The following is a 114,433-nucleotide window of genomic DNA, read 5'->3' on the forward strand; positions in this document are numbered from 1 at the left end:
CCAGGCGCTGGCTTTCTCACAACGGATCCCGCCTGTGCAATACATAACGATTTTTTTATCTTTATGCGCCTGCATCATTTCAACGGCTTTCGGTAACTGGTCGCGGAACGTGTCTGCCGGGATTTCTAGCGCATTCTCGAAATGGCCCACTTCATATTCATAGTGGTTGCGCATATCAATGAATACCGTGTCAGGATCGTCCAGCATGGCGTTTACTTCCGCCGCCTTCAGGTAATCACCTACGTTGCTGGCGTCAAATTGCGGATCATCAATGCCATCCGCCACGATGCGTTCACGCACTTTCATGCGCAGCACCCAGAACGATTTACCATCATCATCCAGCGCGATATTCAGACGTAACCCGGCGAATGCGGGATCAAACGCATAAAGCTGCTGGCGGAATGCCCCGACGTTGCTTTGCGGTACGCTGATTTGCGCATTGATTCCTTCATGGGCAAGATAAACGCGCCCGAAGACGTTCAATGCAGTGAACATCTGGTACAGCGCATCACGTGTGTGCTGAGGATTGGCGATGGTGAAATATTTATAGAATGAGATCGTCGTGCGCGGCTCGGTCTCAGCCAACATTTTGGCTTTGAGCGCATCGTTCGAAATGCGGTTGTGTAACACTGGCATGGTGTACGTATCCTGCAAATAGGGAGAAAATGAAAATCGGCGGCATAATAAAGCAAACACCGCCAATTTACATCCACACATTTTACGCTACATTTCTTACTCCAATATAAAAGTGCAACAACAATTGCTGGTTTAATCACCGTTCTCCCGTCACAAATTTTTGATATGCGCGAAAAAATGCGACAATACAGGCAATTGGTCGTTTGAAGACAGGATAGACATGACGAATTTACCCAAGTTTTCGGCTGCGTTACTGCATCCACGTTATTGGTTAACCTGGCTGGGCATTGGCATCCTTTGGTTAATCGTGCAGTTACCCTACCCGGTTCTTTACAAGTTGGGCTGCGCATTAGGTCGTCTGGCATTACGTTTGATGAAACGTCGGGCAAAAATTGTTTCCCGTAATCTGGAACTGTGCTTCCCGCAAATGAGCGAGCAGGAACGCCAGCAGATGATCATCAAGAACTTCGAGTCCGTGGGCATGGGCGTGATGGAAACCGGAATGGCCTGGTTTTGGTCTGACAAGCGCATTTCACGCTGGACGGAAGTTATCGGGATGGAACATATCCGCGACGTTCAGGCGCAAAAGCGGGGAATTTTGTTAGTGGGTCTGCACTTTCTGACCCTTGAACTGGGTGCGCGTCAGTTTGGTTTGCAGGAGCCGGGGATAGGCGTATATCGCCCTAACGACAACCCACTGCTCGACTGGCTACAAACCTGGGGTCGTATGCGCTCTAATAAATCAATGCTCGATCGTAAAGACCTGAAAGGAATGATTAAAGCGTTGAAAAAAGGCGAAGTGGTCTGGTACGCGCCGGATCATGACTACGGTCCCCGCGCCAGCGTATTTGTCCCGCTTTTTGCTGTTGAACAGGCCGCAACAACCTCCGGGACCTGGATGCTTTCACGCATGTCGAATGCCTGCCTGGTACCGTTTGTTCCTCGTCGCAAGCCAGACGGTAAAGGTTATCAATTGATTATGCTGCCTCCGGAGTGTTCACCGCCGTTAGACAACGCGGAGACTACGGCTGCGTGGATGAATAAGATTGTTGAGCAATGCATCATGATGGCCCCAGAGCAGTACATGTGGCTACACCGTCGTTTCAAGACGCGCCCCGAAGGTTCACCTTCCCTGTACTAAAGCACGGTTGCAGTCCTGTGGACTGCAACACCTCCCCCGCCCGCTTTAGGTTTAACTGCTATCCGCATTGCAGCAACTATCAACCAGGCGCATAATTAGCCTGCTTGCTTATATTCAATCGATAGCGCAAACAGCGCGCCACACTGCGGAACGCTATGTCACCCTCAGATGCTCCCATAAACTGGAAACGTAACCTCACCGTTGCCTGGTTGGGTTGTTTTTTAACCGGTGCAGCATTTAGCCTGGTTATGCCCTTTTTGCCCCTCTATGTCGAGAGCCTCGGCGTCACGGGTCATAGCGCCCTGAATATGTGGTCAGGTCTGGTCTTCAGCATCACTTTTCTCTTTTCCGCCATCGCCTCTCCTTTCTGGGGTGGCCTTGCCGATCGCAAAGGGCGAAAAATCATGCTGCTGCGTTCCGCATTGGGTATGGCGATTGTGATGCTGCTGATGGGGCTGGCGCAAAATATCTGGCAGTTCCTGGTCCTGCGTGCCCTGTTGGGTCTGCTCGGCGGTTTCATTCCCAACGCCAATGCACTCATCGCCACCCAGGTTCCGCGCAATAAAAGCGGCTGGGCGCTGGGAACGCTTTCCACCGCGGCGTCAGCGGCGCACTGCTCGGACCGTTGGCAGGCGGGCTGCTCGCGGATCAGTACGGACTACGCCCGGTATTTTTCATCACCGCCAGCGTGCTGCTGCTCTGTTTTATCCTGACGCTATTTTTTATTCGCGAACGTTTCCAACCGGTGAGCAAGAAAGAGATGCTGCACATTCGCGAAGTCGTGGCCTCGTTAAAAAATCCCAAACTGGTGCTGAGCCTGTTTGTCACAACGCTGATAATCCAGGTGGCAACCGGGTCCATCGCGCCAATTCTGACGCTGTACGTTCGAGAGCTGGCTGGCAACGTCAGTAACATCGCCTTTATCAGCGGGATGATTGCTTCCGTACCTGGCGTGGCTGCGTTAATCAGCGCCCCGCGGCTCGGCAAATTAGGTGATCGAATTGGCCCGGAGAAGATCCTGATTGTTGCTCTGGTCATCTCCGTGCTGCTGCTTATTCCAATGTCGTTTGTACAATCGCCCTGGCAACTTGCCGTTCTGCGCTTTTTATTGGGGGCCGCTGACGGGGCTCTGCTCCCGGCTGTGCAAACGCTGCTGGTCTATAACTCGACCAATCAGATCGCCGGGCGTATTTTCAGTTATAACCAGTCATTTCGCGATATCGGTAACGTAACGGGGCCGTTAATGGGGGCGGCAATTTCCGCCAACTACGGTTTTCGCGCCGTCTTCTGTGTGACCGCGGGCGTCGTACTGTTTAACGCTTTCTACTCGTGGAATAGTCTGCGCCGTCGCCGGAACACTGAGGCCACGGGATGATTTTTGTGCATTCATACTTGCAATATCGGAGAATCAACTATTATTTCCCTGAATACCTCATTAAATCAAAGGGAGACTCTGATGACCATGTATGCCACGCTGGAAGAAGCCATTGATGCCGCTCGTGAAGAATTTCTGGCTGATAACCCTGACCTTGAGCCCGACGAAGCCAGCGTTCAACAGCTAAGCGTACAAAAATACGTGCTACAGGATGGTGACATTATGTGGCAGGCGGAATTCTTTGCTGACGAGGATGAGGGAGAGGGTGAATGCCTGCCAATGCTGAGTGGTGAAGCGGCCCAAAGCGTTTTTGATGGCGACTATGATGAAATTGAGATCCGTCAGGAGTGGCAGGAAGAAAACACGCTTCACGAATGGGATGAAGGTGAATTCCAGCTGGAACCTCCCCTGGATACCGAAGAGGGTCAGACCGCGGCCGATGAATGGGATGAGCGATAGCTACTCGTAAGGTCCGTGGTGAATGTCGAGCGGGAGCAGCAAGGTATCAAACACCAGCGAAAATGGCAGGTCGAGGATGGTGACGTAGCGCCACGCGGAGTCCCGGACATCCCATTGCACACCAGGATAGTATTGGTTTCCGTGCCCTTGCCCTGGGATAGTTCGGCTAATAATACTGCCGCATCCGCTCAGCAAGCACACCATGATTGCCACTGCCAATATTCGCACCTGATACCTCACGGCTCTTTTATTTAGTATAAAAAAATACCGGCACCAGGCCGGTATTTTCACGTTACGTAACGCTTATTTTTTCCTGAGCGCCAGCGGATTCAGGGTCAGTCCCTGGTAGTAATTCACCCACGAAGAATACTTATCAGGTGAATTCCAGACGCGATAGTGCAAACGCGCCATCGTCACCGGATCGCTCAACAGCACCAGACGGCGGTCACGGTTTAGTTTCTCCGGCGTTTCGTTCAGCGCCTGCTCCACATGGCGGTCACGGGCAATCTCAAGCACGTTACTCGCGCGGTGACGTGCAGTCGCCATTGCCGTTGCCAGTGCGTTAAATGACGGGTTAAACACCGCATGCATAAAGCCGTCGTCCAGTGTACGATTGCGGTTCATCACCAGGTAGGTATCCGTATCCACCAGCACCTGCGGCGGAGAATACTCTTCCGGGATCAGGAACAGCTTCCAGCGCTTGGTACGTAACCCAACCGTGGAACGGCTGGAAATCACGGAAACAAACGGCGACAGGATCAGCGAGAAGACAATCGGCGCCAGCCAGAACAGGAAACGCAGATCCAGCCAGGCCATACCTACCGCCCACACCAGCCCCAGCAGTAACTGAGAACCGTGACGCATAAATGCTTCACCCCACGGAGTGGAATCGTCATCACGCTGTGGCGAATTCCACACCACTTCCCAACCGAGGAAGGCGCTCACGACAAAGACGGTATGGAACAGCATACGCACCGGCGCCAGCAGCACGGAGAACAGAACCTCCAGCAGCAGCGACAGCGTGACGCGGATAAACCCGCCGTACTCTTTCGTCCCTTTACACCAGATGAGCAAAATACTCAGCAGCTTCGGCAGGAACAGCAGTACCATCGTAGAAGCAAACAGCGCGATCGCCAGTTCAGGACGCCACTGCGGCCATACCGGGAACAGCTGGCGCGGTTGCAGGAAGTACTGTGGTTCCGTCAACGCATGCACCACCTGCAATGCGGTCGATAACGCGAGGAACATAAACCACAGCGGCGCGGACAGATAGGACATAACGCCGGTCAGGAACACCGCACGGTGAACCGGGTGCATCCCCTTCACCAGGAACAGACGGAAGTTCATCAGGTTGCCATGACACCAGCGACGGTCACGCTTGAGTTCATCCAGCAGGTTCGGCGGTAGCTCTTCATAAGAGCCCGGCAGATCGTAAGCAATCCACACGCCCCAGCCGGCACGACGCATCAACGCCGCTTCGACGAAGTCATGGGAGAGAATCGAACCCGCAAACGAGCCTTCGCCCGGTAACGGCGCAAGCGCACAGTGTTCGATAAACGGCTTCACGCGAATAATCGCGTTATGACCCCAGTAGTGCGATTCCCCCAATTGCCAGAAGTGAAGTCCAGCAGTAAACAACGGACCATAAACACGGGTCGCAAACTGCTGACAGCGCGCATACAGCGTATCCATACCGGAAGCCTTCGGTGAAGACTGGATAATCCCGGCATTTGGATTCGCTTCCATCAGGCGCACCAGCCCGCTCAGACAGTCACCGCTCATCACGGAATCAGCGTCCAGCACCACCATGTAGCTGTACTGATTTCCCCAGCGACGGCAGAAGTCATCAATGTTACCGCTTTTACGCTTCACGCGGCGACGACGACGACGGTAGAAAATCTGCCCTTCGCCTTGCACTTCGGCAATCAGCTCCATCCACGCTTTTTGTTCTGCTACGCAGATATCGGGGTTGTAGCTGTCGCTCAGGATGTAAACATCAAAATGCTCGGCGTTGCCCGTCGCTTTGACCGACTCCCACGTGGCGCGAAGTCCCGCGAATACGCGGTCAACGTCCTCGTTACAGATCGGCATAATCAACGCGGTCCGGTGCTCGGGATTTAACGGTTCGTCCCCAACCGTTGAGGCGGAGATACTGTACTTATCTCGCCCAATCAACAGTTGCAGGAAGCCCATCAGCGCGGTCCAGAATCCTGCTGAAACCCAACAGAAAAGCACGGCAAACAAAATGAGAATGCCGGTCTGGAGCATGTAGGGCAGCAGTTGCATAAAGGAGACCCATAAATCCTGCCCCATCATGTCAACAGGATTAATGAATGCCCAACCCTGATAAGGAAGGATCGTCTTCATATACCAGGTTGCGACGACCGTTTGCGCCAGCGTTAAGATTAACAACGTATAGCGGCGGATGGTGCCAACCGTACGCCATTTTTGCTCGCTCTCCTGTTCTTCTTTCGTCAAACGCGAAAGATAACGCGGAGTCACATCGCGCCCGCGCAGGCGATCCCAAAAGCGGCCAACCGGGTTGGTACGCCAGGGATCGGGGAACATAGAGGTACGCGTTGCTTTTGGCATCGCCTGCAGCTGATCGCGCCCCTCATCGTCCTTAACCAACTGCTCTTTGGCCAGAGAATCCGGCCACGCCTGCTCCAGGCGAGCTTTCACCGAACCCTGCGGTGAATCATCTTCGCGCGAGTACGTACGATGCTCGGCATCCAGCGCCTGATGAACGGCGCGGATGTCAGTTTTCGGCAGTGCCGCTTTTTCGATATCCGAAAGCGGCATTGCGTCAATATACTCAGTTGTCTTATTCATTGGCAGGTAACTGGTAGCTCCAGGTTTCACTCAGCGTCTGATCGGCATTGACCAAGGCAGCACGCATTTCAGTGGTTTTCTTCACGTCTTTCACTTTCACGCGCAATACCAAACGCCAACCTTTAGAGACCGGGTTGTAGCGCACAGTACTTTCAACGATCTCGCCGTTGTCGCCAATACTGGTTTGTGCGGTAACCGGGGTATCCTGCGGCAGCTTTTTCATATCCGTGCCGGTAAAGTCCACCACAAACGCGATGGTGCCATCAGGCTGACGAATGAGGTTAGACTGTTTTACATCACCGGTAGAACGACGAGTCTGCTGGACCCAGGCGCTATCAGGGGCATGAAGCTTGTCTTCGTCACGCGTGAACGTCAGGGTGTACTTGAAGTTCATCTCTTTACCAGCTTCAGGCAGTTGATCCGGCGTCCAGTACGCAACGATGTTATCGTTCGTTTCATCGTTAGTTGGGATTTCAACTAACTCAATCTTACCTTTACCCCAATCACCTTTTGGCGTGATCCAGGCGCTTGGGCGCAGATCGTAACGATCGTCGATATCTTCAAAACGCGAGAACTGACGGCCACGCTGCAGCAGGCCGAAACCTTGCGGGTTTTCCATCGCAAAGCTGCTCACCGCCAGATGTTTCGGGTTATTCAGCGGACGCCAAATCCACTCGCCGTTGCCAGCGTGGATCGACAAACCGTTAGAGTCATGCAGTTCCGGACGATAGTTGGTCGCCGGAGAAGGCTGGTTTGGTCCGTACAGGAACATACTGGTTAACGGTGCCACGCCCAGCTTGCCCACTTTGTCGCGCAGATAAACTTTGGACTGAACATCGACTACCGTGTCACGACCCGGAATGATGACAAAGCGATACGCTCCGGTTGCGCGCGGAGAATCCAGCAAGGCATAAATGGTCAAACGTTTGTCAGTCGGTTTCGGACGCTCGATCCAAAACTCACGGAAGCGGGGAAATTCTTCGCCAGAAGGCAGAGCGGTATCAATCGCGAGACCGCGCGCAGACAGACCGTAGACCTGCCCTGCCCCCAGAACACGGAAATAGCTGGCACCGAGCATGCTGACGATTTCGTCGTTTTTATCTTTGCTGTTGATCGGATACAGCACTTTGAACCCGGCGAAACCGAGATCTTTTACCGTGTCTTTATCATGCTGAACATCGCCAAAATTAAAATAATCCGGGCTGTATTTGATTCTTTTCACCGCTGTAGCGGTAACTTCGTTGATTTTGACCGGCGTGTCGAAGTACATACCCTGGTGGTAGAACTCGAGCTTAAATGGGGTCTTGAGATTACTCCAGTAGGCTTTATCGCGGTTAAACTGGATCTGCTGATAATCCGCATATTTCATGTCGCGGAAAACGGAGGGCAAGTTACTTTTTGGCGCCTCATAGCCTTTACCGGCTAAGGATTGAGCTTGTTTTGCAACATCATCGATGCTGAACGCCCAGCTCGATGATGTGTACAGCGTTAACATAACTGCTGCACCCAACCAACGCATTTTCATCATTTGTAGTTTATGTTTCATAATTAGTAAGCACTTCCCCCTTTGTGTGCTTATATTGATCCGATCCATTTTAATGGATAATCGGGTATTCCGACAACTGAATCCCTGTATTGTTCGCGCGCTGGCTCATGGTTTAATCAGGTTCAACTACCTGTTTTCACTTTGCGTGCTTATCCTGGAGACAGGTTGTTGGACTTCGTGTAGGGTTGCCCTCGAATGTAACCATTATTCGTCTTAGGGATAAGACGAAAAGTCTGAGAATACATAACTGTCTATGAGCTCTGTATCACCACCACGCGAATATTTTCTTGACTCCATCCGTGCCTGGCTAATGTTGTTAGGGATCCCATTCCATATTTCATTGATTTACTCGACCCACACCTGGCACGTGAACAGCGCTGAACCGTCGTGGTGGTTGACCCTGTTTAACGACTTTATCCATGCTTTTCGCATGCAAGTCTTCTTTGTCATTTCGGGTTATTTTTCCTACATGCTATTTTTGCGCTATCCGCTAAAGCGCTGGTGGAAGGTGCGTGTAGAACGCGTGGGGATCCCGATGCTGACCGCGATTCCATTACTTACGCTGCCGCAATTTATCATGCTGCAATACGTAAAAGGAAAAGCAGACAGTTGGCATACTCTCAGCGGCTACGATAAATACAATGCGCTGGCCTGGGAGCTGATTTCCCATCTGTGGTTTTTACTGGTTCTGGTCGTATTAACGACCGTGAGCATGTGGGTGTTCACCCAGATGAAAAACAGACTGACGCGTAGCGACGCCGCCAGCGCCCCGGCGGTCTCGATGACTAAATTAACGCTGATTTTCATATTATTAGGTGTCGGTTACGCTACCGTCAGAAGGACAATTTTCATCCTCTACCCTTCGATTCTCAGCGATGGCATGTTCAATTTTATCGTTATGCAAACGCTGTTCTATGCGCCGTTCTTTATCCTCGGCGCACTGGCGTTTATCAACCCGAATCTGAAAGCGCTGTTTACCACGCCGTCACGCGGTTGCACGCTCGGTGCTGCATTCGCATTTGTGGCATACCTGCTCAATCAGCGTTATGGCAACGGCGATGCCTGGATGTATGAAACCGAATATGTCATTACCATGGTCATGGGACTGTGGATGGTGAACGTCGTCTTTTCGTTGGGTCACCGTTTGCTTAATTTTCAGTCTGCCCGCGTGACCTATTTTGTCAACGCGTCGCTGTTTATCTATCTGGTGCATCACCCGTTAACGCTGTTTTTTGGCGCTTACATCACACCGCATATCACGTCGAATCTGCTGGGTTTTCTCTGCGGTCTGCTGTTTGTGGTTGGGATTGCGGTAATACTGTACGAAATCCATTTACGCATACCGGTGCTGAAGTTTCTCTTTTCGGGTAAACCGCCCGTTAAGCAGGATAAAAACAAGGCCGTAGCCGGCTAGTTTTTCCCTCAATCATTGTGTGGTTCAAAGCAGCCATTCAATGGGTAACACGGACGCCAGCTTTACCAGAACCCGCTTCCAGAATCCTGTGGCGGGTTCTTTTTTCAGGACCTGTTCACTGCCAGAAAGTCGGTCGACCCAATTAATTCTCCCCCAACGGTCAAGGCGTAGCTGCCAGGCCATATCACGCTGGCTTTGCATAAACCGTTTATGAATCAATTCGGCCAGCACTTCACTCTCAATCACAAATCCCATTTCCGTATTGAGCAGCGTCGAACGAGGATCAAAATTAAGCGAGCCGATAAACACTTTGCGATCATCAATACTGAACGTTTTCGCATGCAGGCTGGACCCTGAATTACCGGTTAATCCACGATCGTGAACGACCGAGACGCGATCGCGGGTCGGTTTAAGTTCGTATAATTCTACACCGTAGCGCAGCAGTTTTTTTCGCCAGCGCGCATAGCCCGCATGGACGATCGCCACATCATTCGCCGCCAGTGAATTGGTTAAAATGGCAATCTTGACGCCTTTTCTTACCAGTCTCAGGAGCTGCGCCACACCGGCACGCGTCGGCACAAAGTAGGCAGAAATAATATCAATACGTTCGGTCGGCGAGCCCATTACGTCAAACAAACGCTGCGGTAATAGCGAGTGGCGCGGCGCTTTCCCTTCTCCTTTTGCAGGATCATCGCTCAGCAAACGCGTTTTGGCCCAAATCAGCGGCAGCGACCTTTGATCAAGACTGGACATAAACTGGCTGGTTTCCAGCTTATGCAGATAGCGGCGGGTAATATCATCGTTATACCAGGTTTCGGGTAGCTCAATACGCTGCACAGAATCTGGCTCGGACATCTCAAGCACATTTTGTAACGTTGAAACCGAGCGGCAGTGCCAGTAACGCTCAAAATCATCTGCCACATCTTTGACAACCGGCCCGATAGCCATGACGTCCAGGTCGGAAAATAGCGGTTGCTCACCCGCGCCAAAATAGGCATCGCCAATATTACGCCCACCAACGAGAGTCACCACGCCGTCAGCGGTATAACTTTTATTGTGCATGCGCCGATTAAGCCGGGCAAAATCGGTTAAATAGCCCAGCGCGCGCAGGATGCGAAAGGAAAACGGATTGAAGAGGCGAACTTCTATATTGGGGTGCTTATCCAGCAGACGCAGCGTGTCGTCCAGACCCGGCGTGTTGTTATCATCCAGCAGCAAACGCACCCGTACGCCCCGCTTCGCTGCGGCCAGCAGAACGGAAAATAACAATAGCCCGGACATGTCGTTTTCCCAGATGTAATACTGCACATCCAGGGTACGTTCCGCCATTTCCGTTAACCGATAGCGAGCAGCAAACGCATCCAGGCTGTCATCCAACGCAAGAATGCCGCATTCTCCCGGGTGGTCTTCGCAAAGGGGCGTGATGGCACGCTCAAGTCGCGTCATATCAGTCCGTGTGATCATCACCTTGTTGTGTTAGCAATCTCTTATAAAGTTGAGCGTTTTCGTCATCAAAGCACACGAAGTATATCTGATCAGGAAGTACGCGGCGGGTAATAAATTTCAGCACCGTTTTCACCGCTATTTCTGCCGCTGCGGCGCGTGGATAGCCATAAGCCCCGGTGCTAATCGCCGGAAAAGCAATGGAGTGATAACCATTGGCCAGGGCCAGTTGCAGGGTGTTTAAGTAAGCTTCTTCGAGGCGTTCGGCCTCATGATGACCTCCCCCTTGCCAGACCGGTCCTACGGTATGAATGACCGCTTTTGCCGCAAGCGCCCCCGCCAGAGTGATAACCGCATGCCCTGTCGGGCATTCTCCTTGTTGCTGGATAACCTGTTTGCAGGCCTCCAGCAATGCTGGTCCGGCAGCGCGATGGATTGCGCCATCGACGCCACCACCTCCCAGTAGCGATGAATTCGCCGCATTGACAATCACATCAACAGCGACAGTCGTAATATCGCCATGTAACACATGAACACGTGATTGCATAAGTTCCCCCTGACAAAACACCATTCGTTAAGTGTACAGCAGGGTTTTCCCTTAAATCTCTCTTTTTAACCGTAAGTGTGCATATCTACGCCACAGCGAGTCATTTATATTCAATATTAAGAATCGCCATGTTTTTCTGTTCATTGAGGTAGTGCATTTTGACTGTGGCAATTTCCTGCACATTCTGAGGGGCTGTCGCGAGCTGCTGCGGGTTGTAAAGACTATTCTGGTTGGTGCCGTTGCGGATACATGACAATTCAATTTGCTGCTGCTGTCTGTTAACGTCGCAAGGTGATTCAACTATCGCTCCGCGAAAATGAATAACCCCGCCGGTTGTGATTTGCTGCGCAATTGCAGGGAGGGTTAAAAGAGAAAAAGCACATAAACTGGTACTTAAAATACGCTTTAATAATGTACACATAAGGGTTCCTCAACGATTAGCCATCTTTGAGGGATCGAAATGATCCTTCACCGCTACGATTAACGATCAAATACAAACGCTCACACGCTTCTATATTCATAGAACAGCAGCGCATTCCCAGCCACACCCTTAATGCAAATACAGCAAAAAATTATGGGTGACTGTTTGAGTCAGGCCATTGTTGCGACAGATGCAGAGACTGCCCATCTGAAACGGTAACGATAATTTTGACCGAGTCCTCAGATGAAATATTAAAGCTCAGTTTGGTTAATTCAATCGGTCGATTAGCAGGGACCGAAAGGCTTATTTTCTGCTGCGACTGGCTTTGTCCCCCCTGCCCTTTACGTATGGCAAGGACTTGTACCTCACATACGCACGGTTGGGTTAACGTCACCTGAGGAGTAATGGTGTACATATCACCTTGCTGAGTAGTATTGAATGTTATTTGATTTGCCAGCGCGGCAATGAGTAATAGCGTATGCATCATATTCTCCCGAAAAAAAAACAGGGCTCACGCCCTGTTTATTATCAGTCAGAAACTGAATTAGTGTTGGTTAGCTGTAGCGTTGTTGCCAAAGCCAACTTGCTGAATCAGCACATTGGAGTCAGAAGCGGTCTGATTAACCAACGCACCGTTACGGCCACCGAACTGGGTTACACTAATATCAGCATTTTTAGCATTCCACTGATCGATAGTGGCATTGTTCTGGAAGCCAGTCTGTTTCAGGCTAATGGTACTGTCATCAGCGCCCTGACCAACTACAGCCCCGTTACCGCGCCCCTGTTGTGTGATGGTGACATCTGATTTACGCGCATCACTTTGCAGAGCATTCGCAGCGTTGTTTGACCCATATTGGTAGATACTCAGTGAAGAGTCTGGGCCATAATTACTACCGCCACCATGATGATTGCCGCCCCATTGCGGAACAACACCAGCCAGAGCACTGCCAGAAACTACGATTGCTGCGAATGCTGCCACTTTTAAAAGTTTCATGGTAAACCCCCATCGGATTGATTTAATCGTCGTTAATGGATTAGCGTTGAGTAACGCGAATTGCCATTTGCGACTGTCTCTGCACCACAACTGCTGTTTTTTGTGTACCGTACTGAGTAATATTGGCTTTATTACCAGAACCTTTCTGGATAATTACCGCCGTATTACCGTATGAACCTTGTTTAATACTCGCGTCATTGGAACTACCCGTTTGATCAATATATGCAAAGTTATATGATCCCGTCTGGTCTGTTTTCGCTCGGTTACCAGAACCTTCTTGCGAAATAACCGACAATAACTTCGAGCCCCCCTGTCGAGTATTTGCACTGTTCGCAGTGCCAACCTGACCAATAATGGCTGCCTGATTAAATGAAGACTTACTTAATTCATTTACCGCAAAGTTATATTCTGAGTTAGCTAAATCATAACTTGTAGCGGATGCAATCCCAGGCACACCCAGCATTGTAAACATCATAAATAACAACTTGTTTTTCATGTTGTCACCCTGGACCTGGTCGTACATAAGGTTAAATTATTTACCACTCAAATTATTGTTAACGTGACTTACATTTGTTAACGCCACGTTACGATGAAGAGTATGTCCGTTGAAACATTTTAAATAACTCACCCACCAGTTGTATTTTTATATCCAGATTCACCCCAAAGTACTAATTAACCGCAATTAACACCGTTATAGCTCTAGATTTTATTTCTTTTGTAACCCAATGACTGAATTTCTATGCAGTAACAAAAAAACGCGTTTCCCGCGTTTTCTGGGCCTTGCAGACGGTAGTGGGATTGTCCTCGGTACAAGTCGTGACAAGTGTCATTTTTTTCTATCTAAAATTGTTCAACTTAAAGTGAGACCATAAAATCAAAATTCATTAGAAATCTAAAACCATCTAATTATAATTTTATCCATTAAAATTCAACAAGATATTATAATTTGTATGATTTTTTAAATCTATGCAATAACGCTAAAATGTACAACTTTACTATCAAATCTAAACTCCACAAAAACGCAAAAATCACATTTTAATATATAAATTTACATTATGTAACATGTTTAACACTTGCTTTAAGATTTGTAATAGCTAGATTGAAATCAGTTGAAGTCCATTTGTTTTAATATTTTCACCCCGTTGGGTCGAAGTTTTATTTCTACACAGCAGTGCAACATCTGTCAGTACTTCTGGTGCCTCTATTTTAGTAGAGGCAACTGTCAGGTGTGCGACTAAAAAAGTGGAGTTTCATCATGTTTAATGAAGTCCATAGTATTCATGGTCATACATTATTGTTGATCACTAAACCATCCCTGCAGGCAACTGCGTTATTACAGCATTTAAAGCAATCGCTGGCGTTAACCGGAAAACTACATAATATTCAACGTTCTCTGGATGATATATCCTCCAGCTGCATTGTTTTACTGGATATGATGGAGGCAGATAAAAAACTGATCCATTACTGGCAAGATAATTTGAGCAGAAAAAACAACAATATAAAAACTTTATTGTTGAATACCCCAGATGATTATCCTTACCGGGATATTGAAAACTGGCCGCATATCAATGGCGTATTTTACGCAACTGAAGATGAGCAGCGTGTAGTCAGCGGTTTGCAGGGTGTGTTGCGGGGCGAATGTTACTTTTCGCAAAAGCTCGCCAGCTACCTGATCACGCATTCCGGGAACTACCGCTATAACAGCACGGAGTCGGCATTACTTACGCACCGTGAAAAAGAGATCCTTAATAAACTGCGTATCGGCGCCTCAAATATTGAAATCGCGCGTTCACTATTTATTAGTGAAAATACGGTGAAAACACATCTTTATAATCTTTTCAAAAAGATAGCTGTCAAAAATCGTACGCAGGCGGTCTCGTGGGCCAATGATAACCTCAGGCGATAAAGCCATGAAACGCTATTTGACCTGGATTGTGGCAGCAAATTTGTTCCTTGCTGCCGGGAATCTACACGCGGCTGTAGAGGTGGAGGTTCCCGGACTGTTAACTGACCACACTGTCTCTTCCATTGGCCATGATTTTTACCGGGCCTTTAGTGACAAGTGGGAAAGTAAGTACACAGGAAACTTAACCATTAATGAAAGACCCAGTGCACGTTGGGGAAGTTGGATCACCATAACGGTCAATCAGGACGTTATCTTCCAGACTTTTTTATTCCCGACGAAAAGAGACTTCGACAAAATTGTGGTCTTTGCATTGGCAGAAACAGAGGAAGCATTAAATCGTCGGCAAATAGATCAAACACTATTAAGCACGAGCGATTTAGCGCGCGATGAATTCTAAAACATGATTTTGTCCGGAGGCTTTCATGCGTGTCAAACATGCAGTGGTTTTGCTCATGCTGATTTCACCATTAAGTTGGGCCGGAAATATGACGTTCCAGTTCCGCAATCCTAACTTTGGTGGTAACCCAAATAACGGCTCTTTTTTACTGAACAGCGCCCAGGCGCAAAACTCGTATAAAGATCCGAGTGCCGGCGACTACGGGATTGAAACCCCAACAGCGCTGGATAACTTTACCCAGGCGATACAGTCACAAATACTCGGTGGCTTACTTACCAATATCAATACCGGTAAGCCGGGAAGGATGGTAACCAGCGATTTTATCGTTGATATCGCCAACCGGGATGGACAACTGCAACTGAATGTCACGGACAGGAAAACGGGGAGAACGTCGACTATTGAAGTTTCGGGTTTACAAAATCAGTCGACCGATTTCTAAATTATAGCCACGAAAGGAAAAAATCATGCAGCGCTTACTTATCATGGTGGCAGTAATTTTACTCAGCGGATGTTTAACAGCCCCGCCGCAAGAAGCCGCTAAGCCGACATTAATGCCCCGAGCCCAAAGCTATAAAGACTTGACGCACCTGCCCATGCCTACAGGTAAGATATTTGTCTCGGTATACAATATTCAGGATGAGACTGGCCAGTTTAAACCTTATCCGGCAAGTAACTTCTCAACCGCCGTCCCGCAAAGCGCCACGGCGATGCTTGTCACCGCATTGAAGGATTCTCGTTGGTTCGTCCCGCTGGAACGTCAGGGATTGCAGAACTTGCTTAACGAACGAAAAATCATTCGTGCGGCTCAGGAAAACGGCACAGTTGCCATTAATAACCGGATCCCTCTGCAGTCTCTGACCGCGGCAAACATCATGGTAGAAGGGTCAATTATTGGTTATGAAAGCAACGTTAAATCGGGTGGCGTTGGTGCGCGCTATTTCGGTATTGGCGCCGATACGCAGTACCAGCTCGACCAGATAGCGGTCAACCTGCGTGTGGTTAACGTTAGTACCGGTGAAATCCTCTCATCGGTGAATACCAGCAAAACTATCTTGTCTTATGAAGTGCAGGCTGGGGTATTCCGCTTCATTGACTACCAGCGACTGTTGGAAGGTGAAATTGGCTACACCTCTAACGAACCGGTTATGCTTTGTCTGATGTCAGCAATTGAAACCGGTGTTATCTTCCTGATTAATGACGGGATTGATCGCGGATTGTGGGATTTGCAGGATAAGAAACAAGTTGATAATGACATCCTGGTTAAATACCGCCATTTGTCGGTACCTCCGGAATCCTGAGTGGTCGATACAGCATAAAAAGCGTGAGGAAAACCCTCACGCTTTTTTTATTTACTGGTCAGCGTCGACGATAGCCGATTCTCACGACGAGATGCCAGCCACAATCCGCTGTTTTTCATCGCATAGCCGAATACCAGCCCCAGCGCCAGAGAAGGCACGACCAACTGCCAGTCACCCTGCCCTGCAAACGTTGCGCATGCGCCAATAAAGGTGCCCGGCACAAATGAAAGCAACCATTGCTTTGCCTGAATACACATGAGAAACGCGACAATTCCCGTCATGACATAACCAATAATGTCCATATGCGGGGCAAGCGCGCTACCGTTAATAATCACCAACGCCCACACCACACCGCTTAGCAGCGTACACGCCGAGATCCACAGCCCTTTCAGCCCACCCTGCGGACAGGCAAAATAGGCCGTGCAGCCCAGAAAGCCAGCCCAACTGAGTAAACCAAGAGATACGGCCACCCATCCCCAAATCCCAGAGAGAATGCCCGTTGTGATTGCAATTGAGAGAAGTATGTTCATGCCGCGTATCTTAGCAGAAAAACGGCATGGGAATGAGATCGTGCACACAATTCATGCAATGATGTAATTTGAGTTGCAGTTTAAAGTGATCTAAATCACATTTACTCTTCGGTATCTTCCTGCAATTCGTCCCACATCGCGCCAATGGCATCACGCGTTAACGGTGCCATGGTACGCCAGAACTGTGTGTTTGCATGCGCTTCAACTTTGCCAAGGAACGTGCCGCACCAGGGCAACAGGTATTCCACAAACAAGGTTTCGAGTGCTTCACTTTCATCTTCCGCAGACTGGTCTTCAAGCCATGAAGCCGCTAGCAACAGCGTGCCAATATGATCTGCAGGCGTATCTGCCAGCGGCATTCCGCGGGCAGAAAGAAATGCACGAACATCGGATTCTTTCGCCCCTTCTACCCAGGCGCTACGATAAGGCGGCACCGCACACTCGTCGCCGACAAACAGCGCGTTGTAATCCGCAGCCAACTGAGGCATATCGCAGCTTTTCTGCAGACGAGTGAGCAGTTCGTCCTGTTCCAGCGGCCAATTGGCGGACAGTTTACCTTCACTAATCAGGGTAAACAGAGGAACCAGTAAAGGGTCTTGCGGTTGGCGGTAAAACAGCGAGCCCAGTACACGACACAGGATAGAAAACTCGTTCATTGATATATTCCAGTTAGTAACAATTACAGTTCAGCAAATTCCGCGATCGGCTCCATGCCTCGCGATTCCAGAAACGCCAGCAGGCGTTTAGGTGTGACGTTTAAAATTCTGTCTTCCGGGAAATTTACATCATCCAGAATTTTACGGCATTCACCAAATTCTCCCAGTGTGAAAGCGGTATGTGAATCCGAGCCTAACGCCACCCAGCCCCCGGCATCACGCACCGCCGCTGCGACCGCGCGACAATTGTCCTCACTCCCCTTACGCGAATGCAAAAACGAGGAGTTATTGATTTCCAGCGCGACCTGGTATTTTGCCGCCGCCTGCGCAATCGCTGTGATATCCACGGGATATTTGGGATTCCCCGGATGGCTGATGATGTGCACGTGACCACTGGCCATCGTGGCTATCATTGCCTGGGTATTGGTGTCTTTATCGTGAGGTGCAAAAACCGGCTCATGGAAGCCCGCGATGATGAGATCCAGGGAGGTAAACATCGGACCTGAACAGTCGATTTCGCCTTCAATATTCTTAATATTCGCCTCGATACCGCGCAGGATCCCTACGCCATCGACGATACGAGGCCAAATGCGCATATTAATAAAGTGCCAGTGATGAGGCGCATCCGCCATGTCCGGTCCATGATCGGTTATGGCAAACAGCTTGATGCCTTTGCGATGGGCTTCAGCGATGTAATCACTTAAGGTGCTGTAGGCGTGGGTACTGGCGACGGTATGCATATGCAGGTCAACGGGATACATAACTCTCTCCTGTAGTCATTTTCCGTCAAGGATAGCAGGTATCGTCGCCATTTATTAGCTGAAACCCGGCACTTGCCGGGTTACCATCAATATCCCCGAACGCGATCGACCTGACCCGTTACGGATTTCCCACTTTCCAGGTCCAAAATCGTACGGGAGATGTAGTCCACCGCCTCTGCTGGGCGTGTTACCGCGGCGATATGCGGCGTCATTGCCACACGCGGATGTTTCCATAGCGGGCTGGTTTCCGGCAGCGGTTCACGGCTATAGACATCCAGCATGGCACCTTTCACTTTGCCGCTGTCCAGCGATGCCAGAAGATCGTCTTCATTGAGATGAACGCCGCGCGCCAGGTTGAGCACGTAAGCACCATCCTGCAATTGGCTGAGTAAATCAGCGTTAATAATGCCTACGGTTTCTGCCGTATTAGGCAGGAGGTTGATCAGCACGCGAGTTTGACTCAAAAACGCGCCCAGTTCCTCGGTACCGGCGAAGCTTTCCACACCAGACCAGGATTTACGCGTACGACTCCAGCAGCGTAGCGGGAACCCCCATGCTTGCAGACTTTCTGCAACTTTTGCGCCTAAAACACCAGCGCCCATGATCCCGACGCTAAACTCATCGCGGGTATATTCTGGCAACGGTTGCCATTTCGCCTGGTTTTTTAATGCCTGGTAGTCATCAAAGCGACGGAACCAGTGCAATACCTGACTAACCGCATATTCCTGCATTTGCAGGCCCATCCCCGTATCTTCCAGACGGAAAAGCGGGATCGACGCATCCAACATTTCCGGATGAGCGTTTAGTTTACTGAGAATAGAATCGACGCCCGCACCCAGCGCAAATACGGCTTTTAATTTTCGTCCGGCGAGCATTTCAACCGGAGGATGCCAGACCAGCGCGTAGTCAGCATGCGCATTATCACCAGCCTTCCACTCACGGACCCGCGCGCCGGGTATGGCCTTTGTCAGCGCATTAAGCCACCAGGTTGAATCGAATGTTGGGTGATAGAAAATTATATCCATAGCGTCTCCTGAACATTGTTATGCGGAACGTACTCGCACTTATAATCATCATTTTTCGAGGGAACATCAGAGTAGCAAATTTTAGGGTGCTGGCAAAAAAAACAATTCCCGCTTATTTAAGCTGCATATTGATTGAAGTTTGTGTAAATGCACGTTTTTTTCAAAAAGTTGATTGACGCCGGAGCGGTATTTCCCTAAATTAGCGCCCGTTCCGGTAGCACAGGGACAACAATATGGTGAGGTGTCCGAGTGGCTGAAGGAGCACGCCTGGAAAGTGTGTATACGGCAACGTATCGGGGGTTCGAATCCCCCCCTCACCGCCATATTCGAGAAAAAGCTCGTACGCAAGTACGGGCTTTTTTTTCGCATGTTGCACACCTGCGGGGGGATGAGAAGCCCCGACCGGGGGTCGACACAAAATTGCCGGGAGCAATTTTGAACAGCGCATGCGCTGGCCCCGTAGGGGCGAGGCCCAGGGATGGGCCGAGTAGCGGCGCAGCCAGTTGGACAGACTGAGAGTGCAGCGAACAGGCTGCCCGAAGGGCGAGCGAAGCGAGTCAATCCCCCCCTCACCGCCATATTCGAGAAAGAGCTCGTACGCAAGTACGGGCTTTTTTTTTCGCATGTGAGCCGTCTTGAATAGCGTTAACCTGTAGGTCTGATAAGCAACGTGCTATCAGGCATCATCCCCCGCCCCGTTGCACATTATCTAAACCACTCTTATGCTGTAACTACCGCTTTCTCAAGCAATCAGGAAAATAACAGCATGTTAAACATAGAAGGAACTTTGCTTGATGAGATCATGCCGCAGGCAGACGAAGCAGGATTTATTCCGTTGAAGGTTTTCTCGCGAAAAATCCTCAAACGTACACCGAATGAAATAAATACGTTTTTCGATCCTGACAGCCGATTCTACGAAGAGTATCAGCGAACGGTTATTTGCAACGTCAGGCATAACGTCACCATTAAAAAAACCTACGCCAGCAATGGGATCTTACGAAAAGAAACTACGGTAGGTGGGATTTATAAGGATGACCTGCTGACCTTTCTGGCACAAGCGCTAAAGAAAATAGACCAAAATAACCAGCTGTTTGACCAGGCCTGCGCCAACTACTGGAGCAGCAAAAGAAAGTAATTTGCTGACGTCAAATAACAAAGCCCGGTTTCCCGGGCCTTGAAGACGGAGTACTTATCAGTTGTAAGCATTGAGCGTCCGCTGACAGAGTGCCGAACGGACGCAATCGTCTTTATTGAAACGAACAATCCCAACCATATCATCTTCTTCGAAACGGGCCAGCGCATCGCTTAGCCCTGAGCGAACGTGGGCGGGTAGATCGCACTGGGTCACATCCCCGTTCACAATCACCGTCACATTCTCCCCGAGGCGAGTCAAAAACATCTTCATCTGCGCTGCAGTAACATTCTGAGCCTCGTCAAGAATGACCACTGCATTTTCAAATGTGCGTCCACGCATATAGGCGAATGGCGCGATTTCCACCTTACCAATCTCAGGCCGCAGGCAATATTGCATGAAGGAGGCGCCCAGACGTTTCACCAGCACGTCATACACTGGACGAAAATAAGGCGCAAACTTCTCGGAAACATCTCCAGGTAAGAAGCCGAGGTCTTCATCAGCTTGCAGAACTGGACGGGTTACAATGATCCTGTCCACGTCTTTGTGGATCAGGGCCTCTGCTGCTTTTGCCGCGCTGATCCAGGTTTTACCACACCCGGCTTCACCGGTAGCAAAGATCAGCTGTTTACTCTCGATAGCATTCAGGTACTGGGCCTGAGCTTCATTCCGCGCCGTGATTGGCGTGGCGTCGCGACTATCACGCGCCATACCAATCGCTTCTACGCCGCCCATCTGCACAAGCGAGGTGACCGATTCATCTTCACGTTGTTTATGACTACGCGAATCCCGCCTCAGCACACGTTTTGCTTCACGACGAGCTTTGATCACTGCTTTTTGTCTTCCCATGGATAGCACCTTGAGTTGTAGGTATACATCACACGCGCCGTTGGCGGCACGATTATGCGCACGAACATCTGAGGGTTGGCTTCCTTGTAAGCCATTGCTTGCTTTCGGATAAGACGCCACACACGGCTACGCGCACCGTACAAGGTGTCAGTTACGAAGATAAGAAGTGAAAGGGAGAGAGATTTAGCGGTGACGAGGTGGCTACCGGAAGAGAAACGTCCGCGTAACGTACTGCAGCTACTGTGAAAAATGTGTCCAATACAGGACTTTTCCATCGCGATCTCCATAGTGAACGACTATCACCGCCGGGAACTACCGCTGTTTCTTATAATTACATCATAATCTTTCGTTAATGCAACAATATTTTTACTTGTCGTTAACTTAAATTCTATCTAATCACCAAAGACAGTCTCTTGCAGAGAGATGACAGAATTATTTCAGTCTCGTACCGATCATAAAAAATAATTTGTTCATTCATACAGATGTCAGGAAAAGCCCCGCTGTACAACGGGGCGTAATCATCAGGCTTCGAGTAGAGACTGTCCCAGATATTGATCTGCGGTTTTGACACCCGGCAAAGCAAAGAAGTAGCCCCCACCAATTGGTTTGACATACTCTTCCAGCGCTTCACCGTTGAGGCGTTTCTGCACAGCCAAAAAGCCTTTTTCCAGATCGTGTTGATAGCAGACAAACAACAGTCCCATATCCAGTTGACCGGATGGGGTCACACCGAGCGAATAGCTGTAGCCACGGCGCATCATCAGGCTGGACTCGGCCTCTTTCGTGCGCGGATTCGCCAGGCGGATATGACTGTCGAGCGCAATCACCTCACCCTCGGGATCGCTGGCATAGTCAGGCACATCGTGCTCGTGCTGCATACCCAGCGGCGCGCCGGTGTGTTTATCTCGACCAAATATCGTTTGCTGCTCTTTCAGCGGCGTCCGATCCCAGAACTCGACGCGAAACTGAATGAGCCTGACGGCCTGATAACTACCACCTTGCGCCCAAACAGGTTCGCCCTGCCCGTGCGTAACCCACACCACGTCCTGCATCAACTTCGTATCCGTCGCGTCCGGATTCGCGGTGCCGTCCTTAAAGCCAAGCAAGTTGACCGGGGTCTCTTTGCCTTTGCTGCGCGCGGCATGGTCGGAAATAAACCCTTCACGTTTCCAGCGCACGCTAAGGAGATCGGGCGTATGTTTAATGATATCGCGTAGCGCATGGATAACGGTGTCCTGCGTGTTGGCACAAATCTGCAGCAGCAAATCACCATGGCACAGCGCCGCATCCAGCGAATCATTCGGGAAGCGGGTCATTTTTTGCAGCTTTTTCGGCATCTGCGATTTCAGGCCATAACGTTCATCAAATAGCGAGGCGCCGACTGACAACGTCATCGTCAGGTTGTCTGGCGCAATGTATGCGCCGAGGATACCGGAATCCATAGGGGGCAAACGCGGATTCGGCGTATCCGGCGCCGGCCCGCCCGTGGTCAGAAACGCAAATCGGGCGGTCAGCAAGCGGAACAAGCGTTCCAGATCAGCCTTATCGCTGGCGAGAACATCGAACGCCACCAGCATCATCGATGCCTGCTGCGGCGTCAGGATCCCTGCCTGATGCTGACCATAAAACGGCTGCGCTTCACTACGCGCATCGGGGGACAGCGTTCCCGGCGCACTTTGTGGTTTTTGCGCGTGGGCAACCGGACATCCACCCGCCAGCGCCAGCGCCCCACCCAGGGCGCCCATCCCTTTCAGTAAACGTCGGCGTGAAGGTTCGCTCACGCCGTTTTCATTATCTTGCTGCATTTTGCTTAATCCAGACCCAGAACACCGCGTAATTGCGACAAGTCTTCCGCCAGCGTCGTGATAGGCCCTTTCAGCGCATTGCGATCGGCGTCGGTCAGTTTGTCATAGGTTTCAAAACCGTCTTTGGTACGGTACTTGCTCAGAATGGTATCGACTTTTTTGAAGTTCGCATCCACCTTCGCCAACAGCTCAGCATTGGATTTTTGTAACTGAGGGCGCAGGAGATCGACGATTTTCTGCGCGCCATCGATATTGGCCTGGAAATCCCACAGATCGGTATGGCTGTAGCGATCCTCTTCTCCGCTGATTTTGCTGGCAGCGACTTCTTCAATCAGTCCTGCTGCCCCGCCAACCACTTTTGACGGTGGGAAGGCCAGTTCGCTAATACGCGTTTGCAGGTCAAGAACATCGCGGTTTAATTGGTCGGCATACTTGTCCATTCCTTTGGTGGTGTTGTCGCCGAACAACGCTTTCTCCAGGCGGTGGAAGCCGGTGAATTTAGGATCGGCGGCTTTTTGCTCATAATCATCTTCACGCGCATCGATGCTGCCGTCGAGATCGGAGAACAGTTCAGCAATCGGTTCAATACGCTCATAATGCTGACGGGTTGGCGCATACAGCGATTTCGCTTTTTCCAGATCGCCAGCTTTAATCGCATCGGTGAATGCTTTGGTGCCCGCAACCAGTTGTGCAGTTTCGGCTGTCACATAGGCTTTGTATTCGGTAATTGCGCCACTTAGGCTCAGCAGAGCATCGCCCTGCGCGGCATCCGCCGTTGCGCTACCTTTTACAATGAGTTTGCCTTTCGGGTTGGTCAACAGACCGCAGGTCATATCATATTCACCTGGCTGCAGGTTAGCTGTCATTTTCTGGCTAAAGCCCGGCGCAATGTTTTCACGTTCTTCAACCACCATAACCCCTTTAAGGATCTCCCACTCCAGCGCTTTCTGGCTGTGGTTCTGGATGATGAACTGCGTTTTCCCAGCGTTAACCGTGATCGTCATCGGCTCACACTGTTTGTCGTTAACCGTGACTTTCACCTGCGGAATATCGGCGGCTTGTGCAGAAAAAGCGGAGGCAAACAGCGCGGCAATACCCAACTGCAGCGCACTACGGCGAAAATTAAACGTCATGACCTATCCCTATAAATAAGTATGTTGTAACTAAGGAGTATTCTGCATCGCGTTTTTATCAGGGTGCGGTACGCGATGCCGTAGTGCCTGAACGCGGCGGCAGTGCAAACATAATCAATGCCGGAATCAGGTAGATAAACCAAATGGCGACTTCGCTGACGCTCGGCGCTTCCTGATAGCCGAAAATACCTTCCATCAATGTGCCAAACAGCGAATGCGTTGAAAGCACGCTGCTCATGTCAAACGCCACATCCTGAAAATGATTCCATAACCCGGCTTCGTGGAACGCACGGATGGCCCCAGCAGCAAGACCAGCGGCCACCAGCAAAATGAACAGGCTGGTCCATTTGAAGAATGCCCCGAGGTTGAGGCGAATGCCGCCGAGGTAAATCAGGTAACCCAGTACCACCGCGGTGGCCAGCCCCAGCATCGCACCTAACGGTGGCCAAATGCCTACATCTTGCTGGAATGCCGCCAGCAGGAAGAACACCGATTCCAGCCCTTCACGGGCAACGGCAAAAAAGACCATCATCACCAGCGCCCAGCCGTGATGATTGCCGCGTTGCAACGCGTTATCGACAGCCTGTTCAAGCTGGACTTTGACGTTGCGCGAAACTTTACGCATCCAGAACACCATCCAGGTGAGGATCACCACGGCAATGACCGCCACGATGCCTTCAAACAGCTCCTGTTCCTTTTGCGGAAATTCACCGGTGGTTTCATTGATGAAAACGCCTAACGCCAGGCATAACGCCGCCGCCAGCAGAACACCAATCCACATCACACCAATCCATCGACCACGCTGAGTCCGTTTCAGGTAGCTGGCAATCAGGCTGACTATCAGCGCGGCCTCTAACCCTTCGCGCAACATAATAAGAAATGGAACAAACATGCGAAGAACCCTTAAACGTTATTCTCAGTCAATTGATGAAAAGAAAAGTAAATTACAGTGATAGTGATTATCATTACAGTAAAGAAAAACTCAAGCAGAATGTTTTGAGAATGATGACTTAATGTAAACAGTTAGGCGGGTAACGATTAGGGCGGTTTTGCAGCGGGGACAAATAAAAAAGCCCGCACGCGGCGGGCTTAAGGAGCGAGGCGGATTACTCTGCCTGTAAACGCGATGGCGGAGCTGTGTGATAATGTGCATCAGCCTCGGCAAAACGTTGCTGCATAGCGGCTGAAGGCGCTTTACCCAACAGGCTGAAGACCACAATACCGATGCTGCCGAAAATAAAGCCCGGGATGATTTCATACAGACCCAACCAGGCAAACTGCTTCCAGACGATTACCGTCACCGCACCGATGAGCATCCCGGCCAGCGCGCCGTTACGCGTCATACGCGACCACATTACGGAGAACAGAACCACCGGACCAAACGCCGCGCCAAAGCCGGCCCAGGCGTAGCTTACCAGACCAAGCACACGGTTCTCCGGGTTCGCCGCCAGCGCGATAGACACCAGCGCCACAACCAGCACCATGATACGACCAATCCATACCAGCTCTTTCTGGCTGGCATTTTTACGCAGGAACGCTTTATACAAGTCTTCGGTGATTGCACTGGAGCACACCAGCAGCTGGCAGCTCAGGGTCGACATCACCGCTGCGAGGATCGCAGACAGCAGAATACCGGCAATCCACGGGTTGAACAGGATTTGCGCCAGTTCAATAAACACGCGTTCGGCGTTCTGGTTAACGGCACCGGCAAGCTGTGGGTTGTTGTTAAAGTAAGCGATACCAAAGAAGCCAACGGCAACTGCACCTGCCAGACACAGGATCATCCAGGTCATACTGATGCGGCGGGCATGAACAATGCTATGGTGAGAATCAGCCGCCATAAAGCGCGCCAGAATATGCGGCTGACCGAAGTAGCCCAGACCCCAGCCCATCAGGGAAATAATGGCAACAAAATTCAGCCCTTTGAACATGTCCACGTTCTCAATGCTCTTTTGTTTAATCACTTCCAGCGAATCGTCAAACCCACCCACGCCAATGACTACCATCACCGGCGTCAGGATCAGGGCGAAGATCATCAGGCTGGCCTGGACGGTATCGGTCCAGCTTACCGCCAGGAAACCACCGATAAAGGTATAAATAATCGTCGCGGCCGCCCCTGCCCACAGCGCTGTTTCGTAACTCATGCCAAAGGTGCTTTCAAACAGACGCGCCCCTGCCACAATACCGGAAGCACAATAGATGGTGAAAAACAGCAGAATAACCAGCGCGGAGATAATACGCAGAATACGGCTTTTATCTTCAAAGCGACCGGTAAAGTAATCCGGTAACGTCAGCGCATTGTTATTGTATTCGGTATGCACGCGTAAACGTCCGGCCACCAGTTTCCAGTTGATCCACGCGCCCAAAATAAGGCCAATAGCGATCCAGCTTTCTGAAATCCCCGACAGGAAAATCGCGCCAGGCAGCCCCATCAGCAACCAGCCGCTCATGTCAGATGCCCCGGCGGATAACGCGGTCACGAATGGACCCAGACTGCGTCCACCCAGAATGTAATCGTCAAAGTTTTTGGTTGAACGCCATGCAATAAACCCTATCAATATCATGCCGAAAATATAGACACAGAATGTCACTAACATCGGTGTGCTAATAGCCATCAAAACTCTCCAAAATTATGTATCAGCAATGCCGTGGCTTGCCGTTTTATTACCCTGCCGGAACGTGGCAAAGATATCTATGTTTACCAGGGCGACCGTATCCTGCCGGAAGCGATGGTCATTCACAATCGATTTAACACACCATTTACATCAAATTTAATCCAGAGTAGATAGCATTTTTCTGTAGGTTGCACTCTCTCACACTTTTTTCGGTTGCACCTTTTAAAAGTGTTAACTACCGCAGAGAAAAAGATTCGGCAACTTTTATAGCCCCCGTCAAAACACTCACGTTTATTAACATTTCATTCATTTCCAAGCTTGCAAACCAAGTCACATTTAACACGGTTGCACAAAGTTGCAACATAGTGGATATTTCTCGGTAACTATCAGACCCGTATTTCAGTACAACAGGAGTAAACGGCATGGGAACCACCACGATGGGGGTTAAGCTGGATGACGCCACTCGCGAGCGTATTAAAACAGCAGCATCACGAATCGATCGCACGCCACATTGGCTGATCAAACAAGCCATTTTTAATTATCTCGAAAGACTGGAAAATGACGACGCGCTTCCTGAACTACCGGCCCTGCTGGCGGGTGCTGCGAATGAGGGCGATGAGTCGACCACGTTGCAAAATGAAGCGCATCAGCCTTTCCTGGAATTTGCCGAACAGATCCTGCCGCAGTCAGTTTCTCGCGCGGCAATCACTGCCGCATACCGCCGCGCCGAAACCGACGCCGTACCGATGCTGATGGAGCAGGCTCGTCTGCCGCAGCCCATCGCCGAGCAGGCGCATAAGCTGGCATACGATCTGGCAGACAAACTGCGTAACCAGAAGACCGCTAGCGGTCGCGCCGGGATGGTACAAGGTTTATTGCAGGAATTCTCCCTTTCTTCACAGGAAGGCGTCGCGCTGATGTGTCTGGCCGAAGCCTTGCTGCGTATTCCAGATAAAGCGACCCGCGATGCGTTAATCCGCGACAAGATCAGCAACGGTAACTGGCAGTCGCACATTGGCCGCAGCCCGTCTCTGTTCGTCAACGCGGCGACCTGGGGGCTGTTGTTTACCGGTCGTCTGGTTTCTACGCATAACGAAGCCAGCCTCTCACGCTCACTCAACCGTATTATCGGCAAGAGCGGTGAGCCGCTGGTGCGTAAAGGCGTCGACATGGCCATGCGCTTGATGGGCGAGCAGTTTGTCACCGGGGAGACCATCGCTGAAGCGCTGGCTAACGCGCGTAAACTGGAAGAAAAAGGCTTCCGTTACTCCTATGACATGCTGGGCGAAGCGGCCCTGACCGCCGCCGATGCACAGGCTTATATGGTTTCGTACCAGCAGGCGATCCATGCCATTGGTAAGGCCTCTAACGGGCGCGGTATCTACGAAGGGCCAGGCATTTCTATCAAGCTGTCGGCACTGCATCCGCGTTACAGCCGTGCGCAGTATGATCGCGTAATGGATGAACTCTATCCTCGTCTGAAATCGCTTACTCTGCTGGCACGTCAGTACGACATCGGCATTAATATCGACGCCGAAGAGGCTGACCGACTGGAGATCTCCCTCGATCTGCTGGAAAAACTGTGCTTTGAACCCGAACTGGCAGGCTGGAACGGGATCGGTTTTGTTATCCAGGCCTACCAGAAGCGCTGCCCGTATGTTATCGACTATCTGATTGACCTCGCCACGCGCAGCCGCCGCCGCCTGATGATCCGTCTGGTTAAGGGCGCCTACTGGGATAGCGAAATTAAACGTGCCCAGATGGACGGTCTGGAAGGTTATCCGGTCTACACCCGTAAGGTGTACACCGACGTTTCCTACCTGGCCTGTGCGAAAAAACTGCTTGCCGTACCGAATCTGATCTACCCGCAGTTCGCCACCCACAACGCCCATACGCTGGCGGCGATTTATCAGTTAGCCGGTCAAAACTACTATCCGGGTCAGTACGAGTTCCAGTGCCTGCACGGCATGGGCGAACCGCTGTATGAGCAGGTCACCGGCAAAGTTGCGGATGGCAAACTGAATCGTCCATGCCGCATTTATGCACCGGTCGGCACGCACGAAACGCTGCTGGCTTACCTGGTGCGTCGTCTGCTGGAAAACGGCGCCAACACCTCGTTCGTCAACCGCATTGCCGACACGACCCTGCCGCTGGATGAACTGGTTGCCGATCCGGTCGAGGCTGTTGAAAAACTGGCGCAGCAAGAAGGTCAGGCCGGTCTGCCGCATCCGAAGATTGCCCTGCCGCTTGACCTGTACGGTAAAGGCCGCGAAAACTCAGGCGGGCTGGATTTAGCTAACGAACATCGTCTGGCCTCGCTGTCCTCTGCCCTGCTCAACAGCGCGCTACAAAAATGGCACGCTAAACCCATTCTGGAGCACCCGGTTGCTGACGGCGAAATGACGCCAGTCGTTAACCCAGCCGAGCCGAAAGACATTGTCGGTTACGTGCGCGAGGCGACTTATGCTGAAGTGGAACAGGCGTTACAGAACGCAGCGAATAACGCGCCGATCTGGTTCGCCACACCTCCACAAGAGCGCGCCGCCATTTTGCATCGTGCCGCCGTTCTGATGGAAGGTCAGATGCAGCAGCTGATTGGCATCCTGGTACGCGAAGCGGGTAAAACCTTCAGCAACGCCATTGCGGAAGTGCGCGAAGCGGTAGACTTCCTGCATTATTATGCCGGTCAGGTTCGCGATGATTTCGATAATGAAACCCATCGACCGTTAGGACCCGTGGTTTGTATCAGCCCATGGAACTTCCCGCTGGCCATTTTCACCGGGCAGATTGCCGCCGCGCTGGCGGCGGGTAACAGCGTGCTGGCGAAACCGGCGGAACAAACCCCGTTAATTGCCGCCCAGGGCATCGCTATTTTGCTCGAAGCGGGTGTACCGCCGGGCGTGGTGCAACTGTTGCCTGGTCAGGGTGAAACCGTCGGGGCGCAGCTCACTTCCGATGAGCGCGTACGCGGCGTCATGTTTACCGGCTCAACGGAAGTCGCCACGCTGTTGCAACGCAATATTGCCACCCGCCTTGATGCTCAGGGGCGTCCAATCCCGCTTATCGCCGAAACCGGTGGGATGAACGCAATGATTGTCGACTCCTCCGCGTTGACGGAACAGGTCGTGGTCGACGTTCTGGCTTCAGCGTTTGACAGCGCCGGACAGCGCTGCTCCGCGCTGCGCGTCCTGTGTCTGCAGGATGATGTAGCCGACCATACGCTGAAAATGCTGCGCGGCGCGATGGCGGAATGTCGCATGGGTAATCCAGGTCGCCTGACCACCGATATTGGGCCGGTAATTGATGAAGAAGCCAAAACCAATATTGAACGCCATATTCAGGCCATGCGCGCCAAAGGACGCCCGGTGTTTCAGGCCGTGCGCGAAAACAGCGACGATGCGCGTGAATGGCAAACCGGTACATTTATTGCTCCGACGTTGATCGAGCTGGAAAGCTTCGACGAATTACAAAAAGAGGTGTTTGGTCCGGTACTGCACGTCGTGCGCTACACCCGTAACAATCTGGGCAACCTGATTGAGCAAATTAATGCCTCCGGCTACGGCCTGACGCTGGGCGTACACACCCGTATCGATGAAACCATCGCCCAGGTCACAGGATCGGCACACGTGGGGAACCTGTACGTTAACCGCAATATGGTCGGTGCCGTTGTCGGCGTTCAGCCATTCGGTGGCGAAGGCTTGTCTGGTACCGGGCCAAAAGCAGGTGGACCGCTGTATCTGTATCGCCTGCTGGCTAACCGCCCGGAAAATGCGTTAGGCATTACGCTTGCCCGTCAGGATGCAGACTACCCGGTCGATGCGCAGCTTAAAGCTGCACTCGTTCAGCCGCTGGAAGCACTCAGCGAATGGGCAACCGATCGACCCTCGCTGCATGCGCTCTGCCAGCAGTTTGGCGAACTGGCGCAGGCCGGTACTCAGCGTCTGCTGCCTGGACCCACTGGCGAGCGCAATACCTGGACGCTGTTGCCGCGTGAACGCGTACTGTGTATCGCCGATGATGAACAGGACGCGCTGGTACAGGTTGCCGCTGTGGCTTCCGTTGGTAGCTTAATCCTGTGGCCAGATGATGCGTTCCATCGTGAACTGGCAAAACGTCTGCCAGCCGCCGTCTCCGGGCGCATTCAGTTTGCCAAAGCGGACAACATTACCACGCAGCCGTTTGATGCCGTTATTTTCCACGGCGATTCCGATCAACTGCGTTCACTGTGCGAAGCGGTAGCTGCCCGCGAAGGGGCGATTGTATCAGTCCAGGGTTTTGCCCGTGGCGAAAGCAATATTCTGCTGGAGAGGCTGTACATTGAACGCTCTCTGAGCGTCAATACCGCCGCTGCCGGGGGGAACGCCAGCCTGATGACAATCGGCTAAGGTTGTGGTTAATTAAGGCTCTGGTAACGGGGCCTTTTTTTATGGAACCAGAGGGAAGCATGAAACGAATCGTACTGACATGTGCAGCGCTGCTGTTGAGCGGCCAGGCGCTGGCGGATGACTGCGCCAACGCGAACACTCAGATTGAGATGAACACCTGTGCGGCAGAGCAGTTTAAGGCGGCCGACACCAAACTTAATGACACTTATCAGAATGCGCTTAAGCGCGCCGCCCCAACCCAGCGCGATTTACTGAAAAAAGCGCAAATCTCATGGATAACCCTGCGCGATGCGGACTGCGCGTTAATCAGTTCCGGCACCGAAGGCGGTAGCGCCCAGGCGATGATTTCCAGCCAGTGTCTGACGGATAAAACCAACGAGCGTGAAGCGTTTCTCGCCTCGCTCTTACAGTGCGAAGAGGGCGATTTAAGCTGTCCGTTACCGCCAGCCAGTTAACGCACGCGGATCCCTTCAATAATCATCCGCTGCACGCTCTCCACCGTTTGGTTAAAAAAGGCTTCATCACGCAGCGTTGCGCCCGTTACCGCCTCAACCTGTGGGGCAAAGTCGGCGTAGTGCTGGGTTGAAGCCCAAATCATAAAAATCAGATGATGCGGATCGACCGGAGCCAGTTTCCCACTTTTGATCCAACCGGCAATCAGCGCCGATTTCTCATCAATTAGCGTTTTGAGATCGCCCGTTAATTCAGCCATCAATAAAGGCGCACCTGCCAGCATCTCCATACAAAATAGCCGTGAAGCCTGAGGGTAATCGCGCGACACTTCCAGCTTAAGGCGAATGTATTCTTTAATGGCCGCTAGCGGCGCAAAGTCTTCGCGAAAAGCCTTCAACGGAGCCAGCCAGACGTCGAGGATTTGCCGCAAAACGGCAATATAGAGCACCTCTTTTGACGGGTAGTAATAAAGCAGATTCGTTTTTGACACACCCGCCTGCTCAGCGACCTGTTCGAGACGCGTGCCGTGGATCCCATATTGGGAGAAGATATTTAATGCCGCGGTTAATATGGCCTGGCGTTTTGCACTGACGGCCTGCGAGCGCTTACCTGTTTTTTTCTCTGCGCGTTGGACCATGCGCCCTCTCCTTCTTGTGAGGGCGTCAGCATACCAAATCACGCGGTGAATGGTTAAATTAAAGCGACTCCGGCGGCGCCTCTTGCACTACCCCTTTTTTCTTTTTGAACTTCAGTTCGCTGACCAGCACGCCAACAATAATGAATGCTGCGCCGAGCAAAGCCAGTAGCGGTAAGCGTTCCCCCGCCAGGCGACCAAAGATCCCCGCCCACACCGGCTCACCGGTATAAATGACCGTCGCGCGCGTCGGCGAAACGCTGCGCTGTGCCCAGTTCATGGTGACCTGAATAATCGCACTGAAAATCCCCAACCCCAGCGCCACCACCAGCAATCCCGTAGACATCGGCGGCACGGACTCTCCTGCTGGGGCCATGGCAATAAATGCCACTATCGAAGCGGTTGCCAGTTGTACCACCGTTACCCGCCGCACATCCACTTTTCCCGCCCACGCGCTAATCAGGATAATTTCTGCCGCAATCGCCACCGCGCCGGCGAGTGTGATCCACTCGCCTTCACCTAAAGCCAGCAAATTGCCTCCCGGTCCGGCGAGAAAAATCAACCCGATAAAGGCCAGCACAATGCCGACACACGGCATCAGGCCGGGCATACGCCCCAGACATAGCCATTGTAAAAGCGGGACCAACGGCACATACATCGCGGTAATAAACGCCGATTTACTGCTGGGAATAAACTGTAGCCCCCAGGTTTGCAGACTATAACCCAACGCAATTGCGATACCGATCGCAACGCCTGCTTTGACTTCCAGCCACGTCAGTTTATGCAATGTGCGTAGTGACAAAAGCGCGACCGCCAGCGCAGCGGTGGCAAAACGCACGCCGACAAAGAAAAAAGGTCCGCTCAGGGTAACGGCATATTGCACGGCCAAAAACGTGCCACCCCAGAACATAGTGATCACAATGAGGATCGCTTCCTGAGGTTTAACAGAGAAGGAATAACGAGAAAGTAATGACATGAGACACCCGATTAACTGAATGTCGTTAGTCTGCGTTGCGTTTTGTTACAGTTCAACCTTGCAGACAAAAAAAACCGCCGGAAGAAACCGGCGGCGGTGGGTGGCTACGTAACGTCTGACTCTGATCTTCAGCCGTCACGGCATATCTGACAGCTAGCCCGGCAATTACGATTTGTTGTTGCCGTGGCTATTTTTGCCCCCTTTTTTGCCTGCCTCTGAAGCGCGTTGCGGGTCATTCTTAAAATTGCCCCCGCTGTGCTGGCCACCTTTTCGACCTGCTTCTGATGCTCTTTCGCGATCTTCCGCAAAGTTGCCGGAACCGCCTCGATGGTTTGCCATTACTGACCTCCGTCATTGATTAGACATCATATTGCATAGGTACTGAGGAGTGATACCTCACGCAGCGTTACGGGCGATACCCTGAAAATAACTGCGTGGGATTAAGCATAGTGAAGCGTGGCCTGAGCAGCCGCTAACTGTAATATCCTGCAACAGGATTGGCGGTGATAGAGAAATAATCACAGCGAGAAATCAATAAGTCTTTCTTATGACTACCAAATTCCACCCGGTTAAATATGTATCATTTTGCAACAAGAGAAGTTGTTATAAAAATTGTTATAAATCAAAGAAGTGATTGTGAAATTTGCACTCCTGACAGTACGTCATATCTTTAAAGGTAGGTAGCGAGTCGCTACGGACACGGTTAACTCGAGGAGTAGTGTAAAATGGCAAAAGTTCTGGTGCTTTATTATTCCATGTACGGACACATTGAAACTATGGCCCATGCAGTCGCAGAAGGCGCAGATAAGGTAGATGGCGCGGAAGTGATTATTAAGCGCGTACCAGAGACCATGCAGCCGGAGATTTTCCTCAAAGCTGGCGGCAAAACACAAAACGCACCAGTCGCAACCCCGCAAGAACTGGCAGATTACGATGCCATTATTTTTGGTACCCCCACACGCTTTGGCAATATGTCCGGTCAGATGCGCACCTTCCTCGACCAGACTGGCGGGCTGTGGGCTTCAGGCGGCCTGTACGGCAAACTCGCCAGCGTATTCAGCTCGACAGGAACCGGCGGCGGTCAGGAACAAACCATTACATCAACCTGGACTACGCTTGCTCACCATGGGATGGTGATTGTGCCTATCGGTTACGCGGCGCAAGAGCTGTTTGATGTTTCTCAAGTTCGCGGTGGTACCCCTTATGGCGCAACCACCATCGCCGGAGGCGACGGCTCACGCCAGCCAAGTCAGGAAGAATTATCTATCGCCCGCTATCAGGGTGAATATGTCGCAGGTCTGGCAGTAAAACTCAACGGCTAATCTTCAACAGGAGGATTCGAATGCCAACTCAAGAAGCGAAAGCCCATCGCGTCGGCGAATGGGCAAGTCTGCGCAATACATCGCCGGAAATAGCCGAAGCCATTTTTGAAGTCGCGCATTATGACGAGAAACTGGCGGAAAAAATTTGGGAAGAAGGTAGCGACGAGGTGCTCATCAAAGCCTTTAAGAAAACAGACAAAGATTCGCTCTTTTGGGGTGAACAGACTATCGAACGCAAAAACGTCTAGCGCTCAGACTCCCCCGCGAACACGGGGGAGTTTTTCTTTTACTTAGCCGCCTCATTCAACACGCTGTCGAACTTATCTATCGGGCAAAAGCCATCCGCATCTATCGGACACCCTTTCAGCTCCAGCGTTACACGCTGCGCCGGGGATTTCAGGGTCAGAACGTCAGCATTACGCAACTGCTGCGAGCTCTGATACACATACTCGATTTTCATCAGATCACGATTCGCGTTGCTGTCATGCCAGCGCTGGAAGACAATCTTCCCGCCAATCGGCGTACGCTCGTTCTGATCGTGAAGCTGGTACGGTTTGAAATCCAGCGCGGTGAGCAGCGATGCGATGTTTGAGTCATGCCCCACCAGCACGGTTATTTTTGGCACTTTTACGCGTTCAGTAACCAGCGCATTATCAATATACTTCACCAGCGGTTTGGCGACGTTCTGCGCCACTTCCGGGGAGGTGAACAGGCTGTCCTGATAGCCATTTTTCAGCTTCGACAGAACCTTCCACTGTTGATCGGATTTAATCTCGCCCCAGGCGACCTTGTCCATCGGGAAGCCTTCGTAATATTGCAGCGTGAAGGCATCAACCAGCGAATTCCCGACCTTCAGCGGCCCCGAAACCCCAGGCTCCTGCTGATATTTCGCGCTAAACGTATCTTTGGCATCGGTCAGGGAACACTGCTGTTTTTCTTTGCAGGACGGAGAGTCTTTGTAGTCGGTCATTTGCTCAAGCAACTGATAGCTGTCGTTGAGCTGCATTTGGCTACGCTCTTTCTCCATTGCCTGAACCGCCTGCTGGCTGAAGGCGGCGGAATCATCGGTGATCACCGGGTTAAAGGTGGGATCCATGGTGCCCATTTTTTCCTGATGATGGACCGGGACGTCGCAACCCGGGAAAGCACCGGTGACAAAGAACTGCGCCGTCGCGACGGTACGCTGCAGGCTGTTAGCATAGGTATAGACCGTACCCGGCGCCGGACATTCGCCCGATTTCACCATCCCCTGCTCTGCCAGCCACTCTCGCATATAGTGGCCCATATAGATTTCCAGCACGCCGCCTTTGGTGGTGAGTTGTCCGCCGGGGACATCCCATTCTGGCCATTGTTTGGGGGTGGACTGCTCAAGAACACTGCCATTATTGGCTAAAGGTGCGCGTAAGTTATGCCGACTCATCATCAATACTTGCTGAAGCTGATAGCCTTCCGGCGCGGTCTGCGCCTGCGCGGCGGTTGACATTAATACAGCCCCTGCCACGGCTGCGGCGATTAACGATTTATTCATCCCTACGACCTCTTGTTGTTATCAATCACAACAGAGTGTGACAGAAATATGACATATTTCCCGGAACGCTTTCGCAAAACGAACCATCTACGGTGTCGTTTTAATACCGAACTCGGTTTCTAATTTGCGAATGCCAAGCGGGGTGAAGGTGACGCGGCGACCACTCAGCTCCGTTTTTATCCATCGTTTTTCAATCAGCCAGCGTAGCAGCGATGCGCCAAGCACGCCGCCGGGATGGTAACGTCGTTCACTCCAGTCCAGACAACCACAGGTTAATTTCCGCCGCGATGCGCTCGCAGCCAGGACAATCCCCATTTGTGCCAGTTTTTCCTGCCCAAGAGAGGTCAGCGTTTCACCATCCGGCGTTAACCACTGACGGGAAACCAGCGTATCGAACAGCCTCACCGCCACCTCGCCAGCGAGATGATCGTAGCAGGTTCGGGCATGTCGTAAGCCTGCCGGCGTCGTGATTTTTCGTGGCGTTGATGTAGCCCACGCCACGCCCATCAGACGCTCCAGCAGTTCAGCGATATCGGAGCCTGCAAGGCGAAAATAACGATGCCTGCCCTGCGCGAGCGCCACAACAAAACGTTGTTCGCACAGACGCGCCAGATGCGCACTGGCGGTCGACGCTGACACATCCGCCACTGCGCTGAGCTCGGTCGCGGTCCAGGCGCGGCCATCCATCAGGGCGCACAACATTCGCGAGCGCGATTTATCGGCCATCGCCGCCGCGGTGAGCGCCATTCGCGACTCCAGAGCGCCCTCTTCCTCACTTAACATCACTGATGCCATAGCGACCTCTTTGACCCTGAATGTCTGAATTAACGATGCCATGAATGCGTTCTAAAGTCACCGCACAGGTCACACCGCACGCAGCATCATCTCGATACCCAACCCGACCAAACAAAACAGAAAACAACGTTTAAACACGAGCGGAGAAATAACCCGTCGTACACGGGTTCCTAACCACTGACCAATCAGCGCAGGAACAATGGCCAAAGCCGATATGCTCAACGACTGTACGGGCAGCGCATTGTGCCACCACAGACCAAGCGCCAAAGCCAATGTCGAAAACGTAAAAGAGATCCCGAGCGCCTGAACCAGTTCATCCTTCTCAAAACCCAATGACTGGATCCAGGGCACGGCGGGCATCACAAATACACCGGTTCCGCCAGTCAATAAGCCAGTAACAAATCCTATGACGAGGGAGTACGGTTTTTCATGCTGCGGAGCCACTGCGATTTTCTTTCCGGCCAGCGTCCAGATAGCGTAAGCCACCAGCGCCACGCCGAGCGCAAACTGGGTACGGGTGGTATCGCCGCCGGTAATCCAGGCACTGGCAAGCAGTGTCGCCACCACCACCGTCAATAACATTGGCCACAGTCGTTTGACTAATTGACGCGTATTTCCGCCACCGCCAAACTGAAACAGATTGCTAATCAGCGAAGGCAACAGCAGCATGGCCGCCGCCGCAACCGGCGAAATAAGCGATCCGAGGATCCCCATAGCCACGGTGGGCAATCCCATACCAGTGACGCCTTTTACCATCCCGGCGAGGACAAACGTGGCGGCAATCATCATCACCAGAGCGGGCCCAAACGCTAACGAACTCGTCATGTTGCACTTTCCTGAAAAAGAGAAGATGACCCATTCTGGACGTTAATCGCGGTGCTCGCTTCGCCAGGCAACGAAATATGTCTTCCCTCTTACGGGTAATAATATAAAAAATGCCGGGTTTCCCCGGCACATTATCAGAACGTTTTTGCCCACCACAGCCGCAGCTTCATGCCCCAGTAGCTGGTCCAGCCGCTGGTTGTTGACACCACCCGACCTTGTGACACTACCACCAGCGTGGGCGTGACGCTAATCGCCCAACTGCGGGAGATTACCCCGTTCGCATCATTAATGACCGGAAAGTCCACGCCTTTACGCGACAGCCAACGAGACACCTCAGCTTCACTGCCGGAGCGTAACGCAATGGTCATCACGTTTTCCCCTTCCGAACGCAGCCTGGCGACTTCCGGCGTCGTGAAGCGGCAAACGCCGCACCAGCTCGCCCAGAAATAAAGCAGCACCGGCTCGTCTTTGCTGAGCGCCGCCAGCGTGACGGTTTCACCATCCAGCTTTTGCAAAGGCGTGCTGTCAAAAGAGCCAGGGAGCTGCGGCGCGCGCCAGACATCCATCAGCAGCATCGCCCCTGCCAACAGCGCCAGTAAGATCAGCCCTTCGCGCAGCCAGCGGCGCAGTTTACTGAGCATTGGCCGCCGCCAGCTTTTCTTTGACCACTTCCTCAAGGGTTTCCCACGGCACCGCACCGGGAATAAGCTCATCACCAATAATCGTTGCGGGGGTGCCCTGCACGCCCACCAGTCGCGCCAGTTGCAGGTTAGTGCTTAGCGTTTCAGCACTTTGGGCATCCAGCGTCACCGGACTGGCTCCCGATTTTTCCTGCGCCTGTTTGATACTGACGTCGGTATGGTAACCCTTTTTCTGCATCAGTTTTTCATGTAGCGCCAGAAACTGCTGCGGATGCTCAAGCCAGGTAGTCAGCACGGTCCGCGCCGCCAGTTCCGAACTTTCCCCTTTAAACGGCAGCGGTTTAATCACTACCGCCACGTCAGGATATTTCTGCACAATTTTTTCCAGCATGGGATCCAGTTGCTTACAGTACGGGCAGTTGTAATCGGTGAAGTTTATCAGGGTCAGTTTCGCCTGCTTAGCGCCAATCCGCGGGCTGTTGGGATCGTTAAACAGGGCCTCCTGGATTAATGCTTCAATTTGCTTTTCCTGTTCCGGGGTAAACGGTGCAGGTTCTTTCGCTACGCTGACGGCAGAAAACAGGGTTAACAGCAGAACAATCATTATTTTCATGGGGTTACTCCTTTGGCGTCGGTCAACGTTTGCAATACCGCATCGCGGGTCAACAACGTTGGTAACGCCTGGCCTTCCGGCAGACCGGGGCCATAAATTTGGTTATACGGCACAGCAACCTGGCCGCGTTTTTTCAGAAATTCGGTGATGGCTTCAGAAGGGAGCGTCCAGTCGCCGCGCAGCGCCACTACATCCGGCTGTTGCAAAGCGGCCTGTACGTCATCTTTATGCAACACGTTGTATTTGTTGACCTTACAAGTGATGCACCAGTCGGCAGTGACGTCAATGAACACACGCTTATGTTGCGCCAACGCATCCTCAATCGCCTGCTCGCTAAGCGGTTGCCAGTTCACGCTTTCTTTAGCGCTAGCGTGTCCGGCCAGCCCTAAATGTGGGAGCAGCAACGTCGCAAGCCAGATAGCCGAACCCAGCATCATGACACCGAGAAGACGCCGCAAACTATTCATCCAGCGTCCCGGACGCGGCAAACGCAGCGCCAGACCGGGACGCAGAGCCACCAGCAGCCACGGCAAGCTCATCCCCAGGCCAAGTGCGATAAACAGTCCCCACAACGTTGGTAACGAAGCGGTCAATGCCACCGCTACCGCTGTTCCCAGAAACGGGGCGCTGCACGGCGTGGCGAGCAGGGTCGCAAATGCGCCTTGCCAGAAATGTCCCGACAAGCCGTTGCCACCGCGAGTCGCCAGCGTGGTGGTCATCGCCGAAGGCAGGCGGAATTCAAACCACCCGAACAGGCTGGCGCTGAATGTCAGCATCACCACGACCATGACGCCAATGAACCACGGGTTCTGAAACTGGATCCCCCAACCCAGCGCCTGATTGGTTAAACGTAGCACTGTCATCAATAACGCCAGGGCCATAAAGGAGACCAGGATCCCGGCTACCGATGCGAGGAATTGACGGCGGATCTGGCGACGGCTTTTTTCCTCAACCAGCAAAATAGAGCCCAGTTTCATGCCGAGAACCGGTAACACACAGGGCATCAGGTTGAGGATTAAACCGCCCAGCAGCGCCATTAGCACCACCTGCCACAATGGGAGTGAGGCGTTCTCAATAACCGGGGCTTCGCCAATCGCAAGACGACTTTCCTGGGCAACACCGTTATCTGCCAGCACCAGCGTGACCGACTTACCGCGTAAATCCGGCGCGCCTTCCCCCCAACCGTCATGAACGGGTACCGTGGCGCGTAACGTCTCACCTGCGACGTGAATTTGCGGCATGCCAAAATCAGCATCATTAACGGCGTCAAGATACAGCCCTGGCGCAGTCCATCCTCCCGCGCGGTGAGCCTCGACGACCAGCTCGCCGGCCCGTGCGCCAGCGCGCAGAGTATCGGTCAGGCCGCTGGCAAGCGGGATCTGCCCCATTGCCTGAGCATAGTCATGCGCAAAAGTCGGGTCCTGGGTCGTGGAGGTCACGGAAAAAGGAAAATCCGTCAACAGGCAAACGTTGCTACAGGTGGATAGCGTCAAAACACCGCTAAGCGTGGCGGGCAATCTGCCGCGCACAACCATCGGGAACGTCACATTATCGTGATAGCCCTGGGTCGTGATATTAGCGACCTCAAAGCGTGCGGGGGTTGGCCAGAACCAGTCGACCGCAGGCATTTCCCCTTGCCAGGCGATAGATGGCGCGACGCCTCCCTCGCCCGGCGAACGCCAGTAGGTTTTCCAGCCGTCCTGCAGTTTAACATCCAGCAACAGACGAGTTTCGCCGCCTGAGGACGTATCAGCGCGTAACCGCACGCTGGCGTGATCGTTATCGGGTGAACGCAGCCAGCCGGGTTCAGCCGCCCAGGATACGGGCAGCCATAGCAATAACAGACAGAGCAGCGCCTGCCTGAAAACAGTCATCATATATTTTCTCCGTGAATAATTATCTAACAGTCAGCAACGGCTGTTCTGTCATTCACGGAAGACGCAAAATCGCAGATGTACCCTTAGCGTAGGCGGCGAGATGGCTCGCGGTGGGAAAAAAGGCAGACGAAACGCCCGCACTGGCGCCAGCAGCGACAGCAGCAGACACAGCACCAGAATAGCGCCTTCGAACAGTACCGGGGGCGCCGCCAGTAATGATTTCGCGCTCAGTTCACAAGGGGTAACGGACGAGGCCTCATCGGTCTGCGCTTGTGCGCTTACGACCACGCTTGTGGCAACGGTGTCCATCTGCAACGCGTGCAGGCCCGCCATGCGTTGTGCGGTACAAACCATCACCACAACGCATGCCAGACAGAGGAACCACCATCCCATCCGTTGACGTTTCGCCATTATACCCTCACTGATTGATGCGAGTTATCTTAACCACTCACCAGGTTTTGGCAACCTTTGCGCTGTAAAGTTATGTCCTGTCATCAGCAGGATATACCGCGATTTCAATCAGATTGAGATCGGGATCTCTGACATAAACCGAGCGAATCGGTCCCATCGCACCGGTTCGTGCAACCGGTCCCTCAACAATATCGACCCCGTGCGTTTGAAACGTGGTTATCACCTCTTCCAGCGCACGTGTGGTGATAAAACACAAATCCAGCGCCCCCGGCGTTGGCGCGTAAGCTTTGGGTTCAAACTCTTTTCCCCGAATGTGGAGGTTAATTTTCTGATTGCCAAAGACGAAGGCTTTCCGCCCTTGCGCGAAGGTTTCCAGCCTCATCCCTAAAAGTTCGACATAAAAATGAACGCATGCCTCTTCATTATTGGAGGTCAATACCAGATGATCCAGGTGGTCAATCATAGCGATATCCATTTTGGTTGCCCATCACTGACACCTACCCTATTCATTCAAACGCTACAAGAAAAAGAAAATCTAACGGCTGCGTTGACAGAACATAGCGCAACGCGTTGCGGCTCACGTTTTATAAATCAAATGATAATTAATCATATTTCCGTTTTTATTTATTACAATATAACATTGCCAAAGTAATTACGAAAATATCACGGAAGTGATCATTCACTATTTACGAAGAGTACCAAAGGATATTCGCAGAACAGTACATAAATACTGTCCCGCTACGTATTGATGCGTAAATGAAAGTAAGGGTCAGCGCATTTTTAGGTGATTATCGTATTATAGCCCGACGCAATGAAGAGCGTACTCATTCGCAGAAAATTTGTTTATTGAATGTTATTTAGAGTATATGGAAATGAAAAAATACTTATTACCCCTGATTGGGTTACTTTTTACCGTTAGCGCTCAGGCAGCACCATTTACCGACGGCAAAGAGTTTATCTCACTGGAAAAACCCGTCGCTTCAGCCCCGGCAGCGCTGAAGTTTTTCTCATTCTATTGTCCTTCCTGCTATCAGTACGATGAAGTTTTTGAAATCACTGATAACGTGAAAAAAGTTTTGCCTGCTGACGTCAAACTCACCGAATACCACGTCGACTTTTTAGGCCCTCTGGGGCAGGAAATGACGCACGCCTGGTCCGTCGCCATGCTGTTGAACGTGCAAGATAAAGTCAAACCGTTGCTTTTTGATGCCGTGCAGAAAAAACAAACCATTAAATCGGCGGACGATATTCGTAACGTATTTATCAGCGCGGGCGTCAGTGCCAGTGATTATGATGCCGCATGGAATAGTTTTGCCGTAAAATCACTAACCGCCAAACAGCAAGAAATGGCTAAAGCTGTAGATTTAACCGGGGTGCCCGCCATTTTTATCAACGGTAAATATATGATAAATCCGAAAGGACTGAAATCTGATGACCTTAACGCGTTCGTACAAAACTATGCTGATACGGTCCGCTTCCTGATCACTAAATCCTGATGTTTAGCTAATCTCACTATTCGCACCACACAACAGACGCCATAACGTTAAAAAGCGCTGTTGGTGGTGCAATGCCCGCATCGTTTATAGCAATATCCTCCCTTCCCGGTTGGCATTCTCCGTTATCAGGATTACCCTAAACTTAGCGGTGATACCTGTTGTTAGGGTTCACCTTCTGCAAGTGTTGATTTACACGAGAGAACGCTATGGAATTAAAGGATTATTACGCCATTATGGGCGTGAAACCGACAGACGATCTCAAGACAATCAAGACCGCCTATCGTCGACTCGCCCGTAAATATCATCCTGATGTCAGCAAAGAGACTGACGCGGAGGCCCGGTTTAAAGAGGTTGCTGAAGCCTGGGAAGTCCTGAGTGATGAACAGCGACGCGCCGAGTACGACCAGTTGTGGCAGCACCGCAACGACCCACAGTTCAACCGTCAATTCCAACAAGGAGAGAATCAACGCTATAACGCCGAAGATTTCGACGATATCTTCTCCTCCATTTTTGGTCAGCATGCGCAACAGTCTCGCCAGCGTCATGCCAGCCGCGGGCACGATATTGAAATTGAAGTCGCCGTATTCCTCGAAGAAACGCTTACTGAGCATAGCCGCACGATCAGTTACACCCTGCCAGTTTACAATGCGTTCGGCATGGTCGAACGTGAAATTCCTAAAACGTTGAATGTGAAAATTCCGGCTGGCGTCGGTAACGGTCAGCGTATTCGTCTGAAAGGCCAGGGCACCCCCGGTGAAAACGGCGGGCCAAACGGTGATTTGTGGCTGGTGATTCATATCGCGCCACATCCGCTGTTCGATATTGTTAACCAGGATCTGGAAGTGGTCGTTCCCCTGGCGCCGTGGGAAGCCGCGCTGGGCGCGAAAGTAACCGTTCCGACGTTAAAAGAGAGCATCCTGCTGACCATTCCTGCAGGCAGCCAGGCCGGGCAGCGGTTACGCATTAAGGGCAAAGGTCTGGTAAGTAAAAAACATACCGGCGATTTGTATGCGGTGATCAAAATCGTCATGCCGCCGAAACCTGACGACGCCAGCGCCGCCCTGTGGCAGCAGCTGGCGGATGCACAAAAGACCTTTGATCCGCGCAAAGAGTGGGGGAAAGCATAATGGCTAACGTCACCGTCACCTTTACCATTACCGAGTTTTGTCTGTACACCGGTGTGTCAGAAGAAGAGCTACATGAGATTGTCGGCTTAGGGGTGATAGAACCTCATGAAGACGAGACTTTTGACGATCATGCGCTGACCGTCATGCGTCGCGCGATACGCCTGCGTCAGGAGCTGGAACTTGACTGGCCGGGAATTGCCGTTGCGCTGACGTTGCTGGAAGAGAACGCTCAACTGCGGCAGGAAAACCGCCTGCTGCGCCAGCGATTGTCTCGCTTTATCAGCCATCCTTAGTGTGTCAAGGCCAGCATGGTGCTGGCCCTTCTATTATCCGCAACCCGCTCTTAATGACATTGCGCTGCAGATGGCATACAGTCAGCGATAAGAATTATCTCAAACAATAAGACGTTGAGCCATGCAGCTTAAACCCCTCACAAAAGGTCGTTTTCACAATATCTGGCAGCAGGATGATGCCTTAATTGAGAAGATATTCCAGGAGTTGCTCTCAGAAACACAGATTATCCAGGAAGATGACTATCTTTACCGCCAGGGACAGGTAGTCGATCGACTGATCATGGTGCAGTCAGGAAGAATTTCTCTGCGTTATAGCGCGGAGAATGGTCGCCGTTTCCAACTGGGTGCAATGGAATGTGATGAGCAACTGTTTGGCGAAATGGAGTTTTTTACCGGGTATCGTTGCCAGCTTGATATCGTAGCCGAAGAACCGCTGACCGTGGCGGTATGCAACTGTGACCGTCTGGAGGAAGCGCTGAACCAGCACCCCAGACTGGCGATATTTTTCGCCAGCGCAATGGCCGTTGATTATCAGGATATGCTGGAAATCTTCCTGCACCGGATGCTCTACCCTATCGTACATAACGTAGCGTATGACCTGTATCGCCAGCATCAGGACAAGCAGCCAATGGATGGTTTTCATAAAAAATACCAGGAAGCTGAGCGATTCGGCACCACCGACCGGGTCTATCGACGGGCGGTGAAAGCGCTGACGGATGCCGGGCTGGTAACGCGCACGAAGCAAGGACTGGAGATTAAGGATCTGGATGGGCTGCGTAAATTTCTCGGCAATGACATCATTGACTGACACACCAACCCTGGCAAACGGAGCATTGGTGTGTCATTTCAGCGCAATCAGAACTTATAGGTGAGGTTGAAATAGTGACCCAGCCCGGTGGTACGCCCTGCTCCACCGTGGTTTTCCATCAATGCCATGTTGCGGAAATATTTTAAGCCATAACCTACCGCATAATGCTCTGAATGCCAGTAGATGCCGTTATACCATTCAATCGCGTTATTGCTATATAACGACTGGTTAGCAATCTTGTTCGCGGCGAACTGGTAGTCAAAGTAACCCTGATAGTTCAAATAACTGCCGTTGGCGAACGTATAGAACGGCGTCGACCAGTTGGTCGAGAACATGTAACCATCCCACTTGCCTTCGTTATCTGCACCGTAATTTTCACGTACATAGTGCGCATAAATGTTCATTCCCACCAGACCAAACCACGGCACTTTAACATCCGTGCCGAGACCAACGTAATGCTCAAATAATTCCCGGTCACCAATGTTATTTACCGTTGCGATATAGAATTCGTTAAATGGCCCAACGGATAAATCTTTATTAAAAATGGCGTCCAGGGAAAAACGTGGAGATATCTTGGCAAAGAAGTTATCCCCCCCGTGACGATCGTCCTGCTCGCGATCCAAAATATCAAAGAAATCCACATAACCATACAGATCGATAATCCCGGATCGTGCGCCAAACTCCAGCTCAAGATAGGTGTCATTACGAATACCATAAGGCACTTTCGCATCCACACTTTGCATTAAGTTCATCTGCATCCAGTTAAAATCATTTTTGCGGATGTTGCCATCGGCATAATCAGCCGCAAGCGCTTGCGTACAGCACATCGCAATTACCGCACCCAGAACTGTTTTTTTCATCATTGATTTATTTTTCTTCAGCATTTTCAATTCCTTTGAGCAAGGTTGAGTGTCGTCCCACCAGATAAATGGCGTGACGGCGGGCTATCTAATTAAAGAGGTAAGCGTTATTACTGTGTTTAATTACGTTTGAGTTTTAATGTACCCATCAACATAATAAAGATAATTAAATACAACACCGGTATTGCGTACATAATTTTCTGCAATCCCATAGTTTTTTCCATTAGCGCACTGATCGCCGGACTAAACATGGCGCCAGCACTACCGCTAATTAAAATATAAGAAACGTTCTGGCTACTCGCGCGCTTCACGAAAGAAACCCCGTAGGCAATAAATGAGTTATACAGCGCTGCGCAGACAAACCCGTAACTATAGGCCAGATAATCAAGCCCGGAGATATTTTCCTTCGTGACAATGATGGTGGTAATAACGCAAGCTAACAAAATAATGCTAAGCAAGAAATAATGTATCTTTACGCGGGAAACAATAACGGTTGAGACTAACGCGCCGACCAGCGCAGCACCCCAGTATTGCGTAATAATATTACCTGCTTCTTCGAAGGGAATACCAAATTTGTTCTTCACAAATAATGGTGCCCAGGTCAGGAAGGTATACAGCGCCAACATACCTAAGAACAGGCCAATGCCTCCGCTGATAATCCCTGGATTCCACTCGGATTTCACCGGGTCTGCGCTATCCGCTGCAGGAGCCGTTTCACAGGCGGTAAAGCGGGTGAGAGCCACAACGCCCAGCGTGAGTAAGGCCACTATGCCTACGCTCAGATAGCTGTAACTCCACGACATATTGTGCGTCAGGGCGAAGGTGGTAATCAGCGGGAAAACTACGCCCGCGACGTTAAAGGTGGCGTCCTGCACCACCAGCATCGTACTTTGAATGCGATCCTGCCAAACCGAAACCACGATCGTTCCGGCCACGCACAGACCAATCCCGCCGCAGAAACCCACCAGGGTCATGGCGACCATCACCGGCCATAAGCCAGGGCTTAAGTGCATTGCCAGAGCGCAGAGGAACACTATCGAATAGATAATGAGCGTCATACGCTTAACGCCGATTTTCTCAATCAGGAAAAAGGCGGCAATGGTCCCGGCTAACGCCCCACCGTTAAGCAACGAAAATATCGAGGCGACGGTATTCACATCGGCACTGTAGCGTACTGCAATCGGTTCAATCAGCATGCCAAACTGACTGGCAAATCCTGCCATAATAAAATTTGCCAGAAAACTAATCAGCGTAAGTGCTATTTTATTCTTCATATAATGCCATCTCTGATTGGTTCATTTAAATGCTGATGCTAAGCCGTAACAGCTGTATTTAGCGCCAGCTCTATCATATTTTTAAAGGTTAACTGCCGTTCTTCCGCCGTTGTTTCTTCTCCTGTCAGGCAATGATCGGATACGGTTAATATAGCCAACGCTTCAATATTAAACTGATGCGCTAAAGCGTATAACCCTGCCACTTCCATATCCACACCCAGCACACCAAACTTTTCCAGTGCAGGTATTAAATTTTCGTCAGGATCGTAATAAAGATCGCCACTGAAGACATTGCCGACTTTAACGTCAATACCGGCCTTCTGCGCCAATGCCCACGCCTGCTGCAATAATGGGAAATGGGCAGATGTCGCCATCGTGTAGCCCGCGCTACGTTTTAAATTTGTGATGGAATCCGTTCCGGCGGCGATGGCAAGAATAATATCTCGCATTTTGACATGATGTTGTGTTGCCCCCAGACTGCCGACACGAATAATTCTCTGTACACCGAAATCATGTACCAGTTCATGAGCATAAAGCGTCATTGACGGTATACCCATGCCATGTCCCATCACCGAAACAGGTTGCCCAAAATAAAGACCGGTATAGCCCAGCATATTGCGTACATTGGTAACTTCGCGGTAATCCATTAGATAATTTTCGGCAATAAACTTAGCGCGAAGCGGATCGCCCGGCATAATAACGGTTGGCGCAAAATCACCCGCTTTAGCATTAATATGTGCAGTCATAACAATTCCTGAATTATGGGTATTGAAGATATGCAGGGATTGTAACCAGCGGATTGCAGAGGATTGAGGACAAAAGTCCTGCTCAGAGGATCGGCCTCTCATTTCTGAGAGTTAGTGTTGCGGGCAGAGGGTACAGAAGAAAAATGAGCCTCCTCCACAGCAAAGAAAAGCGAGGGCCAGCGCAATAAAGGAACAGATTTGCACCCAAATCGTTGGTTACCACCGCGTTGACACGAGTATCCATTGCAGCGTCAATATTGTTTTTAAAGTGGTCTTATTGTTATTATCATTTTCCGTTCTAAATTTGAGTTATGCTGCCATGATCCCATTTAGGTTTAGTGAGATGACTCCCGCCGATATTCCTGCTGTTCAGTTGTTTCTTGTTGAGCATCTTAATTTATACTTCAATGCCGGTAGAGCCATGCCTTCTGCCGAAGAAGATCTCTTTGATCTCGAACAACAGTATATCTTGCAGGAAAGGAATTCATTGCTTTGCGCGTGGAGTGAAAACCAGGAATTAATCGCTACACTGGCGGTATGTCAATATGATGATCGTATTACTGAACTACGTGGTCGCTATAACTTGGCTGAAACGGCGGAAATTTGTCGTTGCTACGTGGATGAGCGCTACCGCAGACAGGGGATCGGAAGTCAGTTGTTTGCTTTAGCTGAGGTATTCTGTCAGCGACATCAATATAAGACTTTGTATCTCCACACACATCATTTTTTACCCGGAGGGTATTATTTCTGGTTGCGTAACAATTTTAACGTGATTATGGATATGCAGGATGAATGGCAATTGGTACATATGGAGAGTACACAAAAAAGTGTCAAGCGCTGATATGCGGAACTTTTGATGGTGATCAATATGTTTCATACACAGAAATTTCAGCATGCGTGTAATTTGATCAATATCAACCAATTCTCATTTAGCTTCCTGTTGCTATTTTCATTTACAACATCGCAGTAACCAACAAAATCATAACCAACTGTATTAAATGGGTATTTTTCCCCACACCACTGCCTTTCATCTCTTGCCCTCTATGGTTGACCTTGTTAACAATTGCCGCTAGAGTCGCTTTCGACAGCATTTCATTACATTTTTGTATATGAATAGGAATATGGTGAGAATTATTCAATTCAATTCCATAACTGCCCCCGCAACTGTAGGCGGATGCAGAATATCCCTGTGTGGCTCATAAACCACAGGTCACTGTAAAGTTCATCTTTATGGGAAGGCCGATATTCTGATTACCGTGAGTCAGGAGACCTGCTGTCAAAGGTATATGCCATTGAGTGGACGGGATGGTCCATGGGATGAATTATTTGACGCAAGCGGTAGTGTATTTATGAATAAGATTTTGGCTGAGTAAAGCTTATTTGCATTTTTTGCATATCTTCATTCTTAAATTTCACGATTCAATGTCATCTATCTTCATGTCTCCTCCCGATATATGGAATGAAATAAGCCATGACCAGACCTTAAGATTCTGGCATCAACGGGACGATGATAATGCACGCTAATTCTACCTTTTACTTCTCTAAAAAAACGCTTCTGGCTATTTTTGGCACGACTGCTCTCCTGCTTACTTCCGGTTTTTCCGAGGCAGCAAAAACCGAATATCCTCTGACGATTAAAAACTGTGGCCGCGATATTACCTTCAATCAGGCACCAACGCGCGTGGCGACGGTGGGTCAGAACAGTACCGAGATTCTCTATTCACTGGGGCTGGCCGATCGCGTCGTGGGTACTTCGCTGTGGTTTGGCCCGGTACTGGAGGCTTATAAAACAGCAAACGAAAAAGTCGCCGTTATCGCGCAAAATATTCCAAGTTTTGAAGGGATCGTGGCGAAAAAACCGGATCTGATCGCCAGTCAGTTTGAGTGGCAAATCGGCCCTGCTGGCACGGTTGCCTCTTACGAACAGTTTAGTGAACTAAAAATTCCCGTTTACACCGCGCCAGCTGACTGTGCGAAAGATAACGAAGATGGTGGTGATGGTGTCCGTAAGGGCATGTTTGATATTGCCATGGTGTATCAGGAAGTCGCCGATCTGGCGAAAATCTTCGATGTTCAGGATAAAGGCGAGGCGCTGATTGCCAGCCTTAAAGCACGTGAAGCCGCAGCGAAAAACAAAATTACCGGAATGGATGAGAATGTTTCCGCCGTGTTCTGGTTCTCAAGCGCCGATCTCCAGCTTGACCCTTACGTTGCCGGGAAGTTTGGTCCGGCGGCATGGATCGCCCAAACGCTGGGAGTGAAGAATGTGATTGATTCTGCTGAAGAGTGGCCAACGGTGGGTTGGGAAACCATCGCAAAAGCGAATCCTTCACTCATTGTGCTCGGTGAGATGAGCCGTCGCCGCTTCCCGGCGGATGACTGGAAGGTCAAGATGGAATACCTCAAGTCCGATCCTGTCGCCAAACTGGTTCCTGCCGTCAAGGAAAACCATCTACCGGTCATTGACGTACAGACCATGAATGCCGGGATCAGAACTATTGATGGTGTGGAAAAACTGGCTGATGCCCTTGTTGAATATGGCTTAGCACATCCGCAGGCTGCTCATTAATCTACGTTTTGCGCTATATCCTCACACGGTATAGCGCATCTCCGTTACTCAGGAACGCAGATAATCATGAGTGATTCACGCAGGATGCGTCGCGCTGTTGGTCAGCTTGCGGTGAGAGTCAGTGGGCATGCCGTTTGGGTCAGTGCGCTAATGTGTGGCGTGCTGCTGGCGGGGATTTCCATCGGCGAAACGCTTATCCCCTGGCAGCATGTTCTCAGCACGCTGGCAAATCATCTTTTTGATACACACTATCCTGTCGATGCGCTGGATGCAGGGATCGTCTGGAACTACCGCCTGACCCGAGCGCTGGTCTCGGCCAGTTGCGGCGCGTGCCTGGCTGTTTCCGGCGTAGTGTTACAGTCGCTGCTACGCAATGCGCTCGCCGAACCCTATCTACTGGGGATTTCTGCCGGAGCGTCCACCGGGGCGGTGCTGATTGCTCTCACTGGACTTGGGGCTGGCATCATCAGTATGTCATTGGGCGCTTTCATTGGTGCGCTGACGGCATTTCTGTTCGTTGCGCTATTGGCGATGGCCGCTGGCGGTAGACAAGGTGGGGGTGTAACAACCCAAATCATCCTTGCCGGGATCGCCAGCTCCCAGCTTTTCAATGCGATTACATCGCTTATCATCACCCGCTCAGCAAACGCCGAGCAAGCACGCGGTATTATGTTCTGGCTGTTGGGCAATTTGAGCGGTGTACGCTGGCCCGATGTAGTCTTAGCCATTCCTACCGCTCTGGTCGGTATCGCGCTGTGCTTCTGTTATGCCCGCCATCTTGATGCTTTCTCCTTTGGTGCGGAGTCTGCGGCATCGCTGGGCATTCCGGTAAAACGTACCCGTGCAGTACTGATTGCCGCCGTCACCGGCATGACGGCGATTATGGTCTCCATTGTGGGTGCGATCGGCTTTGTCGGTCTGGTGATCCCTCATGCTGCTCGTCTGCTGGTCGGCAACCAGCATCATCGACTGCTCCCGGTTAGTGCGCTTACCGGAGCTATTTTCCTCATTATCGCTGATGTTATTTCCCGCACGTTACTACCCGGTCAGGTACTACCAATAGGCGTGATCACGGCTCTGGTTGGCGCTCCTGCGTTTTCAATCATTCTGATTAGAGGAAACCAGAACAAATGACGGTGAATCTCGTACAGCCACTCGTTGCCTCTGCGCAAGTCGTTATTGAAGCCTGTAATTTGTACTGGAAGGTAAAAGGTAAGACGATTGTTGAAGATATTTCACTCAGCGTAACGCCCGGCGAGTTTGTCGGCATCATCGGTCCCAACGGCTCGGGCAAAACGTCACTGATTTCACTGCTGGCCGGTTTGCTGAAGCCAACTTCCGGGCGTATCACCCTGCAGCAAAAGGCGCTCCAGCATTATTCGCGGCGTCACCTTGCGCAGCGGGTGGCGTTGGTCGAACAACAGGCAGAAACCAGCGAGCGTCTTACCGCTTTACAAGCCGTTTCTTTGGGGCGCACGCCCTGGCTTAGCCTGCTCTCGCCCTGGTCCGCCAAAGATGACGATATCGTGCAAACTATGCTGGAGAAGGTCGATCTCCGTGAATTACAGCACCGATGCTGGCATACCTTTTCCGGGGGAGAAAAACAGCGCCTGCATATCGCCCGGGCGCTGGCGCAGCAGCCGCAGTTGTTACTGATGGATGAACCCACCAACCATCTCGACATTCAACATCAGATTGGCCTGCTTAGTCTGGTTAAACGTGAAAAGCTCACGGTCATTGCCGCTCTGCACGACCTCAATCATGCCGCGATGTTCTGCGATCGCATCATCGTCATGACTTCCGGGCATATGGCAATGCAGGGGACTCCTTGCGCCGTGTTTACCCGCGAAAACCTCCATGCCTGGTTTGGTATCGACGCCATTGTTGAACATGAAACAGGCGCTGAAAACTGTTTTATCCGTTATCAAAGACCTGATGAATTTTAAGGAAGAATCGATGAAATATCTCAAACAGAGTCTGAAAGTTTTATGTTTACTCGCCCTCACCTCTTCAACCTTCGCACAAACTCACGACGTTTTGATGAAAAATCGTGGGTCTGCGGGACCAATGGTCTATGAGCCGGATTATCTGGAGATCCAGCCCGGGGATACGGTGAAGTTTATCCGTAAACATAAGAGCCACAACGCGGCTTCAATCGCTGAATTGTCTCCGGCTAACTATCCCGGTTTTATGGGAAAAATAGATGAAGAGATCGAAGTAACTTATGACAATGCCAGATTTTACGGCATCAAATGTACACCACATTACGCTCAGGGCATGGTGATGCTGATAAAGGTTGGAGATGCCAAGTTACCAGCAAGCTATCGGGCATTCAAAGCACCGGGTATTGCTGATAAGCGCTTTCAGGAAATTTACGCGCGTATCGACAAACGTTAATCCGCGATACTCAGGGAGAAATACGAGGTGACAGAGAATAAACTTGCAGATGGCGAAATCCAGGAACAGCGCCGGGAATGTCTGTGTAAACTGACAAAATTCGTCGGCGCGGCAGGCGTCGCTGCTGCCGTCTGGCCGCTGGTTTCGGCCCTGGGCCCGGATGAGAAGACTCTTGCGGAAAATGAACCGATTGATGTCTCTCTTGCGGGGGTTGCTGCTGGACAAACCGTCAGACGCGTATGGCAGGGAAAGCTGATTCTTATTCACCATCGCACCCAGGATGAGATTATTACTGCCAGAAGTGCCGACTGGCATACGCTTATCGACCCACAATCGGACAGCGAGAGGGTCTCAGCAGCTCATCCTCAATGGCTGGTGGTTCAAGGGTATTGTCCACATGCCGGGTGCGTACCCAACGCCCGACCAGGAGGCGTGGGTTGGATCTGTCCGTGCCACGGTTCAGAGTTTGATACGTCCGGGCGCGTGACGCGCGGCCCCGCGACGACCAACCTGGCAATCCCGGACTACGTTATTCATTCGGATGGTCAGGCCGTGCGTATCGGCACGAAGGAAGCCTGAAATGAGGAGTGAGCGCGTCTATTCGCTTCGCTGGCGTATCCCGTTTCCTCGCTCGATTGCCGGACTCTGGGTATTCGCAATCGGCGCCATCCTGCTGGTTATACTCGCCGTGCAGATCCTTACGGGTATCGTGCTGGCGATGTTTTACGTGCCGACGGCCGAGCTGGCATTTGACTCCATTATTCATATTATGCGTGCGGTTCGCCATGGAGAACTGTTACGCAACATGCATGCTATTGGCGCGTCGCTCTTTTTCTTTGCCTGTTATCTGCATATTTTTCGTGGCATGTACTACAGCGTTTACCGCAAGCCCTGGACGACAATGTGGATGATTAGCGTGACGCTGTATATCCTGCTGATGATGACCGCATTTCTTGGTTATAGCCTTATCTGGGGGCAAAAAAGCTACTGGGCGGCTACGGTAATTACCCGCTTTGCCCAGGCCATTCCGCTGGTGGGCGATACCCTTTACGCATATTTAGTCGGCAGCCATACTCCGGGAACGCCGATGCTTGGCCGCTTTTTTGTTCTCCACTTTATTCTTCCCTTTGTGATTGTCGGCGCAACGGTTTTTCATATTCGCACCGTACAGTCGGCGTTTGCGCAGGCGATGAAAAAGAGGTTTAGCGAGAAAGAGTCCAGGAGCCTGCTGTTCGATTACAAAATTACCGATCTTGATGCCATCAAAATCATCCTTTTTTTGATGATTTTCGCCTGGTTTTTATTCTTCGCGCCGCATTATCTGAGCAGCGCCGATAACTTTATTCCTGCGGATCCAACAGTTACACCCGCGATTGTTGCGCCGGAATGGTATTTTCTCCCCTTCTTCTCCATCTTGCGTTGCTTCCCAAATGAATTCGTTGGCTTAGCCGCAATGTGCAGCTCGGTACTGATTTTCTATTTCCTTCCCTGGCTTGATACTTCCCGGGCTCGTTTTCGCCATTACAGCAAACTGGTTAAATGCGGATTCTGGCTGTGGGTCATTAATGCCTGCTTTTTAGGCTGGTTAGGGTCGAAAGCGCTGGTTGGCCCCGATCTTATTGACGGTTTCCGTAACGAAGAGGGCTGGATCCGTGCCGCATCGCAGCTTTCGACTCTGATTTGGTTTGCCTGGTTTTTAATCGTATTACCTTGCCGTCGTTTTCTGGAAAAGCAGGATTGATGATGAAACAACTATTGAAAATCAGCATTCTGTCCTTTTCTCTGTTGGGACTGGGTTCCTCCTATGCGCAGGAAGCCACGCCTGAACGGCAGGAATGGAGCTTCAGCGGCATCAATGGCCAGTATGATAAAGCGCAGCTTCGACGTGGCCTGCAGGTTTATGAAGAGAAGTGTCGCGCTTGTCACGGCATAAAGCACCTTAGCTTTCGGTCGTTGACCAGGCCCGGCGGTCCGGAACTCACGGCTGAAGAAGCAAGAAGTATCGCCAGCGGCTATCAGTTTCCTGATCTTCAGGATGACGGCCAGATTGGTGAGCGAGACGGGACGCTAAATGACAGCTTCATCTCGCCGTATCTAAACGAGCAGGAAGCACGATACCTTAACAATGGTGCTTCCCCCGTTGACCTGAGCTATATCGTACGTGCCCGCTCATACGATCGCGGATTCCCGCAATTTCTGTTGGATGCTTTTCTGCCCTACACGGACCAGGGAGCAGATTACGTCTACGCACTGCTAACCGGTTATCAACCTACCGACCCTGAACTGAAGGCTAATCGCTATTTTCCCGGCGGCGTGATTAACATGCCGAAACCGTTGACTAGCGGAGAGATTCAATGGCGCCCGGCGTCGCTACAAGCTGAAACGGAAGAGCAATATGCCAGGGATGTTACCGCCTTTCTGGCATGGGCAGCCGACCCAACGCTCGCAGAACGAAGACAGCAGGGATATTACGTTATGGGCTACCTGGCCTTTATGCTGGGGCTGCTATGGATATTACGACGAATGAAAAGGCGTTCGCTCATGTAGGCATTGCCAGATATGAAGATGATTCAGTTCGTCAGCTTTCCGCCGGGCAGCAGCGCTGAGTTGCCCTTGCGCGACTAAGGCTGGTGAAAGATGGCATGACATAAACTGCACAAAACGAAAAAACCCCAAGCTATTAAATAGCTTGGGGTTTATGTTTGGCGGAAGCGTAGTCCGCCAATTTAATGTCCGAGAATGTCAGGAATAGTATATTTTTATCATTAATAAACAATATGTTGTCAAAATACATTGTTCGAGGACGTCTTGCTACATCCGAAAAAATCTGACATTTTATGCAGTACCTTATGCATGGCGGTTTGTATGACAGGATTTTACTATGCCGAAAAAAGCAAAAGAACTCACCGGACTCGCAGTCGCTAAGTTGAAAAAAGAAGGTTCTTTTGCCGTCGGTGGCGTTGACGGCCTGTATCTTCGAAACAGAGGGCAGTCGCGTTCATGGGTGCTTTGCGTTGCTATGGGGGTAAGAGTAAATGCTCTAGGAAGAACTGTTCCGAGACGTTTAAACATAGGTCTTGGTCCCTACCCTGAAGTTTCATTAGCAGAAGCGCGTGACAAAGCTCGTGAGCTGCGTAAACAAATCCGTAATGGCATTGACCCCCTTGCAGAAAAACACGCCCATAAAGCGCATCAGGAACGTCTGGCGCACAAGAACAAATCCTTCGCAAGCTGTGCTGAAGACGTTATCGCAATTAAGACCAAAGAGCTAAAGAACCAGAAACACATTGCCCAATGGCGGTCCACGCTGGAAACGTATGCTTATCCTGTTATTGGTCAAAAACCCATCGCTGGGATTACTAAGAATGACCTGCTAGCGATACTTGAACCAATCTGGTTAACAAAAAACGAAACTGCCAGCCGTCTTCGCGGTCGCATTGAAGTGATCATCGATTACGCAAAAGCGAAAGAATACTTTGAAGGTGATAACCCTGCAGCATGGAAAGGTATGCTTAAGCCCCTCCTGCCAGCGCCAAGCAAGGTTCAGACCCAAAAGCATCATGCTGCATTACCCTACAACGAGATCGGTTCGTTCATGACCGAACTACGTAAACGAGCAGGCATTTCAGCGCGAGCACTTGAGTTTTCAATACTGACAGTTTCGCGCTCTGGTGAAGTCCGTGGCGCTGAATGGTCAGAAATAGATCTGAAGAACAAAACGTGGACCATCCCTGCCAGCAGAATGAAAGCCAGCAAAGAGCATAGGGTTCCGCTGCCTGATGCTGCCATTGCCCTGTTAAAGGATTTACCACGCTTCAAGGATAATAACCTTGTGTTTCCTGCCCCGCGTGGAGGACAGCTATCAGATATGTCATTGCTGGCTGTATTGAAACGAATGGGACATAGTGGTTTGACACAGCATGGCTTCCGTTCAACTTTTCGTGATTGGGCTGGTGAAACCACAGACCATCAACGTGAAGTCATTGAACATGCGCTGGCTCACCAGTTGGCAGATAAGGCTGAAGCAGCATACCAGCGCGGGACGTTATGGCCTAAGCGGGTGGCATTGATGGATGAGTGGTCGGGGTATTGCTTTAGTTCCGTTTGAAAACATGATTAACGAGACGCTGGGTAAGATAGGCTATGACACCAGAACAGAAGTTTATGGTCATGGCTTCCGCACACTGGCCTGTAGTGTCTTAGTTGAATCCGGTTTATGGTCAGAAGACGCTGTAGAGCTTCAGATGAGCCACAAAGAAAGCAACAGTGTCTGTGCTGCTTATACCCATAAAGCCAAGCACCTTGAACATCGCCGCCTGATGTTGCAGTGGTGGGCTGATTTCCTTGATGCCAACATCAACAGTATTGTCAGACCGTTTGAGTTTGCCCAAAGGTGAACACTTTGAGCTAGAAAATTACGGTTAACTGCTTGATAACCCATCACATAGCTGCATGTAACCCTTTGTTTTGAATATATTTGAATAGCTATCACTGGTTGATGGCTATTACACCATTCTATTATGATTTTTCCCGCAATATTTGATATTGTAGCAGCATTGAATATCGAGGGATAATCATGATATCAGGTCTTAATGGTGGAAATTTTATCCTTAGCTCGATGGCTAAGGAAAGAGTCAAATCAGGTCTACTTGATAGAGCAACAATAGAAGGCTCTAAAGGCGAGTATACCGTGATTTTTGATGGTTCAGAGTGGGAAGGTAAGCCATTAGTCTTATGCAGCTCCAGACAGCCTTATGAAGCACGAGTCTTCAGAAGCATAGATGGTGCAGCGGCAGAGCTACTACGCATAGGTCTAAGTGAAGCTTCAATCAAAAACACCACTAAATCGAACAATAAATAATCAGGTTTAAAATGGATATGCAAAAAGAAACGATTTTTTCAGAAGTTGAAACCGCAAATAGTAAACAACTTTCTGTTTTAAAAGCTAACTTCCCACAGTGTTTTGATAAAAACGGGGCATTCATTCAAGATAAGTTGCTTGAGATCGTCAAGTCATCAGATGTTGAACTCTCTAAAGAATCATACAGCTTAAATTGGCTGGGTAAGTCCTATGCCCGTCTGTTGGCTAATTTACCACCAAAGTCGTTGGTTACCGAAGATAAAGATCATAACCGACGTGAAGAGAATAAGAACAGTCAGAATCTGTTAATAAAGGGGGATAATCTCGAAGTATTAAAGCATATGGTTAATGCTTATTCTGAAAAGGTTAAAATGATTTATATTGACCCGCCATATAACACCGGCTCAGATGGATTTTTATATAACGATGATCGTAATTTTACACCTGAACAGCTTTCTGAACTGGCTGTTATCGATCTTGATGAAGCTAGACGGATCCTCGATTTTACTGTTAAAGGATCAAGCAGCCATAGTGCGTGGCTAACTTTTATTTATCCTCGACTATATATAGCTCGTGAACTTTTACGTGATGACGGGATAATCTATATCTCCATTGATGATCACGAACATAGCCAACTAAAAATACTGTGTGATGAAATTTTTAGCGAGCAAAACTTTGTTGGAAATATAGTTAGAGCGACAGGTCAGACCACAGGACAGGACAGTGGTGGATTAGGAAATTCATTCGACTATATTTTAGTTTATACAAAGTCAAATAATATCGATCTTAGTGGCTTACCGTTAACTGACCATGATCTCAAACGCTTTCAGAATAAGGATGACATGGGCTACTATGCTTATGATCAAATGAGAAAAACAGGAAGTAATGATAAAAGAGAAGATCGTCCTAACATGTATTATTCCGTGCAAGATCCTGACGGTAATGAGGTTTTCCCAATAGCCTCTGCTGGCTATGAAAGTTGTTGGAGATTCAGCAAGGAAACTTATTTACAGCAAGTAAATAACAATATGATTTTATGGAAAAAAACCACTCGTAATGGACAAGAGGTATGGTGGCCATACGTTAAATATTATGTTGAAGGGAGAACTAAACGTCCATCACCTCTATGGACTGAATTAGAAGGTAATAAAAAGGCAGCAAGGGATCTTCGCTCATTATTTGATGGAAAAAAAGTCTTTGATTTTCCAAAACCACTTCAAGTAATACAGAATCTGATACATATAGTGCCTAATGCTTCAAAAGATGATCTAATCTTAGATTTCTTTGCCGGGTCGGGTACAACCGCACATGCAGTAATGGCTATGAATGCTAACGACGAAGGTAATAGAAGATTTATTTCTATACAAATCCCAGAACAAACATCTCAAACATCTGAAGCACATGAGTTAGGCTTTAAAAACATCTATGAATTAACAAAAGAACGACTTTCAAGAGCATCCCAAAGAATTAAAAAAGAACATCCTGATTTTAACGGTGATCTGGGATTCAAAATATTTGAAACAGTCAATGATTTTCGTACTAAAGATGAGTCTGAACTTACGCTGTCTAATCATACTTTTTTTGATGATGTTGTATTGACTCCTGAGCAGTACGACACCTTATTGACTACGTGGTGCCTGTATGATGGCAGCTTACTGACAACACCAATTGAAGATGTTGATCTCAATGGCTACAAAGCGCACTTATGCGATGGACGGCTATATCTGATTGCGCCGAATTTCAGTAGCGAAGCACTGAAAGCTTTACTTCAAAAGCTGGATTCAGACAAAGACTTTTCCCCTAACAAAGTTGTGTTTTATGGCAGCAACTTCGAAAGTGCGAAACAGATGGAACTCAATGAAGCACTGAAAAGTTATGCTAATAAAAAATCTATTGATTTAGATTTGGTTGTAAGGAACTAATCATGTCCAAAGGGTTTACATTCGAAAAAAACTTACCCCATCAAAAAGCTGGCGTTGATGCGGTCATGAATGTTTTTGTTTCCGCCATGCAACATCAGACGGATCATGTTGCCATCCGCCTGTTAGCTAATCCGGAACTGAATCTATCTGAACAACAATACTACAACAACATAAAAAATGTTCAGGAGTTCAATGGTATTGAGCACTCAAAAGATAATTACGATGCTAAAAGCAACGTCATTGACGTTTCTATGGAGACAGGGACAGGTAAAACATATACCTACACAAAAACTATTTTTGACCTAAACAAATCTTTTGGCATTAATAAATTTATTATTATTGTTCCTACACTTTCAATTAAAGCTGGAACAGTTAATTTTTTAAAAAGTGATGCTTTAAAAGAACACTTCCGAGATGATTACGAGCGTGAACTTAAGACTTATGTAGTTGAGAGTCAGAAAAACTCTGGTAAAAATACAAAATCGTATATGCCTCAAGCTATCCATGATTTTGTTGAAGCTAGTAATTTCAATAAGAAATATATACACGTCCTTGTGATCAACTCAGGAATGATCAACTCCAAGTCTTTAACTGACACTTATGATGTTGGTTTGCTTGATAATCAGTTTGATACGCCATTTGCTGCTCTTAGTGCGGTTAAACCATTTATTATTATTGATGAACCTCATAAGTTCCCTACAGCTAAAAAAACATGGGAAAATATTGAGAAATTCAATGCTCAATATATTATTCGTTATGGCGCAACCTTTAGTGAAGGCTATAAAAACTTAGTTTATCGCCTGACAGCCGTAGATGCATTTAATGAAGATCTTGTTAAAGGTATTGATGCTTACATTGAAGATATTGTTGGTGATGGTAGCGCCAACCTCAAGTTCGTAAAATCTGACGGTAAAGAAGCCATTTTTGAGCTTACCGAAAATGGTAATAAAAAAACTTTCAAGTTAGCAAAAGATGAATCGCTATCGAAAACACATAGCGCAATTCATGATTTAACACTCGATGCGTTGAATAAAAGCACTGCAGTGTTGAGTAATGGTATTGAACTAAAAATTGGTAGTTCAATAAACCCCTACTCTTACGATCAGACGCTCGCTGATAACATGATGCTTAAAGCTGTCAAAGAACACTTTAAGTTAGAAAAAGAGTATCTGACACAAAGACCACGTATAAAGCCTCTTACTCTTTTCTTCATTGATGACATTGAAGGCTATCGTGATGGTAATGATATTGCCGGAAGCCTGAAAACTAAGTTCGAAGAATACGTTATGTCAGAAGTGAATGAACTTTTAAAAACAGAGAAGGATGAGTTTTATAGGAACTACCTTGAAAAAACTGTTAAGGATATAGCCTCTGTTCATGGTGGTTATTTTTCAAAAGATAACAGTGATAAAGATGATAAAATTGAGCAGGAAATCAACGAAATTCTTCATGACAAAGAGCTTTTATTATCTTTAGAGAATCCTCGCCGTTTCATTTTCTCTAAATGGACGTTGAGAGAAGGCTGGGATAACCCAAATGTCTTTCAGATTTGTAAACTCCGTTCGAGCGGTAGCACCACATCTAAACTTCAAGAGGTAGGGCGTGGTTTGCGTCTTCCTGTAAATGAATACATGTGCCGTGTGAAAGATCGCAATTTTACTCTGAACTATTATGTTGATTTTACGGAAAAGGATTTTGTCGATTCTCTTGTCAAAGAGGTCAACGATAGCTCCTTCAAAGAAACTGTTCCAAGTAAGTTTACTCAAGAGCTTAAGGATAAAATCCTATCTCAGTATCCTGATCTTTCATCCAGAACACTCATGAATGAAGTTTTTGATGATGAAATCATTGATGATAATGACAACTTTAAAGATTCTGACTCTTATACTCGATTAAAAGGTAAATACCCTGCGGCTTTCCCGGCAGGAGTGAAACCAAGCAAAATCAAAAAAGCCACAGTTGGGAATAAACGCACTAAAATGCGTGTTGGCAAGTTCAGTGAACTTAAAGAGTTATGGGATTTGATCAATCAGAAAGCGGTGATTGAATATAAAATAAATAACGAAAATGAATTCTTATCTATTTTCAAGTCATTTATGCTCGAAGAAAAAGAAAGATTTACTAAATCAGGCGTTCATACTCGTATTGATAGAATTTACATTCATAATGATATGGCAATGTCTAAAAGTATCATCAGTGATGATGATAACTTTGCTAAACTCAACACAATGAACTATCGAGAATTTCTTGATAACTTATCACGAACTATTTTTGCTAAACACGATACTTTGCATAAAGTATTTTGTGATATAAAAGATACTATCAATATTACTGACTACCTTAACATTCAGACAATTAGAAAGATTAAATCTGGCTTTAGCAAATATTTGTTGAACAATTCATTTAACAAGTTCAGTCTTGGCTACAATGTAATTTCAGGTTCTATTCATCCTACAAAATTCACTAATGCTGACGGCAATCCTCTAAATGAGGTATTATCAAGTGATCTTGGTATATTGAATGACAACACAAAACCACCGTTGGATTCTTATCTTTTTGAAGAAGTCTTTTATGACTCAGAGCTTGAAAAGCTCAACATAACAGATGGAGAGATCCAGTCTGTAGTTGTTTTTACAAAGATACCGAAGAACTCCATTAAGATCCCGGTAGCGGGTGGATACACGTACTCCCCTGACTTTGCATACGTTGTCAAAACAACAAAAGGTGATTGTTTAAACTTTATTATCGAAGCAAAAAATGTAGATGGCAAGGATAGCTTACGACTTGAAGAAGAACGTAAGATAAAACATGCACAAGCACTATTCAGTCAAATAAGTAAATCTGTCAAAGTCGAGTTTAGAACACAATTTGCTGCAGACAGCATAGCTGACCTGATTAAAAAAGTAGGATGATAACATTTTATAAAAAGAAAAGGGCCTTATGGCCCTTTTCTTTTCCCTTGAAGGGAACTCTCCATTGGAGAGAATATATATCCCCATACTTGGGGCAACTCAATCAGCCCATTGGGGCTGTAAACCACTCCCCATATATGGGGCAATCAGACACTTCGATGAAGTGCGTATTCTCAAGGAACACTTATTAGATATAATATTAAATATTGATTGTCAAATATATTTATCAAAATAAAAAATTATCATAACCAATCCAAATATGATCTCCCTCTCAAATAAACTGTCTGGAGGTTCAAACTAAGCTCCTGACGCCTCAATTAATAGTTAATCCAATATTTATGTTGTGCAATATAATACAATTAACCCCACCCCAGTTTCCTGTATATCCTGAAGAACCTGATTGGTTAGAATTCTCAGGTTTGTTGCCAATTATAGCCTAAGCTAATACACCTAAGCATTACCACCAACAGTTGCATCTCCAGTCAGGTGCAACATCCCAAAAGTTGTTGTATCTGCTTCTGTTATATTTATGAAATTATTTGCGTCCTGATCACCCATATTTAAATTACCAGTTATAGGTGATTCGCTATCACGGAAAAATAAACTATTAGTAATGCCGGTAGTCACCTAATTACATGTATATAATCTTCTATCTGGCTCTCTACAGTTACTTCCACCATTATTACATTCATTTCCTCGATATCTTGACACTTCTATTTGTTTTAAACGATTAGGGTCGTTTGGACAAGAACAACCTCCGGTATCTTTATTTGGAACATAACACTTCCCTTCAACAACAATAAACATCCTATTTACACTTCCGCCTCCTTCTTTCCATACACCATTAGTACAAGATAATATGGAACCATCAACTGCTCGCCCTTGCAAACCATTAGGAGAACATCCATTTCCAGCATAGGCCACTCCATTTAGATGAAGATACTCTCCAACTGTTGTTCTACCACCTGAGACAACCCCTCCAGCACCATAAACTTGCCCTGCGGCATCTATATTACCATTGGAATGAACATAATTTGAGTTGAGGTTCCCTGATGCCCACACATATGAAGCATTTACCGTTCCATTAGCGTCTATGTTTCCTGTTGATTTTACATAACCACCATATAATCCCGCCGCTGTTTGAATATTTTTACCTGCGTAAGCAGTTATGGTATTCGTGTCCGTCATATACCAACCGCCACCGTATTTCTGGAAGTAAATACCCCCATCTCCCATAGTTCTGAACCAGTTATTAGTATAGGTCTCACCTCTGGACGTTATGGTTGTTCCTGATACGGTATTATTAGAATTTAAATTACCATTGACTTGACCATTACCTGCTACATTCAAATCAGAGTTTAACGTTGCCACACCGCCAACGTCTAATGTTGATCCTATCGCTGCTGCCCCGCCCGTTCGTAATACCTCCGTAGTTGTGGTTCCTGCTGCTGTTATATTTCGGGCATTATTTATGTCCTGATTACCCATGTTTAAATTACCTGTCATAGGTAATGTGCCATCACGACGCAAATACACGGAGTACATAGAAGAATCGTATCCAACACGATACGCCAGAAGACCTGCTGCAGTAATATTATTGAAAGCTGATGATGTCGCGGTCCATGCACCCTGTAGACCTGATACTAAAGTCGCTGATTGCGTCATTCCGCTATCAATACCCGCTACCTGCATAGCCTTTCCTAACAAATCATAACGATATTTTCCACCTTCCAGCCAAGGTGATGTTGTTGTAATAAGACCATTGATAACAAAATTGGGAGAAGTCCCTGAACGTTTTAATACTATTTTGTAAGATGACTTTTGCATGTTAATGCCTGTATAGGCTACAGGTAGAAGCCCTTCATTTGCTAATGTTTGATATGTGATTTCGCAGCCGTTAGATGTACATGTTCTTGGCCCCGGATCATTTGACTGACTGCTACTTGACGAAAGTGTTGATAGTTTGTCATAGTGGATACTGATATAGCGATTTACAGCCTCTCCTATTTGCTTTATCTGATGTCCAACAGTATCAGCTATCATATTTTCTTGATTAGTTTTCATATCCTGAAATTTTATAAATGCCATCATACTACCTACACTCAACACTAAAATAAGTTCCAGTAATGAGAAGCCTTTCTTATTTTGTTTTTTCATTTTCATCGTCCTTTTTGTTTCACGTACATATCAATTAACAAAAATAAAACAGAGGTCAAGATTGGTTAAGATACAATCCATAAAAAACACTTAATAAAAAATTTTAAGAGGGGTAATTTTATCCATTATCGTCTTTTGTATGTTATCCTGCTCATGACCCTAAACATTCAGGATAAAAGATAATGACTGAAGCTATTAAAGCACTTAATAACATCCGTACCCTTCGCGCTCAGGCACGAGAAACAGATCTGGCTACACTGGAAGAGATGCTGGAAAAATTAACTGCTATTGTCGAAGACAGACGCCAAGAAGAATCACTTGCACTGCAACAAAATGCTGAACGTCAGGCCAAAATTGAAGCGCTTCGTGCACAACTGCTTGAAGATGGTATTGATCCATCTGAACTGCTGGGCAATCCTAAATCTTCCCGTCCGGCTGCTGTTCGTGCTCTTCGTCCTGCTAAATACAAGTACATTGACGAAAATGGTGATGAAAAGACGTGGACGGGTCAAGGTCGTACACCAAAAGCGATAGCTGCTGCACTAGAAGGTGGTAAAGCTCTTGAAGACTTTGCCATCTGAGTTTGGTTGTAATTTATTGCCACGGATGGCAGTAAAAATTGACTACCGCGCCCTCTGGGGCTTGGTCAACAGCTCTCCAGCCTAAAACAAGTTTTAAGCCTGAGAGCTGTTCGGACGTGAATTTATTTTATGGTCTGAATTTTTTGAGGACTCTTTCGATGTAGATTTTTCCATTTATTTTATACCGTTCGATATCATGTGTATGTAAGGATGGAACCTCCAACAACAAACCAAATAGTAATTGTTTATCTACCTCACTAATATCACAGTTTAAAACCTTGGCAACCTCTGCACCAAGAATTATTTTTTGTCGCGTGTTTTCTTTTTTGCTGTCTCTTTTCTCTTTTGCTTTAAGATAATTTAATTTATTTTGTGCGCCAGCAATTTTCTGCTCAAGGGTTTTCTTAATTTCCGATCTGCTTCTATCACTTTGAAAAATATTGCCAGTTAGATAGGTGTTTTTTATTTCATCATCACTCATTCTTTTCTCCACTGATGCCTATGGTTATAAGGAATATTACTTCTGAACTCATCATCTGAAATTGCTCGTTTGATTGATTTAATCCGGGAACGGAATTGTTTCTTTTCCTGTTTCTTTCTAAACTCAACTCTTATTTCTGTGATTATCTTTTCTGCTTCACTATACGCTTTTTCCAGATCGGTATAGATTCCATTATCAAGTAATCGCTTTGCCTCAAGATCGATGGCTTCATCGTTATTTTTATACATAAAACCTCCCTGTATTGATTTCCTGATTATGTATTAACACAATTTACAGATAAATCAATAAGTAAGGTGTTAAATCTTATCTGACAACCCAAATACTTATAAAGCCAATGTTAATAGTCCATAATGCAGCATTAACACAGATTAGTATTATTTCTGACTCACACAACTCACCGATACTCATATTCACCCCGTTTATTTTATGTTCTTATATTCTTTTATATTAAATAATTTACTTTGGCAAGTCATGAGTTTTATCGTGATAGTAATCTCTGATTAATGTTGCCTCTTTTTCCCTACAAAATAACAACTACCAGTAAAAATAAAGTACACACTAAGAATATAACAACACTATGCGCTAATATTCACTAACAACTTTGAACGATTCTCTCCGCGTTACTTATTTTTGTTTATCAGTGATTTTCATTTTATCTTTCGATTTTCCACTCTAATTTCTTATCCTAACCTGTGAATTGTGCAACAGGGAAAGCTACCAATATCTTTTGCTATTTTTCTATTTTAGTGGTTTCCCGCCTTGCGGCGGGATAAATTAATACTCTTCCTGTCCTTCGGACGCTATCAAAGGCCAATCCGTGTAATATCGAGGTATACTTCGCCCGCCCATCCATAGTGCGCCGCTTAATTCGGCGATTTGTTTTACAGCCATTCATATATTTAGTATTAATTAATAAAGGAAAGCCTTATACATTGCCGTTATTTTTGAGCCATTTATGGCGATAAAAAATAAAGCAATGCCCACTTACGCATTATCGCTTCGCTCTAATGCCGTGGGGTCTACCGACGGTTGCCTGCCGCAGGCTAAAACCGTTTCCTTCGGAAACAAAATCAAGGTCAACGTCAACCCCGGCGTTTTCCTTACGTAAAACGAAAAGCAGCATTTGGCATTGAGGAATACTTGGATGGCGATATACAGTTTTAAAATGGAGAACATCAGCAGAGGCGAAGGTCAGTCTTCGGTTAACTCTGCTGCATATCGTCACCGTAAAGTTTTCTTCGATAACAGAACGGGTGAAGTTTGTGGTCGCAAAACAGCACATAAAAAGGACCTTGCCTTTGCGCAGATTTTTGCACCTGAACATACCCCTCCTGCCCTGATTGTTGACAGTGAAACACTCTGGAATGCTGTCGAAGCCTCAGAGAAGAGAAAAGATGCCCGCCTTGCCAAAGAGTTTAAGATTGCCCTCCCCGCTGAGCTAACACCAGAGCAGAACATTGAACTCACTGCAGCTTTTGTTCTTGAGCACTTTACCAAGCAAGGCATCATTGCCGATGTTGTTATTCACGATATTAATGGTCATAACCCGCATATCCATATAATGGGAACCACCCGTGAGGTTCTTTCTACCGGCTTTGGTAAAAAGGTCCGTGAGTGGGACAAGCCTGAAACCCTTGATAGCTGGCGTAAAGGCTGGCAGGACATCTGTAATGGGTTCCTTGACCTGTATGGTCATGATGAACACATCGATCACCGTTCTATCAGGGTTCAGTATGAGGAAGCCCTTGAACAGGCTACGGCTGCTGCTACAAACGAAGAGAAAGCAATCTGGCTGGCTAAAGCTATTGAAACAAACCGCGATCCAATACTTCATATTCCTCGTGACCGCTGGGGCACTGTTGCCGCTCAGGAACAACGTGCTGCAGAGCAAGCGATACGTGATGAGCTGAAAAAAGAAGCTGACGAAGCCTACTTTACCTTTAAAGATCTACCATTAGACATCGTGGTTGATGTTGCCAGCTTTAGGGTTCATGCACTGGCTGAACCTGAAGAAATTGTTATCCCGGATAATACCGGGAGAGCTTCATCTTCAGACTCGCAAAAACCTGTTCTGGTTGCCCCTGCACCTCATACACGCACTACACTGAAAAACCCATCCTCTTTAACAACAAGAGCGATTAAACGCGCTCCTGTTAAAGCTAAGAGGAAGAATGTTGAACCACGTCAGGATGGGATTTTCAAACGTTTCACACTGTTGGTAGTCGGATATATAAAAGATAAATTCGTCTGGGCCAGAAAGAAACCGTCCCCTGTTTCAGTGGATGCTGAACATGATAAACGTATCGCTGAAAACTATGTCTTTGATGAGGTTCATGGCATCTATGTGCCACGCGCTGAGTATGAAAGACGTGCCAGATTTAACAAGGATGACTATAAACCAACACCTGATGAGGTCAGGCGTTTTCCAAGTCGTCCTAAACTCGATCAGACAGAACATAATATTAGTCTAGATCTAATTACTCCCATACAGTCTGAAAGCAAAAGAAAATATATACCGCGTTTAAAACCGCCAAATCATAGATAACAAGAAAAAAGAGATAATAATTACATCCAATATCTCCTTTTTTCATGGCATGTGTTATTAAAATAATAAATTGCTACTCAACCATTTTTAAATTGTGAAACAGCCATAATAAAATCATCTTCCCATCGCTGCGTTCTGATTGTTCTAGGGTGCGGCGCTCTAAGCGTATACTTCGGAAGATCTGGATGATGTAATCTTGAAAAATGTTTCTTTGGCAATCCATCAATATTATTGAAAACCAGATCTTGGTATAAACCTTTCAGTCTTTTATCATACTTGTGATTTGTAAAAAATATACATACATCGGGCTTAAGAATACTAATTTCTTCTTTAACTAGATAGTCTAGCGAAGCAATATCCTGTGCAAGTTCCGTTCGATCTGGTGAGCCGCAATCAACATCAAATCTATTAAGATTTGACCACGCAATAGCATATGGCTCAATACTTAGTGATCTTTCCACTTTCCTAATTACATTCCAAAAAGCACTACTATAATATGATGATCCAAAATTAAATTCTTGATACGTAGCTCTTTGAGCTGCTATAGAGGGAGATTTATTCCAGCCAAACGTCTCCTGCCCCACAACCATCAGCTTTAATTTCTGAGATGAATAATTACTGATATTTAAAAGAAGTGGTCCATGTAGATTTTTATCTGAATGCTTTTTACTGTACTCATTAAGAATATTAATGTTTTTGATGTATAGCTGATTAAGTCTATCATTCATTTTATTCACTATAAAAACTCCAGTAAATGAAACACGACACCACTAGCATTGAACATGGTAAACTTGTAGATAAAAACCACATCTTTTATTAAGTGGACTGGTTCTATACTTCGCCCATAAATTATTTAAAATGAGCAAATTTTGTAATTCACCACGATTGAGACCATACAATTATTGTGTTAATAAATAAGCTAATTCACCCATAATTTATCGATCAGTTAGCTATTTAGCTTACATTTGCAGGTTTTATATTCAACATCCAAAATGGTAGATACACTTTTAGATGAATTACCTAATGGTTTTAACTTTGAATATAATTTTCTTAATTTCCTGATATCCTTAACTTTTCTCATCTCCCTGATTGATTTTATTGCATCCTTTTTATCAACAGCAGCAACTAGCAGATTAACTTGTTTTATATACTCTGCATAATTTTTATCGCCTTGCTGTTTTAATGTATTTATTAATCCTCTAATTTTAAAATACAATGCAAGAATATCCATAATTCTTTCTTTTTCAATTACTTTTTTCTTCAAATTGAAAAGACACATCCTTATGTTATCTTTTCTTTTTTGTGTTGGCCTAAGCTCTTTGATTACTTTTACACCATGTACGATTTTGGAATGACCATTCCTTAAAACTTTTGATTTCTGTCTATTTAATCTAACCCCACTTTTGAGCGCCATTGATAAAATCATTGTTTTTATTTTCGAAATATCTTCATTATTAACTTCTGACTCGAAGCTAATAGTTATATCATCGACATATCTCGTGTAGTTTCCACCTAATTTTCCGACTTCCGCACTGATAAGAGCCTCTTCTTCTAAAAATATCAAGTTGGCAATGTCAGTACTTAACTTAGTCCCTTGAACAAGTGAACCTTCAAGTGTTGATAGCTTGGCTATTAATGATGAAACTTCAGGAGAGAAGTTCATGTAATATTGAAATGCTTTAGCTATCAGTTCTCCTTTTATAGAAGGAAAAAAATCCTTCATATCTTCTTGAATGATAATTGACTTATCACGATGGAATATACAATCATCTATATAGCTGATTCCTTTCCTACCGCCAGTAATATACTCCGGTAGTGATATCTTCGAAAAAATACGCTGTTTAATAAGCTCATGTATTTTTAATAACTCACCAACTACTTTATACGTTGTTCTTTTTTTTCCTTTTCTTATTACTGGTACCGTTTTAAAATAATTCTTTTTGTTTTTTAAAACATAAGCGAGCCTCTCTTCGTTTGTTTCTAGCATTTTGAATAGAGACTCTAATTTAGCAAGTGGCCTGTTTGAATAACTCCAATTTTTATGCATTAACTAATGTATCCATTATAGTTTTTTTGAGCATATTATTGATATCAGAAAATTCATCATTTGCCTCTTCACTTTCAGAAAGAAGGATAATGATATTTAGTGGAATATGAAGCGCTGATGATATTTTTTCTAACGCTGTAATAGTAGGGTCTCTTTGATTATTTTCTATACGAGATAAATAAGATTTAGTTAAATCCGTACTATCTGATAGTTCTTGTAGTGTGAGCTTACGTGCCTCACGGCATAGTTTAATGGTTGAACCAATATCTAACATAATGCACCTCAGATAATGGGATTGACATGGCTGGCTGCTCGTTCAAAAAATGAAGATGGATACATAATAAATCTCCTTAGTAGGTAGATATCAATGAATATCAGAATCACCGTGTAGAAACTTAACTACAGCCAAGATCCTAGCAACATAGGGAAGATAATCTAAGGCAGACCAGCCTTTTGAATTTTCCTTGATTCTCTCTTCAAGGGCTTGTATCGCATCATCCAGTTCTTTCAAAGAGCTATTGTCTACAGTGTGTTTGCTCTTCTCACGCACTCGGCGCAAAGTGTCTAAAACATCTTTCATAAAAACCTCTCATTTTAACAACACGATGCAACTTGCATCCCCGCCAAAATGTCCTGTGGATCGTGTTGCACACCGTAGACAAAGCCAGCCAACACCCATCCAACACAATTGATTGGATACCCCGCCATTTCAGCATTAAACAATGCCGTATCGTAGATATACGATTGCAACATGCATTTCGCATAAAGTTACGATAACAATGAAGAGGGACATGGGCCACGTCTCGTATTGGAGAAATGGTTGACTGAAAATTTCACTCAGTCCTTTACCGATCCTAGAGGTTTTTAAAGAGCAAAGACAAACGAGTTCGTTCGTCCATGATTTGATAATAACCTAGTGTTGCCTGACAGGCAACTTATTAAATATGTCATTTTGGAATATAAAATCATTTATTATGCAAAAAAAACCACATCTAGATCCACAGACATGGTTTTTTTGCACTTACAGTAAGGGAGTTTTACATTCTCCTCCTGAACACAACATTGTCAGAGAAGATAGCCTTGCCAGCTATAAAGGCCACAATAGCAATTATTGGTAGGCTGATAGTAGCTCCAGCAATCCCCGCAGACATACCGATAAGAATAGACAGTCCAAATGTCAGGAAGATAGCTACGGCAGCATACCATTGTGGATAAGCACCATATAAGACAGTCGCCATGCAGCCAGTACACACATGCACACCGCGCTGGCTCTCTTTCAGGCAAAACGGACACTGGATTGTATTGTTTTCCATGATAGCCCCTTAAATCGCTTTCCAGCCATTGCTGGTTTTAACAAGATTAATCATGCCATCTTCCGGTTCATTCATACCCTTGACGCTGGAGAACGCTTTTTTGTCCACCCATGAAGGAACATCCGCCAACTTCCATGTATATGACACGCGAACAACTTTCTGATTACCGTTTCCCGGTTCGGTCCATTCCTTTATCTCAGTAACTTCCCGATGACCGACGCAGGCACCATTCTCACGGTTCCAAAACTCAACCTCTTGGCCCTTGTCAGTTACTTCCAGAACATCAACACTGCTAAACCCATTTGCCTGTTGTGAAACAGTGAGCAGCCCTTGTTCAACAAGTCCTTTAAGGATTTCATCACTGGCACTGTATCCGGCAGAACGGTAGCCACGGTTAACCTTAATTGGAAAACCTTTATTGAATACAATATCGTTGTCCTGCAGGGAGTAGCACAGCTTTGATTGTGATATTTTTGCGTTGATCGCTTTTTCAAAATCGCCTTTTTCACCGCATCCCGATACAAGAGCAGCAAGACCCGCCACGAGTAAAAATTTACGCATAGTGTTATCCCAGAGTTAATGGTTGATTGTGCCGTTTCTCAGAACAACAAGACGAACTGACATATCGGCGTTGTTGACGGTAGCGAACCCACGGACTTCGAAATTGTTTATCGTTCCGGTAACGCTGACTTTCTGGCCTTTCTTGTAAGTAAGAACGGCATCATCAATACCAGAGTAGTAATCCAGCCAGACCATCCCGCCGCAGTAGCTGGTATCAGAGGTTTTAAATAAAAGGTAATAGTTAGGGGCTGACTTAGGCATTCCCGTCATCATATCGCTGGCACTTCTGCCCTTCGTAACCTCGAGAACAGTGGCATTGGTGATAGAGATCCTTTTGCCAGTCCATTTCTTTTCTGCTGCCATTGCATTTTCTTCATAGTCTTTGCAAACAGCACCAAGACCAGAAACAGATGATAACGGGCCAATGCTTTGAGGTGTGGCAGTTCCCCCCAGTGCTTTGTTTACTGATGACAACGAAGAATTGATTGCTCCATTAACTGTATTCACGCCATCGTTGAGTTGCTGGCATCCTGTCAGTGCGGCAGCAGACAGCACCAGTGGCATCACTATCCGTAATTTCATATCTATCCCCAATGTGTGGAAACTTTATGTCAAAGACAGCCCTACCCATAGGTTGGTCTCTCTGGGCTGTAAAAAAGCATTAATCAATTGATAGGATTCAATTTATTTTTCTGTTCGTCATATCGTTTGTATCGATCGAATTCAAATCATTTGATAGATTAAAACTATCATATATCTATAATCGATCGATATAAACAATTAAAACACCGATCAATTGACGCTAATTTGATAGTTAAAATCTATCAAATGCAGTTTATTGATCTTTTATATCGATCAATAAGACGTGTAATGTACACGAAGAGCCATGTCAGTAGCTGTTTGCACATGGATGGAGATAGAAAGGTATAGGTCGGAACAGATAATACCCTGTCGACCATTACGCAGACAGGGATTGTTAGATCTCAGGTAATGTAGCTATCTTCAGATATGGTGTTGTAAAAACCTGTATGCAACGCATGTTTTAATATACTGTTTCATATGGAATGGTAGCTACCATTCAGATTTTTCAATCATCTTCCAAAGCACTCACACCACTTGCCGGGAAATTGGTTTTCATATTATTCGATATCTTCGGAACTAAGGACTCTATTGTTTCTTCGCTAACTTGGCTGAGTTCAGAAATCAATCTTCTGTATGTATTAATCATTCGTTCCTGATCAAACTCATTTGCTGATTCTGATAAGAAGAAATAGCCATAATCTTTGACATGGATATTATCACCACTTTCCAAAGTGAGTTTTATTCCTTGTTCATTTTCTTCAACATCTTTAACAATACAAGTCATAAATGGTATTTTTTTATTTGTATGAAAGAGCGTAATAATCTTAATGTTGTTCATCCTTTATTTTCCTTCTTTTTTTATTATTTAATACCATATCGAATCGGTAAAAATCAAATTTAACTCATTTAATAAACGTTCTACCTGTTTTTATTATTCTTTTGAAAAGATATTTATCTTATGAGCTAACGCTCATGTGCTGACGCACGGCTACGCCCTAACGCTGTAAAATATATTTAACGATTTGACAATGGTATTTGCTATGTTTTAGGGGAAAGCCAAAAGGATCAACATCTATTCTTTTATTCATGATTAAATATTTTAGATCCTATATTTCATAACAGTATTAGCACTAAAAAATATAGTATTTGCTCTTAAACGCATAGGAAAACTATATTCATAGAAGCAGCACTTAGTGATTGTTCAAAACAATCACATTGCTGAAACAGGGTTCATCCCTGTTAATGATGGATTTATCAATGAAGAATTGCGGCGACAGCCGCCAATAAAATAAAGGTAAGCAATTGCAGTATTCCTGAAACATCAGCAGCGCTGCGTGATTGTATGAAACAATCACTTCGCTGAAAATACACCCCAAGAAAACCATATGTTTTTACGTAAAACGCTCTGCACATAAGATAAAAGGAAAACTAGACTCTCTTAACTTCTTACTAATTATTTAATTATAAGCACTATCCCAGCCCAATAAAATCGGGGCTTCACACCTTTTTTTCCTATGTTTAAACATAGCAGACACCTATGTTTAAACATAGAACCCTCCTATGTTTAAACATAGCGGAATCTATGTTTAAACATAGTTTTTTTAACATATAGCAACATCATAATAATAAAAGTTCTATTTTATTTATAGTTTAACTATTGACTTTCATTTTTCTGCATAGTATTAAATAGGCATAATAAGAACTATAAGAGAGAATAATATGAATACTAATGACACTGAACTACTTCGCTTATTTGAAACATTAACCACAGAGCAAAAGATTGATATCGCAAGACACTTGCTACAAAACAAAGATATAAAATCAACCACCGTTATTGCAACAGAAGAAGATAAAGCGATCTCATTTGCACAGCCTTATGTTTTTGCTTTTACTTCAAACTTTCGTGTTTTTTCTGATCTGGATATATCTAAGAATGAATTCCGCGTGTTGACTTATATCTTAGAATATATGGAGTTTGGAAACCTAATCAACCTCTCACAGTCATCACTCTGTAAAGCGTTGAATATCGCATCCGGTAATATGTCAAACATATTCAAAAAGCTAAAACAAAAAGGTATTCTCGTTGAACATCATGGACACCTGTATATCAACTCTAATATTTTTGCCAAGGGTATGAGTCATCAACTTGATGAAAAACGTAAAGAGCATTTGAGTAATGCAAAAAGCCTCAATGCTGATATTGAACAATATCCAGAACATTATGCAGATCTTTCACAGAAAGAAAGACGAAACTTATCTTTGGAAACTGAAAATAAAGAGATCTACACAGATGCCTTTGTTTTTAGCAAGAAGAAGAAAAATAATGCTGTTCCTAATGCTAAAAACAGTGTCCAGATCGATAAGCCGCGAAAGGTATATAAAAGAACAAAAGAAAATGAAGCGGCAAGAAAAGACGTAGCTGATATCGACATCTATTTAAAAGCTGCATCCTAAAACAGGACAACAATAATGGAAAAAACATACTTGATAGTTTTTATTCTACAAAAGTAAAAAAAAATTTAACCCTTTCCTTAATTTGACACCTTCTCTATACACCTAATATATAAATATATGCACTATTTATTAACGAGGTATATATGAGAAAAGTACAATTAGACAACACTGATTTATTAGCTTATTTTAATACGATTGAAGAACTCAAAAATCATCCATCAATGGATGAATATAGAGCAGGATATAGTAAGCTACGTGATGATGATGATACATTTGCATATGAAATAAAAAAATATAGGTCTGCACATACCACACTGCGCAGGCTTGATAAGAAAAGACAATCTCTTTTGGATAGCTTTATTAGTGAGCTTAATCCTATAAGTTACTCAGCAGCTAACACCGCTGCTAAATCATCAGGAAACTTTGATTTAATTAATGAACGAATACTTTACAGAAAAGCCATTGAAGAAAAAAGTGATACAGAAATCATTGCTCTGGTGATAAAACAACGCACAGAGGCCGCTCTTGAATTCCAGCGCTCTGTTGAGCAGAGTCTGGAACAGCTTTCTTCTATCTCATCAGATTTTGAGTCCTCAAATAAAAAAAGAAGAAAATTGTCTTTTTAAATGCATCAGTTCTGCATTAATCTGGCATTTACCAAGTATGAACTTAATATATGCCAGAGGAATAACAGTGTAATTTATCTACGCTTGCCTTTTGGATTTTATTTGAGAGAACGTTATCAACGTTTGGCAAAATGCAACTACATCACCCATTGTTCTCAGTGAATGTAATGCAGGTCCCCAATCCGCAGGCTCTCCCTCATAGTGGTGCACTTGTAGCCATCCGCCATCTTGTGCCGACGGATGTGTTGAATGTCTAATTTGAAATGCGATACCGTGCTTTTCTCTAGCAAAGTAAACATCAAAAACTGCATCTTGAGGATTACCAGATACCTGATACTCATATTCCGAACCTACAGCTCTTATTAATTTTTTTGCTAAATCTCGGTCTAAAGATTTCATTTCACGACCTATTTAGAATAGTTAAAAGCCAGAACTGAAAATTATCACCATACAAACATCATTCAGGTATTTTTTCTTCAATGAAAATATTACGGGATATATTCCCAATAGTATTGGTGGATACACTATCAAATGTAGCACCAACGACACCACCAACTAGTGGTATTGCTTTACCAAGATTAATAGCACCTTTTTGCCCAAACTTAGTTATAAGCCTAAATCCTACCGCTTTATTTATAGCTTTTATTGTTTCACCAGAAATATTTTTAATTAAGGTATTTGTCATTTTTGTACTAATTGTTATACCTATATTTTTCACTATATCCTTCGCAGCATTTCCGGTTAAACAGGTATATACAAGTGTCTTAACACGGTCATCTTTTAAATCATACCCGCCCATATGTGCAATTGCTGCGATCATACGAACTTGTATAAATATGACGCTTGAAATGTTAGCTGGAATGGCCACCGGGAGCGTTATTATTCCACCAAGGCCGGTGATAAAGCCTGATGTTCCCGCTTTTGTATTTTGCCATCGTATTAGCGCATTAACCTTATCAACAAGTTCTCCATCACCATTCAAATATGGTGCAGCAAGCTCTTGCGCCGAATCCAAACCTACAACACCATTACAGGCTTTATCATAGGCCCAGTCCAGTACCTGCATGACTTTTGATTCAGTGATTTCACCATCCTCACTTTGGGCGGTGTCTTTCTTTGCAAGAACTTTCTTACCGATGCTGCCTAATGCCCCAAAAGCTGCCGTTGCACCTGAAAATTTACCTGATTTTTTATCGTCAGAATCCATAATGACCTCAGAAAAGATAATATTCAGGATAAGTATCGGCAATCACAGATAAAACTTTAGTATTAAAAATCAAACACACACGATCTTGTTAATTGTCATTAACCTATAAGATCCTCCGGTGATACACGATCACGCCCCATTTTCTCAAGCAACTGTTGTAATCTCTTGGCTCTCAATTTCTGAGCCTTTTTCTCACCAATCTCCTGATAGTATTCTTCCCGGCGCTCCGCGACAACTTGGCGGAACTTCTTCAAAAGCTGTTCCAGTGTTTTCATATCTGTCGTCGCAGCTTCAGCTTGGATTTTTTTATACATATACATAACATGGAATTCATCAATCATATTGGTTATCTCCAGTTCATTACAGGATTATTTCCCTACACACGAGGGAATATTGCCATTTTTCAATACTGATTCACAGTCATTTTTAACTTCCAGTAAATACGCTCCTCAGCATCATCCGGTTTTATGTTTTTCAGTACAAGTTCAATGATATGCTCTTTATGCCAGTATAAAATCGTTTCCTTTAACTTATCCATGTTGATCTCAGATACATCTTTGCCTCTTCCACTTTTAACATAGTCTTCAACTTCACAGGTAATCAACACATCATAAAGTATCTCTGATAACATTTCCCCTGTTAAAATATTCATGGCTGTTTCAGGCTGTTTTTCAGAGATACTATAGATCGTTTCGCAATACCCCTGTAATACATTTGTGATAAAATCTACTACCATTTTATTACTTTCATTTAAAATAATCTCTTTCATACTGATTCCTTTTATTAAGTTAAACATTAGATACATATCGAGAAGGTATTAATACTATTTATTAGATACTATTTTGATGATTACAGAACCATATTCCACATCCATCTCATCATACAGTGTCTCATTTACATAACGATTTAAATCATCTAACAAGGTCTTATCATTCATGATTTCTTCGACAGAGCTACCTCTTAATGCGATAAATATATCCAAGCTCTCTTGGATAAGGTTCATCACTTTAGGTGTTTTTTCACATAACATACTTACGATTACTGTCATATCATTATTCATCTGTTTTTCCTTTTGTTTATAGTTAGCCCCTTCCGGGGCAAGATTAGTTCTTACTTTCTAAAGTTTTCTGAATACCCTACCAGTAAGGCTGCTACTTGTTCAAAGTTGACCTGATTAATATCACCACAGTTTCCTTCTTGCGTGGTAAATCTCTCAAAGTTATTCTGAATATGGTCAATCACATAAATAATAAATGGACTCATAAAATCCGGATCATCCAGATAGTCATTGGCATCTCCATCACCATTCACTTCCATGAACAGATTCCAGCTTGCTGTAAACGATCTACAAGCAAGATCATAAAACAGTTCTGTTGATTTATTTTCAATAACAGTTTCTTTAGACATACTTATATCCTCATAATTAAATGCTTATTTTATTCATTTCGTTTTATATTAGCCCCTTGCGGGGCCGAATAGATGACGACAGCGATTATGTATATAAAATACAGTGACTCATCACATGATGTATCTGCCTCAGGTTGACAAGCACTTCATCAAAATATACGTTTTTAATCGATGCTTTATATTTATGTTTTTTCAAGAACTCATTAAAATCTTTCTTACCATTCTCTATTATTGATTTTAAAACACCCTCCATATAACCATCGTCTTCAAGGTTATGATAGAATCTTTCCCCCATATACTCATGCATACATCGCAAATAGTAGTCATAGTCTTCCCCGCTTTTCAGAACAAAGTATTTTGTATCATCATTGCTAACATTTATTTCTATTTTTTGCACTTTCATTTTCGCTTCCTCTTTTATGTTATTTATTATTTTTGCGTGAATCTAAAATAGTATTTTCAATCCAAGCATCAATCTCACTTTCCACAAAGGCTACAGATCTTGCCCCTATGATTACCTTATCCGGGAATCGGCCTTCCTTAATAAGCTCATACATTGTGGTTCGACTAAATCCGACTCTTCTAAGAACTTCAGGAACACGGATTAATCTTTTACCTGCGATTTCATTTCTCATTTGTTTTTTCCTCTGTTGTTTCAACGAGGACAATAATAGCTAATTCGCTTATGGCGTTTTAGGGATGTTGGCAAAAGACTTTTTCGAAAAAAATGGGGGTAGGTGAACAGAAAAAAAATGGTTGAGGATGGATGTGATCACGTTCGCTCAGGGCGAACGTAACCCTTTTTTACTTATCTTCTTTCTTCTTCTCGTCTTTGACGTGATCTACAATTTTTGTGTCTTTTAATACATTGTTTTCCATCATGTAATCTTCAAACGATTTCAGATAGTTCTCGTCTGTCAGCAACGCCATAGCCAGCGGATAGTCAGTCACCTTAAGCATTCCCTCATCCCTATCCTTCTCGCTGTTCTCATGAAGCAGCGATGACATCAGCGACAGTGAGATTTTGGTATCATTATTATCTGCCCCCCAAAAAATGAGATCCATCATAGGGATGAGTCGATAGTCGATGATTTTTCTCAACGTGCTTTTACCAAAACGATACTTCCGAACAGCCGGATCGTTCATTTTTAGCTGTTTTTTCCATTGGGGAATGAGCACCTTCAGGTGTTCGATGATATCTTCGGTTGAAGCCTCTTGCAGGAAGATATCGACAGTAATTGAGGACAGACTTTTGATGCCGGATTCCTTCAGGTACTCCGACATATATTCAGACTGACTTCTTTGGGATGTTTCAGGATGGGTTCCAATCAGAGTTAAACTTTTCGCATATAATTGTGCGTTGCTCCGGGTTACGGGGACCACTGCGTAAGTTCTGGCAAGCCCATGTCCTTGCGTGGACGTGTCGCCGCTAAAAAAAATTTCACCTCTGAGGATCTTATAGCGGTAATCATCTAATAAAAGTCTGTTCAGAGGCGGTAATGTATCCCGTTTCAGCAACATCTTGTAAGCCAAGATACGCCGCTCAACCTCAACATAGAATTGCTGAAGGGTGAGTTCCTTTATCGCTTCATACCGCTCTACATCAAACCATTCTTCCAATAGTTTCCTGAGTTCACTTCGTTTCATTACTGTGCTGTCCGTTTTACCATTTTTAGTTGTTTTAACTGACAGAACAACAGGTTGTCCAGTAATGGCGTAGGTCAGCTGAGCTTATTGCTGGTAGGTTCTTAAGATTGGTGTGAAATCATCCGTCGATTACTAAATCTCCGGAGGCTCCCTGCTATCGTATTTCTGCTTTTAAAGGGTTTTGTTGTACAGGAAGGGATGAAGACTGGATAAGTTTTTTGATGAAAAACAGAGATTTTAGATACAAAAAAAGCCCGTTTACACGGGCTTTTGATGCAATACTTTATGCAGTACAAAATCAAAACTAACTCTTAAGTTATTGATTCTGTTAAGAAATTGGCGGAAGCGTAGAGATTCGAACTCTAGAACCCTTTCGGGTCGCCGGTTTTCAAGACCGGTGCCTTCAACCGCTCGGCCACGCTTCCAATGAGGCGCACTATAAACATCCCGAACGGACCTGTAAAGCACCAATGCGTTCGTTTGCCTGAAAAACAGCCAAAATATTGTTAATCGACTGAAATAACAACAGATTGACCGTTTATTCAGCACAAATACTGGCTACAGCGCTTAATGTTTTTTGATGAACATATCTTTGGTGTAGTAATTTCCCCGGTTATCTGGCGCAAATCCTCCCACCCACGGCTTCACAAGATGCGTGCGGACATAGTGGTAAACCGGAATCGCTGGCACATCCTCTCCTAAAAGGTCTTCAGCCTGCTGGTAGTATTTGCCTCGCTCCTCCAGCGAAGTTGCTTTCGCCGCATTGCGCATCGCGTCATCAAAAGCGGGATTGCTGTACCTGGTGGTATTCTCGCTATCGCCGGTACGGAAAATATTGAGGAAACTTGAGGCATCATCATAATCGGCGATCCATGCGTAGCGCACGACGTCAAAATTACCGGTGTGCATGGTATCCAGCATGGTTTTCCATTCCTGATTTTGCAGCTTCGCCTCTACGCCGAGGTTTTTCTTCCACATTGACGATGCGGCAATGGCAATACGCTGGTGCGTTTCGAAGGTGTTATAGAGCAGATTTAGGCTAAGCGGATGCTCAGGGCCATAACCGGCTTCAGCCAGCAGTTTCTTAGCCTCGGTAATGCGTTTTTCGAGCGGCCACGCCGCATATTCCGGCGCATGCAGTTGCACTCCCCCTATTTCCGGCTGGCTGATAACCCACGCCGCGCGTTGCCCCTGCCCCATCACCTTTTGTGCGATGATGTCTTTATCTAACGCCATATTCAACGCCCGGCGCACGCGCGGGTCATTAAACGGCGCTCGCGTCGTATTGAACTGATAGTAATAGGTTGAAAGCTGAGGTGAGACATGGAGTTCATCGCCCATCGTCTTTTTCAACTGCGCGAACTGATTGACCGGGACGCTATACACAATGTCGATTTCGCCGGCCTTATAGCGGTTAACGTCTGCAGACTCTGAACTGATGGGCAAATAAGTGACCTTATCAATGACGGTGTGCCGATCGTCCCAGTAATGCGGGTTACGCACGGCAACGATGCGCTCATTGACTACCCACTGCGATAACTTGTACGCCCCGCTGCAGACAAAATGTTCTGGCCGGGTCCACTTATCACCAAAGCGGCCGATCAGCACTTTATCCAGCGGAACCAGTGACGGGTGCGCCAGCATCGCCAGAAAAGCCGCCGTTGGCTGCGTCAGGGTAATTTCCAGCGTGCTATCATCCAGGGCTTTGACCCCGATATCGGCAGGATCTTTTTTCCCTTGGGCAATATCGAGGGCGTTTGCTACGTGCATATTGCCCAGATACGAGGAATAAGGTGAAGCTGTTTGCGGTGAGACCAGACGCTGCCAGCTCCAGACGACATCCTGTGCGGTAATGGCAGACCCATCTGACCAGGTTATGCCCGGACGTAAATGAAAGGTCCAGACGGTGTTGTCTTTGTTCTCCCAGGACGCGGCCAGCCGGGGTTCGATAGACCCATCCGACTTAACCGCCACCAGTCCGTCGAACATATCGCTGATTAAATTAAACTCAACGTTGCTTTCGACTTTATGCGGATCCAGCGACGCTGGCTCACTGCCATTGTTTCTGACCAGTTCCTGTTTTTCTGCAAGAATTGTTCCTGCGGGAACATTTGCCGCCATCGCCGCGCCGTTGATAGACATCAAACAGACAGTCAACAGCGTAAACGTCAATATCTTCGATTTATGTTGAATCATTCCCTTTACCTTATTGCTCTGTTTTATGTAGACACCGCTGTCACTGTCAGAGAGAAACAGGAATAACGCAATATTTTTCAGTTACCTGGCAGATATCTAACAGGCATTTTTACACATATAGTGCTAACATCTGATTCGGGAGCTTTTGTTGAAATAATATGCTTAAGCCTGGCGGGTTAAAATGCGTAAAGATGGGTAAAACCGCTGTGTCATTCCCCTTGATTTCATTATCCTCCATCATTAATTACATCTGTCATAAGAGAGTGACTCATGGATCGTATTATTAGTTCTTCACGCGATCGTACATCGCTACTCAGCACGCATAAGGTGCTGCGCAATACCTATTTCCTGCTCAGCCTGACGCTAGCATTTTCGGCGCTCACTGCGACTGCCAGTACCGTACTGATGTTGCCCTCTCCGGGGCTTATCCTGACGCTGGTGGGTATGTATGGTCTGATGTTCCTGACCTATAAAACGGCGGATAAACCGGTTGGTATTCTGTCAGCTTTCGCTTTCACCGGCTTCCTGGGCTACATTCTGGGACCGATCCTGAACACATACCTGTCTGCGGGCATGGGTGATGTTATCGCCATGGCTTTGGGCGGTACGGCGCTGGTCTTCTTCAGCTGCTCAGCCTATGTGCTGACCACGCGGAAAGACATGTCCTTCCTCGGCGGTATGCTGATGGCAGGGATCGTGGTGGTGCTGATTGGTATGGTTGCGAATATTTTCCTGCAGTTGCCGGCTTTACATCTGGCGATCAGCGCGGTGTTTATTCTGATTTCTTCAGGCGCAATCCTGTTTGAAACCAGTAATATCATCCGTGGTGGTGAAACCAACTACATCCGTGCCACCGTCAGCCTGTACGTTTCGCTGTACAACATCTTCGTCAGCCTGCTGAGCATTCTGGGCTTCGCCAGCCGCGATTAATCAGCATCACTGATACGAAAAAAGAGAATGCCAATGGCATTCTCTTTTTTTATACCTTATTGACCCCGGCAGATATAGGTAGGATAGCGCCGGTCCTGAATAAGCCACACAGCAGGTGAAAGTTCAGAGATCGTCAGGTAGTAGCGTGAGGTCGGATAGGCGAAGCTCCCCCATTGGGCATTCGGCGTATTGTCACTGTGGCGAAGCCAGGTTTTGGTGTAGGTCAATACAATGACGTTGTCATCGTCCCGCTGCTCCCACGTAAAGTCTACATCCCTGTCAACGATAAAATTTTGCCCGCCAGCTCTTGCCGCACCTTTATAGGTGGTCAACCCTGTACCGTCCCGATGAAAATAGAACTGAGCAAGGGCATTTACCTTCACTTCACTTGCTTTCCCTTCATTGCGCGTAAAGTTAAATTCAGTGCTGCAGGCCAGCACATCGCTTTTTCCCGTCGCGCCGCAATAGTAAAACAGCGCCAGCGCGCCGCCGACCAGGGCTCCGCCCAGTCCAAAAAGAAGCCTTATTTTCATTTTCCAGCCCCGTTTTTATAGCGAATGGTCTTGCACAGACGTGTTTTATTGACCGGGCAGGCCCCGATAAACAGTTCATCAGCAGTTGCAAGCGAAAAACGGGCGCTGAAAAAATAAATAGCATACTCCTCGCGCTCGCAAGCCACGTCATTGGCCTCCAGTCGCTCAGCTAATTTTGATAGCACTAACGGCCGTCCATGATCTTCGATAACCCAGATACTACAACGCGCGATTTTTTCCTGGACCGGCTTTAATTTCGCCGGAACAGTTATCTCCTGCGGGCGGCTAACGTAAAAGATCGCTCCCAACGGCACGGCAATCAATGCCCCTATTCTGAACCACTTTTTCAGGGATACTCGCCGGGGCAGAACGTCTTGTTGCGCTGAGGGGGGTTGCGGATCAACGGCTTGAATTTTCTCTCCAGGCTGAAAAATCACATCAGCATCAAAACGGAAACCATAGCGCGGGACAGTGACGATCAATTCGTGCCCCTCTCCCAGAGACTGGAAGCTTTTACGCAGTTCGCTTACCGCTTTATTGAGATTATTTCCTGATGGCGTAAAGCCAAATTCTTCCCACACGCGAGCGATCAATTCCTCCCGGCTTAAGTCGCGTCCTCGGTGTTTAATGAATTCCTGTAAAAGACGAACGGCTGGCGCCGAAAGTGTTAATACAGACTCGGGTTGTCCAACAAGACTTATTGCATGTGCTTCAGGATCAAATAACAACGAATTATTGCATATAAAAAACATCTTTTATTCTCGGCTGTTACCGCATGCTTTTTATTCCCTGGTACGTCGATATGAAAACCGCCCCCTGACCTGCTTATTTTTTCATCAGAAGGAATTTTCCTCCCATCCTTGGCCGCGGTATTTTCGCTTAACTATACAACCTTAAAGCCAGAAAAGCAGGATAAAAAACTGTATATAACGAGTTAACTAATACAAATTTTCACAAACCGCTGTTCTGGTTAAAGTTTCCCTGCCCTGAAGCGATACGAAAGCAGACGGTGTCCTGGTGTTAACGCGCCGCCTTTAAACTCAGAGCAGGCAGACTGATTGTGAAACAGAAAAAAAGAGTGAGCATGACAACCGCCTTTTATGTCGCCGCGCTGTCATTGCCATTTTTCTCAGAAATGACAATGGCCAATATGAGCGTGTATCCCATGGAACTAAATGTAGACAGATCCGGTGCGGCGCAAATAAAGGTGGCTTCAAAAACGGATGATATTCAGTTCATTCGGGTGAGGCAAAAGAAAATTCTTAATCCCGGAACAGCCCAGGAAAAAGAAATTGACGTCGCTTCGTGGAAAGAAGGTGGCGTGGTGGTTACGCCCGAGAAATTTGCTCTGGCTGCAGGCGCGATGCGCGTTGTTCGTCTGGTATCGCTTATACCGCCGAAAAAAGAGACCACCTGGCGTGTCTATTTTGAAGGGGTAAAACAACCTGACAGCATTATTCCAGGCAAGGCAGAAACCCCTGCAGCAATGGCGACATTAGGTGTCAATGTGATCTGGGGCGCACTGGTCCACATTGCTCCAGAAGAAAACGTAATTTCACTGTCGATTGACCCTCGCCGGGGAACGTTAAAAAACAACGGCACATTGCGTGTGCCGCTCAGAGAGATTGGTATTTGTGATGCTGTTTCATCGTGTAAATGGATAAAAGAAGACGCGACGATTTATCCGGACACTGAACGGAAATTAAAAACGCTCACTATGAAACAGGGTCAGAAATATAAGTTCCGCTACTTCAACTGGGTGAATAAAACCGCTGAAGAAGCTGATTTACCCGTCGTGCAATAACACGACGGCACAGTAAAAACCCACGTAGTTTGTTTAAAGAGCCAAGGTGCTCATTTGTAAATATGGAGATATCAATGCGTAACTATATTAAACCTCTGATGATTGTTGCCGCGATGGCCTCGTCCTTTAGCGCGCTGGCGATTCAAAAAGATATTACCGTCAACGCCAGCGTTGACTCACAGTTGGATATGACTCAGGCCGATAACACGCCACTGCCGGCCAGCATCGACATGCAGTACCTGCCAGGTCGTGGGCTGGAAAGCTACCGCCTGAACACCAAGGTGTGGTCTAACTCCGCCACCAGCAATGTCAAAGTGCGCCTCGTTAGCGCAGCTAAGCTCACCAATATGGATGGCGACGAGACTGTACCGATGACGGTGATTCTGGGTGATAAAACACTGTCTACCACCGATGCCGAATTTACCGGAACTGAACTGTTCCCAGGCAGCATTGAAAACGGTTCAGCGGTACTGCCACTGACCATTTCTCAGACCACCAAAGGCATTCTGAAAACCGGTCAGTACAGCGGCGTTGTCAGCCTGATGCTGACGCAGGCGACGACCACGGAAGGCGGTGCGTAACACCACAGTACATAAGGGATAACGTCAGAGGGTGCCCACCCTCTGACGTCAGGATGATGTCGAGGCTTGGTCATGGCGTTTCACAGAAATACTCTCCTCTTAGTTGCTTTATTACCCGCATCCATCCAACTCGCCTGCGCCGAGATGGCCGTCCCGGCAGGTTTCGAAGATCTGGCGAAAACGCAGCGCCTGTGGATAGAGGTTAACCTCTATGGCGAATCGCTTGGCCTTTTTGAAACGGATATCACACTTGAATCGGTCAGTTTTGTCGCACCCGAAACCGTGGTCGCGGCTATCAAACGTCAGTTTAATGACGCTCCTGCCCTCGTTGCCACCGTGTCTGCAGCTCTCGCCGTTCCACTTGCCCGTAACGGCAACCTGGCGTGCAGCAGCAATGGCTCCGCAACGGGATGTGATTACATTGATACCCATCGCGCGGCCATTATCTATGATGAGAATAACGCGCGCATTAGCCTGTTTTTGGACAAGAAATTTCTGCCTAAACAGACCACAGAAAACCAGTGGTATCAGCCTACGCAGGGCACTGAGAATGCGTTGATCCATCAACAAAATATCAATTTTGTTGCCGACAGGGATTACCAGTCAGCCACCGTTCAGGGCAATGGCGCGTTGGCCATGACGCAGGACGGCTACTTTAATCTCGACTGGACCTGGCTGGGGCAGCGTTCAAGGCACCAGCAGCAACAAGAAATAACTGTCAACAATGCCTGGTTTCGCCAGGATATCTGGCGTCAGTACTATATTCAGTTAGGCGAGATGGATACCCGCGATCTGTTCAGTAATGCTGGTGGGAATATCAACCTCAGCCAACTGCCGCTGGGCAAAATTCGCGGCCTGCGCACAGGCTCGACAAGGGCATGGATTAATCCGGTTCAGCAGTCAAAGGGTACCCCTATCACCGTGCTGCTTTCCCATGATGCGCGTATTGACGCCCGCCGGGGCAATCAGCTGCTGGCCAGTTTTTATCTCAATGCTGGGGCCCAGACTCTGGACACGCGATCGTTCCCCGACGGGAGCTATACCGTGACGCTGTCCGTCTATGAAAATAACCGGCTGACACGTACCGAGCAGATACCGTTTACCCGCACCGGTATTACGCCGTTTGACCGCGTCGAGTGGTTCCTGCAGGCAGGCGAAACCGACAATAACAATCAAAACGATGAACGTAGCGCGGTCGCTCAGGCGGGTGTCCGCCTGCCAGTCACTCCAACGCTGGCACTCACCAGTGGCGCAGCGATAAAGAAAAACCAACGTTTTCTGGAAAATGCACTCGACTGGAGTCGTGGTTTCAATGCGGGTCCGATCGATGGCGTACTCTCGACCCGGTTTAGCTACCTTTACGGCAGCGAAGGACAACGCGGCAATATTCAGCAAATCAGCTATAACGACGGCTTTTCACTGAGCTTCTATCGCAACGCGTTATCAGCGGAAAACTGCAATACCCGAAGCGCGGGATATGACGCCGTAAATGGCTGTTACCGAAGCCTGTCGGTGATGTTCTCCGTCCCTGTCGGCACCTGGTACGCCAGCCTGGGATATTCGGATAACCGCAACGAAGGACGGTACGTTTCTCGTCGGGAACTCCCGGACAGTGACGATCGCCACGATGCAGGCTTGCCCTGGGAGTCGGTTTATATGACCCGCTCACGCACGCGGGCCTGGCAGGGTGGCTTGAGTACGGCTTTCAGCACGCGTGGTCTGAACATCAACAGCAGCATTAACCTTTTCATGCGTAACGATGACTCACGCGAAGGCAGGGATAAAGGCGGCTACCTGAGCGTGAGCCTGTCAATGGCGCATAACCATCAGGGCAATGCGACAAGCTATACCTCTCTGGGCGCGACATGGCAGCACCAGCAGCATGAAAAAAACCAGTTGAGCTATAACGTGGCGCACAACTGGTATGCCGACGCACGTGGTGAAAATGAGTATGGACTGAGCGCATCAGGTATTAACAGCGATTCACTCAATACCTCTGCCTACACGCGCCAGGGCGGACGATATGGCAACGGGAGCCTGACAGTCAGCGATGCCTGGGATCGTCAGGATCGGCGCCATACCCTGAGCAGCAGCGGCAATTACAACTCCACGCTTGCGCTGTCGCGCTCTGGTCTGTGGCTGGGCCGCTGGAGCGACGGACGTCCTGCTTCAGCCATCGCGGTTAACGTTGCCACACCGGAAGATTCCCAGGATCCGAGCATTGCCGTGTCGCTGGATAACGGCGGCAGTGCAGACATTCCAGGCAATAGCCGCGCCCTCTTCGCCGTGCCGGGCTATCAGCAGACTACGTTGACGATTAACGAATCGCTGGATGTCTCGCGGGGTGCCAGCAGTGAAATCACACAAGGTTCAGGCAGCAGAACGTTGTTTATGGTGCCAGGCAAACTGCTCCGCCGGGACGTGCAAACCACGGCAAGCTACACCTGGCTCGGCCAATTAACTGACGAGCAACATTCGCCGTTTATCGGCGGCGTGCCACTGAACGTTAACGGCTGGAGCGACCTTGGCAACGGCGGGTTTAGCGCTCAAAGCGACGCTCTGCTGCATAACCTCTACCTGGTGCGTCAGCAGCAGTTTTATCAGTGCGAGCTGAACGTAAAGAGTATGCGCGACGTCGTGCGTTACGTCGGGTCGATCCCTTGCCGGGAATTAACCTTCTCTGCCCTGCCGGATACTGTCCAGCAACAGGCACAGCTGATGCTCGCCGGACGATCGGTACCAACGGGTCCAACTGCCATGAATGCAGACAACGTCACAAAAGGGAAATGATGTGAACAAGCACTTAATTATTTTACTTTTTTTAAGCCTGTGGGCGGGCCAGACCCAGGCAGCGGCCCCTGCCGGAAGAAACACCAGCGTCGATATCAGCTTCGATCGCATGGCCGCCCCCGCGCGCTTTGATATCTGGGTTCATGAACCGAGCGGCTATGATGTCGCCGAGCCGCAAAAGTGGGGACGCAATACTCTGACGTGTCTTTCCCGTACCGACTCCGCAGTTGGCGCCTGCATGACCGCCCCGGCCTGGTTCACGGCGAACCCGGGGACACCTTATGCCATCAATTTACGTTTTACGCATGCCCTTACCAGCAAAACGGTGGATCTTAAGGTCTATGGCGACCACTACATGTTTTTCAATAATAAAGTCTTTACCTATCCCAGTTTTATCACGGGAGGGACAGAGATTGTTGCAAACTGGACCAGAGAACCCTACTTCGATTTCTATATCGTGAAAAGCGAACTGGAAAAGCTCGCTCTGCCGGGTATCTGGACCGCAACGCTGAAGCAGAACCTGCGTCAATGGGATAGTGGCAACTGCGGCGGGAACTTCGCTGACCCCAATACCGGATGTCCAGGCTATCGCGCCATTGCTAGCTGGCAGGCCACGATGCGCATTGAGGTTGTCGATCCGGGTAATCAGCAGATTTATCTGCCGGCATTTCCGCACTCAACGCCTATCGTTAACCTCAACCTGACCAACTTCCCGGGGCGGTCGGGTGGCAGTGAAATCCAGGGTGAAAACACGCTGGATATGTGCCTGTACGACGGCAAAAACAGTACCAGCACCCGCACTTATCTTCGGTTTGAGGACGACGGACTCCCCTCAACGGACCGTGCTGAAGAGGCATTTTCAATCCGGCGACGCGGCGGAAGTCAGACCGATGCGCGGGATCGTCTCGACTATCAGGTCTTCGTCACTAATCCCGTCACGGGCGCAACCGAAACCGTCGCCAACGGTAAAACCCTAGTCTGGCAAGGCACCAACGATCCGCAGCATCTGCGTCAGGTCGTCCTGCCCGGCGGACGTGAGAGCGTACTGTGCGTACCAGCCCCTATTGTTTTGAAAACCCCTGCGTTTGCAGCCAGCAGTAAAAACGCCGGGGATTACACCGGCACGCTACGCATCATCTACACACCCAGTACGTTATAAAGAGGCCGCCGTGAATTACGTCATTCTTGATAATAATCGTTTTTATGCCGAAGGGTTGCGCTACGCCCTTCTGCGCCGTAACGCTCACACTCAAGTTGAGAGTGGCGCGTTACAGTGGCACCGTTCGCTGTTGGCCTGCGACACCCTCGTTGTGCGTTGCCGCTTTTCCGTCGCGAGGACGCATCTGGCGCTGGTCGACATTCTGCTTCAACTGGAGGCCAGGCGCTGGGAGGGAACGGTTTATCTGGTGTGCAATGAAAAAGGCTGGGCACTGGCCACGCATTTACGAAAGCGTTTTGCCACGCTGACCTTACATATCATTGATGACAGAATTGCCGTCGTGGATGCGGCGTATCTGCTTGCTAAAGAGCCCCGTCGGGTACGCAGTCTGAATTGCTGCCTGACTGGCATGGAGTTCAATGTTCTCGACAGGCTGGTTAACGGTCAATCGGTAAAACATGTTGCGCATATGACGCAGATTAGCGAAAAACAGGTTTCGACGTATAAATGCAACGCGCTGAAGAAGCTTAATGCCAACAATCTGCTACAGCTTCTTCTGTAGGTCGAGGTTTCTCACGCCGCCCCTTATTTGCTAAACTAAGGGCGGTTTTTACTTTATCGACAGAGCACTATGTTCATTTTTGCAGGCCATGAAATTGAGACCGATAGCGAAGGCTATCTGAAAGACACCACGCAATGGAGCGAGCCGCTGGCGGAGAAAATCGCCGAAAACGAAGGTATCGTTCTCTCCCCCGAACACTGGGAAGTGGTGCGTTTCGTTCGCGAGTTTTATCTGGAGTTTAATACCTCCCCCGCTATCCGCATGCTGGTAAAAGCCATGGCCAACAAGTTTGGCGAAGAAAAAGGCAACAGCCGTTATCTCTATCGCCTGTTTCCGAAAGGCCCAGCTAAGCAGGCAACTAAAATTGCCGGCCTGCCGAAACCGGTGAAATGTATTTAATAGCGGATACTAAATCCCTTTAGCTCGTCGCCAGGGCGGTGCGGTTCGCTGAGAACCCGATCAACCCTGGCGCTGCGCGGTCCTCCGGCTTTCAACCACTTCATCAGTTGTTCCACCCGCTCGCTTTCACCACAGGCGACAACTTCTACGCTGCCGTCATCCATATTCTTCGCATAACCGGTCAACCCCAGCCGTTGCGCCTCATGCTGGGTGGTGTAGCGAAATCCTACCCCCTGAACCCGGCCATAGACCCAGGCAATGATGCAGACTTTCGACATTGGGGTTCTCCTTATCAACATAAATGAAAGAACAGGTACCGATGGACAGATGACCGGCAATCTCCTGATCTGTCCATAGATTAGCAGGGGATAACTGAATAAGTTGTCGCACCTGTTCAGTGAGATCAAACCGTCGCTCGATAAGCAGAGGCCCCGCCACACCATCATGCAGTAGCGCCAGACGCTGATGATTGACCTCATCATCTGTGCTACTCTACGCGCCATTTTATTTTAATGGTTTCAGGTTGGTACTTTCATCCAACCCGCGTCACTGTTTGTGAGAGGTTGCTCCGCATGACTGAATCTACAATTCCACATTATCCTCGTTTAGTGTTAGCCAAGGGGCGCGAAAAATCATTACTTCGCCGCCATCCATGGGTATTTTCCGGTGCGGTCGCACGTATGGAAGGTAAAGCCAACCTCGGTGAAACCGTTGATATTGTTGACCACCAGGGGAAATGGATAGCGCGCGGTGCGTTCTCTCCGGCGTCGCAGATCCGTGCGCGCGTCTGGACCTTCGATAAGTCTGAATCCATCGACATTGATTTCTTTACCCGTCGTCTGCAGAAGGCGCTGACATGGCGTGACTGGCTGGCGAAAAAGGACGGTCTGGACAGCTACCGTCTGATCGCCGGAGAATCCGACGGCCTGCCGGGTGTCACTATTGACCGCTTCGGCAACTTCCTGGTATTGCAGTTGCTCAGCGCGGGGGCTGAATACCAACGCGCCGCGCTGATTAGTGCTCTGCAAATTGTTTTCCCGGACTGCGCTATTTATGACCGTAGCGATGTGGCCGTGCGTAAAAAAGAAGGTATGGCGCTGACCCAAGGGCCCGTCACGGGCGAACTGCCGCCTGCTCTGCTGCCTATCGAAGAACACGGGATGAAGCTGCTGGTTGATATTCAGCACGGTCACAAAACCGGCTATTACCTCGATCAACGCGATAGCCGCCTGGCGACGCGTCGTTATGTGGAAAACCAGCGTGTCCTGAACTGTTTCTCCTATACCGGCGGCTTTGCGGTCTCAGCATTAATGGGCGGATGCCGTCAGGTGGTCAGCGTCGACACCTCTCAGGAAGCTCTCGATATTGCCCGCCAGAACGTGGAACTGAACAAGCTGGCTCTGAGTAAAGCCGAGTTCGTGCGAGATGATGTGTTCAAACTGCTGCGCGCCTATCGCGATCGCGGTGAGAAATTTGATGTCATCGTGATGGATCCGCCGAAATTTGTCGAAAACAAAAGCCAGTTGATGGGCGCCTGCCGCGGTTATAAGGACATCAATATGCTGGCTATTCAGTTGCTGAACCCAGGCGGCGTACTGCTGACATTTTCCTGCTCCGGGCTGATGACGACCGATTTATTTCAGAAAATCATCGCTGATGCCGCAATAGATGCTGGTCGTGATGTACAATTTATAGAGCAGTTCCGTCAGGCCGCCGATCATCCGGTGATCGCTACCTACCCGGAAGGGCTGTATCTGAAAGGGTTTGCCTGTCGCATCATGTAACTTGAAAAGTGGAATATTACCCTTACATAGAGGGTATGTATTTCCCGGGAGGTGACTATGATTGCCAGCAAATTCGGTATCGGCCAGCAGGTCCGCCATTCCCTGTTAGGTTACCTCGGAGTGGTCGTGGATATCGACCCGGAATATTCGCTTGATGAGCCGTCAGCCGATGAGTTGGCGGTTAACAGCGAACTTCGCGCCGCTCCCTGGTATCACGTGGTGATGGAAGACGATAATGGTCTGCCAGTGCATACGTATCTGGCCGAAGCGCAACTGAGTAGCGAGCTACAGGAAGAACATCCGGAGCAACCGTCAATGGATGAACTGGCGCGCACAATCCGTAAACAGCTTCAGGCTCCGCGCCTGCGTAATTGATACTAACACAGGCCCGATGGCGCTTCGCTTATCGGGCCTGTGCGTTTCATTCGGCGACAGTCAAACTTTACTTCGCCAGTCCCAGTCGCGGGATCTCAATCGCCGGGCAACGATCCATCACCACCGTCAGCCCCGCATCACGCGCCAGCACGGCCGCCTGCTCGTTAATTACGCCAAGCTGCATCCATAGCGTCTTCGCGCCAATGGCGATAGCCTCCTGAGCGACGCCCCACGCCGCTTCAGAATTACGGAAGACATCGACCATATCCACTTTCTCTGGCACATCCGCCAGCGTTGCATAGCCCTGCTGCCCCAGCAGCATTTTCCCGGCAACCTTCGGTGAAACGGGAATAACGTGATAGCCCTGATCGAGTAAATACTTCATCACGCGATAGCTTGGGCGATCGGGTTTATCGCTTGCGCCAACCAGTGCAATCGTACGGGTAGATGTCAAAATGCCAGCAATATCGGTCTCTTTCATCGTGTTCCTCCAAGCTGTTTAACAAAGTGTACGACAAACCTGCCCCCGCAACCATTCATCCCATACTGGCGTATGAGAGCTAAACTCAAAAATATGTCTATATGTTAGTAAACGTGATTATCGAAAAATTTAGATACATGTTTGCAGCTATTTTCTGGACAGGAGAAACCTATGAAAGCCGGCATTGTGACAGCCTTAATTGCCCTGTGTTTGCCGGTAACCGTTTTTGCTACCTCATTACGCCTGTCTAATGATATTGACCTTTTGGTGCTGGACGGAAAAAAAGTTTCCAGCTCATTACTGCGTGGCGCCGACAGTATCGAGCTGGAAAATGGTCGCCACCAGCTCGTATTTCGCGTAGAAAAAACCATTCGCTTGTCCAGCCACGAAGAACGTCTGTATATTTCGCCTCCGCTGGTCATCAGCTTTGATACCCAACTCGTCAGCCAGGTTAATTTTCACCTCCCGCGTCTGAACAATGAGCGGGACACAGCGCATTTTGATGACGCTCCACGCGTGGAATTGCTGGATGGGGACTCCATGCCTATCCCCGTCAAGCTGGATATTTTGTCAATCACATCCACAGCGAAAATCGTGAATTATGAAATGGAAACTGAACGCTATAACAAAGCGGCTAAACATGCGTCATTACCGCAGTTTGCTACGATGATGGCCGATGACAGCTCGCTGCTTTCCGGGGTATCTGAACTGGATCGCGTGCCGCCTCAGTCGCAAACGCTGACCGAACAGCGCTTAAAATATTGGTACCAGCAGGCCGACGCACAAACGCGAAGTAACTTTTTGCAATGGGCTCAGAAACAGCCTCCTTCATGACATTTATGTTCGCATACGCATTTTTTTTGTCTTTCTCTTGCAGCGTCAAGAGCTTCCAGTACTCTGTAACCAGGTTAACTTGGGAGCTGTACTATGGAATTAACAACTCGCACATTGCCAGCGCGTAAACATATTGCGCTGGTTGCACACGATCACTGTAAAAAGATGTTGATGAGCTGGGTGGAACGCCACCAGCCGTTGCTGGAAAAGCACGTTCTGTACGCCACAGGAACAACGGGAAACTTAATCCAACGCGCGACGGGAATGGACGTCAACGCCATGCTGAGCGGTCCGATGGGGGGTGACCAGCAGGTGGGCGCGCTGATTTCAGAAGGGAAAATTGATGTGCTGATTTTCTTCTGGGACCCGCTGAACGCCGTACCTCACGATCCTGATGTCAAAGCCCTGCTGCGTCTGGCGACGGTATGGAACATTCCGGTTGCCACCAACGTGTCGACCGCCGATTTTATTATCCAGTCGCCAAACTTCAACGATGCAACGGACATCTTGATCCCAGATTACGCCCGCTATCTGGCAGAGCGCCTCAAATAAACGCCGGGCAGGCGGCAATTGCCGCCTGCTATTCAGGGTTTTCTTGCTACCGGAACATCCAGTTGTTTAAGCTCATCAACAAAGCACGACGGTGTTTCTTTATTAAACAGCAGCCATACCCGATGCCGTGCCCGCGTTAGCGCCACATACAGCAAGCGTCTCTCTTCAGCATCCGGGAAATCCTCCACCGCCGGAAGCAACGCCTCTTCCATAATCGACTCGCGGGCCGGAGCGGGAAAACCATCATTCCCATCATGAAGCCCCACAACAATAACGTAATCTGCCTGCTGTCCTTTACTGGCATGGATAGTCATGAAATCCAGCTGTAGCTTAGGCCAACGGGTGGCAGCTTTCTCCAGACTGGCAGGTTTCAGATGATGGTATCGCGCCAGCACAAGAATTCTCTCTTCTGCCTTCACAAATCCCGACAGCTTATCCAGTAGCAGATCCAACTGGCTTTCATCGAGCAACGTGACGGCTTTTTTATCGCCTGCCATCAGACTGTTGAGCGGTTTCGTAAGCTGATGAGGGTTTTGCTGGATAAACTGGTTTGCAACTTCACCAATGCGGCTATTAAAACGGTAAGTCGTATCCAGATTACAACGGTCGCCCTCACCGAAGTTTTGCTGGAATGCGGTGGTCAACGAAAGCTGTGCTCCGCTAAACCGGTAAATTGCCTGCCAGTCATCCCCTACGGCGAACAGCGTAGTGTGTGAGTTTTGCTTGCGCAGTGCGGCTAACAGGGCGGCACGCTGAGGAGAAATGTCCTGAAATTCGTCGACCAGAATGTGTTTCCACGGACTGATAAACCGGCCTTTTTCCAGAATGACAATAGCCTGATGAATCAACCCGGAAAAATCGACGGCATTCTCATCCTTCAGGGCGCCCTTCCAGGCCTTGAGCAGGGGAGACATCAGCTTAATGCGTTTACTGAAAAGATCGCGAATCTCCTCCGGAGCATTGGCGATCATCTCCGCCTGCGCTCCGCCATGCATACGCATCAGGCTAACCCAACGATCCAGCCGGGAAGCCAACCGGCGCTGTAATTTTTCGTCATCCCAGAAGTTACCCTCGGGTACAGACCATTGCATCTCTTCTTCTAACCATTGTCGCCAACCTTTAGCTTGTGCCTTTTTCTCACTGCACTGTTGACGCCAGGCCGTGATAAAAAGTTTGCTACGCGCGGCAACATCATTTTCCAGCTTGCTAACCGTCGGGACTTTTTTGCTCCCCTGAGAAATAATGTGCAACGCCAGTGAATGAAACGTCCTCGCGGTGATCTCTTCCGTATGCAGACGTTCACGGATGCGATCGTCCATCTCCTGGGCCGCTTTGCGTCCAAACGCCAGCAGCAGGATTTGTTCGGCCGCCGCTTCCCCTCGCGCAAGTAGCCAGCCCGCACGGGCGACCAATACGGATGTTTTGCCGCTTCCGGCCCCCGCAAGAACCAGTAATGATTGTTCGCCGTTCACCACCGCCCGCGCCTGGGCCGGATTCAGCGGCGAGGACTCAATTTGCTGGAAAAAATCGGCATGTTCTTCCAGCATGGCATCGGTATACGCCTGGTTGTGCTGTAAGCGACAAGCTTCAATGTCCTTCAACCATGCCTGACATTGACGTAACGCCTCACGGCAATTTTCAAATTCTTCCAGCCGGTTGATCGGGAGCGGCAATGCGGCAAAGGCGCGGCGGATCTGCTGCTGTAGTCCTGACGTCTGTTCGCGCGTCAGCCATTTATTCTCACTGGTGCGGGTGGCGATCGCCTCCAACTGCTGCTGTAAAACTCCCGCAGCGACGTCGCTCATTTCCTGACTCCACTGCTGCCAGAGCGAATTCAAATGGTGATGGAAGCGCTGGGTTTCTGCCCATTCAGTACCGTGAAGACGTACTACCTTATCATCCGGGAGCACAAACTCCAGCTCACCCCATACCAGGCCGCGTTTACAATGAATAGCCAGTAACTGATTGAAGGGAATAAGATACTCGTGACGATCGCCGGAAACCTTAATCCCGGCATTGAGAATAACGGCCCGATCGTAAGGGTGTTGTGCCAGACGTTTTCCAAGAGAAGTTGCTTTCAGTTCCATAAGACTCAAGCGGATCCACACGAAGAGGTTTGCTTATCAGTGTAACCGCCAGAGAAAACGTGCTCCAGCCCAAAAAAACGTTACAATTGCCGAATTCACAGAAAACCAGAGTTAACCGAGAGTTTATGCGTACTGTTCTGAATATTTTAAATTTTGTGCTCGGGGGATTCGCCACCACCTTAGCCTGGTTACTGGCTACGCTGGTCAGTATTGTGCTGATTTTTACTCTCCCCCTGACCCGCTCATGCTGGGAAATTACCCGACTCTCGCTGTTTCCCTACGGTAACGAAGCGATTCATGTCGATGAGCTTAATCCAGCGGGCAAAAACGTCCTGTTGAATACCGGAGGCACCGTGCTCAATATTTTCTGGCTGATTTTCTTCGGCTGGTGGTTGTGCCTGATGCACATTGTCTCCGGTATTGCCCAGTGCATTACGATTATTGGTATCCCGGTTGGCATTGCGAATTTCAAAATCGCGGCGATTGCACTGTGGCCGGTGGGTCGCCGGGTAGTGTCAGTTGAAGTTGCTCGCGCAGCGCGTGAAGCCAACGCGCGTCGTCGCTTCGAATAATCAGGACCGATGGCCTTTATGTTAAGTCCTCTGCTCAAACGCTATACCTGGAACAGCACCTGGCTGTACTACGTGCGGATTTTTATCGCGCTTTGCGGCACAACAGCGCTGCCCTGGTGGCTGGGTGACGTTAAGCTGACCATCCCGCTCACGCTGGGTATGGTCGCAGCCGCGCTTACTGACCTGGACGATCGTCTTGCAGGTCGCCTGCGCAATTTGATCATCACGCTGGTGTGCTTTTTCATTGCCTCGGCCTCGGTCGAACTGCTCTTCCCATGGCCATGGCTGTTTGCCCTTGGGTTAACGCTCTCCACCAGCGGCTTTATACTGCTGGGGGGATTAGGGCAGCGCTATGCAACCATCGCCTTTGGCGCGTTGCTGATCGCCATTTACACGATGCTCGGCACCTCGCTTTACGATCAGTGGTATCAGCAACCGATCCTGCTGCTCGCGGGCGCCATTTGGTACAACCTGTTAACCCTGACCGGACATCTTCTGTTCCCTATTCGCCCGTTGCAGGACAATCTGGCGCGTAGCTATGAACAGTTAGCGCACTATCTGGAACTGAAATCGCGTCTTTTTGATCCCGACATAGAAGATGAAAGCCAGGCGCCGTTGTATGATCTAGCTCTTGCGAATGGGCAACTGATGGCGACTCTAAACCAGACAAAGGTGTCACTGCTGACCCGCCTGCGCGGCGACCGCGGACAGCGAGGAACACGTCGCACGCTACATTACTATTTTGTGGCGCAGGATATTCACGAACGCGCAAGCTCCTCGCATATTCAATATCAAACGCTGCGCGACCATTTCCGCCACAGCGACGTGATGTTCCGCTTCCAGCGCCTGATGTCGATGCAGGGGCAAGCGTGTTCGCAACTGTCTCGCTGTATTTTATTACGCACGCCTTATCAGCACGATCCGCACTTTGAGCGCGTCTTCACCCATATTGATGCTGCACTTGAGCGCATGCGCGCGAGTGGTGAGCCTGCCGACCTGCTCAACACGTTGGGATTTTTGCTGTCAAACCTGCGGGCCATTGATGCCCAGTTGGCTACCATTGAGTCCGAACAGGCTCAGGTACTTTCGCGCAATGAGTCTGAAAATCAGCTTGCCGATGACAGCCCGCATGGGTTCAGTGATATCTGGTTGCGCCTGAGCCGTAATTTCACGCCTGAGTCCGCCCTGTTTCGTCATGCTGTTCGCATGTCGCTGGTGCTCTGCGTCGGCTATGCCATTATCCAGATAACCGGAATGAACCACGGGTACTGGATCCTGTTGACCAGTCTGTTTGTCTGCCAGCCAAACTACAACGCCACCCGACATCGTCTGGCACTAAGGATTATCGGCACATTAGTCGGGATCGCCATTGGGTTACCGATCCTGTGGTTTGTACCTTCTCTCGAAGGGCAATTGATCCTTCTGGTGATCACCGGCGTGTTGTTTTTTGCCTTTCGTAACGTCCAGTACGCGCATGCCACCATGTTTATCACGCTGCTGGTGCTGCTGTGCTTTAACCTGCTCGGTGAAGGTTTTGAAGTTGCACTTCCGCGCGTCATCGATACGTTGATCGGCTGTGCCATCGCCTGGGCTGCTGTCAGCTTTATCTGGCCAGACTGGCGTTTTCGGAATCTGCCGCGAGTGATTGAACGGGCCACTGACGCTAACTGTCGTTATCTTGATGCTATTCTCGAACAATATCATCAGGGGCGTGATAATCGTCTGGCATACCGTATCGCCCGCCGTGACGCGCACAATCGTGATGCGGAACTTGCTTCGGTGGTGTCGAACATGTCGAGTGAACCGGATGTCACGGCCCAAACACGCGAAACGGCGTTCCGCTTGCTGTGTCTTAACCATACGTTTACCAGCTATATTTCCGCCCTCGGCGCACATCGCGAGCAGTTAACCAATCCTGACGTCCTGGCATTGCTGGATGATGCCGTCTGCTATGTAGATGATGCGCTTCACCATCAACCTGCTGATGAGCAGCGCGTATACCAGGCGCTGGAAGATCTGAAGCAGCGAATTCAGCATCTCGAGCCACGTCCGGACAGTAAAGAGCCGCTGGTCGTACAGCAAGTTGGGTTACTGATTGCCCTGCTCCCGGAGATTCGGCGATTACAGCAACAAATTGCTGTGCTGCCATCTAATACCCCGGTTCCGGCGTAAGAGAACTCACCCACTCCACCAGCTCCTGGCGACGCGTCGCCGGGAGCGCGGCTTCATGCACCCCGTCAACCGCCCCTTCAAGGGCATAGAGTATTTTTACCGTTAAGGCAGGGTTATTTTGCCGAAGTTTCAACCAGCACATCTGAGCTCCCAGCGATCGCAATGTCCCCTCATCCGTAATTCCTGCTTCATTTAGCAAGGTCTCGAGATGAAACGTCATATTCGGTAATTCCCGCAGGCGATGTTGTGCAAAGCGACTCTGTTTTTCCTTAACGGCTGCATCGAGTGAAAATTGTGATAGCGACACTAACTGCTGCTGGTTCTGCCACAGGGTATCGTTCACCTGGTAATAATTGAGTACAACCGGACGCCCGCGCTTGATAAATGTTAGCCAGACAGGAGAATTTTTTACACAGTACTGGGCGCTCTGCTCACAGGCGCGAAGATATAACTCACCGCTGGCAACCATGGCAAAGACCGTATCACCAACCGTCAGACTATAGCTGCCAAACAGTGAGCGGTAGTGAATTGTTCCCAGAGAAGCCAGATATTCTTGTGATTTATAGATTCTTGCATAAGACTTTTCTTTCATAAAAATCCTTTTAAATCATAACGTAAGCAAATAATTTGCAGTAGCAGATCCGTTAATGACGAAAATAGGCAACTTATGCGTATGGGGCAAGATGAATTTTATTTTTCCCGTGATGATGACTAAAAATTGCGAACCTGTTTCCGAAAATAAGGTTGATCTTTATTGATGGTGGGGTTACTGTATATCCATACAGTAACTCACAGGGCTGGATTGATTATGTACACTTCAGGTTATGCAAATCGTTCTTCGTCGTTCTCTTCCGCATCGAGCAGCATTGCGCGCGTTTCAGCAGAGAACGCTACCGCTGGGCTTATCAGTGAAGTGGTCTATCGCGAGGACCAGCCCATGATGACGCAGCTCCTGCTGCTTCCCCTGCTGCAACAGTTAGGGCAACAATCACGCTGGCAGCTGTGGCTGACGCCTCAGCAAAAATTAAGCCGTGAGTGGGTGCAGTCGGCCGGGCTTCCATTGACCAAAGTCATGCAAATCAGCCAGCTCTCCCCCTGCAATACGCTGGAATCGATGGTTCGTGCGCTGCGCACGGGTAACTACAGCGTCGTCATCGGCTGGTTGACAGAAGAATTAACCGAAGATGAACATGCCGAGCTGGTAAAAGCGGCAGATGAAGGTAATGCGATGGGATTTATCATGCGTCCTGTTCGCGCTCAGACACTTGCGGGGAGACAGCATTCCGGGCTAAAAATTCACTCGAATTTGTATCATTGAGTAAAATTAGGAATTATCCTGGAATTTTTTTTCATGTTTTAATTTGCCATTGAGCTGTAACGCGTTTTCCGGCTGAAGGCCTGTCTGAAGCGGTTTTCAGGAAATCCTCAGTACATTTATTCATCTATAAATGTTAAATAATGTGTACACAAGCCTTTTTTTTTCATATGCCTGACGGACTTCACACTTGTAAGTTTTCAACTACGTTGTAGACTTTACATCGCCAGGGGTGCTCGGCATAAGCCGCAGATATCGGTAGAGTAACTATTGAACTGGTCCCCGGGTGAAGGATTTAACCGTGTTATCTCTCTTCGGAGATATTCATGGCGAATTTTGGATGATAACGAGGCGCAAAAAATGAAAAAGACAGCTATCGCAATTGCAGTGGCACTGGCTGGTTTCGCTACCGTGGCGCAGGCCGCTCCGAAAGATAACACCTGGTACACTGGTGCTAAACTGGGCTGGTCTCAGTACCATGATATTGGTAACAACCAGATCAACAACTCCGGTCCTACCCACGAAAGCCAACTGGGTGCTGGTGCGTTCGGTGGTTATCAGGTTAACCCGTACGTTGGTTTCGAAATGGGTTACGACTGGTTAGGTCGTATGCCGTACAAAGGCGCCGCCAATGATCCCTACAATAACGGCGCTTTCAAAGCTCAGGGCGTTCAGCTGACCGCTAAACTGGGTTACCCAATCACTGACGATCTGGACGTTTACACCCGTCTGGGTGGTATGGTTTGGCGTGCAGACGCTAAAAACAACGAAGGCTTCAAAGACCACGACACTGGTGTTTCCCCAGTATTCGCAGGTGGCGTAGAGTATGCAATTACTCCTGAAATCGCTACCCGTCTGGAATACCAGTGGACCAACAACATCGGTGACGCGAACACCGTTGGCGGTCGTCCGGATAACGGTCTGTTGAGCGTTGGTGTTTCCTACCGTTTCGGTCAGCAGGAAGAAGCAGCTCCAGTAGTTGTTGCTCCGGCTCCGGCTCCGGAAGTACAGACCAAACACTTCACTCTGAAGTCTGACGTTCTGTTCAACTTCAACAAAGCAACTCTGAAACCAGAAGGCCAGCAGGCTCTGGATCAGATGTACAGCCAGCTGAGCAACCTGGATCCGAAAGACGGTTCCGTAGTGGTTCTGGGCTTCACTGACCGCATCGGTTCTGACGCTTACAACCAGGGTCTGTCCGAGAAACGTGCTCAGTCCGTTGTTGATTACCTGATCTCTAAAGGTATTCCTTCTGACAAAATCTCTGCACGTGGCATGGGCGAATCCAACCCGGTTACTGGCAACACCTGTGACAACGTGAAAGCTCGCGCTGCACTGATCGACTGCCTGGCTCCGGATCGTCGTGTTGAGATCGAAGTTAAAGGTATCAAAGACGTTGTAACTCAGCCTCAGGCTTAAGTTATCGTCTTATAAAAAAACCCCGCTTTGCGGGGTTTTTTTTCACTTTTTTATCAATCAAAGCACGCCTGTACACAACACATTTAGCCACTCTGTGGTTATTCTTTTCCCAGCAGCGCCTGTAAATCCTGCTTCAAGGTCGACATTTTATTCGCGTACTTCTCTTTATGCTCTGCGTCTTCAATCAGTTGCACAATGGTTTCAGAAAGCGTTTTGCCGCGCCGCTGCGCAAGCCCCGCTAAGCGCTGCCAGACCATAAATTCCAGATCGATAGATTTCTTTCGCGTATGCTGATGCTCCGCGTTAAAGTGCCGCTTACGCCTCGCCCGTATGGTTTGTTTCATACGATTTAGCAACGCAGAGTTCATGTGTTCTTCAATCCAGGTATTGACCCGAACCGGTTCATTTTCGAGGGTTAGCAACAAATCAACGGCTTCTTCGGCAGCGCTGGCCTCTACGTAACGGGTGATTAATTCCCCCTCACGATGCTTCTTCACCAGATACTTCCATTTCCAGCCGCTTTCAAGGTTTTCAAGTTGTTGATATTTCATTGCGATCTCAATGTTACCGTGTAACTCTTATCAGAATATCAGCTTTTTCGGCATCTGAAGAAAAGAATATCCAGCCTGTGAACTGTCGCGCGTCATCGCATTCGTTTCACAGCGCTTTCCACGTGTGCAGTGATGATGGTTACGGTATAATCTCGTTTTTTACAACAGACTAAAAAACATCAACTTTGACCATTACGAAACTTGCATGGCGTGATCTGGTTCCTGACACCGATAGTTATCAGGAAGTATTTGCACAGCCGCACGTCACTGACGACACCGATACCTTACTTAGTGATACTCAGCCACGTTTACAATTTGCGCTGGAGCAGCTTCTTCAGCTCTGGACGACGTCTTCGTTCATGCTGGTAAAAGCGCCGGAAGAGCTTGAGTACATCAACCTTATTGCAGAGGCCGCGCGGCCTCTGCACTCTGATGCCGGAAGTCTCACCGGAGGTCATTATGATATCTCCGGTCACACTATCCGCTATCGTACAGCTGAGAGAGCAGAAGACAATTTTGCGACATTAACCCAGGTAGTCTGCGCTGACTGGGTTGAAGCCGAACAACTGTTTGGCTGTCTGCGTCAGTTCAACGGCGAAATTACCCTACAGCCAGGCCTTGTGCATCAGGCCAACGGTGGTGTGCTGGTTATTTCGTTGCGCACGCTACTGGCCCAACCGCTGCTGTGGATGCGCCTGAAAGCCATTGTCAGCCACGAGCGTTTTGACTGGGTAGCTTTTGATGAGTCTCGCCCGCTGCCTGTCTCCGTTCCACCTATGCCGCTTAAACTCAAAGTGGTATTAGTCGGTGAACGTGAATCACTGGCAGACTTCCAGGACATGGAGCCGGAGCTGGCTGAGCAGGCTATTTATAGCGAGTTTGAAGATAATCTGCAGATAGTGGATGCCGAAACCATGACGCAGTGGTGTCAGTGGGTAACACATACCGCTACGCGCAACAATTTGCCCTACCCGGCCCCTGATGCATGGCAAGTGCTGATCCGTGAAGCCGTTCGTTATACCGGCGAACAGGATACATTGCCGCTTAACCCGCTGTGGATCACCCGGCAGTTCAAAGAAGTGGCCCCGTTATGCGAGAGCGAAACCTGCAACGCTGAGCAGTTCAGCCTGATGCTGACCCAGCGTGAATGGCGGGAAGGTTTCCTCGCCGAACGAATGCAGGATGAGATCCTGCAAGAACAGATCCTGATCGAGACGGAAGGCGAGCGTATTGGTCAAATCAACGCCCTGTCGGTGATTGAATTTCCTGGCCACCCCCGCGCGTTTGGTGAGCCTTCTCGTATCAGCTGTGTGGTTCATATTGGCGACGGCGAATTTACGGATATTGAGCGCAAAGCCGAGCTTGGCGGAAATATTCATGCGAAGGGTATGATGATTATGCAGGCGTTCCTGATGTCGGAACTCCAGCTTGAACAGCAAATCCCCTTCTCTGCCTCGCTGACCTTTGAGCAATCCTATAGCGAAGTGGACGGCGACAGCGCATCCATGGCAGAACTTTGCGCATTGATTAGCGCCCTCGCCGACGTTCCTGTTAATCAAAGCATCGCCATTACCGGTTCTGTCGATCAGTTTGGTCGGGCACAACCTGTTGGTGGTCTGAACGAGAAAATTGAAGGCTTCTTCGCCATCTGTCAGCAGCGTGAGCTGACAGGCACACAGGGCGTTATCATTCCTTCAGCGAATGTCAGACACCTGAGCCTGCATCCCGCACTGCTACAGGCCGTAGAAGAAGAAAAATTCACTATCTGGGCGGTGGACGACGTGACCGATGCGCTGCCACTGTTATTAAATCTGGTGTGGGATGGTGAAGGCCAGACAACGCTGATGCAAACTATCCAGGAGCGTATTGCTACGGCAACGCAGCAGGAAGGTCGTCACCGTTTTCCCTGGCCGCTACGTTGGCTGAACTGGATTATTCCGAACTGATCGGACTTGTTCAGCGTACACGTGTTAGCTATCCTGCGTGCTTCAATAAAATAAGGCTTACAGAGAACATGGTAGATAAACGCGAATCCTATACAAAAGAAGACCTTCTTGCCTCTGGTCGCGGTGAGCTGTTTGGCGCAAAAGGGCCACAACTGCCTGCACCAAGCATGCTGATGATGGACCGTGTCATCAAGATGACCGAAACCGGCGGCAACTTTGACAAAGGTTATGTTGAAGCTGAACTGGATATCAACCCGGACCTGTGGTTCTTCGGATGCCACTTTATCGGCGATCCGGTGATGCCGGGCTGCCTGGGTCTGGATGCCATGTGGCAGCTGGTTGGATTCTATCTCGGCTGGCTGGGCGGCGAAGGTAAAGGCCGCGCGCTGGGCGTAGGCGAAGTTAAATTCACCGGCCAGGTTCTGCCGACTGCGAAAAAAGTGACTTACCGCATTCACTTCAAACGCATCGTTAATCGTCGCCTGATCATGGGCCTGGCTGATGGTGAAGTGCTGGTTGATGGTCGTCTGATCTATACCGCAAACGATCTGAAAGTGGGTCTGTTCCAGGACACTTCCGCGTTCTAATCCCGGTCAGCGTAGCCGCCAGACATTAACGTTTATTCGTCTTGTCTGGTGGGCAAAAAGGCGAAACCTCCGCTCTGCGGAGGTTTCTTTTATCTAAAGAGACAGAATCAGGCCATTAAAACCCTATCCCCCATGGCTTCTCGCCAGCCTCCCAGCCAGTATGACCTCTGATTCAGCGTCTGATAGGGACACATTTCTTTTGATCGTCCGGCAATGCCGGCCTGATATCCACGTTGATGTGCCCGTTCCAGGCGATCTCGTTTTTGTCTCTTCATGCCTCGTTTCCCTCATCTTTTGGGTCTGGTGGAAAAGAAAACAGTGATTACTAAGTGTGCAATCACACTAAAACGAATACCCCTAAACATCAGGCTCGTCAATGCGCAAAATTCACGCCAGTGTCATATTTGTGAGCTACCCGCAAAATCATTTGTACAAAAATAGTCTGTCAGAACAGCTATCTCCACGGCTAAAAAAATAAAAAAAACCGCCCCGGGCAATGAACCAGGGGCGGCATAATTTACAATTATTTAAGCTTAAGGGATGCGTTTCAGCTCTTGAGCCATTGCCGTCGCTTCCTGGCTCCAGGCGTTGGCCAGAACCTTCACCATCTCATCGTAGCCGTCTTTAGTCTGTACAGCTTCGATGTGGAATGGACGCTTGATCAACTGCCCCTGGTGATTCAGCAGCCATTCACCGCTCACGATGACCTTACCATCGTACCGACCGTGGAAGCCGGTCACAGTGACGTTCAACGTGTCCTGAGTGCTTCCCAGCGGCTGCGAAGCGACAACCCAGCCAGGCAACTGCATACTGAGGTTCGTAACCAGGGTATTGCGCAATTGCTGATCTAATGGGCTGGCCCAGAGATTATTATTCGCTATCACATATTGCACATCGCTGGTCTGGTAAACCACCCCATTACCCGCCAGATAGTCCGGGACCGCAATCTGTTCAACCCACAGCAGACGGTTACCCTGGTTAGCTGAGCTCTGTACGCCCCCTTGCGCGATAGGAAGCTGGTAATAGCTTTTATTTTCTCCGCTGGAGCTGCATGACGTCAGCCAGACCGCCATCATCGCCACTAGCCACTTTTTCATTGTTTCGCCCTCTTCGGCTCTGGATCTTTTTTGTCCTTCGCTTCAAATACCAGCGCATTGCTCTTATCGTTCAACGTTTTCAGTACCGGTTGCAGTTCTCGCAGCACCTGATCAAGACGCTGCATATCCGCCACCATCTTGTTGTAGGCGGCGGACCCCGGCTGGAAGCCCTGCATACTACGGTTCAGTTCGCGCAGCGTGTTCTGCATATCCGCCGGAAGATTCTGCATCGACTGACTGGACGTGATCTTATTCATGTTGTCCAGCGTGGTTTGCAGATGCTTCATCGTACGCTGGCTTTCCGACAACGTATTGGTCGCCTGCTCAATCATCGGGTTCAACGGCAGATTGTTAATCTTATCCAGCGCTTCCATCAGTCGCTGCTGGATCTGCGCCAGACCACCGCTCACGGTCGGAATAATTTGATAACCATTAAATTCGCGCACACCGGTAATCGGCGGTTCTTTCGGGTAGAAGTCGAGATCGACATACAGAGCGCCAGTCACCAGGTTCCCGGTTTTCAGCGATGCCCGTAAGCCGCGTTTAAGCAATTCTGCCAGATGAGCGCCAACATCAGTATCTTCTCCCAGCTGTGCCTTCAGACGTTCTGGTTCGATACGTACCAGCACCGGAATGCGGTAATCATTGTTGAAGACCTGACGCATATTCGGTGAGAAGAAAGGTACTTTACTTACCGTACCCAAACGGATGCCACGGAATTCCAGTGGCGCGCCGGGCTGCAGGCCACGAATTGAATCTTTAAAGAACATCAGGTAATCAATATGATCGGTATACAGTGAATCCTGAATACTTTTTTGGTCGTCATAAAGATTAAACGCAGACTGTTGTGCGACCGGTTCGCCTTGTTCCAGCCCTTCTGGCACATCAAAACTTACGCCACCGCCAAACAGCGTGGAGAGAGATCCCATTTCCACGCGCATACCTGCCGAAGTAAGATCCACGGCGATCCCACTGTCCTTCCAGAAACGCACATTGCTGGTCACCAGACGATCGTTAGGCGCATTGATAAATAGCTGATAGCTAATCGTACGCTTTTGCGCATCAAATGTGCTGGTTTCAACCGAACCTACACGATAACCACGGAACAGTACCGGGTCGCCCGGGCTCAACTGACCGGCTTTTTTGCTGTCCAGAATCACACGGATCCCTTTCGCATCTGGCGGTGCCAGCGGCGGTGAATCCAGCAGTTGGTAATTTTCCAGCTTGCTGCCTTTATTGCCTGGCTGCAGTTCAATATAAGCCCCGGACAATAGCGTGCCGAGCCCACTGATACCTTCACGTCCAACCTGCGGCTTCACCACCCAAAAGACAGAATCTTTATGCAGCAGCTTTTCCATTCCGGAGTTAAGACGAGCTTTAATTTCCACATGGGTCAAATCATCAGTCAGGGTTGCGCTCTCGACGATGCCGACATCCACGCTGCGGCTCTTAATGGTCGTTTTGCCCCCTTCAATACCTTCGGCATTGGTGGTAATCAGCGTGACTTGTGGCCCCTGATGACTGTAATGATAAAACAGGACCCATGCGCCAATGAGGGCAGTGACTATAGGGAATATCCACACGGGCGACCAGTTTTTTACCTTTTGCACTTTGGCTTCCCCACTTTTAGATTCCATGCTGTCAGGACTCCTCATGATCTGGTTCACGGTCCCACGACAGACGGGGATCAAATGTCATCGCAGAAAACATTGTCATAATGACGACTAAAGCAAACATCAAAGCACCCATTGCAGGATAAATGTTCATTAACCCTCCCATGCGCACCAGCGCGGAGAGTACGGCAATTACAAAAACGTCGATCATTGACCAGCGACCGACAAATTCTACAACCTCATAAATTAAATGCATTCGTTCACTGTCGCGTTTGCCGTGCCCTTTGGCATCCCAACACAGCCAGGCAATGGCGATCATTTTCAACGTCGGCACCATAATACTGGCGATAAAGATAACCGCAGCCACCGGGTAAGAGCCTTCGCTCCAGATTAAAACCACGCCCTCGAGTATCGTTGAAGGCAGCTTTGACCCGAGCAGATCGGTGATCATGATCGGCAGAATATTGGCAGGAAGATAAAGCATGATCGACGTAAACAGTAATGCCAATGTCCATTGCAGACTGTTTTTACGCCGCACATAACCTTTCGTCTGACAGCGTGGGCATACCAGCTCGTCTGCCGGAAGAATAGCGGTGCAGCAGGAACAAGAACGCAATCCTTGTCGGATGCCGGGCACACCAGGCTTTAATTCCTGCTTAATGGCTGGCATAGGGGCAATATCATCCCACAGCCAACGGCGATCCACACACTGAAAAGCCCGCAACTGGAGCATACAAAACATGCACCACGGGATGAAGCTGCTGCCCACACCGATATCGCCGTAGGCCATCAGCTTAACAAAGCTCACCAGCACGCCCGCGAGGAAAATTTCTGCCATTCCCCAGCTTTTTAACTGAAACAAAATACGCGCCAGCCATGTTTTAAGCCGCTCAGGCATATGAACCCGATTCACCAACAGCAAAATGGTCAACAAGCAAAAAGCGGGAACCAACTGAACGAATAAGATAAAGAAGGTACCGAGGCTGGCGTAATCTTCCGAAAAGAGAACGCTGGGGATTTGCAGCAGCGTCACTTCGCTGCTCACCCCCGCAACATTCATATTCACAAAGGGAAAGAGGTTTGACAAAAGCAGCATAAATAATGCTGCTAACACATAGGCAGTAGGACGCTGCCGTGGCGCGTCCCACTCAACCGTTAACGTAGTGCCACATCGTGGACATGCCGCTTTCTGACCATGCTCAAGGCGAGGTAACGCCACCAGCATGTCACACTGCGAGCACAGAATATGCTTCGCGGCATGGTGATGTTCGCACATATGTGCTCCTTTAAATTATGCGCCGTTCTTCAAAGACTCAAGATACTCCCAGCGCTCAAAGGCTTGCTCAAGTTCTTGTTCAGCTTCGTTCAGATTAGCTAATACCTGTTGCGTTTGCTCATGCGGCTGACTGAAAAAAGCGGCGTCAGCTACCTGAGCTTGTAATGCTTCCAGTTTAGCTTCCAGTTCTTCAAGCAGCGCGGGAAGCAGCTCCAGTTCGCGCTGCAGTTTATAGCTTAGTTTGCTCGTGCTGCGTTTGACAATTTCTGCTTTAGGAGCAACGGTTTCCTCTGTTTTTTTCGCAACTGGCTGTTTAAACGCCACATACTGCGATTGCTGGCTGCGGGCATCATGATAACCGCCGACATAACGACCAATTTTACCGCCGCCTTCGAAGATCCAGCATTCGGTGACGGTATTATCCACAAACTGACGGTCGTGGCTCACCAGCAGCACGGTGCCCTGGTAGCTATCAATCAGCTCTTCAAGCAGTTCCAGCGTTTCGACGTCCAGATCGTTCGTTGGTTCATCGAGAATCAAAAGATTACTGGGTTTGAGAAAAAGACGCGCCAGCAGTAGGCGATTGCGTTCCCCACCAGAGAGCGCACGTACTGGCGTCATCGCCCGTTTCGGATGGAACAGGAAATCCTGGAGGTAGCCCAGCACATGGCGAGGTTTACCGTTAACCAGCACCTCTTGCTTACCCTCAGCAAGGTTGTCCATCACGGTTTTATCCGGATCCAGTTCGGCGCGGTGCTGATCGAAATACGCCACTTCCAGCTTCGTGCCGACGTGAATGCGTCCGCTGTCAGCCTGAAGCTGACCTAACATCAGCTTCAGCAGCGTTGTTTTACCGCAGCCGTTAGGTCCAATTAGCGCAATCTTGTCGCTACGTTGCACCTGCGCGGAGAAATCTTTTACCAGTTGCTTTCCATCAACCTGGTAATCAACATTCTCCATTTCGAAGACAATCTTGCCAGAGCGGCTCGCCTCTTCGACCTGCATCTTCGCCGTGCCCATCACTTCGCGACGTTCGCCACGCTCGCGACGCATGGCTTTCAGTGCCCGCACGCGGCCTTCATTACGGGTACGACGCGCTTTGATGCCCTGACGGATCCAGACTTCTTCCTGCGCCAGCTTGCGATCAAATTCCGCGTTTTGGAGATCTTCCACCCGCAGCGCTTCTTCTTTATCCAGCAGATACTGATCGTAGTTCCCCGGATAGGTCACCAGCTTGCCGCGGTCGAGATCGACAATACGCGTCGCCATATTGCGAATAAATGAACGGTCGTGGGAAATGAAAATAATTGTCCCATTGAAGGATTTCAGGAACCCTTCCAGCCAGTCGATAGTTTCAATATCCAGGTGGTTAGTTGGTTCATCCAGCAGCAGTACGCGCGGGTTGCTCACTAACGCGCGGCCCAGCGCCGCCTTACGCAGCCAGCCGCCCGAAAGCGAAGAAAGCGCGGCGTTAGGATCCAGTCCCAGTTGTGCCAGCACTTCATTAATGCGGCTTTCGAGCTGCCACAGATTATGGTGATCGAGCATTTCCTGAACCCGCGCCATTTCATTCAGGTTTCTGTCGCTGGGATCGGTCATCACCAGGCGCGAAATATCGTGATAACGCTTCAGATATTCAGCCTGTTCCTCAATACCTTCGGCAACGAAGTCATAGACGCTGCCCTCAACATTACGCGGCGGATCCTGCTGTAGACGCGCCACAACCAGGTCCTGCTCATAAATAATACGCCCGTCGTCAAGACCCTGTTCACGGTTGAGGATCTTCATCAGCGTCGACTTACCTGCGCCATTACGGCCAACCAGACAGACGCGTTCGTTATCTTCGATATGCAGTTCTGCATTATCAAGAAGCGGCGCATCGCTGAACGACAGCCATGCACCATGCATACTGATCAATGACATTTATTTATCCTTTCAGGCTGCGGTAATCAGCCAGCAATTGTGGATCTGACGGTTACGGGCAAAATCCTGGGAAAGCGTTTTTTGGGTGATTTCTTGTGCTTTTAATCCCAGTTCAGCCAGACCGTCGAGATCCATACGGAACCCACGCTTGTTGTTGGAGAACATGATCGTACCGTCTTTACGCAGCAGACGTTTCAGATCTTTCATCAGCGCCAGATGATCGCGCTGTACATCAAAAGAGTCTTCCATACGTTTTGAGTTAGAGAACGTCGGCGGATCGATGAAAATCAGATCAAACTGTTCATTGGCATCGCGCAGCCAGCCCAGGCAATCGGCCTGAATTAAACGGTGAGCGCGACCACTCAGGCCGTTCAGGCGCAGGTTACGCTCAGCCCACTCCAGGTAGGTACGCGACATATCAACCGTCGTGGTGCTACGCGCACCGCCCAGCCCGGCATGAACGCTGGCACTGCCGGTGTAGGAGAACAGGTTAAGGAAATCCTTACCTTTACTCATCTGGCCCAGCATGCGGCGCGCAATACGGTGATCGAGGAACAAACCGGTATCAAGATAGTCTGTCAGGTTGACCCACAGGCGCGCGTTGTACTCGCTTACCTCAATGAATTCACCCTTTTCATTCATCTTCTGATACTGGTTCTTCCCTTTCTGCCGCTCACGGGTTTTCAGCACCAGTTTATTTGGCGCGATTTCCAGGACCGACAACGTTGCGGCAATGATATCGAACAGACGTTGACGTGCTTTTTGCGCATCGACCGTCTTCGGCGGAGCGTATTCCTGAACCACGACCCACTCACCGTAACGGTCCACTGCAACGTTGTATTCCGGCAGGTCAGCATCATACAGGCGATAGCATTCAATTCCTTCCTGACGCGCCCATTTTTCCAGCTTCTTGATATTTTTGCGCAGGCGATTGGCATAATCTTCCGCGACCGTGGCTGGCTTGCTGTCCGCAGTGGTCTCTGCAACGTGATAGTTTTTCTGTACGCAATCCAGCGGACCGTTTTTCGCTTTGAACTGCTTGTCAGCGCGCAATTGCAGGCTGCTGAGCAAATCCGGAGAGGCGCTGAACAGCGACAAATTCCAGCCGCCAAACTGGTTTTTCATCGTACGGCCCAGCAAGCTATGCAGGGCAATCAGCGCCGGTTCGCTATCCAGACGTTCGCCGTAGGGCGGGTTACTGATCACCGTACCATACGGTCCCTTCGGCAGTGGATTACTCAGTTTGGCGACATCTTTAACGTCAAATGTCATCAGATCGGCAATACCTGCGCGGCGGGCGTTACTACGCGCTTTTTCAATCACGCGCGCATCGCTGTCGGAGCCATAGAAGTGCGAAGTATAGTCAGCAAGCCCCTTACGCGCACGCACCTGAGCTTCGGCTTTAACCTCTTGCCAGACGGCTTCATCGTGCTGTGCCCAACCGCTAAAGCCCCAGTATCCGCGGTGCAGGCCCGGCGCGCGATCGGTTGCCCACATCGCCGCTTCAATCAGCAGCGTGCCGGAGCCGCACATCGGATCGAGTAACGGTGTGCCCGGCTGCCAGCCAGAACGCATAACAATAGCGGCGGCCAGCGTCTCTTTAATCGGCGCCTGACCCGCGCGATCGCGATAACCGCGCTGATGCAAACCGTCACCGCTCAGATCGAGCGCAATGCTGGCGGTATCTTTGTTCAACCAGACGTTGATTCGCAGATCCGGAGATTCACGATCCACATTTGGACGCGGCAGATTTTTGCGGGTAAAAGCATCGACAATCGCATCCTTGACCTTCAACGCACCGTACTGGCTGTTACGAATGGTCTCGTTCAGGCCGCTAAAATGGACGGCAAACGTAGCACCAGGATTAAATATCTCTGTCCAGTCGATTGCCTGAACGCCGAGGTACAGATCAAGATCGCTGTAGACCTTGCACTCTCCCATCGGCAGGATAATGCGCGAGGCCAGGCGGCTCCACATCAGGCTCTGGTAAACAAGCCGCGTGTCGCCCTTAAAATGGACCCCACCCTGAACGACCTGACACTCCAGCGCGCCGAGGTTTTCCAGTTCAGTTTTTAACAGCTCTTCCAGCCCGCGGGCCGTACTGGCAAACAGAGAATTCATAATGTCACTTTTACTCCTAGAAAATTGCTGCGCATTATAGCTAATATGGGCTGTATGTCATAAAGTTGAAGGCTTATTTTCGTTCAAGGGGCTGTGCAGTGGTAACGTTGACCCGACTTTTTATTCATCCGGTTAAATCAATGCGTGGAATTGGACTCACGCACGCCCTGGCAGACGTGAGCGGTCTCGCCCTGGATCGTATATTTATGATTACCGAACCCGACGGGACGTTCATTACCGCCCGACAGTTCCCGCAAATGGTCCGCTTTACCCCTTCCCCTTTCCACGATGGACTTCATCTCACGGCTCCAGACGGCAGCAGCGCGCTCGTGCGATTCGCAGACTTCGCCACCCAGGATGCGCCGACTGAAGTGTGGGGAAACCATTTTACCGCGCGTATTGCGCCAGCGGCTATCAACCTGTGGCTGAGCGGCTTTTTCTCCCGTGACGTGCAGTTGCGCTGGGTGGGTCCGCAACTGACACGCCGGGTGAAGCGCCACGCTGA

120 protein-coding genes, 2 tRNA genes, 2 pseudogenes and 1 riboswitch (2 of these 125 only partly in view) are annotated in these 114,433 nt (G+C 48.5%); of the genes and pseudogenes, 53 read left to right on the top strand and 71 right to left on the bottom strand.

Features of this window, described 5'->3' with window-relative positions; all coding sequences use genetic code 11:
* Positions 1-636, bottom strand: the 5' portion of a protein-coding gene (trhO, locus tag OGV65_RS07125; RefSeq protein ID WP_286454780.1) for an oxygen-dependent tRNA uridine(34) hydroxylase TrhO. Its footprint begins 417 nt before the window's first position; only the first 636 of its 1,053 coding nucleotides appear in the window; it begins with the start codon at positions 634-636; the stop codon falls past the left edge of the window.
* A gap of 220 nt (positions 637-856) precedes the next feature.
* Between trhO and OGV65_RS07130 the strand changes: the two genes are divergently transcribed.
* The 3 genes and pseudogenes from OGV65_RS07130 (at position 857) to OGV65_RS07140 (ending at position 3,611) form a co-directional block, all read left to right on the top strand.
* Complete coding sequence (locus OGV65_RS07130) at positions 857-1,777, top strand: Kdo(2)-lipid IV(A) acyltransferase (RefSeq protein ID WP_016152612.1); 921 nt, start codon at positions 857-859, stop codon at positions 1,775-1,777.
* A gap of 155 nt (positions 1,778-1,932) precedes the next feature.
* Positions 1,933-3,152 (top strand): annotated as a pseudogene (gene mdtG / locus OGV65_RS07135) (multidrug efflux MFS transporter MdtG).
* An 81-nt stretch (positions 3,153-3,233) separates the two neighbouring features.
* On the top strand, positions 3,234-3,611 hold the full coding sequence (locus OGV65_RS07140; RefSeq protein WP_016152610.1) for a MysB family protein: 378 nt from the start codon (positions 3,234-3,236) through the stop codon (positions 3,609-3,611).
* Here the strand turns inward: OGV65_RS07140 and OGV65_RS07145 are convergent, their stop codons facing one another.
* The 3 genes from OGV65_RS07145 to mdoG all read right to left on the bottom strand — a co-directional run bounded on the left by OGV65_RS07145 (position 3,612) and on the right by mdoG (position 7,971).
* The gene (locus OGV65_RS07145; protein ID WP_016152609.1) at positions 3,612-3,839 is read right to left on the bottom strand and encodes a YceK/YidQ family lipoprotein; all 228 of its coding nucleotides are present in this window, start codon (positions 3,837-3,839) and stop codon (positions 3,612-3,614) included.
* A gap of 75 nt (positions 3,840-3,914) precedes the next feature.
* On the bottom strand, positions 3,915-6,443 hold the full coding sequence (gene mdoH / locus OGV65_RS07150; RefSeq protein ID WP_019076449.1) for a glucans biosynthesis glucosyltransferase MdoH: 2,529 nt from the start codon (positions 6,441-6,443) through the stop codon (positions 3,915-3,917).
* Positions 6,436-7,971: a glucans biosynthesis protein MdoG gene (gene mdoG / locus OGV65_RS07155; protein WP_087121841.1), complete on the bottom strand. Its 1,536-nt coding sequence runs from the start codon at positions 7,969-7,971 to the stop codon at positions 6,436-6,438. The genes mdoH and mdoG overlap by 8 nt, the downstream gene beginning before the upstream one ends.
* 271 nt (positions 7,972-8,242) lie before the next feature.
* On the opposite strand from mdoG, the gene mdoC reads away from it, so the two are divergent.
* Positions 8,243-9,403: a glucans biosynthesis protein MdoC gene (mdoC, locus tag OGV65_RS07160; protein WP_141875059.1), complete on the top strand. Its 1,161-nt coding sequence runs from the start codon at positions 8,243-8,245 to the stop codon at positions 9,401-9,403.
* Positions 9,404-9,427: 24 nt separating this feature from the next.
* On the opposite strand, the gene OGV65_RS07165 is transcribed toward mdoC, so the two are convergent.
* From OGV65_RS07165 to csgB, 6 genes are all read right to left on the bottom strand, one after another.
* Positions 9,428-10,867 (bottom strand): phospholipase D family protein, encoded by a 1,440-nt coding sequence (locus OGV65_RS07165; protein ID WP_286454781.1) that lies wholly within the window; start codon positions 10,865-10,867, stop codon positions 9,428-9,430.
* The gene (gene ymdB, locus OGV65_RS07170; protein WP_286454782.1) at positions 10,851-11,393 is read right to left on the bottom strand and encodes an O-acetyl-ADP-ribose deacetylase; all 543 of its coding nucleotides are present in this window, start codon (positions 11,391-11,393) and stop codon (positions 10,851-10,853) included. The genes OGV65_RS07165 and ymdB overlap by 17 nt, the downstream gene beginning before the upstream one ends.
* 100 nt (positions 11,394-11,493) lie before the next feature.
* Positions 11,494-11,814, bottom strand: coding sequence for a YmdA family protein (locus OGV65_RS07175; RefSeq protein ID WP_016152603.1), 321 nt, complete (start codon positions 11,812-11,814; stop codon positions 11,494-11,496).
* A gap of 151 nt (positions 11,815-11,965) precedes the next feature.
* On the bottom strand, positions 11,966-12,298 hold the full coding sequence (gene csgC, locus OGV65_RS07180; protein WP_153690757.1) for a curli assembly chaperone CsgC: 333 nt from the start codon (positions 12,296-12,298) through the stop codon (positions 11,966-11,968).
* 60 nt (positions 12,299-12,358) lie between these two features.
* Complete coding sequence (gene csgA / locus OGV65_RS07185) at positions 12,359-12,808, bottom strand: curli major subunit CsgA (protein ID WP_016156176.1); 450 nt, start codon at positions 12,806-12,808, stop codon at positions 12,359-12,361.
* 40 nt (positions 12,809-12,848) lie between these two features.
* Complete coding sequence (gene csgB, locus OGV65_RS07190; protein WP_019076446.1) at positions 12,849-13,304, bottom strand: curli minor subunit CsgB; 456 nt, start codon at positions 13,302-13,304, stop codon at positions 12,849-12,851.
* A 759-nt stretch (positions 13,305-14,063) separates the two neighbouring features.
* Between csgB and csgD the strand changes: the two genes are divergently transcribed.
* The 4 genes from csgD to csgG are packed head-to-tail and all read left to right on the top strand — an operon-like array spanning position 14,064 to position 16,409.
* A complete protein-coding gene (gene csgD, locus OGV65_RS07195; protein ID WP_003036091.1) occupies positions 14,064-14,714 on the top strand; it encodes a biofilm master transcriptional regulator CsgD in 651 nt (216 codons plus the stop codon).
* A 4-nt stretch (positions 14,715-14,718) separates the two neighbouring features.
* Positions 14,719-15,111, top strand: a complete 393-nt coding sequence (csgE, locus tag OGV65_RS07200; protein ID WP_016152600.1) for a curli production assembly/transport protein CsgE — start codon at positions 14,719-14,721, stop codon at positions 15,109-15,111.
* A gap of 25 nt (positions 15,112-15,136) precedes the next feature.
* Positions 15,137-15,550 (top strand): curli production assembly/transport protein CsgF, encoded by a 414-nt coding sequence (csgF, locus tag OGV65_RS07205; RefSeq protein ID WP_016152599.1) that lies wholly within the window; start codon positions 15,137-15,139, stop codon positions 15,548-15,550.
* Positions 15,551-15,575: 25 nt separating this feature from the next.
* On the top strand, positions 15,576-16,409 hold the full coding sequence (gene csgG, locus OGV65_RS07210) for a curli production assembly/transport protein CsgG (RefSeq protein ID WP_016152598.1): 834 nt from the start codon (positions 15,576-15,578) through the stop codon (positions 16,407-16,409).
* A 47-nt stretch (positions 16,410-16,456) separates the two neighbouring features.
* Here csgG and OGV65_RS07215 read toward each other — a convergent pair whose 3' ends face one another.
* The 4 genes from OGV65_RS07215 to ghrA form a co-directional block, all read right to left on the bottom strand.
* Positions 16,457-16,939 (bottom strand): DUF1097 domain-containing protein, encoded by a 483-nt coding sequence (locus tag OGV65_RS07215; RefSeq protein WP_016156175.1) that lies wholly within the window; start codon positions 16,937-16,939, stop codon positions 16,457-16,459.
* Between the two features lie 101 nt (positions 16,940-17,040).
* On the bottom strand, positions 17,041-17,595 hold the full coding sequence (locus tag OGV65_RS07220) for a TorD/DmsD family molecular chaperone (protein WP_016152596.1): 555 nt from the start codon (positions 17,593-17,595) through the stop codon (positions 17,041-17,043).
* Between the two features lie 23 nt (positions 17,596-17,618).
* Positions 17,619-18,356, bottom strand: coding sequence for a phosphatase (locus OGV65_RS07225; protein ID WP_016156173.1), 738 nt, complete (start codon positions 18,354-18,356; stop codon positions 17,619-17,621).
* Between the two features lie 86 nt (positions 18,357-18,442).
* The gene (gene ghrA / locus OGV65_RS07230; protein WP_286454783.1) at positions 18,443-19,381 is read right to left on the bottom strand and encodes a glyoxylate/hydroxypyruvate reductase GhrA; all 939 of its coding nucleotides are present in this window, start codon (positions 19,379-19,381) and stop codon (positions 18,443-18,445) included.
* Positions 19,382-19,616: 235 nt separating this feature from the next.
* Between ghrA and OGV65_RS07235 the strand changes: the two genes are divergently transcribed.
* Together OGV65_RS07235 and OGV65_RS07240 are read left to right on the top strand one after the other, a co-directional pair.
* Positions 19,617-19,704: transfer RNA gene (locus tag OGV65_RS07235), tRNA-Ser, on the top strand.
* Between the two features lie 443 nt (positions 19,705-20,147).
* Positions 20,148-20,516 carry a hypothetical protein gene (locus tag OGV65_RS07240; RefSeq protein WP_047501085.1) on the top strand — a complete coding sequence of 123 codons (369 nt, stop codon included), beginning with the start codon at positions 20,148-20,150 and terminating at the stop codon, positions 20,514-20,516.
* 57 nt (positions 20,517-20,573) lie between these two features.
* On the opposite strand, the gene phoH is transcribed toward OGV65_RS07240, so the two are convergent.
* The 6 genes from phoH to putP all read right to left on the bottom strand — a co-directional run bounded on the left by phoH (position 20,574) and on the right by putP (position 26,915).
* Positions 20,574-21,362, bottom strand: a complete 789-nt coding sequence (gene phoH / locus OGV65_RS07245; protein WP_016152592.1) for a phosphate starvation-inducible protein PhoH — start codon at positions 21,360-21,362, stop codon at positions 20,574-20,576.
* Positions 21,341-21,637, bottom strand: coding sequence for a hypothetical protein (locus OGV65_RS07250; protein ID WP_016152591.1), 297 nt, complete (start codon positions 21,635-21,637; stop codon positions 21,341-21,343). Before OGV65_RS07250 ends, phoH begins: the two co-directional genes overlap by 22 nt.
* Positions 21,638-21,883: 246 nt before the next feature.
* Positions 21,884-23,167, bottom strand: a complete 1,284-nt coding sequence (efeB, locus tag OGV65_RS07255; protein WP_286454784.1) for an iron uptake transporter deferrochelatase/peroxidase subunit — start codon at positions 23,165-23,167, stop codon at positions 21,884-21,886.
* A gap of 5 nt (positions 23,168-23,172) precedes the next feature.
* The gene (gene efeO, locus OGV65_RS07260) at positions 23,173-24,300 is read right to left on the bottom strand and encodes an iron uptake system protein EfeO (RefSeq protein WP_016156169.1); all 1,128 of its coding nucleotides are present in this window, start codon (positions 24,298-24,300) and stop codon (positions 23,173-23,175) included.
* A 58-nt stretch (positions 24,301-24,358) separates the two neighbouring features.
* Positions 24,359-25,192 carry an iron uptake transporter permease EfeU gene (gene efeU, locus OGV65_RS07265; protein WP_019076441.1) on the bottom strand — a complete coding sequence of 278 codons (834 nt, stop codon included), beginning with the start codon at positions 25,190-25,192 and terminating at the stop codon, positions 24,359-24,361.
* Between the two features lie 214 nt (positions 25,193-25,406).
* Entirely contained in the window at positions 25,407-26,915 is a 1,509-nt protein-coding gene (gene putP / locus OGV65_RS07270; RefSeq protein WP_016152586.1) for a sodium/proline symporter PutP, read from the bottom strand.
* Positions 26,916-27,337: 422 nt separating this feature from the next.
* On the opposite strand from putP, the gene putA reads away from it, so the two are divergent.
* Both putA and OGV65_RS07280 read left to right on the top strand, forming a co-directional pair.
* Entirely contained in the window at positions 27,338-31,300 is a 3,963-nt protein-coding gene (gene putA / locus OGV65_RS07275; protein WP_286454785.1) for a trifunctional transcriptional regulator/proline dehydrogenase/L-glutamate gamma-semialdehyde dehydrogenase, read from the top strand.
* 59 nt (positions 31,301-31,359) lie between these two features.
* Positions 31,360-31,755, top strand: a complete 396-nt coding sequence (locus tag OGV65_RS07280) for a lysozyme inhibitor LprI family protein (protein ID WP_016156166.1) — start codon at positions 31,360-31,362, stop codon at positions 31,753-31,755.
* Here OGV65_RS07280 and rutR read toward each other — a convergent pair.
* From rutR to OGV65_RS07295, 3 genes are all read right to left on the bottom strand, one after another.
* Positions 31,752-32,390 carry an HTH-type transcriptional regulator RutR gene (rutR, locus tag OGV65_RS07285; RefSeq protein WP_053389923.1) on the bottom strand — a complete coding sequence of 213 codons (639 nt, stop codon included), beginning with the start codon at positions 32,388-32,390 and terminating at the stop codon, positions 31,752-31,754. The genes OGV65_RS07280 and rutR overlap by 4 nt on opposite strands.
* Before the next feature lie 58 nt (positions 32,391-32,448).
* Positions 32,449-33,363 (bottom strand): DMT family transporter, encoded by a 915-nt coding sequence (locus tag OGV65_RS07290; RefSeq protein ID WP_049283242.1) that lies wholly within the window; start codon positions 33,361-33,363, stop codon positions 32,449-32,451.
* A gap of 165 nt (positions 33,364-33,528) precedes the next feature.
* On the bottom strand, positions 33,529-33,702 hold the full coding sequence (locus OGV65_RS07295; protein WP_003036022.1) for a con-10 family general stress protein: 174 nt from the start codon (positions 33,700-33,702) through the stop codon (positions 33,529-33,531).
* 386 nt (positions 33,703-34,088) lie between these two features.
* Here OGV65_RS07295 and wrbA point away from each other — a divergent pair, with 386 nt between their 5' ends.
* Positions 34,089-34,685, top strand: coding sequence for an NAD(P)H:quinone oxidoreductase (gene wrbA, locus OGV65_RS07300; RefSeq protein ID WP_286454786.1), 597 nt, complete (start codon positions 34,089-34,091; stop codon positions 34,683-34,685).
* A 20-nt stretch (positions 34,686-34,705) separates the two neighbouring features.
* Entirely contained in the window at positions 34,706-34,933 is a 228-nt protein-coding gene (locus OGV65_RS07305; RefSeq protein WP_016152581.1) for a YccJ family protein, read from the top strand.
* A 38-nt stretch (positions 34,934-34,971) separates the two neighbouring features.
* Here OGV65_RS07305 and agp read toward each other — a convergent pair whose 3' ends face one another.
* The 8 genes from agp to OGV65_RS07345 all read right to left on the bottom strand — a co-directional run bounded on the left by agp (position 34,972) and on the right by OGV65_RS07345 (position 41,850).
* Complete coding sequence (agp, locus tag OGV65_RS07310; protein ID WP_279263394.1) at positions 34,972-36,213, bottom strand: bifunctional glucose-1-phosphatase/inositol phosphatase; 1,242 nt, start codon at positions 36,211-36,213, stop codon at positions 34,972-34,974.
* Between the two features lie 87 nt (positions 36,214-36,300).
* Positions 36,301-37,008 (bottom strand): ArsR/SmtB family transcription factor, encoded by a 708-nt coding sequence (locus OGV65_RS07315; RefSeq protein ID WP_049283240.1) that lies wholly within the window; start codon positions 37,006-37,008, stop codon positions 36,301-36,303.
* A 69-nt stretch (positions 37,009-37,077) separates the two neighbouring features.
* Complete coding sequence (locus OGV65_RS07320; RefSeq protein ID WP_047501101.1) at positions 37,078-37,833, bottom strand: sulfite exporter TauE/SafE family protein; 756 nt, start codon at positions 37,831-37,833, stop codon at positions 37,078-37,080.
* A 134-nt stretch (positions 37,834-37,967) separates the two neighbouring features.
* The gene (locus OGV65_RS07325; RefSeq protein ID WP_181220574.1) at positions 37,968-38,474 is read right to left on the bottom strand and encodes a protein disulfide oxidoreductase; all 507 of its coding nucleotides are present in this window, start codon (positions 38,472-38,474) and stop codon (positions 37,968-37,970) included.
* Entirely contained in the window at positions 38,464-39,087 is a 624-nt protein-coding gene (locus OGV65_RS07330) for a DsbA family protein (RefSeq protein WP_046274457.1), read from the bottom strand. The genes OGV65_RS07325 and OGV65_RS07330 overlap by 11 nt, the downstream gene beginning before the upstream one ends.
* Positions 39,084-40,964: a protein-disulfide reductase DsbD family protein gene (locus tag OGV65_RS07335; RefSeq protein WP_286454788.1), complete on the bottom strand. Its 1,881-nt coding sequence runs from the start codon at positions 40,962-40,964 to the stop codon at positions 39,084-39,086. The genes OGV65_RS07330 and OGV65_RS07335 overlap by 4 nt, the downstream gene beginning before the upstream one ends.
* 48 nt (positions 40,965-41,012) lie before the next feature.
* Positions 41,013-41,375 (bottom strand): hypothetical protein, encoded by a 363-nt coding sequence (locus tag OGV65_RS07340; protein WP_016152574.1) that lies wholly within the window; start codon positions 41,373-41,375, stop codon positions 41,013-41,015.
* A 70-nt stretch (positions 41,376-41,445) separates the two neighbouring features.
* A complete protein-coding gene (locus OGV65_RS07345) occupies positions 41,446-41,850 on the bottom strand; it encodes a VOC family protein (RefSeq protein WP_080981783.1) in 405 nt (134 codons plus the stop codon).
* 397 nt (positions 41,851-42,247) lie between these two features.
* On the opposite strand from OGV65_RS07345, the gene dsbA reads away from it, so the two are divergent.
* The 4 genes from dsbA (at position 42,248) to OGV65_RS07365 (ending at position 45,099) form a co-directional block, all read left to right on the top strand.
* On the top strand, positions 42,248-42,871 hold the full coding sequence (dsbA, locus tag OGV65_RS07350; protein ID WP_046274463.1) for a thiol:disulfide interchange protein DsbA: 624 nt from the start codon (positions 42,248-42,250) through the stop codon (positions 42,869-42,871).
* Positions 42,872-43,077: 206 nt separating this feature from the next.
* Positions 43,078-43,998 (top strand): curved DNA-binding protein, encoded by a 921-nt coding sequence (gene cbpA, locus OGV65_RS07355; protein WP_016152571.1) that lies wholly within the window; start codon positions 43,078-43,080, stop codon positions 43,996-43,998.
* Positions 43,998-44,291, top strand: coding sequence for a chaperone modulator CbpM (cbpM, locus tag OGV65_RS07360; protein WP_016152570.1), 294 nt, complete (start codon positions 43,998-44,000; stop codon positions 44,289-44,291). The genes cbpA and cbpM overlap by 1 nt, the downstream gene beginning before the upstream one ends.
* A gap of 121 nt (positions 44,292-44,412) precedes the next feature.
* Positions 44,413-45,099 carry a Crp/Fnr family transcriptional regulator gene (locus OGV65_RS07365; protein ID WP_016152569.1) on the top strand — a complete coding sequence of 229 codons (687 nt, stop codon included), beginning with the start codon at positions 44,413-44,415 and terminating at the stop codon, positions 45,097-45,099.
* Between the two features lie 47 nt (positions 45,100-45,146).
* Here the strand turns inward: OGV65_RS07365 and OGV65_RS07370 are convergent, their stop codons facing one another.
* The 3 genes from OGV65_RS07370 to deoD all read right to left on the bottom strand — a co-directional run bounded on the left by OGV65_RS07370 (position 45,147) and on the right by deoD (position 47,979).
* Positions 45,147-45,983, bottom strand: coding sequence for an outer membrane protein OmpK (locus OGV65_RS07370; protein ID WP_200107614.1), 837 nt, complete (start codon positions 45,981-45,983; stop codon positions 45,147-45,149).
* Positions 45,984-46,078: 95 nt separating this feature from the next.
* Entirely contained in the window at positions 46,079-47,233 is a 1,155-nt protein-coding gene (tsgA, locus tag OGV65_RS07375) for an MFS transporter TsgA (protein ID WP_016156155.1), read from the bottom strand.
* Between the two features lie 38 nt (positions 47,234-47,271).
* Positions 47,272-47,979, bottom strand: coding sequence for a purine-nucleoside phosphorylase (gene deoD, locus OGV65_RS07380; RefSeq protein WP_153690539.1), 708 nt, complete (start codon positions 47,977-47,979; stop codon positions 47,272-47,274).
* 343 nt (positions 47,980-48,322) lie between these two features.
* On the opposite strand from deoD, the gene OGV65_RS07385 reads away from it, so the two are divergent.
* The 13 genes from OGV65_RS07385 to OGV65_RS07445 all read left to right on the top strand — a co-directional run bounded on the left by OGV65_RS07385 (position 48,323) and on the right by OGV65_RS07445 (position 62,640).
* Positions 48,323-48,820 carry a GNAT family N-acetyltransferase gene (locus OGV65_RS07385; RefSeq protein WP_286454789.1) on the top strand — a complete coding sequence of 166 codons (498 nt, stop codon included), beginning with the start codon at positions 48,323-48,325 and terminating at the stop codon, positions 48,818-48,820.
* A 227-nt stretch (positions 48,821-49,047) separates the two neighbouring features.
* Positions 49,048-49,271, top strand: a riboswitch (cobalamin riboswitch).
* 221 nt (positions 49,272-49,492) lie between these two features.
* The gene (locus OGV65_RS07390; RefSeq protein ID WP_016152563.1) at positions 49,493-50,548 is read left to right on the top strand and encodes an ABC transporter substrate-binding protein; all 1,056 of its coding nucleotides are present in this window, start codon (positions 49,493-49,495) and stop codon (positions 50,546-50,548) included.
* 66 nt (positions 50,549-50,614) lie between these two features.
* Complete coding sequence (locus OGV65_RS07395; RefSeq protein WP_016156150.1) at positions 50,615-51,682, top strand: FecCD family ABC transporter permease; 1,068 nt, start codon at positions 50,615-50,617, stop codon at positions 51,680-51,682.
* Positions 51,679-52,494, top strand: a complete 816-nt coding sequence (locus OGV65_RS07400; RefSeq protein ID WP_047501115.1) for an ABC transporter ATP-binding protein — start codon at positions 51,679-51,681, stop codon at positions 52,492-52,494. Before OGV65_RS07395 ends, OGV65_RS07400 begins: the two co-directional genes overlap by 4 nt.
* 10 nt (positions 52,495-52,504) lie before the next feature.
* The gene (locus OGV65_RS07405) at positions 52,505-52,945 is read left to right on the top strand and encodes a pseudoazurin (protein ID WP_286454790.1); all 441 of its coding nucleotides are present in this window, start codon (positions 52,505-52,507) and stop codon (positions 52,943-52,945) included.
* A 27-nt stretch (positions 52,946-52,972) separates the two neighbouring features.
* Positions 52,973-53,524, top strand: a complete 552-nt coding sequence (gene petA / locus OGV65_RS07410; RefSeq protein WP_286454791.1) for a ubiquinol-cytochrome c reductase iron-sulfur subunit — start codon at positions 52,973-52,975, stop codon at positions 53,522-53,524.
* A 1-nt stretch (position 53,525) separates the two neighbouring features.
* Positions 53,526-54,686: a cytochrome b gene (locus OGV65_RS07415; protein WP_103766114.1), complete on the top strand. Its 1,161-nt coding sequence runs from the start codon at positions 53,526-53,528 to the stop codon at positions 54,684-54,686.
* Positions 54,687-54,688: 2 nt separating this feature from the next.
* On the top strand, positions 54,689-55,492 hold the full coding sequence (locus OGV65_RS07420) for a cytochrome c1 (RefSeq protein ID WP_353655080.1): 804 nt from the start codon (positions 54,689-54,691) through the stop codon (positions 55,490-55,492).
* Positions 55,493-55,826: 334 nt separating this feature from the next.
* Positions 55,827-57,053, top strand: coding sequence for a tyrosine-type recombinase/integrase (locus OGV65_RS07425; protein WP_199994005.1), 1,227 nt, complete (start codon positions 55,827-55,829; stop codon positions 57,051-57,053).
* A complete protein-coding gene (locus OGV65_RS07430) occupies positions 57,019-57,342 on the top strand; it encodes a tyrosine-type recombinase/integrase (RefSeq protein WP_422691343.1) in 324 nt (107 codons plus the stop codon). The genes OGV65_RS07425 and OGV65_RS07430 overlap by 35 nt, the downstream gene beginning before the upstream one ends.
* 179 nt (positions 57,343-57,521) lie before the next feature.
* Positions 57,522-57,806 (top strand): hypothetical protein, encoded by a 285-nt coding sequence (locus tag OGV65_RS07435; protein ID WP_103929103.1) that lies wholly within the window; start codon positions 57,522-57,524, stop codon positions 57,804-57,806.
* A gap of 11 nt (positions 57,807-57,817) precedes the next feature.
* Positions 57,818-59,728 carry a site-specific DNA-methyltransferase gene (locus OGV65_RS07440; protein ID WP_103929102.1) on the top strand — a complete coding sequence of 637 codons (1,911 nt, stop codon included), beginning with the start codon at positions 57,818-57,820 and terminating at the stop codon, positions 59,726-59,728.
* Between the two features lie 2 nt (positions 59,729-59,730).
* On the top strand, positions 59,731-62,640 hold the full coding sequence (locus OGV65_RS07445) for a type III restriction-modification system endonuclease (protein ID WP_222168142.1): 2,910 nt from the start codon (positions 59,731-59,733) through the stop codon (positions 62,638-62,640).
* A 450-nt stretch (positions 62,641-63,090) separates the two neighbouring features.
* Here OGV65_RS07445 and OGV65_RS07450 read toward each other — a convergent pair whose 3' ends face one another.
* Positions 63,091-63,267, bottom strand: coding sequence for a hypothetical protein (locus OGV65_RS07450; protein ID WP_172862887.1), 177 nt, complete (start codon positions 63,265-63,267; stop codon positions 63,091-63,093).
* Complete coding sequence (pilV, locus tag OGV65_RS07455; RefSeq protein WP_172862886.1) at positions 63,268-64,797, bottom strand: shufflon system plasmid conjugative transfer pilus tip adhesin PilV; 1,530 nt, start codon at positions 64,795-64,797, stop codon at positions 63,268-63,270. It lies immediately after the preceding gene.
* 182 nt (positions 64,798-64,979) lie between these two features.
* Between pilV and OGV65_RS07460 the strand changes: the two genes are divergently transcribed.
* Complete coding sequence (locus tag OGV65_RS07460) at positions 64,980-65,378, top strand: H-NS family histone-like protein (protein WP_222168140.1); 399 nt, start codon at positions 64,980-64,982, stop codon at positions 65,376-65,378.
* A 127-nt stretch (positions 65,379-65,505) separates the two neighbouring features.
* Here OGV65_RS07460 and OGV65_RS07465 read toward each other — a convergent pair whose 3' ends face one another.
* Both OGV65_RS07465 and OGV65_RS07470 read right to left on the bottom strand, forming a co-directional pair.
* Positions 65,506-65,859 carry a conjugal transfer protein TraD gene (locus OGV65_RS07465; RefSeq protein WP_172862884.1) on the bottom strand — a complete coding sequence of 118 codons (354 nt, stop codon included), beginning with the start codon at positions 65,857-65,859 and terminating at the stop codon, positions 65,506-65,508.
* Complete coding sequence (locus tag OGV65_RS07470; protein ID WP_172862883.1) at positions 65,856-66,107, bottom strand: hypothetical protein; 252 nt, start codon at positions 66,105-66,107, stop codon at positions 65,856-65,858. Before OGV65_RS07470 ends, OGV65_RS07465 begins: the two co-directional genes overlap by 4 nt.
* Before the next feature lie 917 nt (positions 66,108-67,024).
* Here OGV65_RS07470 and mobQ point away from each other — a divergent pair.
* Complete coding sequence (mobQ, locus tag OGV65_RS07475; RefSeq protein ID WP_286454795.1) at positions 67,025-68,425, top strand: MobQ family relaxase; 1,401 nt, start codon at positions 67,025-67,027, stop codon at positions 68,423-68,425.
* 77 nt (positions 68,426-68,502) lie between these two features.
* Here mobQ and OGV65_RS07480 read toward each other — a convergent pair whose 3' ends face one another.
* The 8 genes from OGV65_RS07480 to OGV65_RS07515 form a co-directional block, all read right to left on the bottom strand.
* A complete protein-coding gene (locus tag OGV65_RS07480; protein ID WP_047418154.1) occupies positions 68,503-69,153 on the bottom strand; it encodes a hypothetical protein in 651 nt (216 codons plus the stop codon).
* A gap of 218 nt (positions 69,154-69,371) precedes the next feature.
* The gene (locus OGV65_RS07485) at positions 69,372-70,472 is read right to left on the bottom strand and encodes a reverse transcriptase family protein (protein WP_227803785.1); all 1,101 of its coding nucleotides are present in this window, start codon (positions 70,470-70,472) and stop codon (positions 69,372-69,374) included.
* Entirely contained in the window at positions 70,465-70,746 is a 282-nt protein-coding gene (locus OGV65_RS07490) for a helix-turn-helix domain-containing protein (RefSeq protein WP_047414193.1), read from the bottom strand. The genes OGV65_RS07485 and OGV65_RS07490 overlap by 8 nt, the downstream gene beginning before the upstream one ends.
* A 90-nt stretch (positions 70,747-70,836) precedes the next feature.
* Positions 70,837-71,052 (bottom strand): hypothetical protein, encoded by a 216-nt coding sequence (locus OGV65_RS07495; protein ID WP_032667106.1) that lies wholly within the window; start codon positions 71,050-71,052, stop codon positions 70,837-70,839.
* Positions 71,053-71,509: 457 nt separating this feature from the next.
* The gene (locus tag OGV65_RS07500; protein ID WP_087857524.1) at positions 71,510-71,785 is read right to left on the bottom strand and encodes a hypothetical protein; all 276 of its coding nucleotides are present in this window, start codon (positions 71,783-71,785) and stop codon (positions 71,510-71,512) included.
* A gap of 9 nt (positions 71,786-71,794) precedes the next feature.
* Entirely contained in the window at positions 71,795-72,346 is a 552-nt protein-coding gene (locus OGV65_RS07505; protein ID WP_001224786.1) for an SEN1982 family lipoprotein, read from the bottom strand.
* A gap of 15 nt (positions 72,347-72,361) precedes the next feature.
* Entirely contained in the window at positions 72,362-72,928 is a 567-nt protein-coding gene (locus OGV65_RS07510; RefSeq protein WP_172862881.1) for a hypothetical protein, read from the bottom strand.
* A gap of 505 nt (positions 72,929-73,433) precedes the next feature.
* The gene (locus tag OGV65_RS07515; RefSeq protein WP_020239715.1) at positions 73,434-73,766 is read right to left on the bottom strand and encodes a hypothetical protein; all 333 of its coding nucleotides are present in this window, start codon (positions 73,764-73,766) and stop codon (positions 73,434-73,436) included.
* Between the two features lie 881 nt (positions 73,767-74,647).
* On the opposite strand from OGV65_RS07515, the gene OGV65_RS07520 reads away from it, so the two are divergent.
* Both OGV65_RS07520 and OGV65_RS07525 read left to right on the top strand, forming a co-directional pair.
* Positions 74,648-75,382 carry an SEN1990 family winged helix-turn-helix DNA-binding protein gene (locus OGV65_RS07520; RefSeq protein ID WP_100280101.1) on the top strand — a complete coding sequence of 245 codons (735 nt, stop codon included), beginning with the start codon at positions 74,648-74,650 and terminating at the stop codon, positions 75,380-75,382.
* A gap of 143 nt (positions 75,383-75,525) precedes the next feature.
* Complete coding sequence (locus tag OGV65_RS07525; protein WP_100280100.1) at positions 75,526-76,008, top strand: DUF4756 family protein; 483 nt, start codon at positions 75,526-75,528, stop codon at positions 76,006-76,008.
* A 78-nt stretch (positions 76,009-76,086) separates the two neighbouring features.
* On the opposite strand, the gene OGV65_RS07530 is transcribed toward OGV65_RS07525, so the two are convergent.
* From OGV65_RS07530 to OGV65_RS07580, 11 genes are all read right to left on the bottom strand, one after another.
* Positions 76,087-76,407 (bottom strand): hypothetical protein, encoded by a 321-nt coding sequence (locus tag OGV65_RS07530; RefSeq protein WP_126502050.1) that lies wholly within the window; start codon positions 76,405-76,407, stop codon positions 76,087-76,089.
* A gap of 58 nt (positions 76,408-76,465) precedes the next feature.
* Positions 76,466-77,215, bottom strand: a complete 750-nt coding sequence (locus OGV65_RS07535; RefSeq protein ID WP_084831986.1) for an EcsC family protein — start codon at positions 77,213-77,215, stop codon at positions 76,466-76,468.
* 98 nt (positions 77,216-77,313) lie between these two features.
* The gene (locus OGV65_RS07540; protein WP_100280098.1) at positions 77,314-77,556 is read right to left on the bottom strand and encodes an H-NS family histone-like protein; all 243 of its coding nucleotides are present in this window, start codon (positions 77,554-77,556) and stop codon (positions 77,314-77,316) included.
* A gap of 62 nt (positions 77,557-77,618) precedes the next feature.
* A complete protein-coding gene (locus tag OGV65_RS07545) occupies positions 77,619-77,984 on the bottom strand; it encodes a hypothetical protein (RefSeq protein ID WP_071444978.1) in 366 nt (121 codons plus the stop codon).
* 54 nt (positions 77,985-78,038) lie between these two features.
* Positions 78,039-78,275 (bottom strand): hypothetical protein, encoded by a 237-nt coding sequence (locus OGV65_RS07550; protein ID WP_032667113.1) that lies wholly within the window; start codon positions 78,273-78,275, stop codon positions 78,039-78,041.
* A 50-nt stretch (positions 78,276-78,325) separates the two neighbouring features.
* Positions 78,326-78,622: a hypothetical protein gene (locus OGV65_RS07555; protein ID WP_016243654.1), complete on the bottom strand. Its 297-nt coding sequence runs from the start codon at positions 78,620-78,622 to the stop codon at positions 78,326-78,328.
* A gap of 85 nt (positions 78,623-78,707) precedes the next feature.
* Positions 78,708-79,025, bottom strand: coding sequence for a hypothetical protein (locus OGV65_RS07560; protein ID WP_286454798.1), 318 nt, complete (start codon positions 79,023-79,025; stop codon positions 78,708-78,710).
* Positions 79,026-79,044: 19 nt separating this feature from the next.
* Positions 79,045-79,257 (bottom strand): helix-turn-helix transcriptional regulator, encoded by a 213-nt coding sequence (locus OGV65_RS07565; RefSeq protein ID WP_100272687.1) that lies wholly within the window; start codon positions 79,255-79,257, stop codon positions 79,045-79,047.
* A gap of 169 nt (positions 79,258-79,426) precedes the next feature.
* Positions 79,427-80,269 (bottom strand): DUF6387 family protein, encoded by an 843-nt coding sequence (locus tag OGV65_RS07570; RefSeq protein ID WP_032667114.1) that lies wholly within the window; start codon positions 80,267-80,269, stop codon positions 79,427-79,429.
* Positions 80,270-80,606: 337 nt separating this feature from the next.
* A tRNA-Ser gene (locus OGV65_RS07575) sits at positions 80,607-80,694 on the bottom strand.
* A 142-nt stretch (positions 80,695-80,836) separates the two neighbouring features.
* Complete coding sequence (locus OGV65_RS07580) at positions 80,837-82,465, bottom strand: ABC transporter substrate-binding protein (RefSeq protein WP_053389928.1); 1,629 nt, start codon at positions 82,463-82,465, stop codon at positions 80,837-80,839.
* Between the two features lie 270 nt (positions 82,466-82,735).
* On the opposite strand from OGV65_RS07580, the gene yccA reads away from it, so the two are divergent.
* Complete coding sequence (gene yccA, locus OGV65_RS07585) at positions 82,736-83,395, top strand: FtsH protease modulator YccA (RefSeq protein WP_016152501.1); 660 nt, start codon at positions 82,736-82,738, stop codon at positions 83,393-83,395.
* A 56-nt stretch (positions 83,396-83,451) separates the two neighbouring features.
* On the opposite strand, the gene OGV65_RS07590 is transcribed toward yccA, so the two are convergent.
* Together OGV65_RS07590 and OGV65_RS07595 are read right to left on the bottom strand one after the other, a co-directional pair.
* A complete protein-coding gene (locus OGV65_RS07590; protein ID WP_016152500.1) occupies positions 83,452-83,928 on the bottom strand; it encodes a hypothetical protein in 477 nt (158 codons plus the stop codon).
* Complete coding sequence (locus OGV65_RS07595) at positions 83,925-84,680, bottom strand: winged helix-turn-helix domain-containing protein (RefSeq protein WP_016152499.1); 756 nt, start codon at positions 84,678-84,680, stop codon at positions 83,925-83,927. The genes OGV65_RS07590 and OGV65_RS07595 overlap by 4 nt, the downstream gene beginning before the upstream one ends.
* Positions 84,681-84,988: 308 nt before the next feature.
* Between OGV65_RS07595 and OGV65_RS07600 the strand changes: the two genes are divergently transcribed.
* From OGV65_RS07600 to tusE, 6 genes are all read left to right on the top strand, one after another.
* Complete coding sequence (locus tag OGV65_RS07600) at positions 84,989-85,732, top strand: fimbrial protein (RefSeq protein ID WP_047359363.1); 744 nt, start codon at positions 84,989-84,991, stop codon at positions 85,730-85,732.
* Between the two features lie 74 nt (positions 85,733-85,806).
* Positions 85,807-86,313, top strand: coding sequence for a CS1 type fimbrial major subunit (locus tag OGV65_RS07605; RefSeq protein WP_016152497.1), 507 nt, complete (start codon positions 85,807-85,809; stop codon positions 86,311-86,313).
* A 72-nt stretch (positions 86,314-86,385) separates the two neighbouring features.
* Positions 86,386-89,103, top strand: coding sequence for a TcfC E-set like domain-containing protein (locus OGV65_RS07610; protein ID WP_286454799.1), 2,718 nt, complete (start codon positions 86,386-86,388; stop codon positions 89,101-89,103).
* Between the two features lies 1 nt (position 89,104).
* A complete protein-coding gene (locus OGV65_RS07615) occupies positions 89,105-90,262 on the top strand; it encodes a CblD like pilus biogenesis initiator family protein (RefSeq protein WP_286454801.1) in 1,158 nt (385 codons plus the stop codon).
* A gap of 10 nt (positions 90,263-90,272) precedes the next feature.
* Positions 90,273-90,824, top strand: coding sequence for a LuxR C-terminal-related transcriptional regulator (locus tag OGV65_RS07620; protein ID WP_016152494.1), 552 nt, complete (start codon positions 90,273-90,275; stop codon positions 90,822-90,824).
* Positions 90,825-90,893: 69 nt separating this feature from the next.
* A complete protein-coding gene (gene tusE / locus OGV65_RS07625) occupies positions 90,894-91,223 on the top strand; it encodes a sulfurtransferase TusE (protein ID WP_016152493.1) in 330 nt (109 codons plus the stop codon).
* Here the strand turns inward: tusE and yccX are convergent.
* Both yccX and OGV65_RS07635 read right to left on the bottom strand, forming a co-directional pair.
* Positions 91,220-91,501: an acylphosphatase gene (gene yccX / locus OGV65_RS07630; protein ID WP_016152492.1), complete on the bottom strand. Its 282-nt coding sequence runs from the start codon at positions 91,499-91,501 to the stop codon at positions 91,220-91,222. The two genes, tusE and yccX, sit on opposite strands and share 4 nt — an antisense overlap.
* 34 nt (positions 91,502-91,535) lie before the next feature.
* A pseudogene (locus OGV65_RS07635) lies at positions 91,536-91,682 on the bottom strand (AraC family transcriptional regulator); the annotation flags it as partial.
* Between the two features lie 113 nt (positions 91,683-91,795).
* Here OGV65_RS07635 and rlmI point away from each other — a divergent pair.
* Both rlmI and hspQ read left to right on the top strand, forming a co-directional pair.
* Complete coding sequence (rlmI, locus tag OGV65_RS07640) at positions 91,796-93,007, top strand: 23S rRNA (cytosine(1962)-C(5))-methyltransferase RlmI (RefSeq protein ID WP_286454802.1); 1,212 nt, start codon at positions 91,796-91,798, stop codon at positions 93,005-93,007.
* Positions 93,008-93,064: 57 nt separating this feature from the next.
* A complete protein-coding gene (hspQ, locus tag OGV65_RS07645; protein WP_016152490.1) occupies positions 93,065-93,382 on the top strand; it encodes a heat shock protein HspQ in 318 nt (105 codons plus the stop codon).
* Between the two features lie 67 nt (positions 93,383-93,449).
* On the opposite strand, the gene OGV65_RS07650 is transcribed toward hspQ, so the two are convergent.
* Positions 93,450-93,863, bottom strand: coding sequence for a CoA-binding protein (locus OGV65_RS07650; protein ID WP_016152489.1), 414 nt, complete (start codon positions 93,861-93,863; stop codon positions 93,450-93,452).
* 171 nt (positions 93,864-94,034) lie between these two features.
* Here OGV65_RS07650 and csgI point away from each other — a divergent pair, with 171 nt between their 5' ends.
* Both csgI and mgsA read left to right on the top strand, forming a co-directional pair.
* A complete protein-coding gene (gene csgI, locus OGV65_RS07655) occupies positions 94,035-94,697 on the top strand; it encodes a curli synthesis inhibitor (protein WP_016152488.1) in 663 nt (220 codons plus the stop codon).
* A 93-nt stretch (positions 94,698-94,790) separates the two neighbouring features.
* A complete protein-coding gene (gene mgsA / locus OGV65_RS07660) occupies positions 94,791-95,249 on the top strand; it encodes a methylglyoxal synthase (protein ID WP_016152487.1) in 459 nt (152 codons plus the stop codon).
* 32 nt (positions 95,250-95,281) lie between these two features.
* Here mgsA and helD read toward each other — a convergent pair whose 3' ends face one another.
* Positions 95,282-97,336 (bottom strand): DNA helicase IV, encoded by a 2,055-nt coding sequence (gene helD, locus OGV65_RS07665; protein WP_200107608.1) that lies wholly within the window; start codon positions 97,334-97,336, stop codon positions 95,282-95,284.
* A 125-nt stretch (positions 97,337-97,461) separates the two neighbouring features.
* Between helD and OGV65_RS07670 the strand changes: the two genes are divergently transcribed.
* Both OGV65_RS07670 and yccS read left to right on the top strand, forming a co-directional pair.
* Entirely contained in the window at positions 97,462-97,908 is a 447-nt protein-coding gene (locus tag OGV65_RS07670) for a YccF domain-containing protein (protein ID WP_016152485.1), read from the top strand.
* Between the two features lie 18 nt (positions 97,909-97,926).
* The gene (yccS, locus tag OGV65_RS07675) at positions 97,927-100,080 is read left to right on the top strand and encodes a YccS family putative transporter (protein ID WP_016152484.1); all 2,154 of its coding nucleotides are present in this window, start codon (positions 97,927-97,929) and stop codon (positions 100,078-100,080) included.
* Here the strand turns inward: yccS and OGV65_RS07680 are convergent.
* The gene (locus OGV65_RS07680; RefSeq protein WP_103766104.1) at positions 100,058-100,672 is read right to left on the bottom strand and encodes a TfoX/Sxy family DNA transformation protein; all 615 of its coding nucleotides are present in this window, start codon (positions 100,670-100,672) and stop codon (positions 100,058-100,060) included. The two genes, yccS and OGV65_RS07680, sit on opposite strands and share 23 nt — an antisense overlap.
* A 216-nt stretch (positions 100,673-100,888) precedes the next feature.
* Here OGV65_RS07680 and sulA point away from each other — a divergent pair, with 216 nt between their 5' ends.
* Positions 100,889-101,398 (top strand): SOS-induced cell division inhibitor SulA, encoded by a 510-nt coding sequence (sulA, locus tag OGV65_RS07685; protein ID WP_032931135.1) that lies wholly within the window; start codon positions 100,889-100,891, stop codon positions 101,396-101,398.
* Between the two features lie 357 nt (positions 101,399-101,755).
* On the top strand, positions 101,756-102,814 hold the full coding sequence (ompA, locus tag OGV65_RS07690) for a porin OmpA (RefSeq protein ID WP_181635758.1): 1,059 nt from the start codon (positions 101,756-101,758) through the stop codon (positions 102,812-102,814).
* Positions 102,815-102,912: 98 nt separating this feature from the next.
* On the opposite strand, the gene matP is transcribed toward ompA, so the two are convergent.
* Positions 102,913-103,365, bottom strand: coding sequence for a macrodomain Ter protein MatP (gene matP, locus OGV65_RS07695; protein WP_016152480.1), 453 nt, complete (start codon positions 103,363-103,365; stop codon positions 102,913-102,915).
* Positions 103,366-103,550: 185 nt separating this feature from the next.
* Here matP and OGV65_RS07700 point away from each other — a divergent pair, with 185 nt between their 5' ends.
* Both OGV65_RS07700 and fabA read left to right on the top strand, forming a co-directional pair.
* On the top strand, positions 103,551-105,311 hold the full coding sequence (locus OGV65_RS07700; protein WP_286454803.1) for an AAA family ATPase: 1,761 nt from the start codon (positions 103,551-103,553) through the stop codon (positions 105,309-105,311).
* 68 nt (positions 105,312-105,379) lie between these two features.
* A complete protein-coding gene (fabA, locus tag OGV65_RS07705) occupies positions 105,380-105,898 on the top strand; it encodes a bifunctional 3-hydroxydecanoyl-ACP dehydratase/trans-2-decenoyl-ACP isomerase (RefSeq protein ID WP_003035875.1) in 519 nt (172 codons plus the stop codon).
* 107 nt (positions 105,899-106,005) lie between these two features.
* On the opposite strand, the gene rmf is transcribed toward fabA, so the two are convergent.
* From rmf to rlmKL, 6 genes are all read right to left on the bottom strand, one after another.
* Positions 106,006-106,173 carry a ribosome modulation factor gene (rmf, locus tag OGV65_RS07710; protein WP_003035871.1) on the bottom strand — a complete coding sequence of 56 codons (168 nt, stop codon included), beginning with the start codon at positions 106,171-106,173 and terminating at the stop codon, positions 106,006-106,008.
* Between the two features lie 258 nt (positions 106,174-106,431).
* On the bottom strand, positions 106,432-106,995 hold the full coding sequence (gene pqiC, locus OGV65_RS07715) for a membrane integrity-associated transporter subunit PqiC (protein WP_016152478.1): 564 nt from the start codon (positions 106,993-106,995) through the stop codon (positions 106,432-106,434).
* Entirely contained in the window at positions 106,992-108,632 is a 1,641-nt protein-coding gene (gene pqiB / locus OGV65_RS07720; protein WP_286454805.1) for an intermembrane transport protein PqiB, read from the bottom strand. The genes pqiC and pqiB overlap by 4 nt, the downstream gene beginning before the upstream one ends.
* A 4-nt stretch (positions 108,633-108,636) precedes the next feature.
* Positions 108,637-109,884: a membrane integrity-associated transporter subunit PqiA gene (pqiA, locus tag OGV65_RS07725; protein ID WP_016152477.1), complete on the bottom strand. Its 1,248-nt coding sequence runs from the start codon at positions 109,882-109,884 to the stop codon at positions 108,637-108,639.
* Positions 109,885-109,899: 15 nt separating this feature from the next.
* Positions 109,900-111,807, bottom strand: a complete 1,908-nt coding sequence (locus OGV65_RS07730) for an ABC transporter ATP-binding protein (RefSeq protein WP_016152476.1) — start codon at positions 111,805-111,807, stop codon at positions 109,900-109,902.
* 12 nt (positions 111,808-111,819) lie between these two features.
* Positions 111,820-113,928: a bifunctional 23S rRNA (guanine(2069)-N(7))-methyltransferase RlmK/23S rRNA (guanine(2445)-N(2))-methyltransferase RlmL gene (rlmKL, locus tag OGV65_RS07735; protein WP_016152475.1), complete on the bottom strand. Its 2,109-nt coding sequence runs from the start codon at positions 113,926-113,928 to the stop codon at positions 111,820-111,822.
* A gap of 98 nt (positions 113,929-114,026) precedes the next feature.
* On the opposite strand from rlmKL, the gene OGV65_RS07740 reads away from it, so the two are divergent.
* On the top strand, positions 114,027-114,433 hold the start of the coding sequence (locus tag OGV65_RS07740) for a YcbX family protein (protein WP_049283224.1). Its footprint extends 700 nt past the window's final position; 407 of the gene's 1,107 nt are visible here — the first part of the coding sequence; it begins with the start codon at positions 114,027-114,029; the stop codon falls past the right edge of the window.

Source organism: Citrobacter sp. Cb004 (assembly GCF_030337065.1).
In the GTDB taxonomy this organism is placed as follows: Bacteria; Pseudomonadota; Gammaproteobacteria; order Enterobacterales; family Enterobacteriaceae; genus Citrobacter; species Citrobacter braakii.

Bases quoted from the DNA above. Each gene is read 5' to 3' on its own strand.
- OGV65_RS07130 (WP_016152612.1), top strand. From the start codon at position 857: ATGACGAATTTACCCAAGTTTTCGGCTGCGTTACTGCATCCACGTTAT.
- OGV65_RS07140 (WP_016152610.1), top strand. From the start codon at position 3,234: ATGACCATGTATGCCACGCTGGAAGAAGCCATTGATGCCGCTCGTGAA.
- mdoH (WP_019076449.1), bottom strand. From the start codon at position 6,443: ATGAATAAGACAACTGAGTATATTGACGCAATGCCGCTTTCGGATATC.
- mdoG (WP_087121841.1), bottom strand. From the start codon at position 7,971: ATGATGAAAATGCGTTGGTTGGGTGCAGCAGTTATGTTAACGCTGTAC.
- mdoC (WP_141875059.1), top strand. From the start codon at position 8,243: ATGAGCTCTGTATCACCACCACGCGAATATTTTCTTGACTCCATCCGT.
- OGV65_RS07165 (WP_286454781.1), bottom strand. From the start codon at position 10,867: ATGATCACACGGACTGATATGACGCGACTTGAGCGTGCCATCACGCCC.
- ymdB (WP_286454782.1), bottom strand. From the start codon at position 11,393: ATGCAATCACGTGTTCATGTGTTACATGGCGATATTACGACTGTCGCT.
- OGV65_RS07175 (WP_016152603.1), bottom strand. From the start codon at position 11,814: ATGTGTACATTATTAAAGCGTATTTTAAGTACCAGTTTATGTGCTTTT.
- csgC (WP_153690757.1), bottom strand. From the start codon at position 12,298: ATGCATACGCTATTACTCATTGCCGCGCTGGCAAATCAAATAACATTC.
- csgA (WP_016156176.1), bottom strand. From the start codon at position 12,808: ATGAAACTTTTAAAAGTGGCAGCATTCGCAGCAATCGTAGTTTCTGGC.
- csgB (WP_019076446.1), bottom strand. From the start codon at position 13,304: ATGAAAAACAAGTTGTTATTTATGATGTTTACAATGCTGGGTGTGCCT.
- csgD (WP_003036091.1), top strand. From the start codon at position 14,064: ATGTTTAATGAAGTCCATAGTATTCATGGTCATACATTATTGTTGATC.
- csgE (WP_016152600.1), top strand. From the start codon at position 14,719: ATGAAACGCTATTTGACCTGGATTGTGGCAGCAAATTTGTTCCTTGCT.
- csgF (WP_016152599.1), top strand. From the start codon at position 15,137: ATGCGTGTCAAACATGCAGTGGTTTTGCTCATGCTGATTTCACCATTA.
- csgG (WP_016152598.1), top strand. From the start codon at position 15,576: ATGCAGCGCTTACTTATCATGGTGGCAGTAATTTTACTCAGCGGATGT.
- OGV65_RS07215 (WP_016156175.1), bottom strand. From the start codon at position 16,939: ATGAACATACTTCTCTCAATTGCAATCACAACGGGCATTCTCTCTGGG.
- OGV65_RS07220 (WP_016152596.1), bottom strand. From the start codon at position 17,595: ATGAACGAGTTTTCTATCCTGTGTCGTGTACTGGGCTCGCTGTTTTAC.
- OGV65_RS07225 (WP_016156173.1), bottom strand. From the start codon at position 18,356: ATGTATCCCGTTGACCTGCATATGCATACCGTCGCCAGTACCCACGCC.
- ghrA (WP_286454783.1), bottom strand. From the start codon at position 19,381: ATGGATATAATTTTCTATCACCCAACATTCGATTCAACCTGGTGGCTT.
- OGV65_RS07240 (WP_047501085.1), top strand. From the start codon at position 20,148: ATGTTAAACATAGAAGGAACTTTGCTTGATGAGATCATGCCGCAGGCA.
- phoH (WP_016152592.1), bottom strand. From the start codon at position 21,362: ATGGGAAGACAAAAAGCAGTGATCAAAGCTCGTCGTGAAGCAAAACGT.
- OGV65_RS07250 (WP_016152591.1), bottom strand. From the start codon at position 21,637: ATGGAAAAGTCCTGTATTGGACACATTTTTCACAGTAGCTGCAGTACG.
- efeB (WP_286454784.1), bottom strand. From the start codon at position 23,167: ATGCAGCAAGATAATGAAAACGGCGTGAGCGAACCTTCACGCCGACGT.
- efeO (WP_016156169.1), bottom strand. From the start codon at position 24,300: ATGACGTTTAATTTTCGCCGTAGTGCGCTGCAGTTGGGTATTGCCGCG.
- efeU (WP_019076441.1), bottom strand. From the start codon at position 25,192: ATGTTTGTTCCATTTCTTATTATGTTGCGCGAAGGGTTAGAGGCCGCG.
- putP (WP_016152586.1), bottom strand. From the start codon at position 26,915: ATGGCTATTAGCACACCGATGTTAGTGACATTCTGTGTCTATATTTTC.
- putA (WP_286454785.1), top strand. From the start codon at position 27,338: ATGGGAACCACCACGATGGGGGTTAAGCTGGATGACGCCACTCGCGAG.
- OGV65_RS07280 (WP_016156166.1), top strand. From the start codon at position 31,360: ATGAAACGAATCGTACTGACATGTGCAGCGCTGCTGTTGAGCGGCCAG.
- rutR (WP_053389923.1), bottom strand. From the start codon at position 32,390: ATGGTCCAACGCGCAGAGAAAAAAACAGGTAAGCGCTCGCAGGCCGTC.
- OGV65_RS07290 (WP_049283242.1), bottom strand. From the start codon at position 33,363: ATGTCATTACTTTCTCGTTATTCCTTCTCTGTTAAACCTCAGGAAGCG.
- OGV65_RS07295 (WP_003036022.1), bottom strand. From the start codon at position 33,702: ATGGCAAACCATCGAGGCGGTTCCGGCAACTTTGCGGAAGATCGCGAA.
- wrbA (WP_286454786.1), top strand. From the start codon at position 34,089: ATGGCAAAAGTTCTGGTGCTTTATTATTCCATGTACGGACACATTGAA.
- OGV65_RS07305 (WP_016152581.1), top strand. From the start codon at position 34,706: ATGCCAACTCAAGAAGCGAAAGCCCATCGCGTCGGCGAATGGGCAAGT.
- agp (WP_279263394.1), bottom strand. From the start codon at position 36,213: ATGAATAAATCGTTAATCGCCGCAGCCGTGGCAGGGGCTGTATTAATG.
- OGV65_RS07315 (WP_049283240.1), bottom strand. From the start codon at position 37,008: ATGGCATCAGTGATGTTAAGTGAGGAAGAGGGCGCTCTGGAGTCGCGA.
- OGV65_RS07320 (WP_047501101.1), bottom strand. From the start codon at position 37,833: ATGACGAGTTCGTTAGCGTTTGGGCCCGCTCTGGTGATGATGATTGCC.
- OGV65_RS07325 (WP_181220574.1), bottom strand. From the start codon at position 38,474: ATGCTCAGTAAACTGCGCCGCTGGCTGCGCGAAGGGCTGATCTTACTG.
- OGV65_RS07330 (WP_046274457.1), bottom strand. From the start codon at position 39,087: ATGAAAATAATGATTGTTCTGCTGTTAACCCTGTTTTCTGCCGTCAGC.
- OGV65_RS07335 (WP_286454788.1), bottom strand. From the start codon at position 40,964: ATGATGACTGTTTTCAGGCAGGCGCTGCTCTGTCTGTTATTGCTATGG.
- OGV65_RS07340 (WP_016152574.1), bottom strand. From the start codon at position 41,375: ATGGCGAAACGTCAACGGATGGGATGGTGGTTCCTCTGTCTGGCATGC.
- OGV65_RS07345 (WP_080981783.1), bottom strand. From the start codon at position 41,850: ATGGATATCGCTATGATTGACCACCTGGATCATCTGGTATTGACCTCC.
- dsbA (WP_046274463.1), top strand. From the start codon at position 42,248: ATGAAAAAATACTTATTACCCCTGATTGGGTTACTTTTTACCGTTAGC.
- cbpA (WP_016152571.1), top strand. From the start codon at position 43,078: ATGGAATTAAAGGATTATTACGCCATTATGGGCGTGAAACCGACAGAC.
- cbpM (WP_016152570.1), top strand. From the start codon at position 43,998: ATGGCTAACGTCACCGTCACCTTTACCATTACCGAGTTTTGTCTGTAC.
- OGV65_RS07365 (WP_016152569.1), top strand. From the start codon at position 44,413: ATGCAGCTTAAACCCCTCACAAAAGGTCGTTTTCACAATATCTGGCAG.
- OGV65_RS07370 (WP_200107614.1), bottom strand. From the start codon at position 45,983: ATGCTGAAGAAAAATAAATCAATGATGAAAAAAACAGTTCTGGGTGCG.
- tsgA (WP_016156155.1), bottom strand. From the start codon at position 47,233: ATGAAGAATAAAATAGCACTTACGCTGATTAGTTTTCTGGCAAATTTT.
- deoD (WP_153690539.1), bottom strand. From the start codon at position 47,979: ATGACTGCACATATTAATGCTAAAGCGGGTGATTTTGCGCCAACCGTT.
- OGV65_RS07385 (WP_286454789.1), top strand. From the start codon at position 48,323: ATGACTCCCGCCGATATTCCTGCTGTTCAGTTGTTTCTTGTTGAGCAT.
- OGV65_RS07390 (WP_016152563.1), top strand. From the start codon at position 49,493: ATGCACGCTAATTCTACCTTTTACTTCTCTAAAAAAACGCTTCTGGCT.
- OGV65_RS07395 (WP_016156150.1), top strand. From the start codon at position 50,615: ATGAGTGATTCACGCAGGATGCGTCGCGCTGTTGGTCAGCTTGCGGTG.
- OGV65_RS07400 (WP_047501115.1), top strand. From the start codon at position 51,679: ATGACGGTGAATCTCGTACAGCCACTCGTTGCCTCTGCGCAAGTCGTT.
- OGV65_RS07405 (WP_286454790.1), top strand. From the start codon at position 52,505: ATGAAATATCTCAAACAGAGTCTGAAAGTTTTATGTTTACTCGCCCTC.
- OGV65_RS07415 (WP_103766114.1), top strand. From the start codon at position 53,526: ATGAGGAGTGAGCGCGTCTATTCGCTTCGCTGGCGTATCCCGTTTCCT.
- OGV65_RS07420 (WP_353655080.1), top strand. From the start codon at position 54,689: ATGAAACAACTATTGAAAATCAGCATTCTGTCCTTTTCTCTGTTGGGA.
- OGV65_RS07425 (WP_199994005.1), top strand. From the start codon at position 55,827: ATGCCGAAAAAAGCAAAAGAACTCACCGGACTCGCAGTCGCTAAGTTG.
- OGV65_RS07430 (WP_422691343.1), top strand. From the start codon at position 57,019: ATGAGTGGTCGGGGTATTGCTTTAGTTCCGTTTGAAAACATGATTAAC.
- OGV65_RS07435 (WP_103929103.1), top strand. From the start codon at position 57,522: ATGATATCAGGTCTTAATGGTGGAAATTTTATCCTTAGCTCGATGGCT.
- OGV65_RS07440 (WP_103929102.1), top strand. From the start codon at position 57,818: ATGGATATGCAAAAAGAAACGATTTTTTCAGAAGTTGAAACCGCAAAT.
- OGV65_RS07445 (WP_222168142.1), top strand. From the start codon at position 59,731: ATGTCCAAAGGGTTTACATTCGAAAAAAACTTACCCCATCAAAAAGCT.
- pilV (WP_172862886.1), bottom strand. From the start codon at position 64,797: ATGAAAAAACAAAATAAGAAAGGCTTCTCATTACTGGAACTTATTTTA.
- OGV65_RS07460 (WP_222168140.1), top strand. From the start codon at position 64,980: ATGACTGAAGCTATTAAAGCACTTAATAACATCCGTACCCTTCGCGCT.
- OGV65_RS07465 (WP_172862884.1), bottom strand. From the start codon at position 65,859: ATGAGTGATGATGAAATAAAAAACACCTATCTAACTGGCAATATTTTT.
- OGV65_RS07470 (WP_172862883.1), bottom strand. From the start codon at position 66,107: ATGTATAAAAATAACGATGAAGCCATCGATCTTGAGGCAAAGCGATTA.
- mobQ (WP_286454795.1), top strand. From the start codon at position 67,025: ATGGCGATATACAGTTTTAAAATGGAGAACATCAGCAGAGGCGAAGGT.
- OGV65_RS07480 (WP_047418154.1), bottom strand. From the start codon at position 69,153: ATGAATGATAGACTTAATCAGCTATACATCAAAAACATTAATATTCTT.
- OGV65_RS07485 (WP_227803785.1), bottom strand. From the start codon at position 70,472: ATGCATAAAAATTGGAGTTATTCAAACAGGCCACTTGCTAAATTAGAG.
- OGV65_RS07490 (WP_047414193.1), bottom strand. From the start codon at position 70,746: ATGTTAGATATTGGTTCAACCATTAAACTATGCCGTGAGGCACGTAAG.
- OGV65_RS07495 (WP_032667106.1), bottom strand. From the start codon at position 71,052: ATGAAAGATGTTTTAGACACTTTGCGCCGAGTGCGTGAGAAGAGCAAA.
- OGV65_RS07500 (WP_087857524.1), bottom strand. From the start codon at position 71,785: ATGGAAAACAATACAATCCAGTGTCCGTTTTGCCTGAAAGAGAGCCAG.
- OGV65_RS07505 (WP_001224786.1), bottom strand. From the start codon at position 72,346: ATGCGTAAATTTTTACTCGTGGCGGGTCTTGCTGCTCTTGTATCGGGA.
- OGV65_RS07510 (WP_172862881.1), bottom strand. From the start codon at position 72,928: ATGAAATTACGGATAGTGATGCCACTGGTGCTGTCTGCTGCCGCACTG.
- OGV65_RS07515 (WP_020239715.1), bottom strand. From the start codon at position 73,766: ATGAACAACATTAAGATTATTACGCTCTTTCATACAAATAAAAAAATA.
- OGV65_RS07520 (WP_100280101.1), top strand. From the start codon at position 74,648: ATGAATACTAATGACACTGAACTACTTCGCTTATTTGAAACATTAACC.
- OGV65_RS07525 (WP_100280100.1), top strand. From the start codon at position 75,526: ATGAGAAAAGTACAATTAGACAACACTGATTTATTAGCTTATTTTAAT.
- OGV65_RS07530 (WP_126502050.1), bottom strand. From the start codon at position 76,407: ATGAAATCTTTAGACCGAGATTTAGCAAAAAAATTAATAAGAGCTGTA.
- OGV65_RS07535 (WP_084831986.1), bottom strand. From the start codon at position 77,215: ATGGATTCTGACGATAAAAAATCAGGTAAATTTTCAGGTGCAACGGCA.
- OGV65_RS07540 (WP_100280098.1), bottom strand. From the start codon at position 77,556: ATGATTGATGAATTCCATGTTATGTATATGTATAAAAAAATCCAAGCT.
- OGV65_RS07545 (WP_071444978.1), bottom strand. From the start codon at position 77,984: ATGAAAGAGATTATTTTAAATGAAAGTAATAAAATGGTAGTAGATTTT.
- OGV65_RS07550 (WP_032667113.1), bottom strand. From the start codon at position 78,275: ATGAATAATGATATGACAGTAATCGTAAGTATGTTATGTGAAAAAACA.
- OGV65_RS07555 (WP_016243654.1), bottom strand. From the start codon at position 78,622: ATGTCTAAAGAAACTGTTATTGAAAATAAATCAACAGAACTGTTTTAT.
- OGV65_RS07560 (WP_286454798.1), bottom strand. From the start codon at position 79,025: ATGAAAGTGCAAAAAATAGAAATAAATGTTAGCAATGATGATACAAAA.
- OGV65_RS07565 (WP_100272687.1), bottom strand. From the start codon at position 79,257: ATGAGAAATGAAATCGCAGGTAAAAGATTAATCCGTGTTCCTGAAGTT.
- OGV65_RS07570 (WP_032667114.1), bottom strand. From the start codon at position 80,269: ATGAAACGAAGTGAACTCAGGAAACTATTGGAAGAATGGTTTGATGTA.
- OGV65_RS07580 (WP_053389928.1), bottom strand. From the start codon at position 82,465: ATGATTCAACATAAATCGAAGATATTGACGTTTACGCTGTTGACTGTC.
- yccA (WP_016152501.1), top strand. From the start codon at position 82,736: ATGGATCGTATTATTAGTTCTTCACGCGATCGTACATCGCTACTCAGC.
- OGV65_RS07590 (WP_016152500.1), bottom strand. From the start codon at position 83,928: ATGAAAATAAGGCTTCTTTTTGGACTGGGCGGAGCCCTGGTCGGCGGC.
- OGV65_RS07595 (WP_016152499.1), bottom strand. From the start codon at position 84,680: ATGTTTTTTATATGCAATAATTCGTTGTTATTTGATCCTGAAGCACAT.
- OGV65_RS07605 (WP_016152497.1), top strand. From the start codon at position 85,807: ATGCGTAACTATATTAAACCTCTGATGATTGTTGCCGCGATGGCCTCG.
- OGV65_RS07610 (WP_286454799.1), top strand. From the start codon at position 86,386: ATGGCGTTTCACAGAAATACTCTCCTCTTAGTTGCTTTATTACCCGCA.
- tusE (WP_016152493.1), top strand. From the start codon at position 90,894: ATGTTCATTTTTGCAGGCCATGAAATTGAGACCGATAGCGAAGGCTAT.
- yccX (WP_016152492.1), bottom strand. From the start codon at position 91,501: ATGTCGAAAGTCTGCATCATTGCCTGGGTCTATGGCCGGGTTCAGGGG.
- rlmI (WP_286454802.1), top strand. From the start codon at position 91,796: ATGACTGAATCTACAATTCCACATTATCCTCGTTTAGTGTTAGCCAAG.
- hspQ (WP_016152490.1), top strand. From the start codon at position 93,065: ATGATTGCCAGCAAATTCGGTATCGGCCAGCAGGTCCGCCATTCCCTG.
- OGV65_RS07650 (WP_016152489.1), bottom strand. From the start codon at position 93,863: ATGAAAGAGACCGATATTGCTGGCATTTTGACATCTACCCGTACGATT.
- csgI (WP_016152488.1), top strand. From the start codon at position 94,035: ATGAAAGCCGGCATTGTGACAGCCTTAATTGCCCTGTGTTTGCCGGTA.
- mgsA (WP_016152487.1), top strand. From the start codon at position 94,791: ATGGAATTAACAACTCGCACATTGCCAGCGCGTAAACATATTGCGCTG.
- helD (WP_200107608.1), bottom strand. From the start codon at position 97,336: ATGGAACTGAAAGCAACTTCTCTTGGAAAACGTCTGGCACAACACCCT.
- OGV65_RS07670 (WP_016152485.1), top strand. From the start codon at position 97,462: ATGCGTACTGTTCTGAATATTTTAAATTTTGTGCTCGGGGGATTCGCC.
- yccS (WP_016152484.1), top strand. From the start codon at position 97,927: ATGTTAAGTCCTCTGCTCAAACGCTATACCTGGAACAGCACCTGGCTG.
- OGV65_RS07680 (WP_103766104.1), bottom strand. From the start codon at position 100,672: ATGAAAGAAAAGTCTTATGCAAGAATCTATAAATCACAAGAATATCTG.
- sulA (WP_032931135.1), top strand. From the start codon at position 100,889: ATGTACACTTCAGGTTATGCAAATCGTTCTTCGTCGTTCTCTTCCGCA.
- ompA (WP_181635758.1), top strand. From the start codon at position 101,756: ATGAAAAAGACAGCTATCGCAATTGCAGTGGCACTGGCTGGTTTCGCT.
- matP (WP_016152480.1), bottom strand. From the start codon at position 103,365: ATGAAATATCAACAACTTGAAAACCTTGAAAGCGGCTGGAAATGGAAG.
- fabA (WP_003035875.1), top strand. From the start codon at position 105,380: ATGGTAGATAAACGCGAATCCTATACAAAAGAAGACCTTCTTGCCTCT.
- rmf (WP_003035871.1), bottom strand. From the start codon at position 106,173: ATGAAGAGACAAAAACGAGATCGCCTGGAACGGGCACATCAACGTGGA.
- pqiC (WP_016152478.1), bottom strand. From the start codon at position 106,995: ATGAAAAAGTGGCTAGTGGCGATGATGGCGGTCTGGCTGACGTCATGC.
- pqiB (WP_286454805.1), bottom strand. From the start codon at position 108,632: ATGGAATCTAAAAGTGGGGAAGCCAAAGTGCAAAAGGTAAAAAACTGG.
- pqiA (WP_016152477.1), bottom strand. From the start codon at position 109,884: ATGTGCGAACATCACCATGCCGCGAAGCATATTCTGTGCTCGCAGTGT.
- OGV65_RS07730 (WP_016152476.1), bottom strand. From the start codon at position 111,807: ATGTCATTGATCAGTATGCATGGTGCATGGCTGTCGTTCAGCGATGCG.
- rlmKL (WP_016152475.1), bottom strand. From the start codon at position 113,928: ATGAATTCTCTGTTTGCCAGTACGGCCCGCGGGCTGGAAGAGCTGTTA.